At 57.8% G+C, this 113461-nt stretch carries 112 protein-coding genes (2 of these 112 only partly in view); 83 read left to right on the forward strand and 29 right to left on the reverse strand.

What is annotated here, in order from left to right:
- Window positions 1-1674, forward strand: partial view of an ATP-binding protein gene (locus ACOTTU_RS06155; protein ID WP_425656639.1) — the 3' portion only. It extends 558 nt beyond the left edge of the window; only the last 1674 of its 2232 coding nucleotides appear in the window; the start codon falls outside the window, past its left edge; the stop codon is at window positions 1672-1674.
- Window positions 1671-2384 (forward strand): response regulator, encoded by a 714-nt coding sequence (locus ACOTTU_RS06160; protein ID WP_425656641.1) that lies wholly within the window; start codon window positions 1671-1673, stop codon window positions 2382-2384. The genes ACOTTU_RS06155 and ACOTTU_RS06160 overlap by 4 nt, the downstream gene beginning before the upstream one ends.
- A gap of 80 nt (window positions 2385-2464) precedes the next feature.
- Here the strand turns inward: ACOTTU_RS06160 and ACOTTU_RS06165 are convergent, their stop codons facing one another.
- Window positions 2465-3493, reverse strand: a complete 1029-nt coding sequence (locus ACOTTU_RS06165) for an aldo/keto reductase (RefSeq protein WP_425656643.1) — start codon at window positions 3491-3493, stop codon at window positions 2465-2467.
- 103 nt (window positions 3494-3596) lie between these two features.
- Between ACOTTU_RS06165 and ACOTTU_RS06170 the strand changes: the two genes are divergently transcribed.
- Together ACOTTU_RS06170 and ACOTTU_RS06175 are read left to right on the forward strand one after the other, a co-directional pair.
- The gene (locus ACOTTU_RS06170) at window positions 3597-4316 is read left to right on the forward strand and encodes an SGNH/GDSL hydrolase family protein (protein ID WP_425656645.1); all 720 of its coding nucleotides are present in this window, start codon (window positions 3597-3599) and stop codon (window positions 4314-4316) included.
- A gap of 75 nt (window positions 4317-4391) precedes the next feature.
- Window positions 4392-5057, forward strand: a complete 666-nt coding sequence (locus ACOTTU_RS06175) for a D-lyxose/D-mannose family sugar isomerase (RefSeq protein WP_425656646.1) — start codon at window positions 4392-4394, stop codon at window positions 5055-5057.
- A gap of 2 nt (window positions 5058-5059) precedes the next feature.
- On the opposite strand, the gene modC is transcribed toward ACOTTU_RS06175, so the two are convergent.
- From modC to modA, 3 genes are read right to left on the reverse strand one after another with little or no spacing between them, the layout of a single operon-like run.
- On the reverse strand, window positions 5060-6157 hold the full coding sequence (modC, locus tag ACOTTU_RS06180; protein ID WP_425656648.1) for a molybdenum ABC transporter ATP-binding protein: 1098 nt from the start codon (window positions 6155-6157) through the stop codon (window positions 5060-5062).
- Window positions 6154-6846 carry a molybdate ABC transporter permease subunit gene (gene modB, locus ACOTTU_RS06185; RefSeq protein ID WP_425656650.1) on the reverse strand — a complete coding sequence of 231 codons (693 nt, stop codon included), beginning with the start codon at window positions 6844-6846 and terminating at the stop codon, window positions 6154-6156. Before modB ends, modC begins: the two co-directional genes overlap by 4 nt.
- Window positions 6843-7628, reverse strand: coding sequence for a molybdate ABC transporter substrate-binding protein (gene modA / locus ACOTTU_RS06190; protein ID WP_425656652.1), 786 nt, complete (start codon window positions 7626-7628; stop codon window positions 6843-6845). The genes modB and modA overlap by 4 nt, the downstream gene beginning before the upstream one ends.
- Before the next feature lie 246 nt (window positions 7629-7874).
- Between modA and ACOTTU_RS06195 the strand changes: the two genes are divergently transcribed.
- Entirely contained in the window at window positions 7875-8543 is a 669-nt protein-coding gene (locus tag ACOTTU_RS06195; protein ID WP_425656654.1) for a DNA-3-methyladenine glycosylase I, read from the forward strand.
- Here ACOTTU_RS06195 and arsJ read toward each other — a convergent pair.
- The 7 genes from arsJ to ACOTTU_RS06230 all read right to left on the reverse strand — a co-directional run bounded on the left by arsJ (window position 8540) and on the right by ACOTTU_RS06230 (window position 16765).
- Window positions 8540-9799, reverse strand: coding sequence for an organoarsenical effux MFS transporter ArsJ (gene arsJ, locus ACOTTU_RS06200; RefSeq protein ID WP_425656656.1), 1260 nt, complete (start codon window positions 9797-9799; stop codon window positions 8540-8542). The two genes, ACOTTU_RS06195 and arsJ, sit on opposite strands and share 4 nt — an antisense overlap.
- On the reverse strand, window positions 9796-10794 hold the full coding sequence (locus ACOTTU_RS06205) for an ArsJ-associated glyceraldehyde-3-phosphate dehydrogenase (RefSeq protein WP_425656658.1): 999 nt from the start codon (window positions 10792-10794) through the stop codon (window positions 9796-9798). Before ACOTTU_RS06205 ends, arsJ begins: the two co-directional genes overlap by 4 nt.
- Entirely contained in the window at window positions 10794-11639 is an 846-nt protein-coding gene (locus ACOTTU_RS06210) for an ArsR family transcriptional regulator (RefSeq protein WP_425656660.1), read from the reverse strand. Before ACOTTU_RS06210 ends, ACOTTU_RS06205 begins: the two co-directional genes overlap by 1 nt.
- A 110-nt stretch (window positions 11640-11749) precedes the next feature.
- Window positions 11750-12181, reverse strand: coding sequence for a universal stress protein (locus tag ACOTTU_RS06215; RefSeq protein ID WP_298917123.1), 432 nt, complete (start codon window positions 12179-12181; stop codon window positions 11750-11752).
- Window positions 12178-14787: a TRAP transporter permease gene (locus ACOTTU_RS06220; RefSeq protein ID WP_425656662.1), complete on the reverse strand. Its 2610-nt coding sequence runs from the start codon at window positions 14785-14787 to the stop codon at window positions 12178-12180. The genes ACOTTU_RS06215 and ACOTTU_RS06220 overlap by 4 nt, the downstream gene beginning before the upstream one ends.
- 111 nt (window positions 14788-14898) lie before the next feature.
- A complete protein-coding gene (locus tag ACOTTU_RS06225) occupies window positions 14899-15867 on the reverse strand; it encodes a TAXI family TRAP transporter solute-binding subunit (RefSeq protein ID WP_425656663.1) in 969 nt (322 codons plus the stop codon).
- Between the two features lie 34 nt (window positions 15868-15901).
- The gene (locus tag ACOTTU_RS06230; RefSeq protein WP_298917132.1) at window positions 15902-16765 is read right to left on the reverse strand and encodes a MurR/RpiR family transcriptional regulator; all 864 of its coding nucleotides are present in this window, start codon (window positions 16763-16765) and stop codon (window positions 15902-15904) included.
- 112 nt (window positions 16766-16877) lie between these two features.
- Between ACOTTU_RS06230 and ACOTTU_RS06235 the strand changes: the two genes are divergently transcribed.
- Window positions 16878-18194: an aspartate aminotransferase family protein gene (locus ACOTTU_RS06235; RefSeq protein WP_425656665.1), complete on the forward strand. Its 1317-nt coding sequence runs from the start codon at window positions 16878-16880 to the stop codon at window positions 18192-18194.
- Between the two features lie 9 nt (window positions 18195-18203).
- Here the strand turns inward: ACOTTU_RS06235 and ACOTTU_RS06240 are convergent, their stop codons facing one another.
- A complete protein-coding gene (locus ACOTTU_RS06240) occupies window positions 18204-18992 on the reverse strand; it encodes a nitroreductase family protein (protein WP_425656667.1) in 789 nt (262 codons plus the stop codon).
- A gap of 124 nt (window positions 18993-19116) precedes the next feature.
- Between ACOTTU_RS06240 and ACOTTU_RS06245 the strand changes: the two genes are divergently transcribed.
- From ACOTTU_RS06245 to ACOTTU_RS06270, 6 genes are read left to right on the forward strand one after another with little or no spacing between them, the layout of a single operon-like run.
- Window positions 19117-19845, forward strand: coding sequence for a succinate dehydrogenase/fumarate reductase iron-sulfur subunit (locus ACOTTU_RS06245; protein WP_425656668.1), 729 nt, complete (start codon window positions 19117-19119; stop codon window positions 19843-19845).
- A gap of 4 nt (window positions 19846-19849) precedes the next feature.
- Window positions 19850-20194 carry a succinate dehydrogenase gene (locus tag ACOTTU_RS06250; protein WP_425656670.1) on the forward strand — a complete coding sequence of 115 codons (345 nt, stop codon included), beginning with the start codon at window positions 19850-19852 and terminating at the stop codon, window positions 20192-20194.
- On the forward strand, window positions 20191-20529 hold the full coding sequence (gene sdhC / locus ACOTTU_RS06255; RefSeq protein ID WP_425656672.1) for a succinate dehydrogenase, cytochrome b556 subunit: 339 nt from the start codon (window positions 20191-20193) through the stop codon (window positions 20527-20529). The genes ACOTTU_RS06250 and sdhC overlap by 4 nt, the downstream gene beginning before the upstream one ends.
- Before the next feature lie 3 nt (window positions 20530-20532).
- Window positions 20533-22290: an L-aspartate oxidase gene (locus ACOTTU_RS06260; protein WP_425656674.1), complete on the forward strand. Its 1758-nt coding sequence runs from the start codon at window positions 20533-20535 to the stop codon at window positions 22288-22290.
- A complete protein-coding gene (locus tag ACOTTU_RS06265; protein WP_425656675.1) occupies window positions 22287-23243 on the forward strand; it encodes a fumarate hydratase in 957 nt (318 codons plus the stop codon). The genes ACOTTU_RS06260 and ACOTTU_RS06265 overlap by 4 nt, the downstream gene beginning before the upstream one ends.
- Entirely contained in the window at window positions 23240-23908 is a 669-nt protein-coding gene (locus tag ACOTTU_RS06270; RefSeq protein ID WP_425656677.1) for a fumarate hydratase C-terminal domain-containing protein, read from the forward strand. Before ACOTTU_RS06265 ends, ACOTTU_RS06270 begins: the two co-directional genes overlap by 4 nt.
- A gap of 4 nt (window positions 23909-23912) precedes the next feature.
- Here ACOTTU_RS06270 and ACOTTU_RS06275 read toward each other — a convergent pair whose 3' ends face one another.
- Window positions 23913-24656: a sulfite exporter TauE/SafE family protein gene (locus ACOTTU_RS06275; RefSeq protein WP_425656679.1), complete on the reverse strand. Its 744-nt coding sequence runs from the start codon at window positions 24654-24656 to the stop codon at window positions 23913-23915.
- Window positions 24646-25554, reverse strand: coding sequence for a LysR family transcriptional regulator (locus ACOTTU_RS06280; RefSeq protein ID WP_425656681.1), 909 nt, complete (start codon window positions 25552-25554; stop codon window positions 24646-24648). Before ACOTTU_RS06280 ends, ACOTTU_RS06275 begins: the two co-directional genes overlap by 11 nt.
- Window positions 25555-25702: 148 nt before the next feature.
- Here ACOTTU_RS06280 and ACOTTU_RS06285 point away from each other — a divergent pair, with 148 nt between their 5' ends.
- The 12 genes from ACOTTU_RS06285 to ACOTTU_RS06340 all read left to right on the forward strand — a co-directional run bounded on the left by ACOTTU_RS06285 (window position 25703) and on the right by ACOTTU_RS06340 (window position 37371).
- Window positions 25703-26677 (forward strand): Bug family tripartite tricarboxylate transporter substrate binding protein, encoded by a 975-nt coding sequence (locus ACOTTU_RS06285; RefSeq protein WP_425656683.1) that lies wholly within the window; start codon window positions 25703-25705, stop codon window positions 26675-26677.
- 95 nt (window positions 26678-26772) lie between these two features.
- Window positions 26773-27264 carry a tripartite tricarboxylate transporter TctB family protein gene (locus tag ACOTTU_RS06290; protein ID WP_425656684.1) on the forward strand — a complete coding sequence of 164 codons (492 nt, stop codon included), beginning with the start codon at window positions 26773-26775 and terminating at the stop codon, window positions 27262-27264.
- The gene (locus ACOTTU_RS06295; protein ID WP_425656686.1) at window positions 27261-28775 is read left to right on the forward strand and encodes a tripartite tricarboxylate transporter permease; all 1515 of its coding nucleotides are present in this window, start codon (window positions 27261-27263) and stop codon (window positions 28773-28775) included. Before ACOTTU_RS06290 ends, ACOTTU_RS06295 begins: the two co-directional genes overlap by 4 nt.
- Window positions 28776-29019: 244 nt before the next feature.
- The gene (locus ACOTTU_RS06300; protein WP_425656688.1) at window positions 29020-30630 is read left to right on the forward strand and encodes a glutamate synthase-related protein; all 1611 of its coding nucleotides are present in this window, start codon (window positions 29020-29022) and stop codon (window positions 30628-30630) included.
- A complete protein-coding gene (locus tag ACOTTU_RS06305; protein ID WP_425656690.1) occupies window positions 30627-31004 on the forward strand; it encodes a hypothetical protein in 378 nt (125 codons plus the stop codon). Before ACOTTU_RS06300 ends, ACOTTU_RS06305 begins: the two co-directional genes overlap by 4 nt.
- Window positions 31001-32062 carry a Rieske 2Fe-2S domain-containing protein gene (locus ACOTTU_RS06310; RefSeq protein WP_425656692.1) on the forward strand — a complete coding sequence of 354 codons (1062 nt, stop codon included), beginning with the start codon at window positions 31001-31003 and terminating at the stop codon, window positions 32060-32062. The genes ACOTTU_RS06305 and ACOTTU_RS06310 overlap by 4 nt, the downstream gene beginning before the upstream one ends.
- The gene (locus ACOTTU_RS06315; RefSeq protein WP_425656694.1) at window positions 32059-32820 is read left to right on the forward strand and encodes a hypothetical protein; all 762 of its coding nucleotides are present in this window, start codon (window positions 32059-32061) and stop codon (window positions 32818-32820) included. The genes ACOTTU_RS06310 and ACOTTU_RS06315 overlap by 4 nt, the downstream gene beginning before the upstream one ends.
- Window positions 32820-33104: a hypothetical protein gene (locus ACOTTU_RS06320; RefSeq protein ID WP_425656696.1), complete on the forward strand. Its 285-nt coding sequence runs from the start codon at window positions 32820-32822 to the stop codon at window positions 33102-33104. Before ACOTTU_RS06315 ends, ACOTTU_RS06320 begins: the two co-directional genes overlap by 1 nt.
- Window positions 33094-35073: a thiamine pyrophosphate-dependent enzyme gene (locus ACOTTU_RS06325; protein WP_425656697.1), complete on the forward strand. Its 1980-nt coding sequence runs from the start codon at window positions 33094-33096 to the stop codon at window positions 35071-35073. Before ACOTTU_RS06320 ends, ACOTTU_RS06325 begins: the two co-directional genes overlap by 11 nt.
- Window positions 35074-35153: 80 nt before the next feature.
- Window positions 35154-35858 carry an ABC transporter permease gene (locus ACOTTU_RS06330; RefSeq protein ID WP_425656699.1) on the forward strand — a complete coding sequence of 235 codons (705 nt, stop codon included), beginning with the start codon at window positions 35154-35156 and terminating at the stop codon, window positions 35856-35858.
- The gene (locus ACOTTU_RS06335; protein ID WP_298917829.1) at window positions 35852-36568 is read left to right on the forward strand and encodes an ATP-binding cassette domain-containing protein; all 717 of its coding nucleotides are present in this window, start codon (window positions 35852-35854) and stop codon (window positions 36566-36568) included. Before ACOTTU_RS06330 ends, ACOTTU_RS06335 begins: the two co-directional genes overlap by 7 nt.
- Window positions 36565-37371: a substrate-binding domain-containing protein gene (locus ACOTTU_RS06340; RefSeq protein WP_425656701.1), complete on the forward strand. Its 807-nt coding sequence runs from the start codon at window positions 36565-36567 to the stop codon at window positions 37369-37371. The genes ACOTTU_RS06335 and ACOTTU_RS06340 overlap by 4 nt, the downstream gene beginning before the upstream one ends.
- 2 nt (window positions 37372-37373) lie before the next feature.
- Here the strand turns inward: ACOTTU_RS06340 and ACOTTU_RS06345 are convergent, their stop codons facing one another.
- The 4 genes from ACOTTU_RS06345 to ACOTTU_RS06360 are packed head-to-tail and all read right to left on the reverse strand — an operon-like array spanning window position 37374 to window position 39840.
- Window positions 37374-37868, reverse strand: coding sequence for a DUF6505 family protein (locus tag ACOTTU_RS06345; RefSeq protein WP_425656703.1), 495 nt, complete (start codon window positions 37866-37868; stop codon window positions 37374-37376).
- Window positions 37865-38569, reverse strand: a complete 705-nt coding sequence (locus ACOTTU_RS06350) for a DUF4444 domain-containing protein (RefSeq protein WP_425656705.1) — start codon at window positions 38567-38569, stop codon at window positions 37865-37867. Before ACOTTU_RS06350 ends, ACOTTU_RS06345 begins: the two co-directional genes overlap by 4 nt.
- Complete coding sequence (locus ACOTTU_RS06355) at window positions 38566-39633, reverse strand: Mrp/NBP35 family ATP-binding protein (protein ID WP_425656707.1); 1068 nt, start codon at window positions 39631-39633, stop codon at window positions 38566-38568. Before ACOTTU_RS06355 ends, ACOTTU_RS06350 begins: the two co-directional genes overlap by 4 nt.
- A 6-nt stretch (window positions 39634-39639) precedes the next feature.
- Window positions 39640-39840, reverse strand: a complete 201-nt coding sequence (locus ACOTTU_RS06360) for a DUF6494 family protein (RefSeq protein WP_298917195.1) — start codon at window positions 39838-39840, stop codon at window positions 39640-39642.
- 107 nt (window positions 39841-39947) lie between these two features.
- Between ACOTTU_RS06360 and ACOTTU_RS06365 the strand changes: the two genes are divergently transcribed.
- Window positions 39948-40679: a hypothetical protein gene (locus ACOTTU_RS06365; RefSeq protein ID WP_425656709.1), complete on the forward strand. Its 732-nt coding sequence runs from the start codon at window positions 39948-39950 to the stop codon at window positions 40677-40679.
- Here the strand turns inward: ACOTTU_RS06365 and ACOTTU_RS06370 are convergent.
- Window positions 40673-42625 carry a 4Fe-4S binding protein gene (locus ACOTTU_RS06370; RefSeq protein ID WP_425656711.1) on the reverse strand — a complete coding sequence of 651 codons (1953 nt, stop codon included), beginning with the start codon at window positions 42623-42625 and terminating at the stop codon, window positions 40673-40675. The genes ACOTTU_RS06365 and ACOTTU_RS06370 overlap by 7 nt on opposite strands.
- Before the next feature lie 326 nt (window positions 42626-42951).
- Between ACOTTU_RS06370 and ACOTTU_RS06375 the strand changes: the two genes are divergently transcribed.
- The 8 genes from ACOTTU_RS06375 (at window position 42952) to ACOTTU_RS06410 (ending at window position 49956) form a co-directional block, all read left to right on the forward strand.
- On the forward strand, window positions 42952-43527 hold the full coding sequence (locus ACOTTU_RS06375; RefSeq protein WP_298917201.1) for a DUF3305 domain-containing protein: 576 nt from the start codon (window positions 42952-42954) through the stop codon (window positions 43525-43527).
- Window positions 43524-44114 (forward strand): DUF3306 domain-containing protein, encoded by a 591-nt coding sequence (locus ACOTTU_RS06380; protein ID WP_425656713.1) that lies wholly within the window; start codon window positions 43524-43526, stop codon window positions 44112-44114. The genes ACOTTU_RS06375 and ACOTTU_RS06380 overlap by 4 nt, the downstream gene beginning before the upstream one ends.
- Entirely contained in the window at window positions 44111-44719 is a 609-nt protein-coding gene (locus tag ACOTTU_RS06385) for a TorD/DmsD family molecular chaperone (protein ID WP_425656715.1), read from the forward strand. The genes ACOTTU_RS06380 and ACOTTU_RS06385 overlap by 4 nt, the downstream gene beginning before the upstream one ends.
- A 54-nt stretch (window positions 44720-44773) precedes the next feature.
- Complete coding sequence (locus ACOTTU_RS06390) at window positions 44774-44965, forward strand: twin-arginine translocation signal domain-containing protein (protein WP_298917208.1); 192 nt, start codon at window positions 44774-44776, stop codon at window positions 44963-44965.
- Window positions 44966-45055: 90 nt separating this feature from the next.
- Entirely contained in the window at window positions 45056-47953 is a 2898-nt protein-coding gene (locus ACOTTU_RS06395) for a formate dehydrogenase subunit alpha (protein ID WP_425656717.1), read from the forward strand.
- Window positions 47954-47967: 14 nt separating this feature from the next.
- The gene (fdh3B, locus tag ACOTTU_RS06400) at window positions 47968-48564 is read left to right on the forward strand and encodes a formate dehydrogenase FDH3 subunit beta (protein WP_219506207.1); all 597 of its coding nucleotides are present in this window, start codon (window positions 47968-47970) and stop codon (window positions 48562-48564) included.
- An 82-nt stretch (window positions 48565-48646) separates the two neighbouring features.
- Entirely contained in the window at window positions 48647-49831 is a 1185-nt protein-coding gene (locus ACOTTU_RS06405) for a formate dehydrogenase subunit gamma (RefSeq protein WP_425656719.1), read from the forward strand.
- Entirely contained in the window at window positions 49828-49956 is a 129-nt protein-coding gene (locus ACOTTU_RS06410) for a hypothetical protein (RefSeq protein ID WP_298917228.1), read from the forward strand. The genes ACOTTU_RS06405 and ACOTTU_RS06410 overlap by 4 nt, the downstream gene beginning before the upstream one ends.
- A 1-nt stretch (window position 49957) precedes the next feature.
- Here the strand turns inward: ACOTTU_RS06410 and ACOTTU_RS06415 are convergent, their stop codons facing one another.
- Complete coding sequence (locus ACOTTU_RS06415; RefSeq protein ID WP_298917231.1) at window positions 49958-50614, reverse strand: GntR family transcriptional regulator; 657 nt, start codon at window positions 50612-50614, stop codon at window positions 49958-49960.
- Window positions 50615-50747: 133 nt separating this feature from the next.
- Here ACOTTU_RS06415 and dctP point away from each other — a divergent pair, with 133 nt between their 5' ends.
- Genes dctP through ACOTTU_RS06440 form a run of 5 tightly spaced genes read left to right on the forward strand, consistent with a single transcriptional unit; the run spans window position 50748 to window position 56422 of the window.
- Complete coding sequence (gene dctP / locus ACOTTU_RS06420; protein WP_425656721.1) at window positions 50748-51734, forward strand: TRAP transporter substrate-binding protein DctP; 987 nt, start codon at window positions 50748-50750, stop codon at window positions 51732-51734.
- A 57-nt stretch (window positions 51735-51791) separates the two neighbouring features.
- The gene (locus tag ACOTTU_RS06425) at window positions 51792-52340 is read left to right on the forward strand and encodes a TRAP transporter small permease (RefSeq protein WP_298917236.1); all 549 of its coding nucleotides are present in this window, start codon (window positions 51792-51794) and stop codon (window positions 52338-52340) included.
- Window positions 52340-53656 (forward strand): TRAP transporter large permease, encoded by a 1317-nt coding sequence (locus ACOTTU_RS06430; RefSeq protein ID WP_425656723.1) that lies wholly within the window; start codon window positions 52340-52342, stop codon window positions 53654-53656. Before ACOTTU_RS06425 ends, ACOTTU_RS06430 begins: the two co-directional genes overlap by 1 nt.
- Window positions 53653-54897: a malonyl-CoA decarboxylase gene (locus ACOTTU_RS06435; RefSeq protein WP_425656724.1), complete on the forward strand. Its 1245-nt coding sequence runs from the start codon at window positions 53653-53655 to the stop codon at window positions 54895-54897. Before ACOTTU_RS06430 ends, ACOTTU_RS06435 begins: the two co-directional genes overlap by 4 nt.
- Before the next feature lie 10 nt (window positions 54898-54907).
- Entirely contained in the window at window positions 54908-56422 is a 1515-nt protein-coding gene (locus ACOTTU_RS06440; protein WP_425656725.1) for a malonate--CoA ligase, read from the forward strand.
- On the opposite strand, the gene ACOTTU_RS06445 is transcribed toward ACOTTU_RS06440, so the two are convergent.
- The 7 genes from ACOTTU_RS06445 to ACOTTU_RS06475 form a co-directional block, all read right to left on the reverse strand.
- Complete coding sequence (locus tag ACOTTU_RS06445) at window positions 56419-57378, reverse strand: 2-hydroxyacid dehydrogenase (RefSeq protein ID WP_425656727.1); 960 nt, start codon at window positions 57376-57378, stop codon at window positions 56419-56421. The two genes, ACOTTU_RS06440 and ACOTTU_RS06445, sit on opposite strands and share 4 nt — an antisense overlap.
- 3 nt (window positions 57379-57381) lie before the next feature.
- The gene (locus ACOTTU_RS06450) at window positions 57382-57576 is read right to left on the reverse strand and encodes a hypothetical protein (RefSeq protein ID WP_425656729.1); all 195 of its coding nucleotides are present in this window, start codon (window positions 57574-57576) and stop codon (window positions 57382-57384) included.
- A gap of 16 nt (window positions 57577-57592) precedes the next feature.
- Window positions 57593-58933, reverse strand: a complete 1341-nt coding sequence (locus tag ACOTTU_RS06455) for an amidase (RefSeq protein ID WP_425656731.1) — start codon at window positions 58931-58933, stop codon at window positions 57593-57595.
- The gene (locus tag ACOTTU_RS06460) at window positions 58930-60297 is read right to left on the reverse strand and encodes a TRAP transporter large permease (RefSeq protein WP_425656733.1); all 1368 of its coding nucleotides are present in this window, start codon (window positions 60295-60297) and stop codon (window positions 58930-58932) included. The genes ACOTTU_RS06455 and ACOTTU_RS06460 overlap by 4 nt, the downstream gene beginning before the upstream one ends.
- A 30-nt stretch (window positions 60298-60327) precedes the next feature.
- Window positions 60328-60918, reverse strand: a complete 591-nt coding sequence (locus tag ACOTTU_RS06465; RefSeq protein ID WP_425656735.1) for a TRAP transporter small permease subunit — start codon at window positions 60916-60918, stop codon at window positions 60328-60330.
- A 116-nt stretch (window positions 60919-61034) separates the two neighbouring features.
- Complete coding sequence (locus ACOTTU_RS06470) at window positions 61035-62129, reverse strand: TRAP transporter substrate-binding protein (RefSeq protein ID WP_425656737.1); 1095 nt, start codon at window positions 62127-62129, stop codon at window positions 61035-61037.
- A gap of 306 nt (window positions 62130-62435) precedes the next feature.
- Window positions 62436-63284, reverse strand: coding sequence for an IclR family transcriptional regulator (locus tag ACOTTU_RS06475; protein ID WP_425656738.1), 849 nt, complete (start codon window positions 63282-63284; stop codon window positions 62436-62438).
- 204 nt (window positions 63285-63488) lie between these two features.
- Here ACOTTU_RS06475 and bhcA point away from each other — a divergent pair, with 204 nt between their 5' ends.
- The 19 genes from bhcA (at window position 63489) to ACOTTU_RS06570 (ending at window position 84400) form a co-directional block, all read left to right on the forward strand.
- Window positions 63489-64679 (forward strand): L-aspartate--glyoxylate aminotransferase BhcA, encoded by a 1191-nt coding sequence (gene bhcA / locus ACOTTU_RS06480; protein WP_425656740.1) that lies wholly within the window; start codon window positions 63489-63491, stop codon window positions 64677-64679.
- A gap of 14 nt (window positions 64680-64693) precedes the next feature.
- A complete protein-coding gene (bhcB, locus tag ACOTTU_RS06485) occupies window positions 64694-65665 on the forward strand; it encodes a beta-hydroxyaspartate dehydratase BhcB (protein WP_425656742.1) in 972 nt (323 codons plus the stop codon).
- Window positions 65666-65677: 12 nt separating this feature from the next.
- On the forward strand, window positions 65678-66841 hold the full coding sequence (gene bhcC / locus ACOTTU_RS06490; RefSeq protein ID WP_298917271.1) for a 3-hydroxy-D-aspartate aldolase BhcC: 1164 nt from the start codon (window positions 65678-65680) through the stop codon (window positions 66839-66841).
- A gap of 78 nt (window positions 66842-66919) precedes the next feature.
- Window positions 66920-67897 (forward strand): iminosuccinate reductase BhcD, encoded by a 978-nt coding sequence (bhcD, locus tag ACOTTU_RS06495; protein ID WP_298917273.1) that lies wholly within the window; start codon window positions 66920-66922, stop codon window positions 67895-67897.
- 249 nt (window positions 67898-68146) lie between these two features.
- Window positions 68147-69853, forward strand: a complete 1707-nt coding sequence (locus tag ACOTTU_RS06500) for a serine/threonine protein kinase (RefSeq protein WP_425656745.1) — start codon at window positions 68147-68149, stop codon at window positions 69851-69853.
- A 93-nt stretch (window positions 69854-69946) separates the two neighbouring features.
- Window positions 69947-71080 (forward strand): FHA domain-containing protein, encoded by a 1134-nt coding sequence (locus ACOTTU_RS06505; RefSeq protein ID WP_425656747.1) that lies wholly within the window; start codon window positions 69947-69949, stop codon window positions 71078-71080.
- Window positions 71064-71906 carry a PP2C family protein-serine/threonine phosphatase gene (locus ACOTTU_RS06510; RefSeq protein ID WP_425656749.1) on the forward strand — a complete coding sequence of 281 codons (843 nt, stop codon included), beginning with the start codon at window positions 71064-71066 and terminating at the stop codon, window positions 71904-71906. Before ACOTTU_RS06505 ends, ACOTTU_RS06510 begins: the two co-directional genes overlap by 17 nt.
- Window positions 71896-72987 carry a hypothetical protein gene (locus ACOTTU_RS06515; protein WP_425656751.1) on the forward strand — a complete coding sequence of 364 codons (1092 nt, stop codon included), beginning with the start codon at window positions 71896-71898 and terminating at the stop codon, window positions 72985-72987. The genes ACOTTU_RS06510 and ACOTTU_RS06515 overlap by 11 nt, the downstream gene beginning before the upstream one ends.
- A 170-nt stretch (window positions 72988-73157) precedes the next feature.
- Window positions 73158-75236, forward strand: coding sequence for a dynamin family protein (locus tag ACOTTU_RS06520; RefSeq protein WP_425656753.1), 2079 nt, complete (start codon window positions 73158-73160; stop codon window positions 75234-75236).
- Window positions 75233-76165, forward strand: coding sequence for a dynamin family protein (locus ACOTTU_RS06525; protein ID WP_425656755.1), 933 nt, complete (start codon window positions 75233-75235; stop codon window positions 76163-76165). Before ACOTTU_RS06520 ends, ACOTTU_RS06525 begins: the two co-directional genes overlap by 4 nt.
- 82 nt (window positions 76166-76247) lie before the next feature.
- Window positions 76248-76640, forward strand: a complete 393-nt coding sequence (locus tag ACOTTU_RS06530) for a hypothetical protein (RefSeq protein WP_425656757.1) — start codon at window positions 76248-76250, stop codon at window positions 76638-76640.
- A 3-nt stretch (window positions 76641-76643) separates the two neighbouring features.
- The gene (locus tag ACOTTU_RS06535; protein WP_425656759.1) at window positions 76644-77432 is read left to right on the forward strand and encodes a hypothetical protein; all 789 of its coding nucleotides are present in this window, start codon (window positions 76644-76646) and stop codon (window positions 77430-77432) included.
- Between the two features lie 210 nt (window positions 77433-77642).
- A complete protein-coding gene (locus ACOTTU_RS06540; RefSeq protein WP_298917292.1) occupies window positions 77643-78644 on the forward strand; it encodes an ABC transporter substrate-binding protein in 1002 nt (333 codons plus the stop codon).
- A 58-nt stretch (window positions 78645-78702) separates the two neighbouring features.
- Complete coding sequence (locus tag ACOTTU_RS06545) at window positions 78703-79488, forward strand: ABC transporter ATP-binding protein (RefSeq protein ID WP_425657138.1); 786 nt, start codon at window positions 78703-78705, stop codon at window positions 79486-79488.
- Window positions 79485-80336 (forward strand): ABC transporter permease, encoded by an 852-nt coding sequence (locus ACOTTU_RS06550; protein ID WP_425656761.1) that lies wholly within the window; start codon window positions 79485-79487, stop codon window positions 80334-80336. The genes ACOTTU_RS06545 and ACOTTU_RS06550 overlap by 4 nt, the downstream gene beginning before the upstream one ends.
- Window positions 80336-81598 (forward strand): cytosine deaminase, encoded by a 1263-nt coding sequence (locus tag ACOTTU_RS06555; RefSeq protein WP_425656763.1) that lies wholly within the window; start codon window positions 80336-80338, stop codon window positions 81596-81598. Before ACOTTU_RS06550 ends, ACOTTU_RS06555 begins: the two co-directional genes overlap by 1 nt.
- Window positions 81595-83001, forward strand: a complete 1407-nt coding sequence (locus tag ACOTTU_RS06560) for an FAD-binding oxidoreductase (protein ID WP_425656765.1) — start codon at window positions 81595-81597, stop codon at window positions 82999-83001. The genes ACOTTU_RS06555 and ACOTTU_RS06560 overlap by 4 nt, the downstream gene beginning before the upstream one ends.
- Complete coding sequence (locus ACOTTU_RS06565; RefSeq protein WP_425656767.1) at window positions 82998-83630, forward strand: NAD(P)H-dependent oxidoreductase; 633 nt, start codon at window positions 82998-83000, stop codon at window positions 83628-83630. Before ACOTTU_RS06560 ends, ACOTTU_RS06565 begins: the two co-directional genes overlap by 4 nt.
- Window positions 83627-84400, forward strand: a complete 774-nt coding sequence (locus tag ACOTTU_RS06570) for a creatininase family protein (RefSeq protein ID WP_425656769.1) — start codon at window positions 83627-83629, stop codon at window positions 84398-84400. Before ACOTTU_RS06565 ends, ACOTTU_RS06570 begins: the two co-directional genes overlap by 4 nt.
- A 36-nt stretch (window positions 84401-84436) precedes the next feature.
- Here the strand turns inward: ACOTTU_RS06570 and ACOTTU_RS06575 are convergent, their stop codons facing one another.
- A complete protein-coding gene (locus ACOTTU_RS06575; protein WP_298917311.1) occupies window positions 84437-85198 on the reverse strand; it encodes a DeoR/GlpR family DNA-binding transcription regulator in 762 nt (253 codons plus the stop codon).
- Window positions 85199-85493: 295 nt separating this feature from the next.
- On the opposite strand from ACOTTU_RS06575, the gene glpD reads away from it, so the two are divergent.
- The 10 genes from glpD (at window position 85494) to ACOTTU_RS06625 (ending at window position 96095) form a co-directional block, all read left to right on the forward strand.
- Window positions 85494-87098, forward strand: a complete 1605-nt coding sequence (glpD, locus tag ACOTTU_RS06580; RefSeq protein ID WP_425656771.1) for a glycerol-3-phosphate dehydrogenase — start codon at window positions 85494-85496, stop codon at window positions 87096-87098.
- A 15-nt stretch (window positions 87099-87113) separates the two neighbouring features.
- Entirely contained in the window at window positions 87114-88202 is a 1089-nt protein-coding gene (locus tag ACOTTU_RS06585; RefSeq protein ID WP_425656773.1) for an ABC transporter ATP-binding protein, read from the forward strand.
- Complete coding sequence (locus ACOTTU_RS06590) at window positions 88202-89287, forward strand: ABC transporter ATP-binding protein (protein ID WP_425656775.1); 1086 nt, start codon at window positions 88202-88204, stop codon at window positions 89285-89287. The genes ACOTTU_RS06585 and ACOTTU_RS06590 overlap by 1 nt, the downstream gene beginning before the upstream one ends.
- The gene (locus ACOTTU_RS06595) at window positions 89287-90159 is read left to right on the forward strand and encodes a carbohydrate ABC transporter permease (RefSeq protein WP_298917323.1); all 873 of its coding nucleotides are present in this window, start codon (window positions 89287-89289) and stop codon (window positions 90157-90159) included. The genes ACOTTU_RS06590 and ACOTTU_RS06595 overlap by 1 nt, the downstream gene beginning before the upstream one ends.
- Window positions 90159-91052, forward strand: coding sequence for a carbohydrate ABC transporter permease (locus tag ACOTTU_RS06600; protein WP_425656777.1), 894 nt, complete (start codon window positions 90159-90161; stop codon window positions 91050-91052). Before ACOTTU_RS06595 ends, ACOTTU_RS06600 begins: the two co-directional genes overlap by 1 nt.
- Window positions 91052-91294 carry a hypothetical protein gene (locus tag ACOTTU_RS06605; protein ID WP_425656779.1) on the forward strand — a complete coding sequence of 81 codons (243 nt, stop codon included), beginning with the start codon at window positions 91052-91054 and terminating at the stop codon, window positions 91292-91294. The genes ACOTTU_RS06600 and ACOTTU_RS06605 overlap by 1 nt, the downstream gene beginning before the upstream one ends.
- A gap of 1 nt (window position 91295) precedes the next feature.
- Window positions 91296-91568, forward strand: coding sequence for a DUF2160 domain-containing protein (locus ACOTTU_RS06610; protein ID WP_298917332.1), 273 nt, complete (start codon window positions 91296-91298; stop codon window positions 91566-91568).
- Window positions 91569-91645: 77 nt separating this feature from the next.
- Entirely contained in the window at window positions 91646-93367 is a 1722-nt protein-coding gene (locus tag ACOTTU_RS06615; RefSeq protein ID WP_298917335.1) for an ABC transporter substrate-binding protein, read from the forward strand.
- Window positions 93368-93459: 92 nt separating this feature from the next.
- Window positions 93460-94947: a glycerol kinase GlpK gene (gene glpK, locus ACOTTU_RS06620; RefSeq protein ID WP_425656782.1), complete on the forward strand. Its 1488-nt coding sequence runs from the start codon at window positions 93460-93462 to the stop codon at window positions 94945-94947.
- Window positions 94944-96095 (forward strand): iron-containing alcohol dehydrogenase, encoded by a 1152-nt coding sequence (locus ACOTTU_RS06625; protein WP_425656783.1) that lies wholly within the window; start codon window positions 94944-94946, stop codon window positions 96093-96095. Before glpK ends, ACOTTU_RS06625 begins: the two co-directional genes overlap by 4 nt.
- Before the next feature lie 3 nt (window positions 96096-96098).
- Here the strand turns inward: ACOTTU_RS06625 and ACOTTU_RS06630 are convergent, their stop codons facing one another.
- Window positions 96099-97298, reverse strand: a complete 1200-nt coding sequence (locus ACOTTU_RS06630) for an ROK family transcriptional regulator (RefSeq protein ID WP_425657139.1) — start codon at window positions 97296-97298, stop codon at window positions 96099-96101.
- 190 nt (window positions 97299-97488) lie between these two features.
- Between ACOTTU_RS06630 and ACOTTU_RS06635 the strand changes: the two genes are divergently transcribed.
- The 16 genes from ACOTTU_RS06635 to ACOTTU_RS06710 all read left to right on the forward strand — a co-directional run.
- Window positions 97489-98517, forward strand: a complete 1029-nt coding sequence (locus ACOTTU_RS06635) for a sugar ABC transporter substrate-binding protein (protein ID WP_425656785.1) — start codon at window positions 97489-97491, stop codon at window positions 98515-98517.
- 122 nt (window positions 98518-98639) lie between these two features.
- On the forward strand, window positions 98640-99713 hold the full coding sequence (locus ACOTTU_RS06640; RefSeq protein ID WP_298917347.1) for an ABC transporter permease: 1074 nt from the start codon (window positions 98640-98642) through the stop codon (window positions 99711-99713).
- Window positions 99713-100489 (forward strand): ATP-binding cassette domain-containing protein, encoded by a 777-nt coding sequence (locus tag ACOTTU_RS06645; protein ID WP_425657141.1) that lies wholly within the window; start codon window positions 99713-99715, stop codon window positions 100487-100489. The genes ACOTTU_RS06640 and ACOTTU_RS06645 overlap by 1 nt, the downstream gene beginning before the upstream one ends.
- The gene (locus ACOTTU_RS06650; protein ID WP_425656788.1) at window positions 100486-101130 is read left to right on the forward strand and encodes a nucleoside/nucleotide kinase family protein; all 645 of its coding nucleotides are present in this window, start codon (window positions 100486-100488) and stop codon (window positions 101128-101130) included. Before ACOTTU_RS06645 ends, ACOTTU_RS06650 begins: the two co-directional genes overlap by 4 nt.
- A gap of 222 nt (window positions 101131-101352) precedes the next feature.
- Entirely contained in the window at window positions 101353-102360 is a 1008-nt protein-coding gene (gene gap / locus ACOTTU_RS06655; protein ID WP_425656790.1) for a type I glyceraldehyde-3-phosphate dehydrogenase, read from the forward strand.
- A 51-nt stretch (window positions 102361-102411) separates the two neighbouring features.
- Window positions 102412-104235 carry a phosphogluconate dehydratase gene (gene edd / locus ACOTTU_RS06660; protein WP_425656792.1) on the forward strand — a complete coding sequence of 608 codons (1824 nt, stop codon included), beginning with the start codon at window positions 102412-102414 and terminating at the stop codon, window positions 104233-104235.
- Window positions 104232-104873 (forward strand): bifunctional 4-hydroxy-2-oxoglutarate aldolase/2-dehydro-3-deoxy-phosphogluconate aldolase, encoded by a 642-nt coding sequence (eda, locus tag ACOTTU_RS06665; protein ID WP_425656793.1) that lies wholly within the window; start codon window positions 104232-104234, stop codon window positions 104871-104873. Before edd ends, eda begins: the two co-directional genes overlap by 4 nt.
- Before the next feature lie 26 nt (window positions 104874-104899).
- Window positions 104900-105691, forward strand: coding sequence for an HAD family hydrolase (locus tag ACOTTU_RS06670; protein WP_425656795.1), 792 nt, complete (start codon window positions 104900-104902; stop codon window positions 105689-105691).
- Window positions 105681-106631, forward strand: coding sequence for a sugar-binding transcriptional regulator (locus ACOTTU_RS06675; RefSeq protein WP_298917361.1), 951 nt, complete (start codon window positions 105681-105683; stop codon window positions 106629-106631). Before ACOTTU_RS06670 ends, ACOTTU_RS06675 begins: the two co-directional genes overlap by 11 nt.
- A 112-nt stretch (window positions 106632-106743) precedes the next feature.
- Window positions 106744-108048 (forward strand): ABC transporter substrate-binding protein, encoded by a 1305-nt coding sequence (locus ACOTTU_RS06680; protein WP_425656797.1) that lies wholly within the window; start codon window positions 106744-106746, stop codon window positions 108046-108048.
- Window positions 108049-108165: 117 nt separating this feature from the next.
- Window positions 108166-109032, forward strand: coding sequence for a carbohydrate ABC transporter permease (locus tag ACOTTU_RS06685; RefSeq protein WP_425656799.1), 867 nt, complete (start codon window positions 108166-108168; stop codon window positions 109030-109032).
- Between the two features lie 10 nt (window positions 109033-109042).
- Window positions 109043-109873 carry a carbohydrate ABC transporter permease gene (locus ACOTTU_RS06690; protein WP_425656801.1) on the forward strand — a complete coding sequence of 277 codons (831 nt, stop codon included), beginning with the start codon at window positions 109043-109045 and terminating at the stop codon, window positions 109871-109873.
- Window positions 109874-109885: 12 nt separating this feature from the next.
- The gene (locus ACOTTU_RS06695; protein WP_298917373.1) at window positions 109886-110884 is read left to right on the forward strand and encodes an ABC transporter ATP-binding protein; all 999 of its coding nucleotides are present in this window, start codon (window positions 109886-109888) and stop codon (window positions 110882-110884) included.
- Window positions 110881-111654, forward strand: a complete 774-nt coding sequence (locus ACOTTU_RS06700) for an L-iditol 2-dehydrogenase (protein WP_425656803.1) — start codon at window positions 110881-110883, stop codon at window positions 111652-111654. Before ACOTTU_RS06695 ends, ACOTTU_RS06700 begins: the two co-directional genes overlap by 4 nt.
- A gap of 1 nt (window position 111655) precedes the next feature.
- Entirely contained in the window at window positions 111656-113176 is a 1521-nt protein-coding gene (locus tag ACOTTU_RS06705; protein ID WP_425656805.1) for a mannitol dehydrogenase family protein, read from the forward strand.
- Window positions 113177-113285: 109 nt separating this feature from the next.
- Window positions 113286-113461: the 5' end (the start) of a carbohydrate kinase family protein gene (locus tag ACOTTU_RS06710; protein ID WP_425656807.1), read on the forward strand. It continues 751 nt past the right edge of the window; the window shows 176 of its 927 coding nt (coding positions 1-176); it begins with the start codon at window positions 113286-113288; its stop codon lies beyond the right edge, outside the window.

Genomic DNA, 113461 nt, shown 5'->3' on the forward strand with positions numbered 1-113461 from the left:
CCGACGCTGCAGGATTACAAAGACTACATCGATGCCGTGGTCGGCAACGACGATGGGCGCGCAAGCCATGTAACCTGCCAACGCGACGATGGCACGACATTCGAGGCCTCCTCGGTTGGGCGTATCGTGAGCTTTACCGGACAGGATTTTGTGGTGTCAGCCTTCACGGACCTGACCGATCAATTGGAACGCGATGCGCTCATTCGGCAGGTCCTGACGGCATGCCCGGCACCGATCCGCATGGTCAATGTGGAGACCGGGGAGACGATGTTCTGTAGCCCGGAAACAACCGCCTTGTTTGGAGAGGCGAAATCGCTTGAGGACTACTATGTCGATGTGGCGGATCGCCAACGCTACCTGCAACAGATATACGCCCACGGCACGGTCAAGGAATTCAAGGCCCAGTTCTACAATCGCCAGGGAGAGCCATTCTGGTGCGCAGTTTCCGCGCGCCTGATCCGCTACAATGGGCAGGACGCGATTGTTTCACATGCGCGCGACCTGACGGAAGAGCTGAAGATCGAATCCGAATTGAATTCGCAGCGCGAAACGATCTACCAAAATGAAAAAATGTCTGCTTTGGGCGAATTGCTGGCAGGGGTTGCCCATGAGTTGAACAACCCGCTTTCAGTGGTTGTAGGGCATTCGCTTATGTTGCGCGAAGACACAACCGATCCCGATGTGCTGCGTCAGGTCGACAAGATCGGTGGGGCGGCAGAACGGTGTGCCAAAATCGTAAAGACCTTTCTGTCGATGGCGCGGCAACAACCCTCCAGAACCGAAGAGGTTGATGTAAACGAGATTATCGGGATCGCCGTCGATGTGGCACGCTATGGTGATCTGGGGAACGTGTTGGATATCGCCTGTGACCTTTCTCCTGAATTACCGGCATGTCTTGCTGATGCCGATCAGATTACGCAGGTGATTTTGAACCTCATTCTCAATGCCGCTCAGGCGATCCAGACCAGCGGTACCGGTGATCGTGTAGCGGTCAGTACACGGCGCAGCGGCGATGAGGGTGCCATTGTGATTGCGGTAGAGGATAATGGACCGGGCATTCCTGACACGCAGCAATCGAGGGTGTTCGAGCCTTTCTTTACGACCAAGGATGTGGGCGAGGGAACCGGCATCGGATTGACGTTGTGCCACCGCATTGTCCTGTCACACAATGGTCGCATCTGGATAGACAGAACGGTTGAGGGAGGAACACGATTTGTGATCGAACTGCCTGCTCAACAGCAAACGAAATCGGATGGCGCGGCTGTCCCCCAATCCGGTGCGCATTCGCAAAAATCTGCGCGGGTGTTGATTGTGGATGATGAAATCGATGTGGCGGAACTCAACGCCGAGATATTGATCCGCGCCGGATATGAAGTTGATGTTGCAAGCAAAGCGCAGCACGGCATCACGCTGCTGCAACAGACATCCTACGATCTGGTGCTTAGTGATCTTAACATGCCCGAAATCGACGGGCGCGGATTTTTTGATGTCCTCAAAGCAGATTTCCCGCATCTTGTCGGTCGCATCGGCTTTGTGACCGGAGATACCATGGGATCGGCATCACAAACGTTTCTCAAAGAGGCACAAAGCCCCTACCTTGAAAAACCGGCGTCCCCCAGCGAGCTGAGATCTTTCGTCGCCGGTATTCTGCAATCTGCCGGAGCACTCAAATGACAGATCACCGACCCACAATTCTGGTCTGCGACGATGAACCGGATGTGCGCGAGATGCTCGAAGAGTATCTAGAACGGCGCGGTTTCGACGTTATCCTCGCAGAGGACAGCATTGTGCTGCGCGCAAAGATTGCGGATCACGCGGTCGATTTGATCCTCCTCGACATCAACATGCCGGGTGAAGATGGGCTGTCGATCCTACGTAGCCTGCGCCCGGAAAGCGACGTTGCGGTTGTTATGCTGACAGCTGCGGGGGAGGTGATTGACCGTATTGTCGGTCTCGAGATGGGCGCGGATGACTATCTGGCAAAGCCGGTGGACCTGCGAGAACTGGAAGCACGTATCAAGGCTGTGCTGCGTCGCAAGCAAGCGCCTGATGTGCAAAAGGCCGACGGGCAAAGCGGCGTGCGAACGGCCAAATTCGGAACCTTCACGCTCGATTTCGGGGCGGCGAAACTCTTTTCGGAAAGCGGCGAGGATGTGCCGTTGACTGCAATGGAGTTTAGTCTGCTCAAGGTGTTTGCTGACAACAAATCGCGTGTTCTGAATCGCGATCAATTGCTTGAGCAGGCCCATGACCGGTCCTGGGACCCATTTGATCGCAGCATTGATATTCGCATATCGCGTTTGCGCCGGAAGATTGAAGCCAACCCGCAGAAACCGGCCATTATAAGGACCGTGCGGGGCATTGGTTACATCTATGATGGCTGATCAGAACTCGCCTTGCCCGCTTCATGATTGGGTGACACGCCCCCTCTGACGGGTCTGCGGTATCCACCTGTCCCTACAGATCAGGTGGGAGCATCCTCGCGCATCAACCCTTTCGCTTTGAGATCCGACCATAAATCAGAGGGGATTTCCGCTGTTGCGGCCTTCAGGTTCCCCGCCATTTCGGTCACGCCTTGCCCCCCGGGAATGACCGCAACATGCGCGGGGTGCAGCAAGGGGAACTGGAACGCTGCATCAACCATACGTACGCCATGATCCTTGCAAACCGTTTCAATGGCATTGACCCGGTCCATGACATCCTGCGTTGCGGGCTCGTAATTGTAGTAAGCGCCGGGTTTTGCCCCCGTAGCCAGGATGCCAGAGTTATAGGGCCCACCGGTCACGATGCCGATGCCGCGCGCTTCGCAGAGCGGCAGGAAGCTGTCGAGTGCTTTTTGCTCCAGAAGCGTGTATCGACCTGCCAAGAGGAAGAGATCAAAGTCGCCACGTTCCGCGAGGGTCTGGCAAACCTCCCATTCGTTGATCCCGCCGCCGATGGCCTGGATCACCCCCTGATCCCGCAGAGAGATCATCGCATCATATCCGCGCCCGCCAAAGAATTCCTCGATGCGCATGTCCGAGATTTCCTTGGATCCGTGGCTGAAAATACACAGATCGTGAACATAGAGGATGTCGATCCGGTCGACGCCCAACCGGGAGAAGGAGTGTTCGAAAGAGCGCATCACGCCATCGTAGGTGTAATCGTATTGCTCGCGCCGCTGCGGCACTTCGAACCATTTGCCCACGCCCGAGCGATGTTCCGGCGCGCAGGGCTGCATCAGACGTCCGACCTTGCTCGATAGCACGTATGCGTCGCGGGGTTTCCCGCGAAGGAAGGGGTTTAGTCGCGTCTCTGACAATCCCAAACCGTAAAGGGGTGCTGTATCATAATATCTCACGCCCCCCTGCCAGGCCGCGTCCAGGGTTGCCCGTGCGTCCTCGTCGGAGATGGCCTTGTAGAGATTGCCCAGGGGGGCGGTGCCGAAACCAAGCTCCGTGAAGGTCACGCCGCCGTTGTCAATTCGGTCCCAATGCCGCGTTTTCAATGCCATTTTCATTCTCCGTAAGTGCTTGTCGGTCACAGTGCCCGGTTTCTCTTTGCCTGAACACCGAAGAAAACCTAACGTCGAGAAGAAGTGAAGAGAGGAATATGCGGTGACATCAAGTGAAGCGCTTCCCGACCTGTGCGAAGATGATGGTTCAACACGCATGCCCGTGCGTACCGTCTTGTGTTTCGGAGACAGCAACACGCATGGAACAAGAGCGATGCGGTTCATGGGGGACCGCCGACGATTGCCTAAGAATGAACGCTGGCCTTGGGTGATGGCTGCCGCACTGGGCGCGGATTGGGAGGTGATCGCCGAAGGGCATCCGGGTCGCACGGCGGTTTTTGATGACCCGATTGAAGGGGTCCACAAGAACGGTTTGCGTAGCCTGCACGCCCTTTTGGAAAGCCACCGGCCCATCGATCTGGTCGTTGTGATGCTGGGGACCAACGATCTGAAGGCGCGCTTTGGTGCCTCCGCCAACGACATTGCATCCGGTTTGGGACGTCTGGCCCGGGAGATATGCCGTTGCGACAGTGGTCCGGAAGATGGCGCACCGCAGGTGATCCTGGCGGCACCTGTCCCCGTGCAGGAAGTGGGTACTTTTGAACAGGATTTCGCCGGGGCGTCAGGGAAATCGCGCGATTTGGCGACGCATCTTGAACAACGGGCGCGTGATCTGAATGTAGGCTTCGTTGACTTGAGCAAGGTGGCGCAGGTTGATCTGGTGGATGGCATTCATCTGGACGCGGCCGGGCATGCCGCGATCGGCAAAGCCCTGGGCGAGGTCATCAAAGCCATGCAGATCAGACCGCCAGCAGTCAGTTAGCGCTATCTTGAGGTTTTATCTGACATCTGGCATAGCGCAGTTGCTTGCGCATCGGCCATGTGAAGGATCCGCCCAATGAACCGCTCAGACGTCAATGAAATCCTCAAGGCGGGTGATGCTTTCATTCGCAGTTTTGGCCATATTCTGCCGCCCTTTGCCTATTGGGACCCGCAGCGCATGCGTGGTTCTGATGCTGCGGGTTTACGCGCACGCGGACTGGGATGGGACATCACGGATTATGGCGAGGGCCGCTTTGAAGAGATGGGGCTCTTTCTGTTCACAACGCGCAACGGGACGGTCGAAGATCTGGGCGCGGGACGCGGCATGCTCTATGCCGAAAAAATCATGATCAGCCGCGACAAGCAGCTGTCGCCCATGCACCGGCACAACATAAAGGCCGAAGATATCATCAATCGCGGTGGCGGTGATCTGATCATCGAACTTTTCGCGCCGGATGCCGAGGGCAATATCGACCGTGCGGCGGATGTGACGGTGCCTTGTGATGGGGTCGAGAAAACCTTTCAGGCAGGCGCTCACCTGCGTCTGCTGCCGGGCGAAAGCGTGACCCTGATGCCGGGCGTGTGGCATGCCTTCTGGGCGGAAAAGGGCGATTGCCTGATTGGCGAGGTCTCGACTGTGAACGATGATCGCACCGATAACGTCTTTGAAATGCCCATCGGCCGGTTTTCCAGCATAACCGAGGATGAAGCGCCAGTGCATCTGCTGGTGTCGGATTACTGAATTCATCGCGGCGATGGAGCATCACCAATCGCATCTCTGGGCACGGAGACGGCCTTGATGACGGCAAAGACTGTCTGGCCCGGTTTGAGGGCCAGAGCATCGGCTGACCGGCGGGTGATGCGCGCGAGCAGCAGGGATGTGCCAAAGCTCAGCTGCACCATGACGCCGGGTCCACTTCCCAGACGCAATTCCTTTATCTCAACCTCAAGGACATTGAGGGCGGAAATCCCATTTGGCCGGGACGTCGCCACCATGACATCCTGCGCACCGATCCACACGCGTAGCTTGGTGCCAATGGGGTGATCAACCCGGGGCACGAGCAATTGGGTACCTTCCGTCGCCAAAGCGCTCAATCCGTCCGAATGGTGCGATTTCACCACGGCCTCGATCATGGCACCGGTGGCGCGGACCCCAAGCGGTGCCACGGATAAGTCGCTCAGAACATCGGCGGCTGGGCCTTGCCGTGTGACACGACCCTTTTCGAGCGCCACCACCGAGGTGGCAATACGGGCAACTTCGGTTGCCGCATGGCTGACATAAAGGATGGGGATTTTGGTTTCGTCGCGCAACCGCTCGAAATAGGGCAGGATGTCTGATTTGCGTGCGTCATCAAGCGATGACAATGGCTCATCCGCAAGGATAAGCTTGGGGTTCGCCAGAAGCGCTCGACCAATGGCGACCCTTTGTTTTTCCCCGCCTGAAAGTGCTGCGGGTCGTCGTTTCAGCAAATCTTCAATACCCAACATCTCGATAATCTGGTCGAAGCTACCGCGCGGTTCGGTGCCGGGCGCAAACCACCGTCCATAAAGAAGGTTCTGGCGCACGGAGAGATGTGGAAACAGGCGCGCATCCTGAAACACATACCCCAGTCGCCGTTTATGCGGGGGGAGCCAGAGGTCGTTTTCGATATCGAAAAGCACCAGATCATCGGCAGCAACACGGCCGCCATCTGGCTTCAGGAGACCAGCGACGGCATTGACAATGGTGGTCTTGCCCGCGCCCGAGCGTCCGAAAAGCACGGTGATGCCGGGGGGGGCTTCAAAGGTTACGTCAAGGTCGAACCCGCTGAGCTTATGTTGCACAGAGACGGCGAGCGTCATGCACCCAATCTCCTCTTTGCGCGTCGCGCCAGCCATTCGGAGAGTAACAAGGCGGACATGGCAATAATCACGCTGACGATCACGAGACGCCAGACAGAGGTTTCGCCGCCCGGTACCTGCAAAAAGGCGTAGATTGCGGAGGGGATGGTTTGGGTCTGGCCGGGGATGTTGGACACGAATGTGATGGTCGCGCCGAATTCACCCATGGCCTTGGCAAACGCAAGAATTGCGCCTGCAAGAATGCCGGGCAGGATCAAGGGCAGTGTCACGGTCAAAAACACCCAAACGCCTGAGGCGCCAAGCGTCGATGCGGCCTGTTCCAGCTTGGGGTCAACGGCTTCGATGGAGAGGCGTATGGCGCGGACCATCAAGGGAAAGGCCATGATGGCGGCGGCCAGAGCGGCCCCCGTCCAGCGAAAGGCAAAGACCACGCCCAGGGATTGAAGCATACCGCCAATGGGTGCTTGCGTTCCGAAGGTCGTCAACAGCAGGTATCCGGTGACCACCGGGGGCAGGATCAGCGGCAGGTGAACAATGCCGTTGAGCAACTGCTTTCCCATAAATTCTCGGCGCGCCAGAACATAGGCCACCCAAAGCCCCAGTGGCAGACTGCACAAGGTGGCCCAAAAGGACACTTTGAGCGACAAGGCGACGGCACGCCATTCGTCGGGGCCAAGCCAGTCTGTCATGATGCTTCGTCAATCAGGGAAAATCCCTGATGTTCAAAGACCCTATGCGCCACATCGCTGGTCAGATAATCCGCAAACGTCTGGGCCGCCCTGGTTACACGTCCCCTCAGCAAGGCCATTGGATAGACGATCTTTGGGTGACTTGCGGCGGGGAAGGTCGCGACAACCTGCACGCGCGGCTCCGCGATGGCATCGGAGCGATAGACGATGCCGAACGGCGCCTCTTCCAAAGCCACAAGGGCCAGAGCGGCGCGCGCGTTGTCGGTTTGAATGAGTTGCGGTTTGAGGGCCTCCCAAACCCCTAAATGGGTCAGGGCCGCCTTGGCATAGATGCCGGCCGGAACCGCATCCGCCAGAGCAATCGCGATGCGCGCTTCTGCCAAACCCGCGCGCAGTGAAACCTTGTCCAGTTCGATTGCGACATTTCCGTTGTGTCCTATCAGCACAAGCGCGTTGCCCAGAAGGTCTTTGCGATTGCCCGGTTCAAGCGCACCTCGATCTTCAACCCAATCCATCCAGTCACTGCTGGCAGATAAAAAGAGATCGGCCGGTGCGCCTTGCGAAATCTGGCGCGCCAACACCGGGGTTCCCGCGAAGGCAAGGGTGACTTCATGGCCTGTTTCTGTTTCGAAATCTGCCGCGATTTCATCCAGAGCCGTCTTCAGACTGGCGGCAGCAAAGACGGTTATCTGATCCGCCCGAACCGTACCAGTGACCGGGAACCACAGAACCAGTGCCAGCATAAATGCGGGGCGGACGTGCCGTGAAATGCCTTGCAACATGCAATCGAATTCCGTTTTTGGTCAGATTGTGCTTTAAACGTATCGCCTTGCCGGCGCGGTCATGCAAGCGCCTTTGGTTTCTCGCCGGTCCAGACCCGGGGCACATTCCGCAGTAACGATGGCACTAAGTGTCCAGTGATTTGGATTTAGGGGGCGCAATTTTTGCACAAGTGGTTGTGAGCTATTGACCGTTTCGCACAGAAACCGGGCCGGATAGACTGTGATTTCGCAAGAAGGGAGGAAAACATGCGGAGCCTGGATGATATTCTGGCAATCAGCGTCAAGCGCAAAGGATCGGTAGAGGCCATTTTCGAGGGGTTCGAGCCGTCGAAATCAGGCGCGGCGCTTGCTGAAATTCCCGATGACCGGTGGCTTGCGGCGATGACCCGCGCCATTTTCAACGCCGGGTTCAACTGGAAAGTTGTCGAGAGCATGTGGCCCGGATTTGAAACGGCGTTCAAAGGCTTCGACCCCGGAGCCTGTTCGATGATGGACGACCATTGGTTTGATGCGTTGATCGCGAACAAAGCCATTGTGCGACACGGCCCGAAAATACAGGCGGTTCAGGAAAACGCGGTTTTCGTGCGTGCTCAATCCGATGCTGCGGGCGGATTTGGAGCTTTCATTGCCGGGTGGGATGCGGACGCCTACGCTGATTTGCTGGCGCATCTGAAGTCACATGGCACGCGCCTCGGCGGCGCAACGGGGCAGTATTTCCTGCGCGCCATGGGTGTGGATGGCTATATACTGTCGCGCGATGTGGTCGCACGCCTGATTGCCGAAGGGGTAATTGACAAGGCACCGACGTCCAAAGGCGCCATGAAAGCGGTGCAGGCTGCGTTTTCAGACTGGCACGCGTCTTCCGGTCGGTCACTCAAGGAAATCAGCCGCATATTGGCGACAAGCACGGGTTAGGTGGTTTGCATCTGTGCGCCACGCAGTCGGGCAACCCCAAATGCGCTTAACATCAAAAGTGCGGCTGCGGTGCCCAGACAAAGCGGCAGGCCGCCCAGCTGGTAACTCAGGCCCGATAGCACGGTCCCGAGCAAACGACCGGCGGCATTGGCCATGTAGTAGAACCCCACATCCATGGTGACACGCTCGCCTGTGCTGAAGGCCAAAATCAGATACGAATGCAGCGCTGAATTGATCGCGAAGATGCCACCAAAAACCAGCAGGCCTACGACCAGACATATGGTGAGCCAGGGGGCAGGGCCATTGGTTGCAAAAACGATGGCCGCCAAAAGCGCGGGCACGAATACCAGCATGGTTGCCCAGCGTTGCGCGCTTGCGATCATGTCTTTCTCATCGCGCGCTTTTGCATTCAGCAATCGGGGTGCGGAGGCTTGCACGCCGCCATAAAGGATGACCCACAAGGCCATGAAGCTGCCGATTGTGAAAAATGCTGCGCGGTTACCCGCCTCTGATCCGTCCGATAAGACGGAATAGAAATAGATCGGAATGCCCACGACAAACCAGACATCGCGGGCGGCAAAAAGGAACACGCGGGCAAAGCTCAGCCAGTTGATGTTGCGGTTCTTGGAAAAAACATCCTTGAATTTCGCGTCCTTGCGCCCGGTGGGCAGGCCGCGCGGCATCAGAGACATGACAAGAACAAGGATGACGGTCAGCACAGCGGCCATGCTCAGAACGGCGGCAGACAGCCCAATCCATCCCAGAAGCACGGCGCCCAGAAGAAAACCCAAACCCTTCACCGCATTCTTGGAGCCGGTCAGTACGGTGACCCAGCGAAACAGCCCACCTTGCTCCGCCGGTGCGAGTAGCTTGACGGCGGATTTCGCGCTCATCTTGGCCAGATCCTTGGCGACGCCCGAAGCGCCCTGAACGGCCATGACAAAGATGACAGAGGCACCCACCGCCCAGCCCGGATCAAGCTGCGCCAGTGCCAGCAGGGCGGCGATCTGCAATGCCAGACCGGCATAGAGCGTTGAGGTTAGTCCAAAGCGGGCAGCGATCCATCCTGCCGTGAGGTTCGTCACAACTCCTGCTATCTCGTAGAGGACAAAGAGATAGGCCAGTTCAACGGGTGAAAATCCCAAGGTATGAAAATGCAACAAGACCAGCATGCGCAAAGCGCCATCGGTGAGCATAAACGCCCAATAGGCGGCCGTAACGGCAACATATGCCGATCCTGCCCGGTCCGGTGTCACAGGCTGTTGCCAACCATGAAGGCCACGTCAACCAGGCGGTTGGCATACCCCCATTCGTTATCATACCAGACGTAAACCTTGAGTTGTGTGCCGTTGACGACCATGGTCGAAGGCCCATCAACGATGCCGGAGCGCGGATCATTGGTGTAATCGGTGCTCACCAGCGGTCTGGTCTCATATCCAAGAATACCCTTTAGCGGCCCTTCGGCGGCGGCTTGGAAAAGAGAATTGACCTTTTCAACGGTCGTTGCGCATTCCAGTTCAAACACACAATCCGTCAGCGAGGCATTCAACAGCGGCACACGTACGGCGTGGCCATTCAACCGCCCCTTGAGGTCGGGGTAAATCAGAGTGATCGCCGTGGCACTGCCGGTGGTCGTGGGGATCAGGGAGTTCAAGGCCGACCGTGCCCGGCGCAAATCTTTTGCAGGCCGGTCAACGATGGTTTGCGTGTTGGTCACATCGTGGATCGTGGTGATCGAGCCGTGTTTGATGCCAAGGTTTTCATGCACGACCTTCACCACGGGGGCGATGCAATTGGTGGTGCAACTCGCAGCAGTGACAATGTCGTGCTGGTTTGGATCATAGGCGTGGTTGTTCACGCCATAGACGATATTGGCGGTGGGGCCATCCTTGACCGGTGCGGACACCACAACCTTTTTGACCCCGGCAGCAAAGTAAGGGGCCAGTGCTGCTTCGGTCTTGAAGACGCCGGTGCAGTCGATGACCACATCCACGCCATCCATCGGCAGTTGGCTCAGGTTGGTCTCGGCATGCGCAGGCAGCCGGGTGCCGTCGATGGTGAGGCTGTCTGCATCCGATGAAAACGCCGCTGGCCAGCGCCCGTGCACAGAGTCGAACTCCAGCAGATGGGCATGCATCGCCGGATCGCCCACCGCGTCATTGATCCAGGCAATTTCTGCACCACGTTCTAGCAGCGGACGCAGGGCAAGTTTGCCAATACGGCCCAGTCCATTGAGGGCGTAAACGGTCATCAAGCGGTTCCTTCCAGGTGATCTGCGCCGATGTCGTCAACGGCGGCTTGCAACGATATGCGATTGTGGGTTTGGAGCGGCAGGGCGGCAAAGGCCTTGATGCGGTTGTTCATGGCGCCATAGGTCTGTTGAAAAGCCAGCCTGCGTTCGGCAAGGCTGCCGGTCGCTTTTACGGGGTCGGGCAGACCCCAGTGCCCGCTGATGGGTTGGCCTTCCCAGGCAGGGCAGTCCTCATTGGCCGCGCGATTGCAGACCGTGAAGACGAAATCCATTTTCGGCGCTTCCGGGCTTTGAAATTCAGAAATGTGTTTGGCGCGTAAGTTGGAGGTGTCGTGCCCCTTTGAGGTCAGCATCTCAATCGCGAGAGGGTTGAGTTCCGAGCCGGGTTTTGTGCCGGCGGAATAGGCATTGAACCGCGATCCTTCCAAATCGCGCAGAATCGCTTCCGCGAAGATGGACCGTGCTGAGTTGCCCGTGCAGATGAACAGAACGTTATAGGTGGTGTCCGCCATGGTCTTCGCTCCTTTGAGGCCAGAGAAGAGGGAGGGGGGGCAAAGCTCCGGACGGCCGCGACAGCAATCCGTGAACAGGAATCCTATCAATTCACCGGCAGCCTCAATGCGCGCGCGATAACGCAACGATGTGCCCACACGGTGCTGAACAATCAGCCCGGAATCGTTGAGAGCGGAGAGATAAACAGAGGTGGTGGAGGCTTTCAGCATCAGGGCATCGGCGATTTCCCCGGCTGGCACCTCATCCGGATAGCGACGCATCAGCAACCGAAAGACCGCCAGTCTCTGAGGGTGGCTCAACATCGACAGGCGATTCAGTGATTCTTTTTCCATATTTCATGAATATATGAAATACAGATTTGCGCCAGCGATTTTTGACCCCAAAGTGAAAATCGGCGCGTCCTTTTCAGAGCGCGCCGAAGGGAGTTCAAAATGGTCGCGGGTTACCGAACCACGTGAACGCTGCACGAGGAGTGCCGCACCACGCGCGCGGCGTTTGGACCCAGCAAGTAGTCTTTGAAATCAGGCTTATGCGCGCCGATCACAATCAACCCGCACCCGGTTTCACCTGCGACCTTGAGGATTTCCTCATAGGCATTTCCGGTGGCCACGACATGGCGCACCATCGCGTCCGCGTCGGACCCAAGGCTTGCGGTGATTTCATCGCTTAGCAGCTGCCGCGCTTCGGCGACCACCTTCTCATGGTGATCGCTTTCAAAGTAGGTGCTGACGATGCTCTGGCCAAAATCCGGAACAACGGTGACCACGTCAAGCGAGGCACCATCCAGATCGGCGAGACGCTTGGCGATCTTCAATACATCGGCATCGCGGCCTTTGTGGCTGACGTCGATGGCGCACAAAACGGGACGGCTCATGCGGTCACTCCTTCTTCTTCCTTACCTGCACGACCACGCTGCAATAGAACGACAAGGCCCAACAGCAACAGCGCTGGGATGAAGATCAACTCCTTGGGCATCTGATCGGCAGGGGCCTTGACCGCCTTGATGGTCACGAAGGTGTCTGCGTAGAAATCATAGCTCTGGAATGTTTCCGCGAAAGGTGTCCCAAAGAGCGGTTCCTCCAGCGCAACTTCATCTCCCTCCGCGACGGTCAGGAGCCCGTAGGCGTCCATGCGTGTGCCCTCGGCTTCCTCGCCAATCGGCACCAGCAATGTGGTTTCCTTGGTCTCGCCGGTGTCGAAATCAGGCCCGCTGACGACGACCCTGAACTCGCGTCCGACAGGTGCCGCCTCGACCCGTTCAGCAAAGGCCGCCGGTTCGATATCCTGGAATGGAGGCGACAGGCGATCCATGAAGAAATCCGGACGGAAGAGCATGAAGGCAATGAAGATCAACGCGATGCTTTCATAGATGCGGTTGCGCGTCAGGAAATAGCCCATGGTGCCTGCGGTGAAGACCAGAATGGCGATGGTGGCCGTGATGAACACCAAGATGCCCTGCGCCCATCCCACGTCGATCAACAACAGGTCGGTGTTGAAGATGAAGACGAAGGGCAGGGCCACGGTGCGCAAGCTGTAGAAGAAGGCCACGAAGCCTGTGCGGATGGCATCCCCGCCGGAAACAGCCGCCGCCGCGAAACTGGCAAGCCCCACGGGTGGTGTCACATCCGCCATGATCCCGAAGTAGAACACAAAGAGGTGCACGGCGATCAGCGGCACAATCAGCCCTGATTGCGCGCCCAGTTCGACAACCACCCCTGCCATCAGCGAGGAGACCACGATGTAATTCGCCGTGGTCGGCAGACCCATGCCGAGGATGAGGCTGAGAAGCCCCACCATGATCAGCATCAGGATCAGATTGCCGCCCGACAGGAATTCCACCAGATCGGCCATCACCTGACCCACACCCGTCAGCGTCACCGTACCCACGATCACACCAGCGGTTGCCGTAGCAAGGCCAATGCCGATCATGTTGCGCGCGCCGTCGATGAGGCCTTGCAGCAGGTCGGCAACGCCGCCCTTGAAGGCATTCGCCATTTCGCTTTCGCCCCGGAACATCGCTTTGAGAGGTTTCTGTGTGAGCAGGATCACGAACAGCAGCGACGTGGCCCAGAAGGCCGAAAGACCCGGCGACTTCTGCTCGATCATCAGGAAGTAGACCAGCACGATGATCGGCAGCAGGTAGTAGAGACCCGCCTTGTAGATCTCGCCCACAACCGGCAGTTCGATCTCTTCGGCATTGGGATCATCCGGCTGCAGATCAGGCACTTTTGCGGCGAAAAAGAGCAGGAACACATAGGCCAGAAAGACCAGCCCCGAGAGCAGCAGGCCAGAATTTGGCAGCAGCGATGTCACCCATTTCACCGGGTATTGCACCCCGTAGCAAAGTGCCGCGAAACCCACGAAGAAGGCTGCCATACCGCCGATGGTCTTGCCCATCGACACTACGCGGTTGCCCAGCGTCGGCATGTTGTTCTTCACCGCTTCGAGGTGCACGATATAGACCAGCGCGATGTAGGAAATCGTCGCGGGCAGGAAGGCGTGGGTGATCACCTCGACGTAGGAGATGCCTACATATTCCACCATCAGGAAGGCCGCGGCCCCCATGACGGGTGGCATGATCTGCCCGTTCACCGAAGAGGCCACCTCGACCGCGCCGCCTTTTTCGGCGGAAAAGCCCACGCGTTTCATCAGCGGGATTGTGAAGGTGCCGGTTGTGACCACGTTGGCGATGGAGGAGCCGGAGATCAGGCCGGTTGCGGCGGAGCCCACCACAGCCGCCTTGGCCGGGCCGCCCTTGAGGTGGCCAAGCGCGCCAAAGGCCATCTTGATGAAATAGTTGCCCGCGCCCGCCTTATCGAGCAGGGCGCCAAAGAGCACGAAGAGGAAGACGAATTTCGTCGAAACACCCAATGCGATGCCGAAGACGCCTTCGGAGGTGATCCACATATGGCTCATGGCTTTTTGCAGGCTGGCACCTTTCCAGCGGATCACATCCGGAACCGCCTGAGACGAGCCAAAGAAGACGTAGAGCAGGAAGATCGTGGCGATGATCGCCATGGCCGGTCCCAATGCGCGGCGCGCGCCCTCAAAGAGGATGACCAGCCCGATCAGCGCGAACCATTTGTCCACATCATCGGCGAGCCCGCCGGAATTCACGATCTTGTCGTAGAAAATATAGCCGTACATCGCGATGAATGCGCCCGCGATGGCCAGTATCCAATCGTGTATGGGGATGTAATGGCGGGGGCTGGATTTCAGCATCGGATACGCCATGAAGGCCAGAAATATCGAAAACGCCAGATGGATTTGCCGCGAATTGTTGATCACGGAGCCCGGCAGAAGCTGGTTGGACAGCGGCGAGGCCAGCATGACCTGAAACAGCGACCAGATGATGGCCGTTATGGCCAGGAATGTCCCCACGGCACCGGCCGGGGCTCGCGCTCCGGCATCAGAGGAGGATACAAGATCCTGTAGTTCTTCTTCGGATAGCGCACGGCCACCGCTGGAGTTATCTGACATTCGACTGTCTCCCTGAGATGCCGCTGTTTACGGCTTTTGTTCTGAGAATTTGCCCTTTTTTGCGGGCGACAGAGGGCAGCGTGCTGCCCTCTGCAGTGTCAGGAGAGTGGATTACTCAATCCAGCCTTTTTCCTTGTAGTACTTCGCGGCACCGGGGTGCAGCGGTGCGGAAAGGCCCGCAGTTGCCATTTCCTCTGCCGTCAGGTTTGCAAAGGCAGGGTGCAGTTTTTTGAAATCGTCAAAGTTGTCAAAGACCGCAGCGACAACCGCATAGACCGCTTCTTCCGATACGCTGGCCGAGGTTACGAAGGTTGCACCCACACCAAATGTGGTGACGTCCTCATCCGACCCGCGATACATACCACCGGGGATCTTCGCAGTCCGGTAGTAGGAGTTTTCGCCGATCAGTTTGTCGATTTCAGCACCGGACACTTCGACCAGAACGGAATCGCAGGCCGTGGTGGCTTCCTGAATGGACCCTGACGGGTGGCCGACAGTGTAGATCATCACGTCGATCTGGTTGTCGCAAAGTGCTGCTGACTGCTCTGCGGCTTTCAACTCAGCGGCCAGAGCCAGATCGCCCGTTGTCCAGCCCATTGCGGCCAGAACGACCTCTGTGGTGCCGCGTGCACCGGAACCGGGGTTGCCGATGTTCACACGTTTGCCCTTGATGTCGGCGAGGGTTTTCACCCCGGCGTCAGCGCGTGCCACAACGGTGAAGGGTTCAGGGTGGATGGAGAACACCGCGCGGAGGTCTTCAAACGCGCCCTGATCTTCGAATTTTGAGGTGCCGTTGTATGCGTGGTACTGCCAGTCCGACTGGGCCACACCGAATTCCAGCTCGCCTTCGCGGATTGTGTTGATGTTGTAGACCGAACCACCGGTTGATTCCACGGAGCAGCGGATGCCGTGCTCCTTGCGGCCCTTGTTCACCAGGCGGCAGATGGCCCCGCCGGTTGGATAGTAAACCCCTGTGACGCCCCCGGTCCCGATGGTAATAAAATCCTCCGCCATTGCGGCGGGTGCCGCCAGCATTGCCAGTGCCGCACCTGCGGCCGTCATTTTTAATCCGTTGAACATTGTTGTCTCCCTTTTTTGGATTATTGGTCGTAGATTAGCCGTCTAGTATCTCTTGTAAACGGCGGTTGCTTGTTTCCACCTCCGCAATGCGATTTCTGGACGCTTCGCCTCCGATTTGGGCGAGCATCCCGATCAGGGTTTCCACAAAAAACAGCGTTGCGGTGTAGGATGAAAAGAAATGCGGGGATTTGGCGGGAATGATAAAGCGCGCGGAGGCGTGTTTAAGCGCCGGGCAGGCATGGGTATCGGTGATGACGACGACATGCGCGCCGTTGGCACGTGCCAGCTCCGCAGCCCTGACCGGCCGGGGGGAGTATGGCGTCTGGGTGATCAGCACCAAAACGTCATTGGCGTCCAACCCTGCCAGACCCGCCCCCAGAGACGATCCCATCCGGCCAGCGAGGCTCCAATTGTCGAACAAGAGGCTGGCCATGTAATTGAGATGTTCCGCAACACCGGTGGAACTTAACGCGCCGAATACCAGAACGTTTCGCGCTTTGTGCAATTTGCCGACGGTGTTCTTGAACTCGGTGCCCTCCAACCCATCCGCCAGGGTCTGAATGTTGCCGGTACAGGCGTTGGCAAAGCCCGCGACGAAATCCTCATTGCCCTCTCTTTGCAGATGGGTCAGTTGCCGGGTGCGCTGTGACGCGCCGTTCACGCGGCGGTCAATGGACGTGCGGATATCACCTCTGAGCGACCCAAAATCCGCATACCCAAGGGCGCGGGCGAGGCGGGAAAACGAGGCGGGCGCAATTTTGCTTTGCTCGGCGACGGAGCGCAGAGAGCGGGTAGCGACATCAATCTGGTTCTCGATAAGATAGTCGGCGGCTTGTTTCAGCCTGCCGCTTAAGTCTTCGTAGTTCGCAGATATTCTGATATCGAGTGGCTCAGCCACGCACGTTCCCCAACCGTTGCGATTCCTCCTTGGAGGATTCATTTGTTTCATAGTGTTGTCAACAATGACTCCGTATGTTTCATAAATGGCAGATGAAAGAGGGAGATTTCGAATGTCACATGTATTCGCCCGGCACTCTACGGCCAAAGTTCGACGAGCGTCTATAGGTAAAGGCGCGTACATCTATGATGCTGATGGCAAAGAATATTTTGATGGATCAGGGGGGGCGGCGGTGTCGTGCCTGGGGCATGGCGATCCTGACGTGATCGCTGCAATTCAGGAACAGGTCGCCCAGCTCGCATATGCTCACACCAGTTTCTTCACCTCTGATCCTGCGGAAGAGCTTGCCGACAGGTTGATCGCGAAAGCGCCGGGTGATCTGGAAAAGGTCTATTTTGTTTCAGGTGGGTCCGAAGCGGTTGAGGCTGCGCTGAAACTGGCGCGTCAGTATTTTGTGGAAATCGGCCAGCCGGGTCGCCGTCATTTCATCGCGCGACGTCAGAGTTATCATGGCAATACTCTGGGCGCTCTGGCCACGGGGGGCAATGTCTGGCGCAAGCAGGCATTTGCGCCGATTATGGTCGAGACGTCGCTGATCTCCCCTTGCTATACGTATCGCGGTCAGCAGGACGGTGAGAGCGCCTTTGATTATGGCCAGCGGGTTGCCAACGAGTTGGAGGCCGAATTGCTGCGCCTCGGCCCGGAAACCGTGATCGGCTTTGTTGCGGAACCGGTCGTCGGGGCCACTCTGGGCGCGGTGCCGCCGGTTGAAGGATATTTCAAGCGCGTTCGCGAGATTTGCGACCAATACGGCATTTTGCTGATCCTTGATGAGGTCATGTGCGGCATGGGCCGAACGGGCAGTCTTTTTGCCCATGAACAGGAGGGGATCACCGCAGATATCGTCACCATCGCAAAAGGTCTGGGGGCGGGGTATCAACCCATCGGCGCCATGATGTGCACGGCGCAAATTCATCAGGCCATCGCGGATGGGACCGGGTTTTTCCAGCACGGTCACACCTATATCGGCCATCCGACGGCCTGTGCGGCCGGCAATGCGGTGGTCAAAAAGCTGACCGGTGGTTTGGTGGATCAATGCGCCGCCATGGGCGTGAAATTGCAGGATGCTTTGCAGGCGGAATTCGGGCAACACCCGAACATCGGTGACATCCGGGGCCGGGGCTTGTTTCTGGGGCTGGAAATCGTGGCCGACCGTGGCTCGAAGGCGCCCTTTGCGCCCAGCGACGGGGTGAACAAGAAGGTCAAGCAAACGGCGATGTCGAACGGTTTGGCCTGCTACCCGATGGGCGGCACCATGGATGGTCAAAACGGTGATCACGTGCTGCTCGCGCCGCCATTCATCATGGAAGACAAACACGTAGACGAGATCGTTGGGAAGTTGAAAAAGACTTTTGATGAAGTGCTTTAGGAGGCTTCTTTAATCCAGATTGAAGCCGATTTTTCGCATGAAAGCGGCGAAATCCTGGCGTTGCGGTTCCGCATACATTCTGGCCTTGGCGTCTGACCAACCCGGACCTTCGGAACCGGCCAGCCTGCGCGCATCATAGGCCAGCACCTGTTCTTTCGATGTGTCGGCAAAGCTGTTGTGATGCACCGTCGCTTCCAATGGCAGACGGGCGCTGACGCGGGGCTCATACCGGGGATAGCCAACGGCGAGGCCCGCAACGGGGAAAACATGATTGGGCAGTTGCAGCAGGTCTTTGACCTCTGGCAGATGGTTGCGGATCGTGCTGATCGGGCAGCAGCCCAAACCTGCGTTTTCCGCGGCGGCCATGAAAAAAGCCAGCGCGATACCGGCGTCGAGGCTCGCGTTGAAAAACGCGTCCAGATGGTCGTTGGGAAAGGGTTGATCATGCCACGTCTGAATTTGCCTTTGGCGTCTGTTGTTGGCCAGAAATACCACCATTGCAGGCGCATCCGCGATCCACTCCTGCGCTTTCAGAAGCGTTTTGAGTTCCGTCATCATGGTCTGATCGGAAACGATCAGCAGGTCGCGTTGCTGCAAATCGCTTTTTGATGGCGCGCAAAGAGCTGCGGCGCAGAGCGTTTCCAACACGTCCTGCGTTGGCACTTTGCCATCAAACCATCGACACGACCCCCGCGCTGCTATGCGCTTGAGCACAGAGGCCTCTGCCATTTCTGAAGGCACATCCGGAGCCGAGCCAAACCGGTCCCGAAAAAGCGATTTGAGTGTGGGATCAGACATGAAAGGGAGTCATATTTATGTAAGTTGATCTTACAAAAACCATAAGAACATATTCCTTCTCGTTAGCAATTCTGGCAGATATATCATACGGGCACCACCGCAATGAACAAGTCAGGAACGCCGGGTGACCGCTCAGAACGACACGCTTGAAGTTTCCGTCTGGCGCGGGTCAGGCGTGGCCGGGCAGTTTGAGATATTCGAAGTTCCGGCGAAGGACAATCAGACAATCCTCGATGTGGTTTCCTGGATACAGCACTATGCGGATGCGACGCTGACCTACCGCTTTGCCTGTCGCGTGGGCATGTGTGGCTCCTGCGCCATGATGGTTAACGGGCGGCCACGTTGGACCTGCCGGACCCATGTGAAAAAAGTGCTGAACGGTGGCAAGGTCGAGATCGGCCCGTTGCGAAACCTGCCGGTTATCAAGGATTTAGCGGTTGATATGGACCCGTTCTTCGACAAATGGGTTGCTGCCGGGGGGGCTCACACGCCCAGTGCCAGCCGTGCGGATCCGATACCGGCCATTGATCCCGGTGATCACAACAGACAAGTGGCCAGCGCGGGGATTGAATGCATCAATTGCTCGGTCTGCTATGCGGCCTGTGACACGGTGGCGGGCAATCCTGATTACCTTGGCCCTGCGGCGCTGCAACGGGCCTGGACACTTTACAACGATGCCAAACACGAAGACCGCACGGATATTCTGGCGTCGGTGTCTGGCACCGGCGGCTGCCACAATTGCCATTCCATGGGCAGTTGCACGGTTTTTTGCCCCAATGATCTGGATCCGATGTCGGCAATTGCCGGCCTGAAACGCGAAACGGCGCGGAATTTTCTGCGGAGGCGCAAGTAAACCGATGCTTGATCTGCGCCTTTATATGCTGCAACGGATCACCGCGATGATCATGGCCCCGCTGACGCTAGGCCATATCGCTGTGATGATCTACGCCGTGCAGGGCGGCTTGTCGGCGGCGGAGATTTTGGGGCGGACGCAGGGTTCGGTCTTTTGGTTTTTGTTTTACGGCAGTTTTGTTCTGGCGGTCGCCATTCATGCGGCCATCGGATTGCGGGTCATCCTGCACGAAACCTTCGGGTTGACCGGCGGCAGGCTTGCCGCTTTGATCTGGGGCGTTGGCCTGCTGCTGTTTGTCATGGGGTCAAAGGCCCTGATCGCCGTGACCTGGCCGGTAGGCCTGCCATGAGGGTGGCACGCGCGCATCCTTTGTGGCTGGCCTATGTGCTGCACCGCGTGTCCGGGCTGGCGCTGGCGCTTTTCCTGCCGCTGCATTTCTGGATCTTGTCGCTGGCCCTGACCCGGCCCGAACGTCTGGACGCTTTTCTGAATTTTGCGGATCAGCCATTGGTGAAACTGGCGGAGTTCGGGCTGATTTTCCTGCTGGCCGTGCACATCTTTGGTGGCTTGCGGTTGATGGCGATGGAATGGCTGCCCTGGTCCGCGCCTCAGAAAACCCTTGCGGCCGCGGCCCTGGGGGTCGCATTTCTGATTTCGAGCATGTTTTTCCTACAGGTGGTATGAGCGATGACACATGACATCGAATGGCATGACACGGATATTCTGATCCTCGGGACCGGTGGTGCAGGGCTTTTTGCCGCCCTTCACGCCCAGCAGGCCGCCCCTGAGGGTACAAAGATCACGATTGCCGTAAAGGGGCTGATTGGCAAATGCGGCTGTACCCGGATGGTGCAGGGCGGCTACAACGTGGCACTTGGCGGCGGCGATACAGTGGCGCGTCATTTCATGGACACGATCGAAGGCGGTAAATGGCTGCCCAATCAGGACATGGCATGGCGGCTTTGCGAACAGGCCGTGGTGCGCATTCGCGAGTTGGAAAACGAGATCGGTTGCTTTTTTGACCGCAACCCCGATGGCAGCTTACATCAGAAGGCCTTTGCCGGGCAGACGGCGGACCGCACCGTGCACAAGGGCGATCTGACGGGCATCGAGATCATCAACCGGTTGATGGAACAGGTGTTGAGCCGACCGGTGGAGAAGCTTCAGGAACATCGCGCCATCGGTCTGATCCCGACAAAAGACGGTGCGGCACTTGCCGGTGTTCTGATGATCGACATGCGCACCGGCGGGTTTCGGTTTGTGCGGGCCAAGACGGTGCTGATGGCCACGGGCGGTGGGCCGACCATGTACAAATACCACACGCCTAGCGGCGATAAGACGATGGACGGGCTGGCCATGGCGCTGCGCGCGGGTCTGCCGCTGCGGGATATGGAGATGGTGCAGTTTCACCCGACGGGGCTGCTGGCGGGCGCGCACAGCCGCATGACCGGCACGGTGCTCGAAGAGGGCTTGCGCGGCGCGGGTGGGCAATTGCTGAATGCCTCCGGACAACGCTTCATGTTCGACTATGACGCCAAAGGCGAGCGGGCCACACGCGATGTGGTCAGCCGCGGCATCTATGCGGAGATGCGCAAAAGCAATGACCCGGGTCAGGTGGGCATGTTCATCTCCATGGCGCATCTGGGCCCGGACAATGTACGCCGGAAATTCAAGGGCATGGTCAGGCGTTGTGAAGACAGCGGGTTTGATCTGGCCGGAGGGCTGGTCGAGGTGGTGCCGACAGCGCATTATTTTATGGGGGGTGTGGTTGTGGATGTGGATACGCGCACCGCACTTGAGGGCCTCTATGTGGCCGGCGAAGATGCGGGCGGTGCGCATGGCTCCAACCGGCTGGGCGGCAACGGCGTGGCCAATTCCACCGTATATGGCGGGATCGCGGGCGACACGATGGGGCGAGATATTCGCACGATGGGCAGCCTGCGCGAACCGGATGAGGCGGTTCTCGCGGCGGAATATGCACGTGCGGTACATCCGCTGAGCCGTAAACCCGATCTGGTGCAGCCTTTGCGGAACCGGTTGCAGGAGGTCATGTGGGAGGACGTCGGTGTCATGCGCACGGTCAGGGGCATGCAGCGCGGGCTGGAGCGGATTGCCAGCATTGAGGATGATCTGATGCAGGTCGGCGTCGCCCCGGACACTCTGGCCTTCAACCTGACCTGGCACGACTGGCTGAACATGGCGAGCCTGTGCGATATCTCCAAAGTGATCGCCAAGGCGGGGCTTGCCCGCGAAAACTCGCGCGGGGCACATTTCCGCGAGGATTTCCCCGAAGCAGGCGACATGGCTGCGTCCTATTTCACCATCGCCCGGCAAGACGACGCGGATGTGGAAGTGACCCGCGAACCTGTCGATTTTTCCATTGTTCGACCGGGCGAAACCATCCTGCCCGAAGGCGAACCCGAAACACTGGTGGCTGCGCAATGATCCCCATAAAACTGATTCAACAGACCGCCGAAACCCTGATGGACAAGGCGGCCATCGAAATCCCGCAGGATTATCTGGAAGGCCTCAAGGCGGCTGCAAAAACCGAAGATGGCGATCTGTCGTCCTTTGTGTTGCAGGCCATGCTGGAGAACTATGAGGCCGCCAAGGAGGATCGGCGCGCCATGTGCGGGGATACGGGCGTGCCGCGCTGGTATGTGAAAATGGGCAATGAGGCGCGGATCGAGGGCGGACCGGTGGCGCTGGAGGCCGCATTGCGCCGTGCCACGGCCAATGCAACCACGGGCGTGCCGCTCAGACCCAACCGGGTGCATCCGCTCTGGCGGACGGATCATAACAATAACGTCGGGATTGGTGCGCCTGAGATTGAATATGGTTTTGAACCCCAGGGGGAATGGATTGATCTGATCACCGTGCACAAGGGCGGGCTTTTCGGCACGGATTACCGGATGCTGTTCCCCTCAGACGGTATTCAGGGGATCAAACGGTTCTACCTCGACAGTCTGGTGGCTTTCGGCAAACGCGGGCTGGCGTGCCAGCCTGCGATCATCGGGATCGGGCTTGGTGGGTCGAAAGACACCTGCATGGTGCTGGGCAAACGCGCGTCAGTGCTACGCACCGTGGGTAGCCGGAATTCCGACCCGAAGATTGCCGCGATGGAGGATGAATTCAAAGAATTGGGGAACTCCATCGGTATGGGAGCCATGGGATTTGTCGGTAAAAACATGGTGATAGACTGCAATATTGAAGTAGGATACTGCCATACGGGCGGCATGCAGATGTCCGTGCATGCGTTTTGTCTCTCGTCGCGTCGCGCGGTGGCGCGCATTTTCCCGGATGGTCGGGTGGAGCACCGCACCGATCCCGATTGGTTCACCGATTATCAGCGCCGCGAGGGTATCGAATGGGAAATGGGTCTGGAGGCGGCGGAATGAAGATACGCGAAGTGACCCTGTCGACCACTCCCACGGCCGAGGCCATCGCCGATCTGCGTCTGGGCGATATCGTCTATTTGGACGGGCTAATCTATACGGCGCGCGAAGGGGTCTACATGCGGGCGCTGGAGGATCAGGCCAACATCCCCATGGAACTGCCCTCCCAAAGTGCCGCCAATTTCCATTGTTCACCCGCAGCGGTGATCCGGGAAGATGGTTCGTTCGATCTGGGGGCGGTTACGGCCACGGCGAGTTTCCGCTTTGCCAAATGGTTGCCGGAATGGATGGCCAGAACCGGTGCGCGGGTGATCATCGGCAAAGGCGGCATGTCCTCAAAGGACTACAAAGAGTATTTTGTGCCCAACGGCGCGGTGTACCTCTCTACCGTTGGCTACGGCACCGGGGCGTTGCTGGGCCGGGGTGTTGAGACGGTTGAGGCCGTGCACTGGCACGAAGAGCTTGGCATCGCGCAGGCTATGTGGGTAATCCGCGCGCGCCGGATGGGGCCGTTTATCGTCGCCTCCAATATGCAGGGCGAGTGTCTGTTTGAGCGCGAAAACGCCAAGATCGTCAAAAACCTGGACCGCGTTTACGAAGGCACAAAACCGGCTGTGCTCAAACGCTACGGCGAAACGGATGATCGTTCGGATGAGGTCATCGGCTAAAGGCTCACAGCAGTTCGCGCGCCAGCAGCACAGCGCCGGAGACAAAACAGATCGCGATCAGTAACCGTCTGAAAGCGCTGTCGCTGAGTTGCCGGAAGACGAAAATACCCAGTTGGGCGGAGATCATCGCGGTCGGGATCGCGATGCAGAGAAACCACAAGGTGCGGGGTTGATACGCGCCATTGAACGCCAGCAGCACGGCCGTTAGCGACAGGACCGTGACGTTGAAAGGTTGCAGTACCGCGCGGGTTTCCACCTTTGGCCAGGCGCGCATCGCGCACCACATGGTGGGCAGCGCACCGGACAGCGACGCGGCACCACCAAGGATGCCCGCGAAAAATCCGACCACGCAATCAATGAGGGGCGTGGGACGGTCAATTTTCGGCAGGTTTCGTCTGAGCGTGAAAAACCCGCCATAGAGGATCAGGAAAAACGCGATCAGAAGTTTCAAAACCGACGCGTCGATCTGTTTGAGCGAGGCGATGCCCAGCGGAATGCCCAGAATGGCGGGTATCAGGAACCGCGCCAGCCGCCTTGGATTGGCAGCAATGGATTTGCGCACGATCCACAATCCTTGTAACCCGCTGGTGACGGAAATGACCACAATGATCGCGACCGCCTCCAGCGCGGGCATGACCGTCAGGAAAAAACCAAGCGCAAACAAGGAGGTGCCAAACGCAGCTAATCCATTGATAAAACCACCGGCAATGGAGCCAATCACCAGATAAAGGATTTGTTCAGATGTCATTTTGCATGTTCGCGTCGCCAAAAGCGCCCTTGGCAACGGCGCGCAGGCACACACTGTGCAGCTCGGACAAAACGCGCCCGTGTGCGGTGTCGCGCGGGTAAAGCAGACCCAACCTGCGAATGGGCGCGTCATCCCCCAGCGACAGGCGTTTGAGCGGCAGCGGGTTATTGGGCAACACCGACCGTTTGGGCGCGATCGCCACGCCGAGATTGGCATAGACCATGCTGGAGATGGCCTCCAACCCGTCCAGCTCCATCGCTTCATTGACGCGGATGTGTTTGCTTTGCAGCCAGCTTTCGATCATGTGGCCGACCACCGCTTCGCGATTGAACCGGATGAATGGATGCGTGGCGATCAACTCAAAAGGGTCATCGCTTTTGGTATCCATGGAGGCCAGCAATTGCAACGGTTCTTCGGCGACTTCAAGGAATTCGACGCCTGCGGGCAAAAGTTGCGGACGCGAGGCCAGAACCGCATCCAATGCGCCGCGCTCAAGTTGCGAGATCAATTGCAGGGTCAGGCCCGGGAAAAGCCGTACATGCACCTGGGGGAAGGCCGCGACGAGCATGGAAATTGCCGAGGGAATGAGGGTCGTGAGCGTGGTCGGCAGTGCGCCAAGAGCAACCTCCCCGCTGACGCCGGTTTCCCCCAGAACGGAGGGCAGCATCTGGTCGTAAGCGCGCACCACTTCCCTAGCCTTGGCCACCAGCGCGCGCCCGAGCGGTGTGAGTTCCGGCGTGCGTCTGCTACGATCAAAAAGCTGAATGCCCCAGTTTTCCTCCAGGGTGCGCATCTGCTGACTGACCGCGGCGTGGGTGACAAAAACCGCATCCGCGGCGGCACTGAAGGTTTTATGGTCATGCACCGCAATAAGCGTGCGCAGGATGCGGATGGACATGGTTTTGGCCTTTAATGTTAGCATTGCTAACGGAATTTGTAATATATTATTACTTCTTTAAAGCATGTCTTAACGATACCAATTGTGCAAGAGCGCCGACGGCGGGTTTCGTGCGGCGTCAACGGGTAAATCCAACGGGGAGAATATGATGTCATTGAAATCGATGAGCGCTGTTTGTGCGTTGAGTCTGGGGTTGGCAGGGGCGGCGTTCGCCGAGTATCCGGAGCGGCCGATCAACATGGTCATTCCTTACGGTGCAGGCGGGGCGACAGATATCTCAGCGCGCACGATTGCGGAACCGCTGGGGGCCGCCGTGGGCAAACCGCTGGTCATGGCGAATGTCACGGGTGCTGGCGGGGCGACCGGCTCTGTGGCTGTCCAGAACGCCAAGGAAGACGGCTACACCATGCTTTTCGCCCGCGTTGGCTCGCATTCCGTCAACCCGGCGATGAAAGCAACCTTGCCCTATGGTCTGGATGATTTCCGCTTTGTCACCGTCTATGAGATCAACCCGGTGGCCTGCGCTGTCAGCCCGTCCTCGGGCATCACCTCAATGGACGATCTGGTGGCAAAGGTGAATGAGGGCGGCGTGACCTATTCGTCCTCGGGTGTCGGCTCGCTGCTGCATCTGGCCGCCGTGATGGTGCTGAAGGAATTCGGCGTCGAAGAACCTTTGACGCAGACCACCCATATTCCGCAAAAGGGCGGCGGGGCGGCTGCCACGGCGGTTTTGAACGGCACAGCCACGTTCCTGTGCACAAATTCCTCGGCCATTTCCGGTTTTGTCGCGAACAAGCAGCTTGTGCCTTTGATGGTGACCACCGCAGAACCTGTCGCGGGGTTCGATGTGCCCACGGCGGCGGATCTGGGCAAACCCGCCTTGCATCAATTGGTTGGCTGGACCGGCATCGCGGGACCAGACGGGTTGCCGGATGACGTTGCCGACAAATGGGGCGCATGGATGGCCACGGCCACCAAGGACGAAGGGTTCCTGTCGAAAATGACCGAACGCGGGTCGGTGATCGAGTTGATGTCCCCCGAAGATGCCAATGCCTTTATCGAAGGCCAGTACAACACGTTCCGGAAACTGGTTGACGAATTAGGCATGAGAATTGAAGGCTAGGGTCAACGCCCTGCTTTGAAATCACGAAAAACGCCGGGCCATTGGATGCCCGGCGTTTTTTGCAAGACCCGGAAAAAGGGCGAAGGGGGGAGTGCATGACTGAGCGACAGGTGCAGCTGCGATTGGGGATCGGGGCATTGATAGCGGCCCTGTTTCTGACCCTTTACGCCATTCCTGCATGGGTCTCATCGCCCAGCAATGTGGGCAATGTGATCCTGTCACCGCTCTTTTGGCCTTATGCGCTGGCGGGCTTCACCGGGCTGACGGGGCTGGGGCTGGTCTTTTCCGGCATGCGCATGGCACCCGATGGTGCGCCCCTGGACGGCCCCGATGAGGATGCAAAGGCTGCCTGGATGCGGCTGGCGGGCATGGCGGTCATCATGGGGGTCACCATGTTCCTGCTGCCGCGCCTGGGCATGGTGCTGACCTCCATGCTGGTCTTTGTCGCGTCTGCCTTTCTGGTGCGCACGAGGCATCCGGTTACCGCCTTGATCTGCGCAGTGGTCATTCCGCTGGTGCTCTATGCGTTTTTCGCCCATGTGGCCGGGGTGGCAATCCCGCAGGGCAATTATCTGAGGCTGCCATGAGCTTTCTCGACAGTCTCGCCGCGGGCCTCAGCCTTGTCGGCAACATCGAATCCTTTCTGGCGCTGTTTGTCGGAGTGGCGATTGGGGTGATTGGCGGTGCCATTCCGGGGATGTCGGCGACCATGGCCGTGGCGCTGACGCTGCCCTTCACCTTTGCGATGCAGCCCATTACCGGCATCCTGCTGCTCTTGGGCGTTTACAAGGGCGGGATATTCGGCGGCTCCATTCCGGCCATCCTGATCAAGACACCGGGCACGCCCGCGTCATCGGCAACCATTCTGGACGGCTACCCGATGGCCGAAAAAGGTGAGGCGGGCCGGGCTCTGGGCATGGCGCTTTGGGCGTCCTGCACGGCGGATGTCATCTCCAACCTGTCGCTGATCCTCTTTGCTGGCTGGCTGGCCTCCTTTGCGCTGAGTTTCGGCCCGCCGGAATTTTTCACGCTGATCCTGTTTTCACTCACGATCATAGCGGGTGTGTCGGGTGACAGCCTGTTGCGCGGCGCGCTCTCGGCCCTTCTGGGGCTCTTGCTGGCGACCATCGGGTTGGATCTGGTCTATGGCACCAACCGGTTTACCTTTGGCGATCCCAACATGATGGGCGGTCTCAATTTTATCGCTGTGCTGATCGGGCTTTTTGCGATCCCGGAAATTCTGGCGATGGTCTGGCATCCCACGGCGCATGTCGGCAAGGCGCGGTCGCTGGGCAAGAACTGGGTCAGTTTCGCCGACTACCGCCGAAGTTTCAAATCCATCGTGCGGGGCAGTTTTATCGGCGTTTTTCTGGGCTCAATCCCCGGCATCGGTGCTGCCCCATCGGCCTTTCTGAGCTATTCCGAAGCGCGCCGTACGTCAAAAAACAAGGAGAATTTCGGCAAGGGAGAGATCGAGGGCGTCGCCGCCTCCGAGGCGGGTAACAATGGTGTGGCGGGCGCTACCCTAATCCCGTTGCTGGCGCTTGGCGTGCCGGGCGATGTGATCACGGCGATCATCATCGGGGCCTTCATGATCCACGGCCTGCAACCCGGACCGATGATGTTCATCCTCAACGTGGACATCATTTACGGTCTGTTCATCGGTCTGATCGTCAGTTCTGCCTTTTTGTTCCTGATTGGCTCGGTTGCCATCCGGGGGTTCAAATATGTGGCGGATATTCCCAAACGCATCCTGATCCCGGGTGTCCTTGTGCTGTGCATCTACGGCGTCTTCGCGGTGAACAACAATATCTTTGACGTAGGCGTGATGTTTGTCATGGGTTGGGTCGGCTATCTGATGGTGCGGCATCATATTCCTGCGGCCCCCTTTCTGATCGCCTTTATTCTGGGGCCCTTGCTGGAGGACAACTTCCGCCAGTCGATGCTGATGTCCGGCAGCGATCCGCTGATCCTGGTGCGGGGGCCCATCACCTGGTTTTTCTGGTCGCTTACGGTGCTGACTGTGATTGCCATCATTCGTGCAGGCGTTCGCGCGGTCAAAGGGGGCGCCTTGACGTCGGGAAACCTGGAAAACTGATGCTTGCCCCGGTGTTGCGGGGACCGGACAGGCCATCATCCAAGAAAACCAACGTGTTAATGGGCCCATCACCACTGACGTCAGAAAACAACAAATGCGGGAAATTCACCGTTTTCGTGTGATCTGGGCAAATTGTGATTTGGCTTGCTAAGTTGATTTGTCGCACCTTGCGGTGACATAACTCGAAGAACGTCTAAAACGTCCCAGCAGTGCGGCGAATGCCAAAGCAAGGAAGAAGATCCCTATGACCCCAACACCCGTTGCGACCTTGAGTACTTTGCCTGACCGTGATCCACAATATGCAATTATAGGTGAAGTTGATCTGGTGGTCGTGCGGTTTGACGAGGAGGTGTCGGTTTTCTACGGACGGTGCCTGCACCGCGGCGCGCTGATGGCGGACGGTCATGTGCGCGGCAAGGATCTGATCTGCGGGGTGCATGACTGGGACTACCGGCTCGACAGCGGCGTGTCGTCTTATGCCAATGACGAGGCATTGCCAAAGTTCAAATCCTGGATCGAAGATGGCGAAGTTATGGTTGATGCGGATGAGATCAACCAATGGGGGTATGACAATCCGCAACCCTACAACCGGGACGCCTATCTGGGCCTTTATGCCGACCCCAGCCATGGCGATACCGGCGAGCCCTATACCGGGTTGATCCAGCAATATGCGCGGGACGGTCTGAGCAAGACCGGCCATCACGGTGTGGTGGACGCCATGGGTGTGTTGCGCGCGGAACTGCCTGATTGGGACGACATCCAGCTTCTGACAGCGCAATTGGCCAAGGCACCGCTGCTGGATGATGAACCGGTGGGCACCGATGTGGTGATCGGGCCCAACGCGCAAAAACCGCTACGCCTGAAAATCCCTCTCTTTGTCTCGGACATGTCTTTCGGGGCCTTGTCGGAACCGGCCAAGGTGGCGCTGGCGATGGGCGCTGAAATGGCCGGAACGGGTATCTGTTCCGGGGAAGGCGGCATGTTGCCCGAAGAACAGGAAGCCAATTCGCGCTACTTCTACGAACTTGCCTCCGCGCGCTTCGGGTTCAGCTGGGACAAACTGGACAAGGTACAGGCGTTTCACTTCAAGGGCGGGCAGGGGGCCAAAACCGGCACCGGCGGCCATCTGCCGGGGGCCAAGGTCAAAGGCAAGATCGCCAAGGTGCGCAGCCTCGACGAAGGGCAGGACGCCATTTCGCCGCCGCGCTTTCCCGATTGGACCGACCCCGCTCAGATCAAGGATTTCGCCGATGAGGTACGCGACCGGACTGGGGGCATTCCCATCGGCTACAAGCTCAGCGCGCAACATATCGAAAAGGACATAGACGCCGCCCTTCAGGTGGGTGTCGATTACATCATCCTTGACGGGCGCGGGGGAGGCACCGGGGCGGCACCGGTGATTTTCCGCGACAATATCTCTGTTCCGACAATCCCGGCGCTGGCCCGTGCGCGGGCGCATCTCGATAGGCTGGAGCGTAACGACGTCTCGCTGGTCATCACCGGGGGCTTGCGCAAACCGGCGGATTTCATCAAGGCGATGGCATTGGGGGCGGATGCGATTGCGGTCTCCAACTCCGCGATGCAGGCCATTGGCTGTCTGGCCATGCGCGCGTGTCATACCAACAATTGCCCGGTGGGAATCGCGACGCAGAAACCGCATCTGGTCAGCCGGATCATCGTGGATAAATCAGCGCGGCAACTGGCCAATTTCTTTGACGCTTCGGTGGAACTGATGCAGGTGATGGCGCGCGCCTGCGGGCACAATCATCTGTCGCAGTTCAACCACAGCGATCTGACCAGCTGGAAAAAGGACATGGCCGAAATCTCCGGGGTCGCCTTTGGAGGTGCCGCATGAACCAGGCGGAAATGATCCTGATGGGTCTGCGCATTTGGGGGACCATCGGGGCGCTGGTCGCGGCGGTCTTTCTGACCTTCGGCATGGACCGCATCGACGAGGATGCGCAGGATGCCTATATTTTCCGGCCGCTGCTGATCCCCGGCATTCTGGTGATCTGGCCGTTGGTGCTGTGGCGCTGGTATCTCTATGAGACCGGCCGTGAGGTCTGGGCGCGTCGCTATGATCCGCCCCGCAAGGCGCATTTCGCCGTCGGGTGGATATTGCCCATCGGCATCTGCGCGATCATCGTCACCGGGCTCAGCATCCGCCAGCAATGGCCTGCAGAGATCGCCCCCGAACGCCTGTCGGCCCCGACGGAGGTCAGCCAATGAGCGTCAAATACACCCCCGTTCAATGGAACAATAACAAATACATCTACGACGCGGTGATGCTGCTGGGCGTGGCGCTGTTTCTATATATTTTCCTCTATGCCTCACCCGGCATTCTGAGCCACGAGCGCCCGATCAACCCGCAGGTTCACAATGCGCGCGCCTTTGGGGCCTGTGCTTTCTCTATGCTTACTGTGATCCTGTGCATTGGACCGCTGGCGCGGCTGGACAAACGGTTTTTGCCGCTGCTCTACAACCGACGCCATTTCGGGGTGATGACGGTCTTTGTGGCGATCACCCATGCGGGGTATATTCTTGACTGGTATTTCGCCTTTTCGATGTCGGACAAATACGAAGCCCTGCTTTTTGCCAACACCAGCTACGGTCAGCTTTCGGGTTTCCCCTTTGAGGTCTTTGGCATTTTCGCCCTGATCGTGTTGATCGTGTTGGCGGCCACAAGCCATGACTTCTGGATGAAATTCCTCAGCCCGCCGGTGTGGAAGCGCATTCACTACCTCATTTATCCGGCCTATCTGTCGGTTGTCGCCCATGTGTCGCTGGGGATATTGCAGGACCAGCAGAACCACGTCTTTACGGTGATTTTCATCGGCGGGGCGGCGGCGGTCGGCATTCTGCACTTGGTTGCAGCGCTGCATGAACGCCGGGCCGATCACGCGGTGTCGGCGCAGGATGTGGCGTGGGTGCCGGTTTGCGACGTTTCCGAGATGACCGAAGGCTTCGCCAAGATCAAGCTCTTGGCAAATGGTGAGCGTGTGGCGGTTTATCTCAATGACGGAACCCTCAGCGCCATCTCCAACGCCTGTGCGCATCAGAACGGTCCGCTCGGTGAAGGCAAAATTATTGATTGTCTGGTGACCTGCCCATGGCACGGGTTTCAATACGAGGTGTCCTCTGGCCGGTCGCCCGCGCCGTTCACCGAAATGGTGCCAACCTACAACCTCAAACTCGAAGGAACCAAGGTCTTGGTTGATCCAAAGGCAAATCCGCCCGGCACCTATGTCGAACCGCTGGTGGCCCCCAAGCAGGAGGCGGTGGCATGAGTGACAAACACGCACCTTTTTTTGTGGGATACCTGCCTGTGCCGGGTCCGTTGCGCGGCATTTTACTGGCTGTCTGCGTGTTATTTGTATCTGGGCTGGCGGGTTTCGGTCTGGCACTTGGAGTGGCGCAGGACGGTCCGGGCGATGGCGCGTTCCGGTTCGATTACGGGCGTCAGACGGTGACCGGCGTGGTTGAGCTGACGCCCTATCCGCTCCTGCGCGTGACCGAAGGCAACGACCGGATCAAGGCAGGCCACACGCTGATGCTGGCCGGGCAGGGCAAGAATAGTGTCGAAAACCGCGCCATCCCGCTGGAGGGGAAACTGGCCAAGGTGTCCGGTGTCATTCTGCAACGCGGTGATCTCGACATGCTGCAATTGCGTGGCGGGCGCAACGGGCTGGGCCCGGTGGAGGGTGCGGCCCCTGAACTGGTGACCGAACCTCTGGGCCGCTGGAAGCTGGCGGGAGAGATTTGCGATGGCAAATGCCTTGCGGGCGCCATGCGTCCGGGGCGTGGGCTGGCGCATAAAGCTTGCGCCAACCTCTGTCTGATTGGCGGCGTGCCGCCGGTTTTTGTCTTGACGCAGCCGGTGGAAGGGTCGGAGTTTCTGCTGATCACCGGCCCTGACGGCGGTCCGCTGCCGCAAAGCGCCTATGACTATGTGGCGCAGTTTGTCTCTCTGGAGGGGGACGTGGAGCGGCGCGGCGATTTGCTGGTGCTGCGCCTGGACCCCGAGACGCTGGAGGTATTGGAGTAATGCGCCGTGCTTTCATGATTGTCATCGTCGCACTCCTCGCGCTGATCATGTTTTACCTGTCGCGTTTCTGGATTCTGTCGCTTTGGTCGCGGGACGGGTTGTTCGGTCAACAGGCACTCCGACCACAAGGTGATCTGCTCAGCGTCTGGCTGCGCGGTACCGATGCGGCCCCTTTTGCGCTGTTGATTTGGGCGCTGGGGTGTTTTGCCGTGCTGACACTTGCCCAGAAACTCTATGACTATTTCACGAACCCAACCGATGCAGGAGAACCCCATGACGGATGAAACCCTTGACTGGATCAGTGTTGGCCATATCGACGATCTGCCCGAAGGGCGGGTAAAGACCGTCACGGCGCGCACAACATCCGTTTGTCTGGTGCATTTCGACGGCCAATGGGCCGCGATGAACAACCATTGCCCGCACCAGCGCGGCCCTTTGGGCGAAGGCTCCATCGAAAAAGGCATCGACGACAAATGCTGGATTCGCTGCCCCTGGCATGGGTGGGATTTCGACCCGTTGACCGGAAAACCGCCCGGGGGTCACGAGGATACCGGTCAGCAGATGTACCCGGTGGACATCCGCGATGGCGAGATTTTTGTGGGCATCGCGCCAGAGCCGCCGCACGAACGCACGGTCACGGACGTGATGGTGGAGACGCTGTCGAACTGGGGCGTGCAATCGGTTTTCGGCATGGTAGGCCACTCGAACCTCGGCTTGTCGGATGCGATCAGGCTGGCGGTTGGGGACGGCAAGATGCGCTACTTTGGTATTCGCCACGAAGGGGCGGCGGCCTTTGCCGCGTCGGCCTACGGCAAGCTGACCGGAACGCCTGCGGCCTGCCTGACCATTGCGGGACCGGGGGCCACCAACCTGCTCACCGGCCTGTGGGATGCCAAGGTGGACCGCGCGCCGGTACTGGCGCTGACCGGTCAGGTGCAAACGCAGGTGATGGGGCCGGGGGCGTTTCAGGACATTGATCTTTTGTCTGCGTTTCAGGCTGTGACCAGTTTCTCTCAGCCGGTTCTGGGCAGTTCCAACCACGCGGAACTGGCCGCCCTTGCCTGCAAGACTGCCATTGTCGAGCAGAACGTTGCCCATCTGATCTTTCCCGATGACGTGCAGACCAACCCGTCGGAGCAGCCTGCGAGCGCGCCAGAGGGACGCATAACGCAGTCTCCTGTCATCCCGGCGCAGAGTGAAATCGACAAGGCGGCGGCGATGATCAAAGCCGCCAAGCGCCCGATCATCATCGTGGGTCACGGCGCTTACCCGGTGCGGGGTGAGATCGCCGCGCTGGCCGAAAACCTAGGCACGCCGGTTTTGACCACCTTCAAAGCCAAGGGTCTGCTGCCCGATGATCACAAATGTGCGGGCGGGGTGCTGGGGCGGTCTGGGACGCCGATTGCAAGCTGGTTCATGAACGAAGCGGACCTAATCATCGCTCTGGGCACCAGCTTCTCCAACCACACGGGTATCGAGCGCAGCAAGGAGATCATTCAGGTCGATCACGAACGCATGCAGTTGGGCAAATTCCACCCCGTTGCCCTGCCGATCTGGGGCGATGTGGGCGCGTTTTGTGACGCCATCGGGCAAGGGGATTGTCATAATTCTCAGGCGGGTGATCAGATCACCGAACTGGCCGACCGCTGGGACATCTGGCGGCGCGAAAAACAGCAGCGCCTGCAAGAGGATCTGGGCCGTGGTATCCATTCCTTTGCCATCTTCGAAACCCTCGGGCGGCTGGTGCCGGACAACACGATCTTTGCGGTGGATGTGGGCAACAACACCTATTCCTTTGGCCGCTATCTGGAGACCAAGGGCCGCCAGCGGGTGCTGATGTCGGGCTATCTCGGCTCCATCGGGTTCGGGCTGCCCGCAGCGATGGGGGCCTGGGCTGCCACACAGGACAAGGAGGACCTGAAAGGCTGCAAGGTTGTGTCGATCTCCGGCGATGGCGGTTTTGGCCAATACCCGATGGAATTCACCACGGCGGTCAAATACGGCATGGATATCACCCATATCCTTCTCCATAACGGCGAGCTTGGTAAAATCTCCAAGGAACAGCGTTCCGGTGAATGGCCGGTCTGGGAGACCGATCTGCAAAATCCCGGCTTTGCCGCGTTTGCCCGGCTCTGTGGCGGGCACGGCGTCAAAGTGACCGAGGCGGGCGATATCGAGGCCGCCATTCGGGAGGCGTTGGATCACAAGGGCCCGGCACTTGTGGAGATCATGACAGATGCGGAATTGGTCTGACCCGATTGCGCAAGGCACGGGCATGTCCTAGGACGGTGCAACTGAGATTTGAACGCGTGGCACATGCACCGGCCTGACATATGAATGATATCTACGAAGGGCTGGTTTCCGCGTTCTGGCTGGTTGTCACGCTTGATGCAGACCTGATGCAGATCAGCCTGCGCTCGCTGCAGGTCAGCCTGACGGCGCTGGTCATCGCCTCGGCTATTGCGCTGCCGCTGGGGACGTTTCTGGCGATCCGGCGGTTCCGCTACAGACGGCTGGTGATTTCGCTCTTGAATGCGCTGATGGGCCTGCCGCCGGTGGTCGTGGGGCTGATCGTTTACATTCTGCTGTCACGCTCCGGGCCATTTGGCGTATTCGGTCTGCTTTTCACACCGACGGCCATGATCATTGCGCAGGTGGTGATCATCACGCCGCTGATTGCCTCGATCACCCATCAGGCGATGCGGGAGCTTTGGGCGGAATATCACGACCTGCTGATTTCGCTGAACACCAGTGCCCGGCAAAGGATAAAGACCCTCATCTGGGACGGGCGGCGCAACCTGCTGACGGCCTCGCTGGCGGGGTTCGGACGGGCCATTGGTGAGGTCGGCGCGATCATGATCGTGGGCGGCAATATCGACAACGCCACCCGCGTGCTGACCACCGCGATTGCGCTGGAGACCGGCAAGGGTGATTTCGCGCTGGCACTGGCGCTGGGGTTCGTATTGATCGCCTTGGCCATTGGCATAAACATTTGCATCCACTGGCTCTCGCGCACGGAACGGGAGGGCCGCTGGTGAGCACCATCCTGCCCCTGACCCTGACCGATGTGGCCGTGCGCCGTCGCGGCAAGCGCCTGCTGGGGCCGGTCAATCTGACGCTGGGTGAGGCCGGTCTGACCATGATCATCGGCCCGAACGGCAGCGGCAAGACGACGCTTTTGCGGGTGATGCACGGGGTGGAGCGTCTCAGCAAGGGTCATGTTGAATGGTCCGTCACCGAAGACGCGGCGCGCCATCGGCAGGCCTATGTTTTCCAAACACCGATCATGCTGCGCCGGTCGGTTGCGGATAATCTGCGGTATCCGTTGCACTTGCTGGGCCTGCCTAAAGCTGAAGTGGAAACCCGTGTGGGCCGCTGGATCGCGCGGATCGGGTTGGAAGAACGCACCGGCCTTCAGGCCACGCGCCTCTCCGGTGGCGAAAAACAGAAACTGGCGATCGCGCGCGCTCTGATCCGCAAACCGGACGTGCTGTTTCTAGATGAACCCTGCGCCAATCTCGATGGGGCCTCCACCCGTGAAATCGAAACCCTGCTGCAAAACGCGCTCGCCGAAAAAACACGCATTATCATGACCACACATGATCTGGGTCAAGCCAGACGCCTTGCAGATAGTGCACTCTTCATGTTGCATGGCGTGGTGCATGAGAAAGGCTCGGCAGAGGATTTTTTCAACGCACCGAAGACAGACGAGCTTCAGGCTTTTTTCAGAGGAGATATCATCGCATGATCGCACGGGTTTTTGCCCTCGTGAGCGCTGTTTTTCTGGGCACCGCCACATTGGCGGATGAAATCCGGCTGGCGGTAACAACCTCCTTTGAAAATTCCGGTCTCGCGGATGTCCTGTTGCCTGCGATCAAGGAAGATATCGATCTGGATGTGCAGCTGCTGGTTGTCGGCACCGGGCAAGCACTGCGTCTGGGCCGGGCGGGTGATGTGGACGCGATCCTGGTGCATTCGCGCGCCGCAGAAGAGGCATTCGTGGCAGAGAAGCATGGCACCTATCGGCGTGAGATCATGTATAATGATTTCGTGCTTATCGGCCCCAAAGATGACCCTGCGGGGGTTGGTAAGGCCGGGTCGGTGGCCGAGGCGCTCAAGCGCATCGGTGTGACCAAACCCGCCTTTGTCAGCCGTGGCGATGACAGCGGGACGCATAAAAAGGAAATCGCCCTTTGGCGGGCGGCAGATTTCGACCCCGAAACATTTGCCGCATGGTATCGCGAAGTCGGTGCGGGCATGGGCGCGAGCCTGAACACAGCCGCCGGCCTGGACGCCTATATTCTGGCGGACCGTGCAAGCTGGCTGAATTTCGGTAACAAGGCCAATCTGGCACTGCTTTATGCGGGTGACGCAGCGCTTTTCAACCAATATGCGTTTTTGGCGGTAAACCCTGAAAAGCACCCGCATGTGCAAAACGATCTGGCCGTCACGTTAGAGGCGTGGCTGACCAGCCCCCGCGCCGCAGAGCTTATCAACGGCTACACGATCAACGGCGAGACGCTCTTTACCTTCAACGCCAAACCGGAATGATCTTAATGCTGGTGTGGCTCGTCATCCAGTGACCCGTGGATCGCGAATTGTTCGATCCCGGCGTCTTGTGGCTCGATCATGCGGTAGCTCTCTTTCACACCAGCCTCGGTGAGTTCGCGCGTCACCGTCAGCAGCGTGTTGAACTCCTGATCTTCGCAAAGTGCCGCCATCTGGGTGATCTCTTCCATGGCCACGCCCATGGCGGCCTCGACGGAGGGTGCGCCATAGATGTCGACGAAATGCTGGGCGAGGGCGGCGGCAAGCGCGTCGCGTTCGGCCTCTTCGATCTGCGTGACCGCCACAAAGCTCGCGCGGCCAAAGGTCTCGATCCCCATCCAGCCATTGGTGAAGGCTTGCTTGGCCTTGCCGGTCAGATCCCCCTCCGACCAGTTTGAGAATTCAAACCCACCCGATATGCACCATTCACCGGTGCGCGCCGGGCTGTGAAACACGCGGGTGTCGCTGTCGTCGAAATGAATGGCGCGCGCCAGTTTCATGGAACCTCCGTCAGGGTATCGGTGATCGGTATGATCATTGTCTGATCGTTCTGCTGCAACAACAATCCGAAATTTTCGTCAATGCCGAGGAATTTGCCTGTTTTGCCACTCTGAGACACGGTTTCGCCCATGCCGTGGGCCAGACCCGTCCATTCACTGTGCACCGGTTTGACGCCTTCTTCGTCCCAGCGGTTGATCCAGACCAATGTGTGACGTACCCAAGCCTCCAGCAAATCGGTTGGGTCAACCTCGCTGCATCCCTCATCGGCAAGCGTGGTCCTGTCGGGCGTCTCTCCCGTCTCCGCTCCGTCGGACCAAAGCGGCAGCGTCAGGCCAACCACCAGCCAGTCCGGCTCCGCGTCGGCATCGACGGTTGATGCCGCGATGGTCAGGGCGCCGCAACTGGCGCCGTTGACGCGGATGTCGCCCTGCCATTCCAGATGTACCGAAACTTCGGGAGGGGCCAAGGCGCCCAGTGCATTCTGAAACCCAACGCCGCAGATCGGCAGCATGATCATGGCCTCGTTCAGAGAGACTTCGGGGGCAAAGACGATGGCCGCGCGCAGACTGTCCAGACCGATATCATAGGTCACAAGGCCCGCATCGCAGCCCCTGCGCGCTTCGGTACATGCGATGGCGACCGGATCGGCACCCGCCGTTGCAAGCCCCTGAAAGAGCGGCGGAAATCCCGGTCCGCTCATGCTTTTCCGTCAGCAATCAGGGCGCGGGCCACGTGGCGGAACGCCTCCGCCTGCGGACTGTCGGGTTTGGAGACGACAATGGGTGCGCCGCCGTCTGCGGCCAGTCGAATGTCCAGATGCAACGGGATTTCTGCCAGCAGCGGCACGCCCAGCTTCTCCGCCTCAGTGGCCACGCCACCATGTCCGAAGACATGTTCCTCGTGACCACAGTTCGAACAGATATGCGTCGACATGTTTTCGATCATGCCCAGAATGGGCGTGCCAAGCTGGTTGAACATGTCAATGCCCTTGCGCGCATCCATCAGCGCGACGTCCTGCGGCGTGGAAACCACAATGGCCCCGTCGACCTGCGCCTTTTGCGCCAGCGTCATCTGCACATCGCCTGTGCCGGGTGGCAGGTCAACGATCAGCACGTCCAGTGCACCCCATTGCACCTGTGTCATCATCTGCTGCAGCGCCCCCATCAGCATCGGGCCGCGCCAGACAACCGCCTGATCGTCGTTGGTCATCAGGCCGATTGACATCATGGTCACGCCAAAGTTGCGCATGGGCAAAATCGTTTTGCCGTCGGGGGAGGCCGGACGCCCGGAAACCCCCAGCATGCGCGGCTGCGATGGCCCGTAAACATCCGCATCCAGGAGCCCAACGCGCCGCCCTTCGGCCACCAACGCACAGGCTATGTTGGAGGCAACGGTCGATTTGCCAACGCCACCCTTGCCCGACGCAATAGCGATGATCCTGTCGATGCCCGGGATCTGTTGCGGACCGGTTGGCGCGGATCTCTGAAGTTTGAGATCGGGCGGGGCGGACGGCGTGCTGTGGGCCGTCATCACCACAGAAACATTGCCGACACCCGGTATTGCAGTCACAGCATTTTCCGCTACCGCCTGCACCTCGCTATAAAGCTTGGCCTGCGACGGCGGGATTTCGATCACGAAACGCACGTCGCCGGTGTCGCTCACCGTCAGCGCCTTGACCAGCCCTGCGGCCATGATGTCGGTCTCGGTCACCGGGTCAGTGACCGTTTTCAAGACGCTTAAAACGTCATCGCGTGTCAGGCTCATGCGTGATTATCCGTCCGCACGGCCGGTGATCTGGCCCGTCACCACATGTTCCAGATCAAGACCGTCCACTGTGAGGACCACCTTGGCGGTGTAGGTCTGGCCGGTGGTGTCACCGGCGTCGCGCATGGCCTCTTCGATGGCTTGCTGCGAGGTCACACCGACCTGTTTGAGAAATTTGCGCATGGACATGTTGAAATCGTCGCTCATGCTGGGCTCCTTCTGGCTGCTTTGGCTGGGGAATGTTTTGAAAACTTGACGGTTCGGGAGGACTGGTTCTAGGCTGAAATCCTCACCGGCGATATTTGGGAGGGTACGTGCGGGTCTTCTTGGCGATGTTGCTTGTGATTTGTGCCCTGCGGCCCGTGTCTGCGCAAGAGGACTTGCGACTGGCGGTGCCTGAGGCGCTTGAAACATCCGGATTTGCCCAGTTTCTCGTACCGCGCTTCGTGCTGAAAACCGGCGTGCGCATCACGCGGGTCGGCGCAGGCGATCCGGCCCAGATGCGGTTTAGCGCGCAAGGCCGAGCGCTTTTTGAAGGCCTGGGCGAACGCTGGGCATTCGAACATGACGGCAGCGAAAGGGCGGAGCGTTTTGCAACCTGGTTGCGGTCGGACATCGGTCGCCGCACAATCGAGAGTTTTGTGGCCCCAGATGGCAGCAGCTTTTCGACGGAAGTCAAAGCCGTCGCCGTAACGCCGGTTCTGACCTATGACGGCGATCCGGTGGAAGGCGAGGAACTGTCTTTGCGCATGTGCGGTCGCTGCCACGTGATTAACGAGAAAAACCGCATGAACGGTATGGGCGCGACCCCGTCTTTTTCGGTGTTGCGGTCGATGCGTGATTGGGATGACCGCTTTGCCACGTTCCATTTGCGCAACCCGCATCCCAGTTTCACCCAGATCGAGGATGTCACCGATCCTTTTGACCCCACCTTGCCGCCGCCGATTGTGCCGATGGAGATGACCTTTGAAGACCTCGAAGCGATCCTCGCCTATGTTGCGGGCATTCCACCCGCCGATCTGGGCGCGCCGCTGCAACTTCAATGATCCTTGCGTTTGCTCAGGTAGTCGTCGGTGGTCCGCACAGCGGGGCGATCGCCCCCGGCAAACGGGTTGTTTTCCGAATGATATTGCGCCTGAATGCGACAGTTCTCGCACATCTGGATCATCCGCGCCCTTGCCGGATTTGAGAACATCGCGTGATTGCCCGCGAGTTTTTCCATGATGCGCTCAACGGTGGATTTCGACCCAAATAGCGCGCCGCATTCGACGCAGGCAAAGGGGTCTTCTTCGTTGAGCACTTTTTGCGTGAAGGCTTCATCGGTCAGGTTCAGTTGCGGGGTCAGGATGATCGCATCCTCGGGGCAGATATTGCTGCACAAGCCGCATTGCAGGCAGGCATCTTCCTGAAACCTGAGCTGGGGTTTGTCGGGATTGTCCCCCAACGCGCCTGACGGGCACAGCGACACGCAGGACAGGCACAGCGTGCAGGCGTCCTGATCGACGAGAATGGCACCGTAGGGCGCTGCTGTGGGTAAAGGGATTGTCTCAGTATCCGGTTGCAAGGTTTTGGCGGCAAGCCGTGTGACCTGTCGGCGCGATCCCAATGGCAGCACAGGGGCCTTAACCCCTGTGGCTTTGCTGTCCGTGTAAAGCGCGTCACTCAAAGCGTCCGGATCGGCAATGTCCAGCAATGTGATGGTGTTCTGACCCGCAATCGCCGAGGCAACTTCGGCTTCGCTTTCGAGAACCGCACGTTCGGTCCTGGGGGCCAACAGGATGGAAACCGAACTGAAGCCACTTGCCAGTGCGGCCAGCATCTCTGCATGGCCAAAACCGGCAAGCGCTGACACTGACAAGGGGATGACATCCGCCGGCAGCCCATGATCGAAGCGCGCGCTGAGAGAGATCATCTCCGCGCCCAAATCGTCGTGCACCAGTAGGCGTGGGGCATCGCCACCGGCCTTGCGATACGTGCTGGCAAGCGTGTGAATGCGCGAGAAAATTGTTGCAACCGGTGGCGCGTCATAGGTGATCGCGCCTGACGGGCAGAGCGCGGAACAGGCACCGCACCCGGCACAGATCATCGGGTCAATCGCCACATGCTCGCCCGCAGACGTAATGGCACCTGTCGGGCAGATGTCGAGGCATTTGGAACAGGCCGCTTGTTCGGCGCGAGAATGCGCACACAGAGTTTCCTCAAAGCGTAGATAAAGCGGTTTTTCAAAGGTGCCGATCAGTTGCGATGCTTCAAGTACCGCCTTGGCCACCGCCGATTGGCTGCCCGGATCGGCACGCAAATAGCCGTCGCGTTTTTCCGGGGCAGGGAACAGAGGGGGCTGGGCACGCAGATCGAGAATGATATCGCATTCCGTCAGCGCCCCGTCTTTTGCCTCGGTCCAAGTGGTGGAACCACGTCCGCCCGCGATCGTTTGTTGAAGGTGATCAATGCGCAGGTTGAAGGCGCCAAAAGTGCCGCTGGCACGGGTCAACTGGCCACTTACGACGTCAAATTGCGCGCCGGGGAGGGCATCTATGGGATGATCTACCAGAACGGTCACTGCCAGAATATCCGACAGATCGGCCGCTGCCTTCAATGCCACGTCAGCCTCGCCCAGGATCAGACAGGCACCGGTCGAAACCACATCCACGGATTTTTCAGAGGGTTGAGGCAGCAGGGCTTCGGCGACGAGTGCGGCCATCTTGGGACCGGCCGTATCCGCCTCATCTGACCACCCGCCGCGATCTCTGATATCAACAAAGCCGGGGGTATCTACCTGAATTTCGTCTGCTAACTCTCTGAAAAGCGGGGCTTCCTGCTGGCACGCGATCAAGGTACCCGCTTCGGTCAGCAAGCCAGCAGTCTCTTTGATCTGCTTGCCGCATGCCTCTGTCAAAACCTTGCTGCAGGTGACACCAGCCGCGTTTTCGAGCGCTTGCGCGTTGATCGGTTGGCTGCCGAGGCAATCACACAGAATGAGTTTCTTGGTCATATCTCTCCCAGCAGACCGATGTCTTGAAGCATTGTCGCCGACGGCCATCGGCGCATAGCTAGGCAGGAATGTGAGCCCTCGTAAACCAGATTCGAGCAATTCAACTGGAGAGGGTTGGGTATTGATACATCAAATGGCCGTTCAACCCGAGGGTCAGATGAAATGCAAAACCCCCAAAGGTAAGTGTTTTCAGGTGCTTGATAAAATGCAAAATAATTTATGCGCAGAAGGGCACACAATTGTGTGCGATTGCAGGCAAATTTTCCTAGGATAACGGGGATGATTTGGTAAAGTGATCTTACCAACCGTGCGCTTGAGAGGTTCCCTTGGGAGTCGTCTATCCAAATTCAAAGTCACTAAAGCTGGGTGTTGTCCTGCGCAGAACGCGTGGCGCGACCGTTTGGAGCAAGTGGGCCTGGAAGGCTACATCCGTTCTGCCTGGGGCGCCGGATGCCTCCTGGAAATTGATGCGTGAAGAGGGCGATGTGGCCGAGTTTCATGCAACGACGCTTGATGCGTGGCTTTATGTCTCTGACGCTGAGGCCTATGCGCATGAGCTTCAGGCGCAGCAGCCGTCGGTCTATGTCATCATGCGAGAACCCGAAGCGGATGACGACACCGATGTGCCGTTGAACGTCTTGCAGGTGACCTTCTCGCCTTATGAGGCGCAGGATTATTCCGACAGCGGTGAAGAAATTGTTGAACGCGTGCCGATGCCGCCAGCGCTGCACGCATGGGTCGCCGAATTCGTCGCGGAGCACTACGTCGAAGAGGCCTTCGTGAAACGCCGTCGCGACAAGTTGCGCATGGACCGCAAGCAGGACGGCATCGGGGACGCGCGTATTTCACAGGCCACGGATGTTTACCGTGCGCCGCGTTCACTAAGAGAAGCGGCAGAATGAGCGCACAGGGCACTTTCTGGGCGCGCCGACGCGCCGCCGTTCAGGCCGAAGCAGAAGCGGAGGCCCGCGCCGAAATCGCAGCGGAGCAGGAAGCGGCGTTCGCTGAAAAGGACGATGCAGAAGTGCTCGAAGAGCTTGGCCTGCCTGCGCCAGAAAGCTTGCAGGCCGGGGATGATTTTGCCGCCTTCATGGCGCGTGATGTGCCCAAACACCTGCAAAACAGGGCGTTGCGGTCGTTGTGGCGCAGCAATCCTGTATTGGCCTGTGTGGATGGGCTGAACGAATATGATGATGATTACCGCGCCGCCATGCTGGCGATGGAGCCCATAAAGACCGCGTATCAGGTGGGCAAGGGCATGATGTCCCATCTTGAAGAGGTGGCGCGTCAGGAAGAAGCCGCCAAGCAAGTCGCAGAAGTGGAAGCAGAAGGACCGTGTGAGCCGGAGGAAGAGATCGAGACGCCTGAAGCGGTTTCCGCTGCCGAAGAGGTCACGTCGGAGCCCGCACCCTTGCCATCGGTTGAAACAGAGGTATCCGACCCCGCGCCGCGCCGCATGCGTTTCAGATTCGAGGAGGCTGCCGTATGAGTGCCGCCGCCGATATGATGGATGTCGCCCCGGAAGACCGTCTGCGGGCGGATTTGTATAATTTCCTGGGGCTGGCGCTGGCGCGTCCCGCGGATCAGATTTTGCTTGATCAGATGTCGGAACTTTCGGGTGATGACAGTGATCTGGGGCACGCGGTTGCGGGTCTTGCGCGCGTTGCCAGGGCCAGCAAGCTCAAGGCGGTCGAGCGCGAATTCAATGCGCTTTTCATTGGTCTCGGGCGCGGGGAGCTATTGCCCTACGCCAGTTATTACCTGACCGGTTTCCTGAACGAAAAACCGCTGGCACGGCTGCGCAGCGACATGACGGCGCATCAGATTACCCGCGCGGAAAATGTCTTTGAGCCCGAGGACAGCATGGCATCGTTGATGGAAATCATGGGCGGCCTGATCGTGGGCCGGTTTGGCCAACCTGCGTCGCTGGAAGCGCAGCGGATGTTTTTCAACAATCACATCGCGCCCTGGGCCACGCATTTCTATTCGGATCTGGAGGCCGCGAAAACATCTGTCCTTTATGGATCGGTCGGGGCCGTTGGGCGTGAATTCATGGTGATCGAGAAAGAAGCATTCAGAATGACGGCAGTTTGATCTGCCACAAGGGGCGGGACGCCGCTCAGAGTAAGACGAAAGGGAGGAAGACACATGGCAACGAAATCGGAAGGCGGCACAAACCGCCGGGATTTCCTGAAACTCGCGGGCACCGCTGCCCCGGCAGCGGCGGTCGCCGTGGCCGCAGGGTCGGGATCGGCTGAGGCCTCGCCGGTCGATCCGACCTCGGACAAGATGCAGGACACCGCACATACGCGCGCGTATCTGGACAGCACACGGTTCTGAGACTTCCGGGCCCGTCGGATGACGCGCCCTGACCGTCTTTGAACCCCCAAAACACCTAGCCACCTGATCGGGGCAGCAAGGGAGGAAAACATGTTAAGAAAAAAGACCAATAGGGTCACACAACGCGCCGGACGGACGAACATCCTGACGGAAGTGGCCGAAAAACCAGTGGATCGCCGCGCGTTTCTACGCGGATCGGGCCTTGCGATTGGCGGGTTGGCGGCGATTTCCGCAACCGGCGGATCGGTCACGCAAGCCTCGGCGCAGTCGGCGGTCGATGGCGCGGTTCAGACGATCAAATCGGTTTGCACCCACTGTTCGGTCGGCTGCACGGTCATCGCAGAGGTCGCCAATGGCGTCTGGACAGGTCAGGAGCCTGGCTGGGACAGCCCGTTCAATCTGGGTGCGCATTGTGCCAAGGGGGCGGCTGTGCGCGAACACGCTCATGGCGAGCGACGTCTCAAGTACCCGATGAAGAAGGAGAACGGCGAGTGGGTGCGCATCTCCTGGGAGCAGGCGATCAACGAGATCGGCGACGGCATGAACAAAATCCGCGAAGAAAGCGGACCGGATTCCGTCTACTGGCTCGGCTCGGCCAAGCACAATAACGAACAGGCCTATCTGTTCCGCAAGTTCGCCGCCTATTGGGGCACGAACAACGTCGATCACCAGGCGCGGATTTGCCACTCGACCACGGTGGCCGGTGTGGCCAACACATGGGGCTACGGCGCCATGACCAACAGCTACAACGACATCCACAATTCCAAGGCGATTTTCCTGATTGGCGGCAACCCTGCCGAAGCGCACCCGGTTTCCCTGCTGCATATCCTGCGCGCCAAGGAACAGAACAACGCACCGATGATCGTTTGCGACCCGCGCTTCACGCGCACAGCGGCGCATGCGGATGAATATGTGCGGTTCCGTCCGGGTACGGACGTTGCCTTGGTCTGGGGGATCCTGTGGCACATCTTCGACAACGAGTGGGAGGACAAGGAGTTCATCCGTACGCGTGTCTGGGGCATGGACCAGATCAAGGAAGAAGTGGCCCGCTGGACACCTGAAGAGGTTGAGCGCGTGACCGGCACGCCCGGCAGCCAGCTCAAACGCGTGGCCCGGACGCTGGCCAACAACCGCCCCGGCACGGTGATCTGGTGCATGGGCGGCACGCAGCACACTAACGGCAATAACAATACGCGCGCATATTGCGTGTTGCAGCTGGCCCTAGGCAACATGGGCACGTCGGGTGGCGGCACCAACATTTTCCGCGGACACGACAATGTTCAGGGGGCCACCGACCTTGGTGTTCTGGCCAATACATTGCCGGGGTACTATGGCCTCAAGCCCGGATCTTGGGCGCATTGGGCCCGTGTCTGGGAAGAAGACCTTGACTGGCTCAAAGGCCGTTTCGCGGTCATGGAAGGGGCCGGAAAAGACGGCACCGACCGGATGATGATGAATGAGACCGGCATCCCGGTGTCGCGCTGGATCGACGGTGTTCTGGAGGATGCAGAAAACATCGACCAGCCCGACAATACCCGCGCCATGGTTCTCTGGGGTCATGCGCCGAACTCACAGACCCGTCAGAAAGAAATGAAGACGGCGATGGAGAAACTGGACCTGATGGTGGTTGTTGACCCCTATCCGACGGTTTCCGCCGTGTTGCAGGACCGTCAGGATGGTGTGTATCTGCTGCCAGCCTGTACGCAGTTTGAGACACGCGGGTCGGTGACGGCCTCCAACCGGTCATTGCAGTGGCGGGACAAGGTTGTTGATCCGATCTTTGAATCTTTGCCGGATCACACGATCATCTCGATGTTTGCCAAGAAGTTCGGCTTTCACGACAAGCTTTTCCGCAATATCGCGATGGATGGCGAAGAACCCAACGTCGAGGACATCACCCGCGAGTTCAATCGCGGCATGTGGACAATCGGCTATACCGGCCAGTCGCCCGAGCGCCTGAAAAAGCACATGGCGAACCAGCATACGTTCGACCGCACGACACTGCGGGCTGTGGGTGGACCGGCGGATGGCGATTACTACGGTCTGCCATGGCCAAGCTGGGGCACGGCAGAGATGAACCACCCCGGCACACCGAACCTCTATGACATGAGCAAACCGGTGGCCGAAGGGGGGCTGACGTTCCGCGCCCGCTTTGGGGTGGAGCGTGATGGCGATAACCTGCTGGCCGAAGGGGTCGCATCGGTGGGTTCGGAAATTCAGGACGGTTATCCTGAGTTCACGATGCAGATGCTGATGGACCTTGGATGGGACGGTGATCTGACAGCGGATGAACGCGCTGCCATTGACGCGGTCGCCGGGCCCAAGACCAACTGGAAAACCGACCTGTCGGGCGGTATCCAGCGGGTTGCGATTGCCCATGGCTGTGCGCCTTTCGGCAATGCCAAGGCCCGCGCCGTGGTCTGGACCTTCCCGGATCCAGTGCCGGTGCACCGCGAACCGCTCTACACCAACCGTCGCGATCTGGTCGCCGATTATCCAACCTATGAGGACAAGAAGTTCTGGCGTCTGCCGACGATGTACAAGTCGATCCAGGATCAGGATTTCTCTCAAGAGTATCCGATGATCCTGACCTCGGGTCGTCTGGTCGAATATGAGGGCGGCGGCGACGAATCGCGGTCGAACCCATGGTTGGCGGAGCTTCAACAGGACATGTTTGTCGAAGTGAACACTCGCGATGCCAATAACCTTGGCATTCGCGATGGCGAACAGGTCTGGGTCGAAGGTCCCGAGGGTGGCAAGGTCAAAGTGATGGCCATGGTCACCGAGCGTGTTGCCGCCGGTGTGGCCTTCATGCCTTTCCACTTCGGCGGGCATCTCGAAGGGGTCGATCTGAGGGATAAATATCCCGAAGGGGCCGATCCTTACGTTCTGGGGGAGGCGTCGAACACGGCGCAGACCTATGGCTATGACAGCGTGACACAGATGCAAGAGACGAAATCGACGCTCTGCAAAATCTGGGCAGCATAAGGGGAGTATGAAAAATGGCCGCTAGAGCAAAATTTCTCGTCGACGCCGAACGCTGCATTGAATGCAACGCCTGCGTTACAGCCTGTAAAAACGAACATGAAGTGCCATGGGGCATCAACCGCCGGAAGGTCGTCACCATCAATGACGGCTCGCCGGGCGAACGGTCGATTTCCGTGGCTTGTATGCATTGTTCGGACGCGCCCTGTATGGCCGTCTGTCCGGTGGATTGCTTCTATCAGAACGAAGAAGGCGTCGTTCTGCACTCCAAGGACCTCTGCATTGGGTGTGGATACTGTTTCTACGCATGCCCCTTCGGTGCGCCGCAGTTCCCGCAGGCGGGCAACTTCGGATCGCGTGGCAAGATGGACAAATGTACCTTCTGTGCCGGGGGTCCGGAAGAAAACAACTCCACAGCCGAGTTCGCCAAATATGGCCGCAACCGCATCGCCGAAGGCAAGCTGCCGATCTGTGCGGAGATGTGCGCGACCAAGGCACTGCTGGCCGGTGACGGCGACGTCGTTTCCAGCATCTACCGCGAACGTGTCGTGGCGCGCGGGTTTGGGTCCGGTGCTTGGGGGTGGGGTACCGCCTATGACCAGAAAGGGGGCTAACCGCCTCTGGTCACTTTGAAAAATACCTCAGGGGCGGCTCAAACGGGCCGCCCTGAGTGTCTTAGCCAAACAGGATATGCTCATGCTTCGTCTTCTTTGTCTTTTGGTGGTCTCAGTGGTCCTGTCGATCCCCGTGCACGCACAGGAGGCAGAACAACCCGTCGATCGGAGCGCCACAGGCGGCGCGCAGACGCTTGAAGACATCATGAAGCGTCAGGAGGGGCTGAAGGTTGACGACAGTTTCCGAAGTGATGTGACAGGCAGCCCGGAAAGCGCGGCTCCGATCAGCGGGCAATTGGGGACCTTGGGTGGCGCATCTGATCCTGATCTGTGGCGCGCCTACCGCTACAATTCGGCGGCCATTACCACACAGGCGCGCGGACCTGCGGCCGATGTGCTGATCCAGGATGGCGGCATGTGGTGGCTGGAATTCCGTCAGGGGCCGCTGCTCAAATACGGTGGCTGGCTGCTCGGTGGTATGGTGATCCTGCTCGCTGTATTTTTCCTGATCCGCGGGCGCATCCGCATTGACGGTGAAAAGACCGGCCAGACCATTTTGCGATTCAATTCGGTGGAACGGTTTGCGCATTGGTTATTGGCGGGATCGTTCATCCTGCTGGGCATCACCGGGCTGGTCACGCTGGCAGGGCGCAAACTGCTGATCCCGGCCTTTGGGCATGAGGCTTTCGCGACGCTGGCGATTGGATCAAAGTGGATACATAACAATGTTTCCTGGGCGTTTATGCTGGCGCTGATCCTGGTCTTTGTCTTCTGGGTGATCCACAATCTGCCCGACCGGACGGACATCAACTGGATTCTCAAAGGTGGCGGCATTTTTGGCGGGGGGCATCCGCCCGCCAAGAAGTTCAATGCGGGTCAGAAGCTGATCTTCTGGTCGGTCATCCTGTTGGGCGGCTCCATTTCAGTCTCCGGTCTGTCACTTCTGTTTCCCTTTGAGTTGCCGATGTTTGCCATCACCTTTGAAAAGCTGAACGCGCTCGGCTTGCCGCAACTGCTTGGCTTGGGGGAATTGGCCACATCCCTCGCCCCGCATGAAGAGATGCAATATGCCCAATTGTGGCACGCCATAGTGAGCTTTGTCCTGATGGCCATCATCATCGCGCATATCTACATCGGCTCCGTGGGCATGGAAGGTGCCTATGACGCGATGGGCAAAGGCGAGGTCGAACTGCAGTGGGCGCGTGAACACCACAGCATCTGGACGGCGGAAGTCGAGAAAAAGAAATCGCAGGCGGGATCCACATGAGAGAGATACTTCTTGCAGCCATCGCGATGGTCGTGATCGCCTTTGGGGCCAACTATGTTCTGAACGACGCCGGATTCTCAGCAGCCGATCAGACATCCGGTCAGGCGGTGCGTCTGGGCGAGTGAGCTATTGCGCGGCGGTGCGCAGCTCTGTCATGAGGTGGCGGAATTTCTCGCCCTGAATGCCGACATGTTTGCGCAGCACTTTGGCCGCGCGCTCATCGGCTCCCGCTTTGAGGGCTGAGACGATCTCTTCGTGCTCGGCCATGGATTGCGCCATCCGCCCGCGCAGGCGCAGTTGCAGGCGGCGAAACGGTTTTAGCCGTCGGTGCAACCGCACCGCTTGTCCGGCCAGATAGCTGTTGCCGGATTCCGTATAGATGGTGTGATGAAACCGCTCGTTTTCGCGGTAATAGCCATCTGTGTCACCCGAGGCGACCGCTTCACGACACAATGCGTTTGCATGTTCCAGATCGGCTAATGCCGCGTCGGTGATCCTGCGTGCGGCCAGCCTTCCGCAGACCGCTTCGATTTCGGCCATGGTTTCGAACATTTCCATCAACTCAACGGGCCCGGGCTGGCGCACAAAAACCCCCCGGCGCGGCAGTTGCTCGGCAATGCCCGATGCCACAAGACGTTGCAGTGCCTCGCGAATGGGTGTGCGCGAGACGCCAAACTGTTTTGCCAGGCGTATTTCATCCAGCCGGTCGCCGTCATTGAATTGACCGGTGAAGACCAGTTCTTCGAGGGCATCGGCAATTCTGTCGGCGTGACGCATATCCATGGTGTCACTTTAGTAGGAAACGAAGTGCTCAACAATCACAATATTGTATACAAGAATATTGACTTTGAATGCGAAGGGGGAAATGCTGAAAACATTCCCGGGCGCAAAAAGCCCGGCATTCTGGGAGGAAACAATGAAATCGAAAATGCTGTCCGCAGCGCTTGGCGCTGCTCTTGCTACTTTTGCCATGTCCGCACAAGCAACCGAACTGCGTCTGTCGCATCAATGGTCGAACAAGGATATTCGTCATCAGGTCGCCCAGATCATCGCCGATGAGGTTGCCGCCGCAGATGTCGATCTGGACATCAAGATTTTCGGCTCGAAATCGCTTTTCAAGCCCCGCGAGCAGTATAAGCCTTTGAGCCGTGGTCAGCTGGACATGACCGTTCTGCCGCTCAGCTATGCGGGCGGCCAGCAACCCGCCTATAACCTGACGCTGATGCCGGGGCTGGTAAAGAACCACGACCACGCCGCGCGCTTGAGCGACAGCCCCTTCATGGAAGCGCTGGAAGCCAAGATGGCGGATGATGATGTCATGGTGCTTGTGCACGGCTATCTGGCGGGCGGTTTCGTGGGCAAGGATAAATGCATCACAAAGCCCGAAGACGTGGTAGGTCAGCAGACACGCGCGGCGGGCAAGGCGTTTGAACAGATGTTGGCGGGTGCAGGGGCTTCCATTGCCTCCATGGCGTCTTCGGAGATCTACAACGCCATGCAGACAGGCGTTTTGACGGCGGCAAACACATCGTCGTCATCCTTTGTTTCTTATCGGATTTATGAGCAGGTCACATGCTACACACCGGCGTCAGACGTGGCGCTCTGGTTCATGTACCAACCGGTTCTGATGAATAAATCCACCTTCGATGGCCTGTTGGAAGCCCAGCAAACAGCGCTTCTGGATGCTTCCGAGAAAGCGGAGGCTTTCTATCTGGAGGAAGCCAAGAAGCAGGATGCCGCATCGGTCAAGGTGTTTGAGGACGCAGGGGTCGAGATCGCCCAGATGACGGCAGAGGATTTCGCCGCCTGGCAGGCGATTGCCAAGGAAACATCCTACAAGGCTTTCGTGGCGGATGTTCCGGACGGGCAGGCGTTGCTCGACATGGCACTGGCGGTCGAATAACCCGCCCGGGCGGCACGAACCTGCCGCCCCGTTTCTTCCAGCAGTCAGGACAATTTCATGGCCGGTCAAAACACCGCTGTCAGCGCGCAAGTTGGCAATCATCCGTTCTTGCGGCTCGTCGCGGCGTTGTCCACCGTCGCGGGGTGGTGCTCAGCTGCGATGATCGTGCTGGCTGTGGGCATTACCTGTCAGATGATTTTCGTGCGGTTTGTCCTGAACGGCTCCACGGTCTGGCAGACAGAAATGGTGATCTACCTGGTGGTGGCGGCAACTCTGGTCGGACTGCCCTATGTGCAGCGCCTGCGGGGTCATGTGAATGTTGATCTGATCCCACTGGCCTTGCCGCCGCGGGGCAGGCGGGTTCTGGCTGTGATCACGCTGTCGCTGTCCATCGCGATCATTGGCGTGATGCTCTGGTATGGCTATGAATACTGGCACTTCGCCTGGGATCGCGGCTGGCGGTCCGACACCGTTTGGGGTGTGCGGCTGTGGATACCGTATCTTGCCCTGCCCATCGGATTTGGACTGCTGCTGTTGCAACTGGTGGCGGACCTGGTGGGTGTGCTGACCGGAACGGAAGCCCCGTTCGGTCTGGAGGAAAGCTGATGGATCCGCTTTTGCTGGGCGCGCTTGTGGCGCTTTGCACCATCATCGTGTTGTTTTCCGGTGTCTCTGTCGCGGTGGGGTTGCTGATCGTCTCGGCAGGGTTTCTGATGATCTTCGACGGCATGCGCTCGCTGGAACTCATGCCGGAAATCCTCTTCGGCAAGCTGGACAATTTCGCGCTGCTGTCGATCCCGATGTTCATCATCATGGGGGCCTCCATCGCATCGACACGTGCGGGCGCGGACCTCTATGAAGCCCTCGAACGCTGGCTGACGCGGGTGCCCGGCGGCCTCGTCATCTCCAACCTTGGGGCCTGCGCGCTTTTTGCGGCCATGTCGGGATCAAGCCCCGCGACCTGTGCCGCCATCGGCAAAATGGGCATTCCGGAGATGCGCAAACGCGGCTACCCCGATGGGGTCGCAGCAGGCTCCATCGCCGCCGGCGGCACCCTGGGCATTCTGATCCCGCCATCGGTGACCATGATTGTTTACGGCATCGCGACGGAGACATCGATTGGCAGGCTTTTTCTGGCCGGTGTCATTCCGGGGCTGCTTCTGGTGGCGCTCTTCATGGCGTGGTCTCTCTATTCCACATGGAAATCGGGCAATGCACAGCTGCTGACCGCGGGCAGCTACACGTGGCGCGAAAGGTTCGAAATCCTGCCGCGTGTCCTGCCGTTTCTTGGCATCATTCTGGGGGTGCTCTATGCGATGTACGGCGGCATCGCGACACCATCGGAGACCGCCGCCGTGGGCGCTCTCCTTTGTCTGCTCATCGCCATGGTGATCTACAAACTCTGGGCACCCGCTGCCTTATGGACGGTTTTGCGTGACAGCACCAAGGAGAGCGTGATGATCCTGTTCATCATCGCCGCTGCCGGTGTTTTCTCCTACATGCTGTCGAGCCTCTTTATCACCCAGTCCATCGCGGAATGGATCGGCACGCTGGATGTCAATCGTTGGGTATTGATGGGCACGGTCAATGTGTTTTTGCTGATCGCCGGGTTTTTCCTGCCCCCGGTTGCCGTGATTCTGATGGCGGCACCCATCCTTCTGCCGATCATCACAACAGCCGGCTTTGATCCCATCTGGTTTGCGGTTGTGCTGACCATCAATATGGAAATCGGTCTGATCAGCCCGCCGGTCGGCCTGAACCTTTATGTCATCAACGGCATCGCGCCCGATATTTCGCTCAAGACCATTCTGACCGGTTCATTGCCCTTCGTCGCCTGTATGGTCATTGCCATCGTCTTGCTGTGCGTTTTCCCCGGTCTCGCCACATGGCTGCCGGATGCTGTCATGGGACCCTCGTTTTGAGCCTTTTTGCCGATCTTCTCTCTTCTGTTTTCGAGCGCCGCTACCGCAGTGCGCTGGAACCGGAGCTGAGCGGGCGCAGCATTCAGGAGCTATGTTTTGACCTGCTGGGAAGTGCTGGCGAAGTATCAGGCTCAGTGACGGCACGGTACATTCTAGACCGCTATAACCAAATGAGCGTCGCAGAGAAAGCGGCGTTTTTCTGGTTTCTGACCAATGACCTAGGACTAATGCCAGAAGCGGTTCATACGGCGTTGGCGAAATACGAATCCATCCCGAACAAATCCACATACCTGGCTTTCATGCAGGCGGTTGAGCCCCGGCGGCAGGAGTTGGCGCGCAGATTGAACCGGGTGCCCGGTGCCACGGCGCAATTAGTAAAACTGCGCGCGGATTTGCGCGAACTCTTACCGGAAAACCCCGCTTTCGATCTGGTGGATCAGGATTTCAAACATCTCTTTTCGTCCTGGTTCAATAGGGGATTTCTGGTTCTACGCCCGATCAACTGGGAAAGCGCCGCCGAAATCCTTGAAAAGATAATTGCCTATGAGGCGGTGCACGCCATTGGCAGTTGGGAAGACCTGCGCAGACGGGTCCAGCCCAGCGACCGGCGCTGCTATGCATTTTTCCATCCGGCGATGCCAAATGAGCCGTTGATATTTGTCGAGGTGGCGTTGACCAAAGGGGTTCCCGGGGCCATTCAGACAGTATTGTCAGAGGAACGCGATACCCTGGACGCAATCGAAGCAGATACGGCTGTCTTTTATTCCATTTCCAATTGTCAGGCCGGCCTTGCGGGTATTTCGTTCGGCAATTCGTTGATCAAACAAGTGGCTGCGGACTTGTCACGCGATCTGCCGGGTATTGAGACGTTTGTCACACTGTCGCCGATTCCGGGGTTGAACGATTGGATGCCTCAGCGTGATAAGCAAGATGTCGCGAAAGGAGAAGCGTTGCGTCAGGCGGCGGCCTATTATCTTTTGCAAGTCAAACGGTCCGATGGCCGTCCGCGCGACCCTGTTGCACGTTTTCATCTGGGTAACGGGGCTTTGGTTCACGATGTGCATGCTGCCGCTGACCTTTCGGCGAATGGCATGACGCAATCGTCGGGAGCAATGGTCAACTACCTTTATGACCTGCCAAGGGTCGCGGAGTATCATGAAGGATACGCAACCGAACACAGTATTGCGGCCTCTGTCGAGGTTCAGACCCTTGCTGCTGCATATCAGAAATCCCTGCAATGAGGGCAAGGTGATGGCAAATCCGCTTTATGATACGCTCTTTGGCCGCCACGCGGAGAGAGAGACGCCCTTCCTCTTTCTGCCCGATGGAAAGGCCCTGACGCATGCCGCGTTTCTGGACATGGCGGCGCGTTTTGCCCATGCATTTGCTGCCCTCGGTGTCTCCACCGGTGACAGGCTGGCGGTGCAGATCGAAAAGTCCCCGCAGGCGCTGGCCGTCTATGCGGCCTGCGTTCAGTCGGGCATCATTTTCTTGCCGCTCAATACCGGCTACACCGCCAGCGAAGTCAGCTACTTTGTCGAAAACAGCGCGGCTGCCCTGCTGGTTTGTGATCCCGCGAAAAGAGACGACTTGATATCCATTGCCGAGGCAAATGAAACACAGCTCGAAACGCTGGGTGCGGATGGGCGGGGCAGTCTGTGGGAGCTTGCGCGCCCCTTGCCTGGGCGTTTTGAGACTGTTGCACGCGGCCCGGATGATCTGGCCGCCTTTCTCTACACCTCCGGGACCACCGGGCGCTCAAAAGGGGCGATGCTGACGCAGAACAATCTTCTTTCCAACGCGGAAACACTCACGCGGGTGTGGCGATTTGACAAGGACGATGTGCTGCTGCACGCGCTGCCGATCTTTCACACCCATGGGCTTTTTGTTGCGACCAACATCACCCTGCTGGCCTGTGGTTCCATGATTTTCCTGCCGAAATTTGATCGCGACGCCATCATCGACCGCTTGCCTCAGGCCACATCAATGATGGGTGTGCCAACCTTTTACACACGTCTTCTGGACGATCCGCGTTTCACGCGGGATCTGGCGGCACATATGCGGCTTTTCATTTCCGGAAGCGCGCCGCTGCTGTCGGAAACCCATATGCGCTTTGAAGATCGCACGGGGCACCGCATTCTGGAACGCTACGGCATGACCGAAACCAATATGAATACCTCCAACCCCTATGACGGCGACCGCAGGCCCGGAACGGTTGGATTTGCCTTGCCGGATGTGGAACTGAAAGTGACCGATCCGGCGACGGGTGCGACATTGCCCGATGGCGAGATTGGCCAGATCGAAGTGCGCGGCCCGAATGTGTTCAAGGGCTATTGGCAGATGCCCGAAAAAACCCGTGAAGAACTGCGAGAAGATGGGTTTTTCATCACCGGTGATCTCGGCCTCATTGACGATCAGGGATACCTTCAAATCGTCGGGCGCAACAAGGATCTGATCATTTCGGGTGGTTACAATATCTACCCCAAGGAGATAGAGGCCGTGCTGGATGCGCAACCCGGCGTGCTGGAAAGCGCTGTGGTGGGCGTGCCGCATCCCGATTTTGGGGAAACCGTGATCGGCATAGTGGTTCCCGAGAAAGGGGCGGTGCCGGATACAGCGCGCATCAATGCGTCGGTGCAGCATCAATTGGCGCGGTTCAAACATCCGCAAAAACTGATTTTGCTGGACGCGTTGCCGCGAAACACCATGGGCAAGGTGCAAAAGAACCTGTTGCGCGAGGAATACGCGACGCTTTTTAGCGGCTAGAGCTTGTCCTTGGGGGTTTGACCCGCAAAGAACGCATCCAGATTGTCCAGCGCGCGAAATCCCATGGCATCGCGTGTGCGTGTGGTCGCGGAGCCGATGTGCGGCAGCATGAAGATGTTATCATGCGCGGCAAATGCCGGGTTGCCGCCGGGCTCCACCTGAAAACAGTCAAGGCCCGCTGCCGCAATTTGACCGCTGGCAAGCGCCTTCAGCAAGGCGGCCTCATCGACCAGAGCACCCCGGGCCGAATTCACCATGACAGCGCCCTTGGGCAACAGGGCGAAGCGTTCCGCATTCATCAGATTGGTTGTCTGCGGTGTCGCGGGGCAGTGCAGGGACAGAAAATCAGCCACGCTCAGCAGGCTCTCGACGGTATCATGGTAGGTGGCACCGGCGGCGATATCCTCGGGTAGCGGGCTCCGGTTATAATAGTGGATTTCCATATCGAACCCGCGCGCCTTGGCGGCAAACGCACGCCCGACGCGTCCCATGCCGATGATCCCCAGCCGTGATCCCGTCACCTGTTTGCCGACCATGAAAGAGGGTGACCAGAAGTCCCACGCGCCAGTGCGCACGATCCGGTCACCTGCCACCGCGTGACGCGCGGCCCCGAGCATCAACAGCATGGCCAGTTCTGCCGTGGCATCCGACAGCACGTCTGGCGTGTTGGTCACCGTAATGCCCCGTGCGGCCAGTGCGGGCAGGTCGCAATGGTCAACGCCCACCGAGTGATTGGCGATGATTTTCAGCCTGGGGTCCAACTGTGCCGCGACGTCGGCGCTGAAATGTTCCGAATGGCAGGGAATGATCGCGTCAAATTCCGCGCTGGCGGCAATAAGCGCGTCGGCGCTGCCCGGCGTGTCTTCGTGATTGATAACCGTGTCATAGTCGCGGGCGGCGCGTTCAAGGGTGGCATCAGAGAGGCGGCGGGTGATCCACAAACGGGGCTTTGTCATGGGTTATTTCTTCCGGATGCATTCATCCCAGTAGTCATAGATCGCCATTCCGCAGACGATGATCGCGATCACCATGAAAGGAAAGCCGCCCCAAAAACCGGCAAAGCCCGACGAGATGCTGTGAGACAACCCACTGATGAAGGTCACCAGCAAGGCGGTGCCAATCAGACCCATGATCAGTTTGGTGGTATATGACATTGATCAGACCTCTTTTTCAGGCGGCCTCTGCCGCGATGTGTTGTTGCAGCCAGCGTGCGGTGCGCATCAGCCGGTCGTCCTTTTTGGCCGGTCCGATCAGTTGTACACCAATGGGCAGGCCAGCCTCTCCCACAAGCAAGGGCAAAGTAACACAAGGCAGGCCCGCAAGCGTCCATAAAGTGCAGAAGATCGGATCGCCGGTGCCGGACCCGAACCGCAGGGCCTCTCCCGCGGCAGCAGGGGCCAGGATCGCGTCATATTCCGTGAAAAAGTCCTCAAAGAAGGCTTCGGCGGATGCTTTGACGGCCAATGCATCGTCATATTCTGTCTGGCTGATCTGGCGTGCACGCGTGATGATCGGTTTCAACGTGTCGCTGATCTGATCCCAGTGGGTGTCAAAAACCTGTGCCTGATGCTGTGCAATTTCATATTCGTGAATGCGTGCCTGCACGGCTACAAGTTCAGACAGTTGATCGGCCGGGTCCATGCGTTTGATACGCTCTCCCAATATCTCCATCACCCCGTCGAGACCTTCGCAGGCGTCCTCTGCCAGGCGGTCGTTGAAGGGCAGGTTGAACCAGACGATATCCGGCTCCATCGCGGGGTCTTCGACAGCCGCCTTTGCCATACGCGGGCGGGCGTGGCCAAAGCTCTCGCGGTCCCGTTGATCGTAGGCGCTGATGGCGTCGGCCAGAAAAGCCGTATCTTCCAGTGTCCGGGCGAATGTCCCGATCTGATCAAGCGACACAGAGGTTTGCAGGACACCAGTGCGCGGGATCGTTCCACGTGTGGGTTTAAACCCGAATGTCCCGCAGAAGGAGGCGGGCCGGATAACGGACCCGTTGGTCTGTGTGCCGATGGCCAGTGGGACATGACCGGCAGCGACGGCAGCCGCCGATCCGCTCGAAGACCCGCCGGGCGAATGCTCAGTGTTGTGCGGGTTGCGGGTTTCATTGGCATGCACAAAGGCCAGTTCGGTCGTCACGGTTTTCCCCATGATCACCGCCCCGGCTTCGCGCAGCAATTCGACGATCCGCGCATCATCTTCGCTTTGACGGCCCGCAAAGATGGGGGTGCCACACTGAGTGGGCATGTCGCGCGTGTCGATGATGTCTTTCAACGCCACCGGCAATCCGTGAAGCGGCCCTGTTGCCAGGCCCTTTTGCCGCAAGGTGTCACAGGCTTCTGCCTGTGCCAGTGCGGCACCGGGATCAAGAAAGGCCCAGGCGCGGATCGCGTCATCGGTTTGCGCGATATGATCGAGACAGGATTGCACCAGCTGAACGGATTTAAGCTGGCCGGAGGCGATAAATCGCGCCGCCTCCGTTGCCGAGAGCGTATGCGGTTTGATCTTCACGGAATATATTCACCGAAGAGATAATCGGGGAACCACAGCGCAATGCCCGGGAACTGATACATCAGCACCATCGTCAGGATCACGATGCCGAGATAGGGCATGATGCCACGGAAGATTTCCATCAGTTCGATCTGCTTCTTGAGCACCCCTTTCAGATAATAGGCGGACATGGCCATGGGCGGGGTCAAGAACGAGGTCTGAAGGTTCAGAGCCACCAGCATCGCAAAGAAATAGGGGTTCACGCCAAAGACTTCCAAGAGCGGCAGGAAGATCGGCACGAAGATGATCAGGATTTCCGACCATTCCAGTGGCCAGCCCAGCAAGAAGATGATGATCTGCGCAAGCACCAGGAACTGCCAGGGCTCCAGGTCCATGCCGCCGACCCAATCGGCGATGATGTCATGCCCCCCGAGGTAGGAGAAGACGGAAGCAAAGGTCCAGGAGCCGACAAAGAGCCAGCAGACCATGGCGGTCGCCTTGGCGGTGAGGAACACGCTTTCCTTGAGCTTGGTCCAGGTCATCGACCGGTAGAGCACGGCGAGAACCATTCCGCCCAAAGCCCCCATGGCCGCCGCTTCCGCCGGTGTCGCCAGACCGCCAAGGATCGAGCCCAGAACCAACGCGATGAGCACCGTCAGAGGCACAAAACTGACCAACAGATTCCAGTAAATTTCGCGCGGTGGCGGGATGTCATCCATCTGCGGCTTGGGGGCCAAAGCAGGGTTAAACCAGACCCGGACGATCACATAGACGATATAGAGGCCCGCCAGGAGCAATCCGGGGAACACGGCGGCCGCATAGAGACGCAAGGGCGACAGGTCGGCAATGGCGGAATAAACGATCAGCATGATCGAGGGCGGGATCAGAATGCCCAGCGTGCCACCGGCACAGATGACGCCGGACGCAAAGCTCTTGTTGTAATTGGCATTTGCCATGGCGGGGAATGCCAGCAGTCCCATCAGGGTCACAACAGCGCCGACGATGCCTGAGGCGGTGGAGAAGACCGCGCAGGTCAGCAGGGCGGCGATGGCCAGCGAGCCGGGCAGGTTGCGCGCGGCCTGATAGAGCGAGAAGAAGAGCTTGTCGACGATATTGGCACGTTCGACCACGTAGCCCATGAACAAAAACAGCGGGATCGCCACCAGCGTGGGATTTTCCATCACCGAATAGGTGTTCTGGTTGAGCAGGTAGAAAATATTGTTGTTGAAGATATCGCTGAAGGTCTCGATCGGATGACCTTGATGATAGGCGTAATAGCCAAAGGCGACGCCCATCGCCAGAAGTGTGAAGGCGATTGGGAAACCCAAGAGCACCAGCACGATAAACAGGCCCAGCATCAACAAGGCGACTTCGGGATTTGTCATTTTTCTGTCTTTCTTCCTGCTGGCGCGCCGTTATTGCTTGCCGGGATGGATGGCTTGGATTTCAGCGATATCTGCATCTGAGAGCAGGTCTTCGGTCTCTTTCACATCGGCCAGCCGTTCGGGCCATTGCCCAGTTCGCATGGCGATGACACAGCGCACCAGTTCAGCGACGCCCTGGATCATCAAAAGTGCGCCAGCAACCGGGATCAGCGATTTGAAAAAGTAGATCTGGATGCTGGCAGGGCTGTTGAAGCTCACTTCCTTGTAACGCCAGCTGTCTGAGGCGATTTCGTAGCCGAACCAGACAAGGGCCGTGACGCCCGGAAAGAAAAACAAGAAGTAGAGAAGGAAATCGAGGCTCGCCTGAACCTTGACCGGGAAGAGACGGTAGATGACATCCGCGCGTACGTGGGTGTCTTGCGCCAGTGCATAGGCGCCACACATCAGGAACAATGCACCATACATCTGGATCATCATGTCAAAGGCCCAGACCGTGGGCGCGTTGAGCACATAGCGCACGAAGACCTCATATGACACGGACAGCGTGAGGATCAGGATGCACCAGCCGAATGCGCGACCGACCCAAAGGCTCAATCCTTCGATGGCATGTACGAATTTCATGGTAGTTGACTTCCCTGTCGCGGCTGCGCGAGCGCTTTTCTGGTGGCCCGGTCAGCATCATGTAAACCCGGACATCTTGCGAGATGCCCGGGGTCACTTTTTTGTGCTTTGTCAGATCAACCGAAGTAGTGGTTGTAGGCCAGCTTGTAGTCAGGCTGGTTCAGGTTCAGATAGTTCATCACATTTTTGGCGTAGGCCTTTTGCGACTCCATCACCTTGGCAAAGAAGGGATCATCAGCTGCAATGCGCTCCGTGACCTTGTCCCAGGCTGCCAGCTGGGCTTCCATCACGCTGTCTGGTGTGCGGTACACGTTCACGCCATCGGCTTCCTGCAGTTTCAGCAGGTCATCGGAATAGCGCTTGGTGTTGCCCCAATAGAAACCAGAGTTTTCCGCCATCGAAGCGTTCTTGATGATCGCCTTATGGTCATCGGAAAGCGCGTTGAACTTGTCCTTGTTGATCGTAACCTCAAAGAACTCCTGGCTCTGGTGGAAGGACGCGAGGTGGTAGTGCTTGGACACGTCCTGCATCCCGAAGTCACGGTCGGACGTCGGGTTGTTGAACTCCGCCGCGTCGATCAGGCCGGATTTCATCGCCGGCTGAATCTCACCACCGGGCAGCTGAACAACCGACATACCCATCTCCAGCAGAACGTCCGCGGCCAGACCAACGGTCCGGTACTTGAGACCTTCCATCTGCGAGGCGTCGGTGATCTGCTCCTTGAACCAGCCCATCGGCTGGGCAGGCATCGGCGAATTGAAGAAGGACACCACGTTCAGGCGCAGTTCAGACATCAGCTCGTCAAAGAGTTCCTGACCGCCACCTGCATAGACCCAGCCCAGCACTTCCTGGCTCGACCAGCCAAAGCAGGGCCCGGTGCCAAAGAGCGAGGCCGCCTTGGATTTGCCGTACCAATAAGCGGGCACGTAGTGAGCCGCGTCTAGAACGCCGCGGTGAACCGCATCCTGCATCTGGCTGGTTTTAACAACAGCGTCGACCGACAATACTTCGATGGTCAGTGAGCCGCCGCTCATTTCATTGACGCGAGCCGCAAAGGACTGCGCGTTTTCGAGAAAGATACCGCCGCCCCAGGCTGCCTGCATTTTTAGTGTAACGCCGTGGCCGTCAGCAATGGCCGGCGTGGCAAGGGCTGCTGCACCTGCGACCGCGGAGCCACGCAGGAATTTTCTGCGATTAAGGTTTTCTGTCATATTTCCTCCCTAGGAATGGACTGTTTCAGCCCAAGTCAGCTGCGAGCGAGAACGCTCAAGTGTCTTATGAAATTTCAAGAATTGACGACCGTGCGGGCCCTGTTCGTCACGCCGCATCCAAAATGGAACAACGCTCAAACAATTCCTCCCCGAATTTCCATGATGTAAACTTAGCGGCCCAATACGATCCGGCAAGAAAAAGAAACCGCAAAACAACACTTTAGTACAACCTTCGGGTGTAAATTGGCGATTTCTCACAGTTTTTTGTGTTTTTCTCCTTTCGCAAGAGAAACTGGGCCGTTCGGTTCAGGTGGTGTTGGTTGAATGATCTGGCTCTTTGACAGGCACGCGACCACCGATCAGATGGGTGATTTGCTGCGCTGCGTCCAGGACAGTGGCACCAAGTTCCGGCACCCGCAGGTCGTCAAACCGGGTGCTGGGTCCGGAAATGGAAACCCCCGCGAAAGGTTCCTTGTGCTCGTCATAGATCACGCTGCCGATGCAGGACATGCCAATATGGCGCTCCTCACGATCAAAGGACCAGCCGCGTGCACGGGTTATATCAAGGTCCGTGAATAGCGCGTCCGGTGTGACAAGCGTATTATCTGTGAAGCTCGAAAGACCGGACGTCATCAGTAGTTTTCTGGCGCGATCTTGGGGCAGGGCAGAAAGGATTGCCTTGCCCGTGCCGGAGGCGTGCATCGATGTTCGGGTGCCGCGCGCAAAGAATGCGCGGATCGGATTGATGGTCTCGACCTGCCCCACAAAGACAACTTCTGATCCGTCCGCAATGGCGAGATTTGCCGTCTCGCCGGTCTTTTCCATCAATTGCCGCATGATGGGGCGGCTGACGGCGCTCAGATTTGTCCGGTTCATGAAGGATACCCCGGTACGGTAGGCTTCGATGCCAATCACCCAATCCTGCCGCTCCTCGTCGAATGCGACAAACCCATGCTTTTGCAGCGTGGTCAAAATCCGGTGCGTGGTCGCTGTGGGGACGCCCAACGATAGCGACAGGTCGGTCAATGATGCCCGTTCGGCGCGAGAGACCGCTTTGAGAATGCCCAAGGCCCGGTCGAGGGATTGCAACGTACCAGCGGAGCTTTCCTTGAACTGGGATTTTGGCCTGCCACGTTGCCGTTTCTGGGTATTCACGGGCGTCTCCAAATACTAGATTACCCCAGTATCTATAAGTGAAAAATATTTTCAATAACAAAATAAGGGAGCGCATGAAAAAATAAAAATAAATTAATATCAGCATGTTGAGTATTATATTTTGATAATGAAAAATATTTTCGAGAAAATTGATTACGCCACCCTATTTGGTATGATGTCGCCGTGAATTAGGAGGACGACGCCATGTCAGATCAAAATCCAGTGTTTATCCCTGGGCCAACAAACATTCCGGATCGGCTGCGTGCTGCGATGCACGTCCAAACCCGTGATCATCGCGCGCCCGACTTCGTAGAAACATTCGCGCCCGTTCTGGAAGATACCAAAAAGGTTTTTGGCACCTCTGATGGTTCCGTGATTACCTTCCCGGCCAGTGGCACGGGTGGATGGGAGGCGGCGATATGCAACACGCTGAGCCCCGGCGATAAGGTTCTGGTGGCACGCTATGGCATGTTCAGCCATCGCTGGATCGATCTGTGTCAGAGACATCAGTTGGATGTTCAGATCATTGAATGCCCATGGGGTTCAGGCGCACCGGCGGATAAATTTGAAACCGTGCTCAGTGCGGATAAGGACCACACCATCAAAGCCGTTCTTGTGACGCATAATGAAACGGCAACGGGCGTGAAATCCGATATTGCCGCCGTGCGTGCCGCCATGAATGCCGCCAGCCATCCGGCGATGATGTTTGTCGATTGTGTCAGTTCGCTGGCGTCGATGGATTTCCGCATGGATGAGTGGGGGGTCGATATCGCCGTGTCGGGATCGCAAAAAGGGTTCATGCTGGCGACCGGTATGGCTATTCTCGGCGTGAGCCCCAAGGCTTTGGCTGCCATGGAAACAGCGAAACTATCGCGCACCTTCTTCGATTTCCGCGATATGATGGGCGCGAATGCCTCCGGTGGTTTTCCCTATACGCCGCCATTGCAATTGATCTATGGCATGCGTGAAAGCCTCAAAATGCTCTTTGAAGAAGGACTGGAAAACGTCTACGCGCGGCATTTTCGTCTGGCGGAAGGCGTGCGCAAAGCCGTGGGTGCCTGGGGGCTGAACCTGGTTGCCGAATGCCCGGAACTTTATTCCGACACCGTCAGTGCGATCTACGTTCCCAAAGGTCTTGACAGCAACGCCCTGACAGATCAGGCGTTCAATGCTTACGGCGTCTGCTTTGGGATCGGGCTTGGTGAGATGAACGGCAAGGCGTTTCGGATTGGCCATTTGGGCAGCCTGACAGATGTGATGGTGTTATCCGGGCTCGCGACGATTGAGATGGCGATGGCCGATCTCGATTATCCGATTGAACTGGGCAGTGGTGTCGCAGCGGCGCAGGATTACTTTCGCACGCACCGGTCAGCCATGATCAAATCTGCAGCATAAAGGGGAAACGACAAATGTTGGACACAATGACGGGACCTGATCTGACACTTGATCACGTGCGTGACGCCCATGCGCGGATCAAGCCCTATATCCATCGCACGCCGGTGCTGACGTCGTCCTATTTCAACGATCTGACGGGCGCGGAGCTGTTCTTCAAATGCGAGAACTTCCAAAAGGCCGGTGCTTTCAAGGTGCGCGGTGCATCCAACGCCGTTTTTGGCCTGAGCGATGCGATGGCTGAGAAGGGCGTTGCGACCCATTCGTCGGGCAATCACGCGCTGTCGCTCAGCTATGCGGCCGGCAGGCGCGGCATCCCGTGTCATGTGGTGATGCCGCGTACAGCGCCCGAGGCCAAAAAGGCAGCCGTGCGCGGCTACGGTGGGATCATCACGGAATGTGAGCCGTCGACCACCAGCCGCGAGGCCGTTTTCGCCGAAGTACAACAGGCCACGGGCGCGGAATTTGTGCACCCTTACAACGACCCGCGCGTGATTGCCGGGCAGGCGACCTGTTCGTTTGAATTGCTTGAGCAGACGGAAAACCTTGATGCGGTGATCGCGCCGATTGGCGGCGGTGGAATGATTTCAGGCACCTGCCTGACTTTGTCGAACCTTGCACCTAAAATGGAGATTTATGCGGCAGAGCCCGATCAGGCGGATGATGCGGCGCGTTCCTTCCGGGCGGGACATATCATTGCCGATGATGCGCCCGTGACAATTGCCGATGGTCTGAAAGTACCATTGAAGGAAAACACTTGGCACTTTGTGTCGAATTTCGTGACCGACGTGCTGACAGCATCGGAACAGGAAATCATCGACGCAATGAAACTGACATGGCAACGCATGAAGATTGTGATGGAGCCAAGCTGTGCTGTGCCAATGGCGGCCATCCTGCGCAACCCGGACGTGTTCCGCGGCAAGCGCGTGGGTGTGATCATCACCGGCGGCAATGTGGATATGGATAAACTGCCCTGGACATTGGGCTAAGGAGATACGGACATGAACAAACAAGTAAATATCGAAGAATACGAAGTTGGCTACGACATCCCGGCAGCAATCGGCATGGATGAGGCCAAGATCGCAACGCCCTGTCTGGTGCTCGATCTGGATGCGCTTGAACGCAACATCAAGAAGATGGGCGATTGGGCACGCGATCACGGCATGCGGCACCGTGTGCACGGAAAGATGCACAAATCTGTCGACGTTGCCCTGCTTCAGGAAAAACTGGGCGGAAGCTGTGGTGTCTGTTGCCAGAAAGTGTCCGAAGCGGAAGTTTTTGCCCGTGGTGGTATCAAGGATGTGCTGGTCTCCAACCAGGTGCGTCAACCAGAGAAAATTGATCGCTTGGCCCGTCTGCCCAAACTTGGCGCGCGCACCATCTGCTGCGTGGACGATGTGGAAAACGTCGCGGACCTGTCGGAGGCGGCCACCCGTCATGGCACCGAAATCGAATGTCTGGTAGAGATTGACTGTGGCGCGGGGCGTTGTGGCGTCACAACAACGCCAGCCGTTGTGGAAATCGCCAAAGCCATCGATGCGGCACCGGGACTGAAATTTTCCGGCATCCAGGCCTATCAGGGCGCGATGCAGCACATGGACAGCTATGACGACCGCAAGGCGAAAATCGACATCGCCGTGGCGCAGGTGAAAGACGCTGTGGACACGCTCAAGGCGGATGGTCTGGAGTGCGATATCGTCGGCGGCGGCGGCACGGGGTCCTATTATTTTGAAGGCAACTCGGGCGTATATAACGAATTGCAGTGTGGCTCCTACGCTTTCATGGACGCAGATTATGGCCGCATTCTGGACAAGGACGGCAACCGGATTGATCAGGGCGAGTGGGAAAACGCGCTCTTTATCCTGACCTCCGTGATGAGCCACGCCAAAGCCGACAAGGCAATCGTCGATGCGGGTCTGAAGGCGCAATCGGTGGATTCAGGGCTGCCCACCATCTTTGGCCGCACGGATGTGGAATATGTCAAATGTTCGGACGAACATGGCGTAGTTGCTGATCCCGACGGCGTGCTCAAGGTCAATGACAAGCTTAAACTGGTGCCGGGCCACTGCGATCCGACCTGCAACGTGCATGACTGGTACGTCGGTGTGCGGGGCGGCAAGGTGGAGACAATCTGGCCCGTCTCCGCGCGCGGTAAAGCCTACTGATCCCCTTACAAAAACACAGCAGCGCGTCCGGTCCGTCCGGTCGCGCGGAAATTCAAAGTAAAAGACAGGAAATCCCAAATGTCCGAAGGATTGTTGATCGTGGGCGAAGACGTCTGCGCCGAAGTTGTGAACAGCAAGGATGCCTTTGATGCGGTTGAGGCCGTATTTGGCGCCATGGCAAAGGGTGATGCCTACAACTTTCCGGTGATCCGCGAAGCGATCGGATATGCGGATGCGCTTTATGGTTTCAAATCGGGATTTGACAAGGCCGGTAAAACACTGGGCGTGAAGTCGGGCGGATATTGGCCCGGCAATATGGACAAAGGCCTGACCAACCACCAGTCGACCATATTCCTCTTTGATCCCGACACCGGCATGTTGCAGGCGCTGGTGGGCGGCAATTACCTGACTGCGGTGCGCACGGCGGCTTCGTCGTCGGTGTCGATTGCGCATCTGGCGCGCAAGGACGCCAAGGTTCTGGGTATGGTTGGGGCAGGGCATCAATCGACCTTCCAGTTGCGCGCCGCCGTGAAGCAGCGCGATTTCGAGAAGGTTGTGGCGTGGAACCCGCATCCCGATATGCTGCCACGCCTCGGGGCGGTGGCTGAGGAGTTGGGGCTGGCATTTGAAGCGGTCACCCAGGAAGAACTGGGCGCGCAGGCGGATGTCATCATCACGATCACCAGCGCCTTTGAACCGCTGATGATGAAAGACTGGATCAAGCCGGGCACACATATCGCCTGCATGGGCACCGATACCAAAGGCAAGCAGGAGGTCGATCCGGCCATTCTGGCAAATGCCACGGTATTTGCCGATGAGATTGCCCAATCAACCACCATTGGCGAGGCCCAGCATGCCATCGCATCGGGTCTGATATCACAAAGCGATATCACCCCGATTGGTGCCGTCATCAACGGCGATCATCCCGGTCGCAGCAATGACGGGGAAATTACCCTTTTTGATGGTACCGGTGTCGGCCTGCAAGATCTGGCCGTAGCCTCGGTCGCCGCTGCGGAGGCTGAAAAACAGGGAAAGGCTACGCGCGTAGCACTCTGATTTTCCTTTTTTCCAAATTATTTGACGCATATCCGCGGTCTGTCGGGCCGCGGATATTGTCTTTTGATCTAGCTGGTTTGTCGGTTGAGAACGACCGCATTCTCCTAAACTTGTCTTTTCATGGCACGTCTCTTCCCTTCTCAAGCCATGTTTTGGACACAGCCTTTCGACCATTTTTGCCACAGGCCCGCGTGCGTTTTCAAAGCGCGACAGGCGGGTAGTGATCACCAATGGACGATAGAAAACGCGATGAGTACGCAAGAAGGGACAATAGCGGACGACGACGCCAACAGCGAAGCGTTGGCACCCGGCAGCCAGTTGCTGAGCGGACAGTATGAGATCATTCGGTATCTCAGCAGCGGTGGTTTCGGGATCACTTATCTTGCCAAAGACAGTCTGAACCGCACCGTGGTAATCAAGGAGTGTTTCCCGGAAGCGTTTTGCAGCCGCGTCAACAAAACGGTGCGCGCCAGAACCCGCAACTACGTGGACGATTTCCGGTCTATCGTTGCGCTCTTTATCAGGGAGGCGCATGCGCTTTCGCGTTTGGACCATTCCAGCGTCGTCGGGGTGCATCAGGTCTTTGAGTACAATGAAACGGCCTATATGGCGCTCGATCTGATTGACGGTAAAGATCTGCTGGAGATCATCGAAAGCGGCGAGCCGAAACTGAGCCCCGCGCAGGTCCGGTCGCTGACGCTGCAATTGCTGGAAGCCATCGGTCATGTGCACAGTCAGGATTTGTTGCATAGGGATATCTCTCCGGACAACATTCTCGTCGACAAGACAGGGCGCCCGGTGCTGATTGATTTCGGTGCTGCACGCGAAGAAGCCAGCCGCAAAAGCCGCGTGCTGTCTGCGGTTCTGGTGGTGAAAGATGGCTATTCTCCCCAGGAATTTTACGTGGCTGGCAGCCAGCAATATCCTTGCAGCGATCTCTATGCCCTGGCGGCATCGCTCAGTCACCTGATCACCGGGCAAGCCCCGCCGAATAGCCAGGCGCGGCTTGCAGCGCTCGCGTCAAATCAGCCAGACCTTTATGAGCCGCTTCAGGGCCGTTTTCCCGAATACGACGATGCCTTCCTGGGTGCCATCGACATGGCGATGAACATCGTGCCTGCCGAAAGGATTCAGTCCGCGGAGGACTGGATATTGATGATCGACCATTCAAAGCGGGTCGAAATTGCGCGCGCCAAAGCTCAGGATGATGCGAACATCGACCTGACGGTCAGCAATCTGATCAAGACGGTTTCGGCGGATTTTGAGGGCACTGGCGAAAAACCCGCTGCCGCTCAGAAAAAAGAGATCGTGCAGGAGGCCGACACGCCACCTGTCAAATCGAAAACAGTTGATCCCAAATACGACGAGGCGTTTCTCAGAGATCTTTACGATCTCGATGAAAATGAAACCCCGGCAGAGGCCACCGAAAGCGACGATCAGTCAATCCTGGCCGGTCAGCAGGGCCAAGTCGCAGCGGCGTCGCAGGCGGATGACCAGATAATTGACAGGCTTAACGCCGCAATCGACCAGACAAGCACCGATCTGAGTGCGTCTTCGGATACCGCGCCATCGTCATCAAAGCCTGAAAAAATCTCCATAACCCCGGCATCCGTTGTCAAAACCAAGAGCCGTCTCATCAAAGAAGAGGAACGTCTTTACGACGGACCCGATCACAGCCCACGCCCGGCTTCAAGACCTCGCGGAAAGGCCCGTTTGCCCAAAGTCATTTCCCAGAGTGATTTCGACGCGTTGATTGCGGCGGAAAAGACGATTGAAAGAAGCACCAACTGGCGGCGTCTGACAACGATACCGGTGATCCTCTTTGCCTATTTCTTTCTGGGGCACACGGCACTGCAATTCGATGACATTCACGCAGTCACGGTCGGGCAGATCATCTCGATGGGTGAAAACTACGGCTATTGGACGATCAACCGGTCTGTTGTGGTGGGCGGTTAGCCCCCTTCCGAAAGAAATCAGATCAAAAACAAATCACACCGTTCCGGATGATCCGGGGCAGCAGGTTAACAGGCGAAACTGGAAAGGCATAAAATGACACTCTTCCGCAAGGTTTTTCAAAACCAATCGAGGCCTGCTACAGGCGATGAAGCATTGGACGAGGATGCAATTCGTGACGCGTTCATGATCGACTCCGAGGATCGGGTTTTGCCCCTGGATCCGTTTGCGGTGGCGGAAGAGCGCGCAGAAGAGCTATCCGAAGAGACGGCCGAAGAGCACAGTGAGCTGACGGACGTTTCGGTCATGCCCGAGGATGTCGATGCCGAGCTTGAGATTGCAGACGATGTCCTTGCCGAAGAGGGTGTCGAAGAGATCGAAGCCGCCGATCAGGACGAAGAAGAAACGCAGACCGCAGATATTGCCGCCGTGCTCGCGCAAACGCGCATGATGGAGGAACCCGCTGCCCCAACCGCAAATGAGGCCCCGGCGGTTACACCATCCGTGGCTTCTGATGACGCGCCCGCGGCGGCGGCAGAAGAAGTGGAACCACATGAGGCCCAAGACGAGGCGTCGTCAGATGAGCCCGCGCAAGAAAAAGCGCCGGATCTGGTTGCCTACGCAAAGCAACAGATGAGCGCCTTGGGGGAAGATCAGGCGGGGTCTGTCGAGGTGGAATCTCCTCCGGTCGATCTGTCGAATACCGATCCCATGTCGGGTGTGCCCGCTCCGGTTGCCGGACGGGCGGGACGCCGCGCCGGTCGGGTAAAGACACGATTGCTTGGTTTCAATCGCGCCGAAGCTGACGCCAATGATCCGTTCGGCGATTCTGAGAATGCAACCGCCAAGCCCCAGCACGAGAAGTTTCCCGTTGGTTGGCTGGTGGTCGTGGAGGGGCCCGGGATCGGGCATTCCTTCAGCATATTTACCGGCGCATCCATGATCGGACGTGGCGATGATCAGGTCATCAAGCTGGATTTTGGCGACAATAGCATTTCACGTCATAACCATGCGGCGATCGCTTATGACGAAGAAGAAAACAAGTTCTATATTGGTCATGGTGGCAAATCCAACATCATCCGTCGCAATGCCCGCCCTGTTCTGAGCACGGAGGAATTGCTTCACGCCGACCTTCTGCGCATTGGCGAAACCACATTGCGTTTCGTGGCGTTGTGCGGATCGGATTTCAAGTGGGATATGGCAAATGGCAGCGATGACACCGCCCTTTGATTTTGATGCCTCCTCTGCGCTGAGCATGGGGCAACGCAGCTATCAGGAAGATGCCCTCATCTGCGATTTTTCGCGTGGAGCGGAGATCGGGTTGACGGTGTTGGCGGATGGCATGGGCGGGCACGCGGCTGGCGATGTAGCCAGCAAAATCGTCGTGACCGAGGTTTTCAGTGAGCTGACATTCCAACGCGGCAACGAGGCGTTCGAAGAGACGGTCAGAACAAATCTCTTTGACGCGGCAATGGCGGCAAATGCCTGTCTGCGCGATCACATGGAAACGCACCCCGAGACACGGGGCATGGGGGCCACACTGGTTGCGACGGTCATCATCAACAAGCGCCTGTACTGGATATCAATCGGGGATTCCCCCCTGTTTCTCTACCGGAATGGAAGCTTGAAACAGCTTAACGAAGACCACTCCATGGCACCTCAGATTGATTTCATGGTCAAATCCGGCTTGATAGATCATGAAGAGGGGCGTTGCCACCCGGACCGAAACACCCTGACATCGGTGCTTTTCGGCGAGAAGGTGCCGCTTGTGGACTGCCCGCAGGAGCCAACCGAATTACAGGTGGGCGACATGCTGATCGTTGCCAGTGACGGGCTGCAATTCCTGACGGATGCGGAGATCGAAGAGGTGCTGTGCGCGCATGAAGATGATCATAGCGCCGAGATCGCAGATCGACTGTTGGACCGGCTTGCGAAACTGAACGATCCGGATCTGGACAACGTGTCTTTTTCAGTTGTGAAACTCAAGGAAGCACAGAACCAAAACGTGACCGATGCCAAGCCAGCGGTTCGGGAAGGCATTCGCCGTGTCGGATGAGGTCGAGCGCGTTCAGGTGATGTCAAGGTTGGAGGCTGTGTTGGCGTCCGAGACCTTGAGCGATGCCGCGAAAGCACAGGCGAAAAACCTTCTGGACCGTTTGGGGTCAGGCGTGAATGTCGTCGTTCTTGGCCCTAAGGGCGCTGGGAAATCAAGGCTCTGCGATGTGATGCTGGGACATGCATTGCCAGAACCCGGGCAAAAAGCCTCGGTCTACAGTTTTGACGATGTTCAGACCGATCCGGATGAGAGTGTCGCGTCGCTTTGCCTGCAATGCGATTTCCTCAAGCTGACCACGGTGACGGATGTCACGGCACCACAGGACATGGATGATTTTGCGGCAACGGCCGCTTGGGCGATGTCACGAGCGGATATCGTTTTGTGGTGTACCTCGGAATTTGGCCCCACCGAGGCGAACATCTGGGCGGATGCCTCGGATCACCTGAAAGACCACAGCTTCCTGGTGCTCACCAAAGCCGACAGATTGGCCGGTCAAGGACAGCTAAACCACGTGATTTCAGCGCTGCAATATATTGCAGCGGAAGAATTTCACAGCTTCTTTCCGACCTCTACATTGCAGGCACATGCGACATTGACGCGAACGGGCGGCATCCCTGATGACCAGATGGCCGCAAGCGGGATCAAAGCTCTTAAAGATACGCTGTTGCGACTGGCCATGTCTGGTCGGCGCGCGGATCTGGACAGCGCACTTTTGTTTTTGGAACGTTACGGGGCCGATACGTCTGCTCCTGAGACCGCGAAGGATGAGGCCTCTTCACCGCAAAGGCAGACCTATCAGAAGGCACTGGACCTGTTACGGTCCCGCACAGCCGACATCAGTCAGGATGCGGCACCTGATGCGGTCCTGAACTGCTGTGGTGCACTGGCCGAAGACCTCGCCGAACTTGCTTCCGCCGAAACACAAAGCGCGCCCGATTTTGACGCTTGGCGCAATGATCTTTACGAGGCCAGCGATAAGGTCATGCTGATGACGTTGGAAAACGATCTGCGGTCCGCTGCGGATGCCGCCACCATTATTTTGCAATTGAGCCGGGATCTGCAATCTCGCGTAAGTCATTAAAAGCTTAAAGATACTCAGTATTTGAGCCCGCCGACGGCCACAATCACTGCACATTTGCCCCGCACATTCGGATGAGAATACATCCGGGGCTCAAAACCTATGCCATTTTTTCTGACACCCATAGAGACCGCCCAATCAGGCAGGCAGACGGCTTGCACAGGAGGGCAGCGATGAACGTCCTCAATTCGGCGAGCACCCAGGCGTTCCAGGAAGCGACACGGGCCGATCTGCTAAAGGTAGGTCTTGAGCCCCTCGAAGCGTTTGGGAAGACCGCAGCCGCGGTGCGTAAGGCGCTGAAATCCTTGCAATCTCTGGGAGACGACAATACCGCAAAGCGTGCTGATCGTTTGCTGCGCCAACTTGATAGCTTCGAGCCAAGCGTCACGATGATCGGCCAGATCAAATCCGGCAAAACCTCTCTGGTCAACGCCGTGGTCGGTCGGACAGATTTATTGCCAGCGGATGTAAATCCTTGGACGTCGGTCGTGACCTCTTTGCACCTTCATCCGCAAACTGCGGGCTTCAAGGATAGCGCGTCGTTTCAGTTTTTCGACGAAGATGAATGGGATCGCCTGATTTCCGGCGGGGGGCGCATTGGTGAGCTGGCCAGTCGCGCAGGGGCCGATGATGAACTAGAAAAGATCAAGGCGCAGGCCGCCGAAATGCGCGAGAAATCACGTGTCCGTCTGGGCCGGAAATTTGAGATGTTGCTTGGCCAGCAGCGTGACTATGGCTATTTCGATAAGGACCTGATTGAACGATATGTCTGCCTCGGCGAAGAGCCTGACGCGGAAGATCCTGACATCTCCGAAGAACAGGGGCGTTTCGCGGATATCACCAAGTCGGCAGATTTGAACATGCAGCGCGCGTCACTGCCGATCCGTTTGTGTCTTCGCGACACGCCGGGTGTGAACGATACCTTCATGATGCGTGAGCAAATCACCATTCGTTCGATCCGTGACAGCCGCATCTGTGTCGTCGTTCTGTCTGCGCACCAGGCGCTGTCTTCAACCGACCTTGCCCTTATTCGTCTGATATCAAACGTCAAATCCCGCGATGTCGTGATCTTCGTCAATCGTGTTGACGAGTTGTCTGATCCCAAGAACCAGATCCCGCAGATATCCCAGAGTATCGCTGAGACGCTTGCGCGCCACAAAGGGCCGGAGGATGCCGAGATTCTCTTCGGCAGTGCGATGTGGGCGGCTTGTGCTCTGGAAGGAAAACTGGACGCGCTGCCTGCATCAAGCGCCCAGGCGTTGCTTGAGTGGTCTGAGGCCGCGGACGTCAGCGATGTCATTGACGAGGTGGAGAGCCGCGATCCGACCAAGATGGCATGGGCCTTATCCGGCATCCCGTCGCTGCAGCGGGCGCTCGCTACACGCATCGCGGAGGGCATTGGGCAAGTCACATTGCAGCGCGTCGCCTCCAGCGGGTTAAATCTGGCCAATGCGATATCCGCAGCAGAGCGGATCACGCAAACAAGCGCGAGAACCGCTGATGGCCAGCGCCTTGAACGCGGTGACGCGATCAATCGGATGGCCGAAATTACAACCTCACAACTCGACAAGCTTGATGACACCTATGCGGCCATCGTGGCGGAGTTTTCGGAGCGGATGGATCGTGTGCAAGCGAGCTTCCTGGAACGGGCGACCGCCTCACTGATCGTGCATCTTGAGAAATTCGGCGATCATGAACCATGGACCTATGATCCGGCCGGGTTGCGGATGCTTCTTGGGTCGTCTCACAAGGTTCTGGCGCGCAAAAGCAAGGCAGCCTTCGAGGCGGCGACACAAGAAACGGCATTGGATTTGAGTCAGCTTTACCAACAGGCTTTTGGTTTGCCACCTGAGCTTACGCGGATTTCACTGCCACAGGCGCCACAGGTTCCGCCACCCGTTTCGCTGGGCCGAACCATCGCGCTCGATCTCAATGGCAGTTGGTGGAAACGCTGGTGGCTGCATCGGCGCGGCTACAAAGCCTATGCATCTAACTTCTATGAATTGATCAAGACCGAGACCAATCCCTTTGTCGACGAACTCCGCGATGATCTTGCACAGGAAGTCCGCAAGACGGCCGCAGAAGCGTTGGACACGTTTCTAGCTGAACAAAAATCGGTGTTCGATGTGTTTGACAAGCTGGCGCAATCGAGCCCGCAGGAACTTCAGGCTTACGTGGCCAAGATTGCGCCGCCTGACCGTCAGGGAATGCTGACAAAAGCTTTAGAAACACTGAGTGAGTATGCATCATGACGCTCGACACCCCCCCTCAAGATGAGCCTGCTTTTCTGAAAGGCGTGAAGGGGCCGCGCCGCCCGCGGATCGCCCTAATGGGCGAATTCAGCGCCGGAAAGAGTACCCTTGCCAACCTGATGATCGGGTCTGACCCCTTGCCGGTGCAGGTCATTGCCACCCAGCTGCCGCCGGTGTGGATCAGCTATGGTTCGGGTCCGGCGGCCATCGTGGATCTGGAGGGAAACGAGACCCCGTGCGAGCTTGAAGCATTGCAGGAAATATCAACCGAAGAAACGGCGTTCATCCGGGTGCAGTGCAAGGAAGAGATACTGCGGATGTGCGATATTGTCGACATGCCGGGTATTTCTGATCCGAATATGGCGTCCGCCGTTTGGGAACGCATTTTGCCTTTGGCTGATGGGGTTATCTGGTGCAGCCCGGCCACCCAGGCCTGGCGTCAGAGCGAGGCGTCAGTTTGGGAAAACGTGTCAAAACATATCCAGGAGCACTCCCTTTTGTTGCTGACGCGCGGAGACATGTTGGTGTCGGAAAAAGATCGCCGCAAAGTGCTCAAACGCGTGCGCTCAGAAACCGACGCGTTGTTTGCTGCATCAATGATGATCTCGTTGACCCAGGCACGCGATGCCGAAGATGATCCCGCGATTTGGGAAGAAAGTGGCGCAGAGCCATTCGTCACCGAGTTTCTGAACACAATCAACAAGATAGCAGATCAGATTGAAGATGGTAGCCCGCTGGAACCTTTCAAGACCTTGAGCTGTGAACCGCAAGCTCAGGTGGAAAATGAAGTTTCCTCTGCTTCGGTGGCCCATGAGGAAACGGGCGACAGGATTGTGCCGCGCCGCCCCATCGCCAAATCGCGCAGGGAGCGGCCGACGCCGCGACCTCAGCCTGAGGAAGATCTGGACCTGAGCCCCAAATTCTCCTGATTTCGTTAACCGGAATCACATTTTCTGCGGTTATGCCAAACACACTCTGAAAAGGCAGAATGCGTGTGTGTGACCGGCAAAGATGAATAGTTTGTCAGTGAAAGATCGGCTGGACAGTTTCCGCGACCGGTTTGCGGGGTGCAGCGTCGTGGTCTTTGCTGATGTCTCCACCGGTATGGTGCTGTCCGCCAGTAGCCGCGAACGAACCACACAGGAAAAGCTGGATGATCTGTGTCGCCGCGCGGCCTCCCGTCTTGCCGCAGGGGCTCATGCGGGTGTGTCCAACAGGTTTTTCGGTGCTAACGGTCTTACCCCCAGCTTAATCGAATTTGACGCGGCGCAAAGGTTTTGCATCGTCAGGTCCAATCATGCGGACGAAGAGGCCTTGTGCTTTCTTCACGACGGTCCAGAACCGGTTTCCGAGATGTTGGCGGTTGCATCTGAGCTGCTTTCTGACATCGGGGCGGAGGGCTGAACCATGCCCGATGGTCGAACGGAGGACGCGGAACGTCTTTGCAAAGTGTTGTCCAGTCTGCGCAATATCGAACATGGTTTTTCTGCGCGCGGCAGACCTCTGGCTAAGGAGGATGCTGCGCAAAGGTTAAGAGCAATCTTGCAGGAAATTGATGAAACGGTGTTGCGCCGCCACTTACGCTTCACAAATGATCGCGTCGGAGACCTGGTTCTTGATGTAGCGGAAAGACGGCTCTTTGGGGTGTCGGTTGGGAAAGATGTCCGTTTGGAGAGCGCGGACGAGATATCAGAAACACAAATCTCCATTGACGACCCCGCGAGTGTCGCTGGAGTTCTACACGGCTTCTGCGCTGAGGCTGATAGCGTGTACGTTCAAACAGAAATCGCGCAGAGCGCCTTGCCGGAAGGGGTGATGGGGCTGTCGGCAGCCGATTTGTCCGCCCAGCTTTTTGAAGGATCAGGCAAGGCGATGCCATCGGTGACCCTTGAGACCGCCATCGCGGATTGTCGGATTTTTGCCCTGGCGATTTTCGACAGTGACGCTGCCGAAGGCGCGGCAATAATTGGGCAGACCGCCCTTGGGATGGAACTACAGGCACTGGATACTGAGCATGGGTCTGGCAAGGTCACCGATGAACAATCGAGCCCGGATCATTGTGTCATTTGGGCGCGCGCGGACGCGCAATTGCCGGCCATCCTGAAAGTTCACCACAGTGGGCGCCATCTATGGGTTGCTTTTGAGGCTGACCAACTGGATGCTTGCATTGAATGTTGGTCGGCAATCTTCGCTTAGACTGCGACCGGATCGCGCCGCATAAAAATTCGGCTTATCCGACCGGCCCATTCCTTTTTTGGCCGCGCGCTTTCGTCTGTTCTGACAAAATCGTGGAAATGAGTCACTTTTTGGGTGAACATGGCGTTCAATCTGTCCCGAACGCCGCAGAAAAATCCCTGCCTCTTCGTTCTCGCCGGATTGAGAAAAGTTCAGAAACCGGAGGCTGCCATGACCGTAACCCATTCCCCTTTTCTTGCCTGCGCGCTCTCACTTTGCGCGACTGCCGGGCTCGCTGATGGGCATCTGACCCCTGTTGTGTTTGGGACCAACTGGCTGGCGCAAGCCGAACACGGCGGTTTCTACCAGTCGGTTGCGGATGGAACCTACGCCGAATGCGGTCTTGATGTCGAAATCATTACTGGTGGGCCACAGGTCAACAATCGCGCGTTGATGCTCGCAGGAAAGGTTGATTTTCACATGGGCGGTGACATGTTGCAGGCATTCAATGCCGTCAAGGAAGGTATCCCCGTTGTCTCTGTAGCCGCCATCTTCCAGAAACACCCGCAGGTCATTCTGGCCCATCCGGGTGAGGCTGAAAGCTGGGAGGAACTCAAAGACCTGACACTGCTTATCGGGGACAATGGCTTTGCGTCATTTTATCAGTGGATGATTGCCGAACATGGATTTACGGTCGCGCAGCGTCAGCCCTATACCTATAACCCGGCACCCTTCATCGCCGATAAGAAAAAAGGTATGCAGGGTTTCCTGAGCTCTGAACCCTATGCGGTTCGTAAGGAAGCCGGTATTGAACCCAACGTGTTTCTGATCGCTGACGCAGGCTATTCGTCTTATGCCACGACGATCGAGACCATGGCCGCCACCATTGAAAACACACCCGAGCAAGTTCAATGCTTTGTCGATGGATCTCTGACCGGTTGGTACAACTACCTCTATGGCGATAGTACTGCGGCTGACCAGATGATCATTGCAGCCAACCCCGATATGTCTCAGGACAAGATCGATTTCGCCAAGAAAATGATGCTGGAACAGGGTATCGTGGACAGTGGTGCGGCCCTGGAGATGGGGATAGGCGCCATGACCGACGAAGTTGTCAGCGACTTCTATCAGAAAATGGTTGCCGCTGGTGTGCTGGAAGATGGTTTGGATTGGGAAGCGTCCTACACGCTTGAATTCACGAACAAGTCTGTTGGAAAAAGCATCAAGCCCTGAGCGGTTGGAGCTCTTTGGTGAAGCGCAGCAGAACAGGTCATCTGGCTTCGGGGGGGAAATGGGAGAACGCGATGAAGTGTCCTCGCAGCAGATGGAATTGCTGCGCATGGAGCAGGTGGACAAGGTTTTCAATGGGAACATCACCGCGCTGAAAGGCATGTCCTTGCAGGTCAGACAGGGCGACTTCCTCTCCTTGTTAGGGCCGTCCGGCTGCGGCAAGTCCACCGCCTTGCGGTTGATCAGTGATTTGGTGCATCCAACAGCGGGACGGATCGTTTGGAGCGGCGAGCACAGCGCCGATGATCTTGGCGTTGTGTTTCAGGAGGCTACCTTGATGCCTTGGGCAACAGTCGCGCAAAACGTGTGGCTGCCATTTCGACTGCGTGGCAAAGCCTATGGTGAAGTCGCAAAAGAGATTGACGACGCATTAAATCTCGTCGGGTTGGACGGGTTTCAAGACAGTTATCCGAGGGAGTTGTCAGGTGGCATGAAAATGCGTGTTTCGATCGCGCGCGCCATGGTCACCCGCCCTCGTTTGATCCTGATGGATGAACCTTTTGCCGCGCTAGACGAAATCACAAGGTTCAAGTTGAACAATGACTTGTTGAAGCTGAAAGACGCGTTCGGGTGCACGGTGGTATTCGTGACGCATTCGGTTTTCGAATCCGTGTTCTTATCCAACCGAATCGTCATCATGGCGGCCAGACCGGGGCGCGTTGTCACTGAACTGTCCGTGGATGCGCCATACCCACGCAATGAGGATTTTCGGACGTCCACGGAATACGCCGGTTACACGCGGCAGACTGCTGACGCCTTGCGCCTTGCCATGGGCGAAGCGGCATGAGCGTGGTCGATCACGGTCAGCTGGCGACGGATAAGGAGGAGTTGGCGCGCCTTCGACGTAAGCGACTTGAAGCAGGCGGAAAGTGGATTCTACCAGTCCTTGTGCTCCTGATCATGTTGGGCCTTTGGGACCGTGTTGTCGTTTGGAACGAAATTCCGCACTATATCCTGCCGGGGCCGAAGCTGGTTCTGGAGACCTTGATAGAGGATTGGGCAATCCTCTTTGAGGCACTTCTTGTAACGGTTCAGATCACTTTGATGGCCCTTGCCGTTGCGGTCATCGGCGGGGTGGGGCTGGCGGTAATCTTTACGCAATCACGTCTGGTTGAGATGAGTTTTTACCCCTACGCGGTCATTCTTCAGGTCACACCGATCGTTGCGATTGCACCGCTGATTTTCATCTACGTTGACAGCCGGATCGCTGGATTGCTCATGTGCGCATGGCTGGTGGCGTTTTTTCCGGTGCTCAGCAACACGACGTTGGGCCTTAATTCGGCGGACCACAACCTGCGGGACCTTTTTCGCATCTATGGGGCTACGCGCTGGCAAACCTTGCGCTACCTGCAACTGCCCTCGGCTTTACCCTATTTTCTGGGGGGCCTGCGGATCGCCGGGGGGCTGTCGCTGATCGGTGCAGTGGTGGCGGAATATGTCGCGGGCACCGGTGGGCTGAAATCCGGTTTGGCATTCCGCATTCTGGAGGCCGGGTATCGTCTGAACATACCGCGCATGTTTGCAGCACTCTTTCTTATCGCATTGACCGGCGTGATCATCTTTGCCGGTCTCAGTTTTCTCAGCCATATGCTGCTGCGCAAATGGCATGAGAGCGCCCTGAAGCGAGATATCTGATGGACTTCATGACGCTGCCCGATGGTCCGTTGACGCTTCAAAATCTCACAGTACCTGCCTGCCTGATCGGGACGCCGGGGGACCTTGTACCCATCGACCTCCACCTCCGGGAAGGCAAGATCAGTGACCAACCCGGACGGCCTGTTGATCTGAAAGGCGCGATGGTTTTCCCGGCCTTCACTGACATGCATACTCATCTGGACAAGGGGCACATCTGGCCCCGGGCCGCCAACCCCGACGGCAGTTTTGAGGGCGCATTGCGAACTGCGGCCAGTGATCGTCAAACCCATTGGGATGCGGATGACGTCTCTGCCCGGATGGATTTTGCATTGCGATGTGCCTACGCGCATGGCACGCGGGCCATGCGCACACATATTGACAGCATTCCGCCGCAGGACCGGATTTCCTGGCCGGTGCTTCAGGAGGTCCGTGCGTCCTGGAAAGGGCGCATTGATCTGCAAGCCGCCTGCCTGGTGGGATGTGAGGCGGTCGAACGGGATGGTTCCTTTGTGCAGATAGCCGATCTTGTGGCGCAGGCCGGGGGTGTTCTGGGGATGGTCGCCTATCCCGTTCCCGACCTGTCGGATCGGATCAGAGCCTTTCTTGATCTCGCCTGGGATCGTGGCTTGGATGTAGATTTTCATGTGGATGAAACGCTCGATCCTACCTCCGAGGCGCTGCGCATGGTGGCACAGGCCGTGCTCGAGACCGGATTTGAGAACCGCGTCGTTGTGGGCCATTTGTGCTCGTTGTCGATGCAAGCTGAAGATCGCGCGACCGAGACGATGGACCTTGTCGCAAGCGCGGGTGTGCATGTTGTGTCATTACCCATGTGCAACCTTTATCTTCAGGATCGTCAGCACGGCACGCCGCGCATGCGGGGTATTGCGCCGGTTCATGAACTGAAGGCGCGGGGCGTGAATGTTTCATTTGCATCAGACAATACGCGTGATCCTTTCTATGCCTACGGTGACCTCGACATGATCGAAGTTATGCGCGAGGCCACGCGCATAGGCCATCTGGATCACTCTGCCGAGGATTGGGTCGAAGCTTTCACCACCAATCCTGCGCGGGCTTGCGGGTTTGAGCTTCCGAGCCTGAAACCTGGCGCGTCTGCTGACCTTGTCATTTGCCGGGCGCGGTCCTGGACCGAGCTTTTTGCCCGCCCGCAATCTGACCGTATCGTGCTGCGTGACGCCGTTCAGATCGAACGCGCCTTGCCGGATTATGCGGAGCTTGACCATTTGATGAGGACACCATGACAGCGAACATTGCTGCAGCCATGGCCGCGTTGGAACATCTCGAAATTGAGACCAACGCGGCCGCGCGAAAGGCGAAAAGCCGGGATTTCTTCTGGTATTCCCCTGTCTTGAAGGCCGCTCTTGATGGCGTGATGGCTGATTTCGTCGTCAACCCCCGATCCGAAGCGGACGTCATCGAAATTTTAAAAGCCTGCTATGAGTATGACGTCCCGGTTACGGTCAGAGGTGCGGGAACGGGCAACTATGGTCAGGCGATGCCGCTGGCTGGTGGGTGCGTTATGCATCTGCGGCACATGACGCAGGTCAAGAGCATTCAGCCCGGTCGTGTGGTGGTTGAGCCTGGGTGTTTGCTCAAAGATCTCGATGCCGCCTGCAAGGCCCATTCTGCTCAGGAAATCCGCATGTTTTCGTCCACCTGGGCCACCGCAACCATTGGCGGGTTCATCGCGGGCGGGTCCGGCGGCGTCGGTTCGTGCACATGGGGCGGCCTGCGTGATCTGGGAAATATTATCCGGTTGCGTGTCATAACGATGGAGCAGCAACCGCGTGTTCTGGAGTTTCAGGGTGAGGATTTAGCCCGCGTCAGCCATGCCTATGGCACCAACGGCATCATCACCGAAATCGAAATGCCTTTGGCGCCTGCCTATGAATGGGTCGAGATGTTCGTGGCCACCGACGGTTTTGCAGAGGCAGTGCAATTTGCCAACGACCTTGCCCATGAAGACGGTATCCTGCTGAAGTTGGCGACAATATTTGAAGCGCCCATTGCCAAGAGCTACTTCCAGCGCGTAGCACCCCATGTCACTGAGGCGACGCATCTGATCGCGCTGATGGTCGCCCCGCAATCGATGGATGGGTTTGAGACGTTCCTGAAGCGCCGCACTGCCACGCGCCTGATTTACCGCAGCGATGCCTCCGATTGGGAACGCGCGCCCGGCATGATTTTTGAATACGGTTGGAACCACACGACATTGCGCGCGATGAAGGTTGACCCGTCTATCACCTATCTACAGGTTCGTTATGGCTTTCCTGAGCACATGGAACAGATTGCGCAGTTGAGAGAGGCCCTGAGCCCAGAAGTCCTGCAACATCTTGAGGTGATGAGAGAAAACGGCAAGGTGATGTTTGCGGGTCTCAGTCTTGTGAAATTCACCACGGTGGAACGGCTTGAGGAGATCATAAAACTGCATGAGGACGCGGGTGCCATGGTATTCAACCCGCATCGGTATACTTTGGAGGAAGGCGGGCGCCAGACGGTGGACGAGCGGCAGTTGGCGTTCAAGCGAGAGGCCGATCCCAAGGGGCTGCTGAACCCGGGCAAGATGATCGCCTGGGAGGATGCGCAGTGGGATTTTCGTCAAATGTACAGCTACCCTGGTCTGAAGCGGGGCAAAGTCACATGACCCGGGCGCTTGTGATTTACTGCCACCCCAGGGAAGGCAGCTACACATCTGCTGTGCGTGATGTCGTGCTGGAGCGGCTCGCGTTCTCCGGCGCTGAGGTGCGATTGCGGGATCTTTATGGTGCAGATTTTGCGCCTGTGTTGACCGCAGGTGAATTTGAGACCTATGCCGATGCCGCCACAAATCGCGCGCCTGTCGAAAGAGACGTGGACGATGTCTTGTGGTGCGATACGTTGATCTTTGTCTACCCGACCTGGTGGTATGGCATGCCGGCGATGCTGAAAGGCTGGCTGGACCGCGTATTGTTGCCGGACGTCGCGTTCAAACTACCGAATTCGCAAAACCAGAAAATTCGACCCGGGTTGACCCATATCACCCGGCTAGGGGTCTTTACGACATGTGGCGCAAGCTGGTGGGTGACCCATCTCATCGGGTCACCCGGCAGGCGGACGCTGTTACGCGGTGTCCGGGCCATTTGTGCGCGCCGCTGCAAGACGACATTTGCCGCGCATTATCGGATGGACGCTTCGACCAATGCAACGCGCAGCACTCATTTGAGAGAGGTGGCCCGGAAGATGGATAGATTTATGGGCACAGGCCAGTCTGAGCCCAGAGAGGCAGAGATATGACGGCAACCTGGGATTGGGGCGATTTCCGGGCCCCGGCATTCGAAAGCATCGACCCAATGAAGACCATTGCCGTCCTGCCCACGGCGGCAATTGAACAGCATGGTCCGCATCTTCCGGTCGGAACCGATGCGATAATCGCGCGCGGCATGCTGGAAGAGGTGCGCTGTCTGTTGCCGGACCATATGGATGTGCGCATCCTGCCCCTTCAATCTGTTGGCAAATCGAACGAACACCAGTGGGCGGCGGGCACGTTGACCCTGACTGCGGCGACAGCCTTGAACGTCTGGACAGACATCGGCCTTTCCGTGGCCCGCGCCGGGGTTCGCAAGCTTGCAGTGATCAATTCGCACGGCGGCAATCTTGATCTGATCTCCATTCTCTCACGTGAGTTGCGGGTTCAGGCGAATATGCTGGCCGTGAAATGCCAATGGGGGTCCTTTGGGGCGCCCGATGGCGTTTTTTCGGATCGTGAGAACCGGTTTGGTATTCATGGCGGGGATTTAGAGACGTCACTGATGCTGCATTTCCGGCCAGATACCGTGGATATGGATGCCGCCCGGGATTTCGGTTCCTCCGCGGAGCACGGCGTTTTGCAACCCATTGGTCCGATTTCATACGGGTGGATTGCGCGCGATCTGAACCCCGCGGGCGTGGTGGGTGAGGCCCATCTAGCCACCGCCAAAAAAGGATCTGCAACGGCGCGGCATCAGGCGGCGGGGTTTGTTGATCTGCTCAAATCAATCGAGCAGGCCGCCCTGCCAGGAACATGAATCTGTCTTGGAACAGGCGCGGTGGTTCACTGACGATCAGGATGTGACGAAAACGCTGGTGTTCCAGTCTCTGCATCGGATCGCCAAATCGCCGGGCAGGGGGCGGTCGGTGAAAACAGAAGACAGGGCCCGCATGGACGCAATGCGCGCCGGAGCTGAGCGTCCGAATTTGGAATGATCGGCGACCAGGAAGCACTTGCGCGATTGTGCAATGATCGTTTGGCTGACGCCCACTTCCTGAACGTCGAAATCCAGTAAATCCCCGTCTTCGTCCATCGCGGAGCAGCCGATGACTGCAATGTCGAATTTGAATTGTCGAATTGTATCAATGGTAATGTTGCCGACGAGGCCCCCGTCGGCCCGTCGCAACGCGCCACCCGTGACGATGATCTGGCAATCCGGGTTGTCGACCAGGATATTGGCGATGTTCATGTTGTTCGTAACGACCATGAGGTCGCGATGATGCAGCAATTCGCGCGCAACGGCTTCGGTGCTGGTGCCGATGTTGAGAAAAACAGAGCACCCCTCGGGGATGTGCTGCGCACAGGTTCGCGCCATCTCAAGTTTGGCCGCTTCATTCAGGTTGCGCCGTTCTTCGTATTCAATGTTGATGGTGCCGGAGGGGAGTATTGCCCCGCCATGCACACGTTCGAGTTTGTTCGCTTCGGCAAGTTCGGTCAGATCGCGGCGTATGGTTTGCAGGGTCACACCGAAATGCTCGGCCAGGCCTTCGACCGTCACCTTGCCTTCTTTTTGGGCGATTTTTAGAATGTCAGGATGGCGAAAAGTCTGCGACATGGCTGTCCTCCTGATCCTGACTATGGGAAAACATCTTGAAATTGCAACGTATTTTGCGAACGTCGGTGTTGCTATACAGAGCAGCTACAATCGCCCGTTTCTTGTAGTTCTTCGCGGAATGCGAGAAATGATGTTTAACTTCAATCCGTTGGCGAGTTACAGTCCTTGGGTTGGAGAGGTTCGTTTTATTGATTCCGATCAAAAACGAACATAAACGAAAAATACCGCTTGATCGCCGGTAACGGCTGCGTTACCTCTTTGATCGGAATTCGCACGCTATGATTGGGAGGGTCTTGTGTCGAAGCAAAAGTCGCATCAGCAGACCTATGATCTCCTTGTTATTGGTGGTGGCATCAACGGATGCGGTATCGCGCGGGATGCGGCGGGGCGTGGCATGAGCGTGGCGCTTGCCGAGATGAACGATCTCGCTTCTGCGACCTCATCGGCGTCGACCAAGCTGTTTCACGGTGGGCTGCGTTATCTGGAGTATTTCGAGATCAACCTGGTGCGTCATGCCCTGGCTGAACGGGAGATCCTGCTGAAAGCCATGCCGCATATCAGTTGGCCGATGCGATTTGTCTTGCCTTACCATCGGGATATGCGGTTCGAGGGCACAACACCTACTTCGCGGATTCTCAACATTGTCATGCCGTGGATGAAAGGGCGCCGTCCGGCGTGGCTGATCCGGTTCGGTTTGTTGCTTTACGACAATCTGGGAGGGCGGAAAATTCTGCCCGCAACCAAGACCCTGGACCTGAGAAGCAGTGTTGAAGGGAAGCCGTTAGAGGATCGTTTCGAGAAGGCATTCGAATACTCCGATTGCTGGATCGAGGATTCGCGTCTGGTGGTGCTCAATGCCCGCGACGCAGAGGCGCGCGGAGCCGACATATTGGTGCGCACCAAAGTGATCAGCGCGGCCCGCGTTGACGATCATTGGGAGGTGACCGTCGAAGGGGGTGCCACCGCCAAGCAAAAAGTGCTGAAAGCGCGGATGCTGGTGAATGCCGGAGGGCCCTGGGTTGGGGATATCATCCAGCAAAAAGTACGAATCAATTCCACGGAAGGCGTGCGTCTGGTCCGCGGCAGCCACATCATTACGCGCAGGCTTTATGATCACGAGAAATGCTACTTCTTTCAGGGCACCGATGGCCGGATCATATTTGCGATTCCTTACGAGACAGATTTTACCTTGATCGGCACGACCGATGCGGAACACGAAAATCCTGATCAGAAGCCTGAATGTACCCCTGACGAACGCGATTATCTTTTGAATTTCGTCAACCAGTATCTGAAAGCCGATATCACGGCCGAGGATGTTGTCTGGAGTTACTCAGGCGTCCGACCGCTTTATGATGATGGGGCCAGCAGTGCCACAGCGGCAACGCGGGACTACACGCTTAACGTTGATAGCTCCGGTGGCGCGCCAATTTTGAATGTCTTTGGTGGCAAGATCACAACCTACCGGAAACTTGCCGAAGACGCGATGGACAAGATCAAACCTTTTTTCCCGGGCACATCTGATCACTGGACAGCGGGTGTTGCCCTGCCGGGCGGGGATTTCGCGGTTGATGGCTTCGATGCTTTGATCGCGCGCTTGACCGGAGACTACCCGTTTCTGTCGGAATTCTGGGCAAGGCGTTTGGTGCGAGCTTACGGAACGGAGAGCTGGGACGTTCTGGGCAGCGCAGACAAAGAAGCGGATTTAGGTCAGAATTTCGGAGCGAGCCTGACCGAGCGGGAAATCAACTGGCTGATGACGCGAGAATATGCGCGATCAGCCGAAGACGTGGTCTGGCGTCGCAACAAGCTGGGATTGCGGCTCGAGAACGAAGAAATTGCTGTCTTGGACAAATTCATGCGGGCGAAGCTGGCCGCGGGACAGTCCAATGCAGCGGAATAAACTTGGGGGGCGGACATGACCTTGATCCTTGAAGGGGTGTCTAAGACCGTTGGCGGGGCGACCCATATTCACCCAACGGACATCGAACTGCAAAAGGGCACGATGAACGTGCTTTTGGGACCGACCCTGTCGGGCAAGACGTCGCTGATGCGCTTGATGGCGGGGCTGGACGTGCCAGCGACCGGTCGCGTGGTCTGGAACGGTGAGGATGTGACAGGCATGCGGGTGCAGGATCGCAAGGTTGCGATGGTGTATCAGCAGTTCATCAATTACCCGTCTATGACCGTCTATGACAATATTGCCTCACCGATGCGGTTGCTGGGTCAGTCGCGCGCGGAGATCGACAAGCAGGTGCGTGAGACCGCCGAATTAATGAAGCTGGAAGGGATGCTGGACCGCAAGCCGCTGGAGCTTTCGGGCGGGCAGCAGCAACGCTGTGCGCTGGCGCGGGCGCTGGTGAAAAACGCCGGTCTGGTGCTGCTGGACGAACCGCTTGCCAACCTTGACTACAAGCTCCGCGAAGAACTTCGGGCTGAAATTCCGAAGATATTCGAAAAGTCGGGCTCGATTTTTGTCTATGCCACGACTGAGCCGGAAGAGGCGCTTTTGCTTGGCGGCAACACCGCAGCACTTTGGGAAGGTAAAGTCACGCAATTCGGCCTGACGCCGTCGGTTTATCGCAAGCCGGTCAACGCGACCACGGCGCGCGTATTTTCCGACCCGCCAATGAACTTTCTCAAGATTTCGAAGAAAGGCAACATCCTGTCTTTTGGAGATCAGCAAACCATTCCCGCAGTGGCCGCAGCCGCGCAACTACCCGATGGCACATACACTGCGGGTTTCCGACCGAGCCATCTGGAGCTTTCGCCCCATGTGGCGGGGACGATGGCATTCAACACGACGCTTTCGGTCACTGAAATCACCGGGTCGGAGACGTTCGTACATTTGGAACACCACGGGGAACGGTGGGTCGGGCTTGTCCATGGCGTGCAAAGCCTCACGCCGGGGCAGGCATTGCAGGTCTATCTCGATCCCGCGCATGTCTACATTTTTGCGCAGGACGGCGAACTTGTCGTCCCGGCACCCTATGCGGAGGCGGCGTAATGGCCAAGATCACTCTGGACAATCTTGCGCATTCCTATTTGCCCAAACCCGGTGGCGAAGATGACTATGCGCTCAAAGAGTTGAACCACGATTGGGTTGATGGCGAGGCCTACGCGCTTTTGGGGGCGTCCGGTTGCGGCAAATCCACACTGCTGAACATCATATCCGGGCTGCTGCACCCCAGCCAGGGTCGCATTCTGTTTAACGATCAGGACGTGACGCAAGCGCCTACGGCAGAGCGCAACATCGCGCAGGTGTTCCAGTTTCCTGTGGTCTACGACACCATGACGGTACGGGACAATCTCGCGTTTCCGCTGCGCAACCGTGGGGCGGAACCTGCTTATGTGGCTGAACGCGTCAATCAGATCGCCAAGATGATCGGCATGGAAGCAGAGCTCAACCGCAAGGCACGCGGGCTGACAGCGGACGCCAAGCAGAAGATTTCCCTGGGGCGGGGCATGGTGCGCGAAGACGTGAATGCGCTGCTCTTTGACGAGCCTTTGACGGTTATCGACCCGCATATGAAATGGGAACTCAGAACACAGCTGAAATCCCTGCATCACGAGTTTGGCCACACGATGATTTACGTCACGCACGACCAGACCGAGGCGCTGACTTTCGCGGATAAGGTTGTGGTCATGTACGATGGGCGGGTGGTACAGATCGGCACCCCGCAGGAATTGTTCGAGCGGCCCGCGCATACGTTTGTCGGCTATTTTATCGGCTCACCCGGTATGAACCTCTTTGATGCGGAAATTGACGGCGCAGTCGCCCGGATCGCCGGGGTCAAAGTGCCGCTGGGGGCGGGCTACGCACCTCAGGACGGCAAGCTCCAGGTTGGCGTGCGGCCGGAATTTGTCAAACTTTCAAAGGGCGAGGCCGGTGTGCCCGCGCGCATCACGCGGGTTGAAGATGTGGGGCGGCACAAGATCGTCAGGCTCGACGTTGCCGGTCGCGAGATCAGCGCCATTGCCGGGGAAAACGACATTATCTCGACCGATGCTCAGAAAATCACCTTCGATCCGCAAGGTATCAATGTTTACGCTGATGACTGGCGCATTTCACCGACAGGGGAGGCCGCCTGATGAACAAGACAGTCAACCAAAAAGCATGGTTTCTGGTGCTGCCGGTTTTGGTTCTGGTCGCGTTTTCCGCGGTCGTGCCGCTGATGACCGTCGTCAACTACTCGGTGCAGGATACCTTTGGGAATAACCAGTTCTTCTGGGCCGGTCTGGAGTGGTTCAAGGAGATGCTCGAAGAGGAGCGCATGTGGGATGCGCTTTGGCGGCAGATGACATTTTCCGCGATCATTCTGGCCATTGAAGTCCCCTTGGGCATCTATGTGGCGCTGAACATGCCCAAACGCGGATTCTGGGCGTCGTTCTGCCTTGTGCTCATGTCCCTGCCGCTGCTGATCCCTTGGAACGTCGTCGGCACGATCTGGCAAATCTTTGGCCGTGTGGACATTGGCCTACTTGGCTACACGCTTGACAAGATGGGGATTTCCTACAACTACACCCAGGATATTCTGGCCGCCTGGATCACCGTGATTGTCATGGATGTCTGGCACTGGACGTCGCTGGTGGCGCTTCTGGCCTACGCGGGTCTGCAATCCATTCCGGACGCCTATTATCAGGCCGCCAAGATTGATCAGGCGAGCCGCTGGGCTGTCTTCCGCTATATCGAATTGCCGAAGATGGCGGGTGTGCTGATGATCGCGATCCTGCTTCGGTTCATGGACAGTTTCATGATCTACACCGAGCCTTTCGTGGTCACTGGCGGCGGGCCGGGCAATGCCACGACCTTCCTGTCCATCGACCTTGTAAAAATGGCGCTGGGGCAGTTTGACCTTGGACCGGCGGCGGCATTCTCGATCATGTATTTCCTCGTCATCCTTTTGATCTCATGGGTCTTTTATACGGTGATGACGAACCTCGACAAAAGGGACGGTGTGTGATGTCTGATACCACCATTCAAGCACCCGGTGCCGGAACGCTTTCCGGCAAAGCGGCCCAAAGCGAGCTCAAACTTGGCCGTCGCAAGAGCCCCCGTGTAAACCGGTCCGCCATTGTCATGGGGCTCTACCTGTTGTTCCTGCTCCTGCCGATATACTGGCTGATCAATATGAGCCTTAAGACGAACACAGAGATTTTGGGCGAATTCACACTGTTCCCCCGAAACCTGACGCTGGCGAACTACGTTAAAATCCTGACCGATGAGAGCTGGTATATTGGCTATATCAACTCGCTGATCTACGTGGTCATGAACACGGCGATCAGCCTTGTTGTCGCACTGCCTGCGGCCTATGCGTTCAGCCGCTATTCCTTCATGGGCGACAAGCACCTGTTTTTCTGGCTGCTGACCAACCGGATGGCGCCACCTGCGGTCTTTGCCCTGCCGTTCTTTCAGCTTTATTCGTCGGTGGGTCTCTTCGACACGCATATCGCGGTGGCTTTGGCCCATTGCCTCTTCAATGTGCCGCTGGCGGTCTGGATCCTCGAAGGCTTCATGCGCGGTGTGCCCAAAGAAATTGATGAAACCGCCTATCTCGACGGCTACTCCTTCCCGCGCTTCTTCATCCGCATCTTTACGCCCCTCATTGCAAGCGGGATTGGTGTGGCGGCGTTCTTCTGCTTCATGTTCTCATGGGTGGAACTGCTGCTGAGCCGGACGCTGACAACCGTGGATGCCAAACCCATAGCCGCCATCATGACCCGGACCCAAGGCGCGGCAGGCATCGACTGGGGCGTGCTGGCCGCAGCGGGTGTGCTGACCATCGTGCCCGGTGCCTTGGTCATCTACTTCGTGCGCAACTACATCGCCAAGGGCTTTGCCCTGGGGAGGGTGTGATGAACGCACATTTTGTTTCCCTACAAAGTTTCACAAGTCACCCGGCTTATGTAAACGCTTCGCATATTGCCAAGATCGAAGCAGCCGGAGATGAATTGATCATCTACATGACCGGAGGTGAACAGATCCGAATAAGTAAGCTGAAACTTGGCAAGACTTTCGGGGAAAGCCTGGTTCACGCAGACGCCAGACAGTTCTTGGAAACACTCAAAAGCACATCTGATCAGATAAGGTTCACTTGATATGGCATGGATGGCATGGACCGTACCGACGGCAATTTTCTTCGGGGTGATCGCGTGCCTGCTGATCACCTTCACGATACTTGCAATCAAATACCCGGAGACGCCCCGTGTGGGCATTCTTCGGATCGAAACCACGCGCGGTGATCGTTTGTTCATCACGCTGTTGGGCTCAGCCTTCATCAATCTGATCTGGCTGGGTCTTGAGGTCGCACCACAGCCTTATGCGCTGTTGGCGTGTCTGGTCTATGCCGTGGCGGTGTTCCGCTGGGTTTAGACCAGAAAGAACGGCACGTCCGGAAACGTCCGGGCGGTCTGATAAAAACAGTTCAATAACGTCTTGGGAGGACAATCATGAACTTATCTTTGAAATCAACCACAGCTGTGGGCGCGATGGTCGCGTGCATGGCCCTGCCGGCTTGGGCCGACATGGAAGCAGCAAAGGCGTTTCTCGACAACGAGATTGCCGGGCTCTCCGTGCTCGACCGTGCCGCGCAAGAGGCGGAGATGCAATTCTTCGTGGATGCGGCCAAGCCGTTCGAGGGCATGGAAATCAAGGTCGTCTCCGAGACGATCACCACGCATGAGTACGAATCTCAGGTGCTGGCCCCGGCCTTCACCGCGATCACCGGCATCAAGGTCACCCATGACCTGATCGGCGAAGGTGATGTGGTCGAAAAGCTGCAAACACAGATGCAGTCGGGTGAGAACATCTATGACGCTTATGTCAACGACAGCGACCTGATCGGCACGCATTGGCGCTACCAGCAGGTGCGCAACCTGACCGACTGGATGGCGGGCGAGGGCGCAGATGTGACCCTGTCCACACTGGACGTCGATGACTTCATCGGCACATCCTTTACCACCGGCCCTGATGGCAAGCTCTACCAGCTGCCCACACAGCAGTTCGCGAACCTCTATTGGTTCCGCTATGACTGGTTTAACGACGACAAGAACAAGGCTGATTTCAAAGAGAAATATGGCTATGATCTGGGCGTTCCGGTGAATTGGTCGGCCTATGAGGACATTGCCGAATTCTTCACCGGCCGTGACCTGAGTCATATGGGTGTCGATGGCGAAGTCTTTGGCAACATGGACTACGGCAAGAAAGACCCCTCATTGGGCTGGCGCTACACCGACGCGTGGATGTCCATGGCGGGCATGGGCGATGTGGGCGAGCCAAACGGTCTGCCGGTCGATGAATGGGGCATCCGCGTGAACGAGAACTCCCAGCCAACCGGTTCTTGTGTGGCCCGTGGTGGTGCGACCAATTCGCCTGCGGCTGTCTACGCGGTGACCAAGGCGATCGAATGGCTGCAGAAGTATTCACCGCCTGCGGCTGCTGGCATGACCTTCGGCGAAGCCGGACCAATCCCGGCGCAGGGCAACGTGGCCCAGCAGATGTTCTGGTATACGGCCTTTACCGCCGCAACCGTTCTTCCGGATCTGCCTGTGATGAACGAAGATGGCACGCCCAAGTGGCGTATGGCCCCTTCGCCCCATGGCGCATACTGGAAAGAGGGTCAGAAGATCGGCTATCAGGATGCAGGCAGCTGGACGCTGATGGAATCCACACCTGTGGACCGCGCCAAGGCCGCGTGGCTCTATGCGCAGTTCGTGGTGTCCAAGACGGTGGACCTGAAGAAATCTGACGTTGGTCTGACCTTCATTCGCGAATCCACAATTGACGCGGATCACTTCACGCAACGTGCCGACAAGTTGGGCGGTCTGGTGGAATTCTACCGCTCGCCTGCGCGGGTGGCATGGTCTCCAACCGGCACCAACGTTCCGGATTATCCGAAGCTGGCGCAGCTGTGGTGGCAGAACATCGGCGACGCAATGTCCGGTGCGAAAACACCTCAGGAAGCGCTGGATGCACTTTGCGCCGATCAGGAAAAAGTGCTTGAGCGTCTGGAACGCGCAGGTGTTCAGGGTGATCTGGGTCCCGTGATGAACGAGGAAATGAGTGCGGATCACTGGTTCGGCCAGCCCGGCGCGCCTTATGCCAAGCTCGAGAACGAAGACGAAGAGCCACAGACCGTCAGCTATGACGAGCTGATCAAGTCCTGGCAGTAACTCTTTGACTTTTGGCCGGGGCGCTCGCTTGCGCCCCGGCTTTTTCATGGGCAAAATCGCCCAGCAGAATTCAGTGATATCCGGGGGGAACCATGACCCATATTCTTGCGATTGATCAGGGAACCACATCTTCGCGCGCGATCGTTTTCGACGCCAATATGAAGATCAAATCCAGCGCGCAGGAAGAATTTCCGCAGCATTTTCCAGATAGCGGTTGGGTCGAGCATGATCCAGATGATTTATGGTCAACCACGGCTGGAACATGCAGGGCTGCCGTCGAAAAGGCAGGGCTTGGACCGGATGATATCGCGGCAATCGGCATCACCAACCAGCGTGAAACCGTGGTTGTGTGGGAAAAGGAAACGGGCAAACCGATCCACAACGCGATTGTCTGGCAGGATCGCCGCACGGCGGATTATTGTCGTGAATTGCGCGAAGCCGGGCATGACAAGATGATCACGGCAAAAACGGGGCTTCTGGCGGACCCGTATTTCTCCGGCACAAAGCTGAAATGGATTTTAGACCATGTGGACGGCGCGCGCGACCGGGCGCGGGCGGGGAAGTTGCTCTTTGGCACCGTTGACAGTTTCCTGATCTGGAAGCTCACGGGGGGTGCTGCGCATGTGACCGATGCCACCAATGCCGCGCGCACGCTACTTTACGACATCCACAAGGGGCGCTGGAGCACGTCGATCTGTGATCTTTTTGATATCCCCTTGCAGATGTTGCCGGAGGTCAAGGACTGTGCCGCGGATTTCGGCACTACGCGGCCTGATCTCTTTGGCCGTCCGATCCTCATTCTGGGCGTTGCCGGAGATCAGCAGGCCGCCACCATCGGGCAGGCGTGTTTCGAGCCCGGCATGTTGAAATCCACCTATGGCACCGGCTGTTTTGCCTTGTTGAACACGGGCGAAACGGCCGTCGCGTCCAAGAACCGTTTGCTGACAACCATTGCGTATCAATTCGATGGCAAACCGACCTATGCGCTCGAAGGGTCGATTTTTGTCGCCGGCGCGGTTGTGCAATGGCTGCGCGACGGTTTGAAAGTCATCCGTGACGCCGCCGAAACCCAACCTCTGGCTGAAAAGGCGGACCCCAATCAGAATGTTGTGCTGGTGCCTGCTTTCGTGGGCCTCGGTGCACCCTATTGGAACGCGGAATGTCGCGGCGCGGTCTTTGGCCTGACACGCAATTCGGGGCCGGAAGAATACGCAAAAGCCGCGTTGGAAAGCGTCGGCTATCAAACCCGCGACTTGCTGGAGGCGATGCAGGCCGACTGGCAAGGCGACGGAGCAGGGGCCACGTTACGGGTCGATGGGGGCATGTCAGCCTCTGATTGGGCGATGCAATTTCTGTCCGACATCATTGGCGCCCCGGTGGACCGCCCGGAAGTGCTGGAAACAACAGCGCTTGGCGCCGCATGGCTGGCCGGTCAACGTGCGGGCCTCTATCCGGATATGGAAGGTTTCTCGAAGAACTGGGCATTGGAACGTCAGTTTGCGCCTCAAATGGACGAGGCACTGCGCGCCGAAAAATACGGTGCCTGGAAACGCGCGGTTGACGCGACCATGCGTTTTTGAGACTTCCTGCCTTCAGCTTTCTGACTGCGGGTCGCGTCATTTTTGGCCGGGGCACCTGTGATCAGGTCACCAGCGAACTGCGCGCCTGTGGCAGGCGGATCATGATGGTGCGGGGGCGATCTGTTGCTTGGGTCGATCAGTTGGAGGCCGATCTGAACGGATCAGGTGCGCTCTGCGCGACGGTCATCAGCGCGGGCGAGCCGACAATTGACGACGTGCAACAGGCTTTAGTGACGGGCCGCGCGGCAAAGGTTGACGCCGTCGTTGCCGTCGGGGGCGGCGCGGTTATCGATCTTGGCAAGGCAATTGCAGCGCTTCTGCCCGCTAGTGGGACAACTATGGACCATCTCGAAGGGGTCGGAAGGGCGAAACCGCTTGAGCATGATCCGCTGCCCTTCGTGGCGGTGCCGACTACATCGGGAACGGGCGCGGAAGTCACCAAGAACGCAGTCATTTCTGTGCCCGAGGCCGGTCGCAAGGTGAGCCTGCGCGATGATCGCATGCTTCCGGATGTCGCCATCATTGACCCGGCGCTGACGGACAATCTGCCTCGGGCGCAGACATTGGCATCGGGGCTGGACGCGCTGACACAGGTGATAGAACCCTATCTTTCCACGCGTGCAAACCCGCTGACAGATGCGCTTTGCCGGGACGCCATTCCACGCGGTGCCTACGCCCTTTCGCGGTTGGCGGCCGGGGACGACGCCCAGGCGCGCGACGAGATGGCATTCGTGAGCCTCGCCGGTGGTCTGGCGCTTGCAAACGCTGGTCTTGGCGCTGTGCACGGTCTGGCCGGGGTGTTGGGCGGGCGTCTCGGCGCGCCTCATGGTCTGATTTGCGGTCGCCTCCTCGGGCCTGTGTTGTCAGCCAATGCTGAGCATCTGGCGCAGGAAGGCGAGGAAACCACACGGTTTAACGAAGTGGCAGATTGGCTTGGTTCCGCATTTGGGATTGATCGTTCGGATGTGTTTCATAGATTGCCAGATTTGCTGGACCAATGGCAGGTCCCCCGGCTTGACCAATGGATCGCCGGAGACGCTGATTTGGATGCCATAGCCGAGGAGGCCGCCAAAGCCTCTTCGATGAAATCCAACTCCTGCGCGCTGTCCTCAAGCCATCTGGTGGGTGCCATGCGGCAGACCCTCTGAAGCCTACACAGAAGACAGACCTGCATTGGTATTCAGAAAATATTGCGAAAAGATCGGGCCGCTTGCCGCACCGATCGCCCGCGCGTTAAACCCGATATCGCCAGCTTCGATACGCGGCGTCAGCAGGCCCCGCGTGTCTTGCGTGACCAGATAACGCCGGACCCTTTCGACAAGCTCCGCCCGCACCGAATCCGGAAAGGCCCCATCTATCAGGATGGCCTCGAAATCAATGACCGAACATATCGACAGGGCGGCTTTGGCCAATTCCTGTGCCGTCTCGCCAATCCAGGGGTCCACATACCGGCTCAGATCGTTCCAGTCTTGCGGCATCTGCCATAGCCGCTTGGGGTCCAACCCAACCTCGACCAGACGCCCTTCGAGCAAATGCAGGGAGGCCACATCGATCAGCTGGCGGCTTTCGCCGAGCGGCCCAGTGCTGCGCAAAGACCCCAGAGCGCCCGCATTGCCCTGATTGCCTTCGAAAACCGTGTGATTCAAAACCACGCCACCACCGATGAAAGAGCCGATGTAGAAATACGCATAGTCGCGATACTCCTTGCCGAGCCCGTAAAGGTGTTCGGCACGGCAGGCGGCGGTTGCGTCGTTGCAGACAAAAATTGGCAAGGTACTGAATTTGGCCACCTCTTCAGCGAACCGCGTGTCCTTCCAGGAACTGAAGTCTTCTACAGCCGGACCAGAGAGATCATGCCATTTCCAGAGCTCAAAAGGGGAAGCAACGCCAATGCCGCAAATGCGGGACTGTTGCGCGGCACTCATTTCCTCCATCAATTGATCGATCCCGTCTTCGAGAAATCCAAAGACGGTTTCCGGTAGCGGATAGGGGTAGGAGAGATGCACCTGTTTGATCACGTCTCCTTTGAAATTCAGGAGGAGCAATTCAGCACTGCGCCGTCCGATTTTCAGCCCAAAAGCAAACACACCCTCCGGTGACAAATCCATTGGAATGGAGGGTTTCCCCACCTTGCCACGCTGAGGTGCGCCGCGTGCCAGCAGGCCGTCTTTTTCCAGTTTTCGCAGAATTACAGAAACCGTTTGAGGAGACAGTCCGGCCATTCGGGCAAGGTCACTTCCAGGCATCGGACCATGCCGCATGAACATGGAAAGAAGCAGGCGCTCGTTATAATTGCGCACGCCGCGCTGATTCACGCCGCTGCTTAATCCTTTGACCTTGTTGCCGTCCATAAGGTCGTCCACGCCTTTATTTCCTTAGGTAATATCAACTTTTCGAATTAATAAATCAAGTTTATTTATTTATTGACACTTGATCTGAAATGATGTGTCTTAACCAGAACCTGTTGGGGAGGATTCCGCAGGGGAGGCGCGCTGCCTGCGTCTTGAACAAAGCAATTGAAATTTTCCTTGGGAGGGAAACATGAAAAAACTACTCGCCAGCACGATCCTTGGTCTGAGCGCATTGGGCGCGACAAGTGGCGTGGCGCTCGCGGATGGTCACAGTATCACTGCCTGCCTGATTACCAAGACAGATACCAACCCGTTCTTTGTCAAGATGAAGGAAGGTGCGGAGGCCAAGGCGGCCGAGCTTGGCATGACGCTGAAGGCATTCGCCGGTAAGGTCGATGGTGACCATGAAACACAGGTTCAGGCGATCGAAACCTGCATTCTGGATGGCGCCAAAGGTATCCTGATTACGGCGTCAGACACTTCCTCGATCGTTTCAGCTGTCACGCAAGCGCGCGATGCGGGCCTGCTGGTGATCGCGCTTGATACACCGCTGGAACCCATTAATGCGGCAGATGCGACTTTTGCAACCGACAACTACAAAGCAGGTGTGCTGATCGGCGAATGGGCCCGTTCGCAATTGGGCGATGCTGCGGATAGCGCAAAGATCGCCACGCTGGATCTGAACGTGAGCCAGCCCACAGTTGATGTGCTGCGCAACCAGGGCTTTCTGGACGGATTTGGTATTGATCTCGCGGATCCCAATGTGATCGGCGACGAGGATGACGCCCGTATCGTCGGAAGCGATGTGACCGATGGAAACGAAGAGGGTGGGCGTCGTGCGATGGAGAATCTGCTCGCCAAGGATCCGACAATCAACGTCGTTCACACGATCAACGAACCGGCCGCAGCGGGTGCCTATGAGGCGCTGAAGGCGATTGGCCGCGAAAAGGAAGTGCTGATCGTATCTGTCGACGGTGGCTGCCCCGGCGTCCAGAATGTGGCCGATGGCGTGATCGGTGCGACATCGCAACAATATCCGTTGCTGATGGCGTCGCTGGGTGTCGAGGCGATCAAGAAATGGGCGGACGAGGGCGTGAAGCCTGAGCCAACACCGGGCAAAGCGTTCTTTGACACGGGCGTTGCCCTTGTAACGGATGCACCGGCGGAGGGCGTCGAGTCGATTTCCGTCTCCGAAGGCAAAGATCTCTGCTGGGGTTAATCCTTGTAGACCGCAGCGCGCAGCACTGCGCGCTGCAACTGACCGAGACATTTTTGTCTCGGTCTGCCAAACTGCAAAAAACGAGTTGATGGATATCACCCGTTGAACGGGAGGGGGATTTCGTGTCTGACGCATCCGGAAAAGCACAAGAATTTGAGACCGAACTGAAAAAGCAGCCAGAGGCCGTCGCAGAGTTCGAGGATACACATCGTGGTGTCGTCGGAACCATCCAGCATTTGCTGCATGTCAACCCGTCGCTGGTGCCCCTGATCGTGCTTGTGGCCTCGATCGTTATTTTCGGGCTGCTGCTGGGCACTAAATTCTTTTCGCCCTTCGCGCTCACGCTGATTTTGCAGCAAGTACAGATTGTCGGGATCGTTGCCGCCGCGCAAAGCCTCGTAATCCTCACTGCAGGTATCGACCTCAGCGTCGGGGCGATCATGGTGATGTCTTCCGTGGTTATGGGTCAGTTCACCTTTCGCTACGGTATTCCGGTGGAAATTTCGGTGGCCTGCGGGCTTCTCTGCGGTACTCTCATCGGCTTTATCAACGGTTGGCTGGTGGCCCGGGTCAAGCTGCCGCCTTTCATCGTGACGCTCGGCATGTGGCAGATCGTTCTGGCGACGAATTTCCTCTATTCCGCCAATGAAACCATCCGCTCGCAGGATATCGAGGCGCAGGCTCCGCTGCTGCAATTCTTCGGCAATACCATCCAATTGGGCGGGGCGCGGCTGACCTTTGGCGTGGTCTTCATGCTGCTGTTGGTCTTTGTGCTGGCCTATGCCCTCAAACACACAGCCTGGGGGCGGCATGTCTATGCCGTGGGTGACGATCCCGAGGCGGCGGAACTGTCGGGCGTGGATGTCAAGAAGACACTGATCTCCGTCTATATGCTCGCAGGTCTTATCTGTGCATTCGCGGGCTGGGCGCTGGTGGGCCGCATCGGCTCGGTTTCGCCAACATCCGGCCAGCTTGCGAATATCGAAAGCATCACTGCGGTGGTGATTGGCGGTATTTCACTCTTCGGCGGGCGCGGTTCAATCATGGGCACGCTCTTTGGGGCGTTGATTGTCGGGGTGTTCACTCTGGGCCTGCGCCTGATGGGCGCAGATGCGCAATGGACGTATCTGCTGATCGGCGCGCTGATTATCGGTGCTGTCGGTGTGGATCAATGGATCAGAAAGGTATCGGTCTGATGGAACCTATTCTCAAAGGACGCAACCTGGTAAAACGTTATGGCAAGGTTACGGCGCTGGATCATTGCGATTTCGACCTGATGCCCGGCGAAATTCTTGCTGTGATCGGGGACAATGGTGCCGGAAAATCTTCCCTGATCAAGGCCGTCTCGGGTGCCGTGATCCCGGATGAGGGAGAGGTCTGGTTGGAGGGCAAGCAGGTTAAATTTACCTCCCCCATTGATGCGCGTAACGAGGGGATAGAAACCGTTTATCAGACACTGGCCATGTCGCCTGCCTTGTCGATTGCCGACAATATGTTCATGGGCCGCGAAATCCGCAAATCGGGGTTTCGGGGCAAGTGGCTGCGTCAATTGGATCGATCCGAGATGGAGCGCATCGCCCGCGACAAACTCACAGAGCTTGGTCTGATGACCATCCAGAACATCAATCAGGCGGTGGAGACTCTCTCGGGCGGGCAGCGTCAGGGTGTGGCCGTCGCAAGGGCTGCCGCCTTCGGTTCCAAAGTGATCATCCTGGATGAGCCGACAGCGGCCTTGGGTGTCAAGGAATCCCGCCGGGTGCTGGAGCTCATTCTGGATGTGAAATCCCGCGGCATTCCGATCATTCTGATCAGCCACAACATGCCACATGTTTTTGAGGTGGCGGACCGCATTCATGTGCACCGGTTGGGCAAACGCCTTTGCGTGATCGATCCCAAAGACTATACCATGTCTGATGCTGTTGCCTTCATGACGGGGGCCAAGGAGCCACCAATGGAAAACGTAGCTGCATGACGCGCACTTTGACTTCGATTGCGGCGTTGTCGGAAGAGATTGTTGCGGCCCCGCGTAAATCGACGCGGCGATTGGTGGCATTGGCGGGGGCACCGGGCAGCGGTAAATCCACGCTGGCCGAGCGCCTCGCGCAAGACCTGACCGCACGAGGGTCCGCAGCCCAGGTTGTGCCAATGGATGGTTTTCACCTCGACAACCGCCTTCTGACACCGATGGGACTGCTAGACCGCAAAGGTGCGCCGGAGACTTTTGATGCGGGTGGACTGGCGCGTCTGGTTGCAGCACTTGGGGCTCAATCATCGGTCTACTACCCGCTGTTTGACCGCGCGCGCGATATTGCGATTGCAGGCGCGGGAACGCTGCAAGAAGACTGCGACACGGTGATCGTCGAAGGCAACTACCTGTTGTTTGATGCCCCTGGCTGGCGGAGTTTGTCCGATTACTGGGATGTTCGGGTTCAACTGTCTGTGCCAATGCATGTCTTGCGCGCACGCCTCATTGATCGATGGCTGGTAGAGGGTTTGCCAAAGCCCGAAGCGACCAAGCGTGCCGAAGGAAATGACCTAAAGAACGCCGGGCGTCTCGAGGATAAGTCGCTGCCCAGCGACTTGGTCTTTCTGAATGACGGCGATTTGACCTGACCTCGAAAGGGCTTGGCGCGACCGGTGAAAGCGTGCTTGTCTGGTGACACAATCCGCCAGGACCACAAGTTGAGTTAAATCGAAAAATGATGAAGCCCATGCGCGGATTGTAGGCTGCGGCGAAATCTACCATTGCAGTTTCCGTTCAAATGTGGTCGTTAGCGCTAACAAGTCCCGGATTGCGGGAAACTGCGCAGAATGAATGTTTTCAGGAGGACGAATATGTCTCACTCAGTGGCGATAAATGGATTTGGACGCATCGGCAGAGGTGTGCTGCGCGCGCTGGTCGAAAACCGGATTTCGGATATGGAAGTGGTTGCGATCAATGATCTCTCCACCCCCGAAACTCTTGCGCATCTGCTGAAGTATGACAGTGTTCATGGGCGCTTGCAGGCCGATGTGGAAGTCAAGGGCGACGCCCTCGTGGTAAACGGTCATTCGATCAAGGTTACGGCGATCCGCAGCCCGGCTGAACTGCCGTGGGACGGCGTTGATGTGGCGATGGAATGCACCGGGCTTTTTACAGCCCGTGAGAAGGCCGCGCAGCATCTTGAAAACGGATCGAAACGCGTGCTGATTTCGGCACCCGGGGCAGGGGCCGACCGGACGGTGGTTTACGGCGTGAACCACAAGGACATGACCAAGGATGACATCGTCATTTCCAATGCCTCCTGTACGACAAACTGCTTGGCACCTGTTGCTTATGTGCTGGACAAGGAATTCGGCATCAAGACCGGGTACATGACCACCATTCACGCTTATACGGGCGATCAACCTTCTCACGATGCGCCGCACAAGGATCTCTATCGTGGACGGGCGGCCGCCCTTTCGATGGTGCCGACATCAACAGGTGCCGCCAAGGCGATTTCGCTGGTGCTGCCGCATCTTGAGGGGCGTCTTGAAGGCTCTGCGGTGCGGGTGCCGACGCCGAATGTCTCGCTCGTTGATCTGGCTTTTGTGCCCGAAAAGTCTGCGACCAAGGAGGCGATCAATGCGGCCATGAAAGTTGCCGCAGAGGGCGAGCTGAAGGGCGTTCTGTCTTACGAGACCGACCCGACGGTATCGATTGATTACAACCATGACCCGCATTCCTCCAGCTTTGCAGCGCCTCAGACAAGTGTGACCCAGGACGGTCTGGTTCGGGTTGTCAGCTGGTATGACAACGAATGGGGGTTTGCAAACCGCATGGTCGATACCGGTCGCCGTCTGGCCGAGCTTTCGAAAACCTGACGTTCCCATCTGGCACCAGCAACTGAGCTTTCAGGCTCGGAAGGAACCAAGATGACTTTGAATGACACCATTGCCCGCGTCACTGATCGCATTATCAAGCGCAGCGAAGGGCCGAGGAACGACTACCTCGGTCGCATGGCGGCGGCGCGGTCAAAAGGGCCGGCGCGGGCTCATCTGAGCTGTAGCGGGCAGGCGCATGCTTACGCTGGCGCTGGACCGGATCAATCCGCCATGGTCAACGAGAGCGCGGGCAATCTCGGGATCGTGACGACATACAACGACATGCTATCGGCCCATCAGCCGTTTGAGCGCTACCCGGAATTGATCCGCACAGCGGCGCGGGAGGCCGGTGCCACAGCCCAGGTGGCGGGTGGTGTTCCGGCAATGTGTGACGGCGTCACGCAAGGCGAGCCGGGCATGGAACTCAGCCTTTTCTCCCGTGATCTCATCGCCATGGCCACGGGCATCGCTATGAGCCACAATACCTTCGATGCCGCGGTCTATCTGGGCGTGTGCGACAAGATTGTGCCCGGATTGGTCATTGCGGCGCAGACCTTCGGGCATATCCCAACCGTTTTTCTGCCTGCGGGGCCGATGACGTCGGGCCTTTCCAACGATGAAAAGTCGCTTGTGCGCCAGAAATTCGCCGCCGGAGAGGTTGGGCGCGACGCCTTGATGCAGGCCGAAATGGCCGCCTACCACGGGCCCGGCACCTGCACGTTTTACGGCACGGCAAATACCAATCAGATGCTGATGGAATTCATGGGGCTGCATCTGCCAGGCGCCAGTTTCGTGACCCCCAACACTGAATTGCGCGATGCGCTGACCAAGGCCGGTGCCTTGCGCGCCTTGTCTTATTCCGACCTTGGCGACACCTATCTGCCGGTCTGCGATGTGCTGGACGAAAAGGCTTTTGTGAATGGGATTGTGGGGCTGAACGCCACGGGCGGGTCCACCAATTTGCTGATCCATCTGGTGGCGATGGCGCGCGCCGGCGGCATCATTCTGGACTGGCAGGATTTCTCGGACATCTCCGAGGTGACGCCACTGCTTGCGCGCATTTATCCAAACGGTCTGGCTGATGTGAACCACTTCCACGCAGCGGGCGGCCTGGGTTATCTGATCGGGCAATTGCTTGGGGCGGGTCTTTTGCATCCCGATACCAAAACCGTCGGCGGCGGCGGTCTGGAGGTCTACACACAGGAACCCAAGCTGAAAGATGGCGCAGTGGTTTGGGAGCCGGGTACGCAAGAAAGTTTGAACCTCAAGATCGTGCGCCCGGCAACGGATCCGTTTCAGGCAACCGGTGGGCTCAAGCGGCTCAGCGGGTCTTTGGGCAATGCGGTGATGAAGGTGTCGGCGGTGAAGCCCGAACACCAGATTGTCGAGGCGCCGGTGCGTGTTTTCCATGATCAGGAAGAAGTCAAAGCCGCCTGCAAGGCGCGCGAAATCAACGAAGACACGGTTGTCGTGGTCCGGTTTCAGGGCCCGAAAGCCAACGGCATGCCGGAACTGCACAGCCTCACCCCGCTTCTGAAGAACCTTCAAGCGCGCGGCATCAATGTCGCTCTGGTCACCGACGGCAGAATGTCCGGCGCTTCCGGTTCTGTTCCCGCGGCGATTCATGTCAGCCCGGAAGCTCTCGACGGTGGCGCGATTTCGAAATTGCAGGATGGCGATATTCTGCGTGTCGATGCGGTGACCGGAGATCTGGAAATTATCACACCGGGTGTGCTTGATCGCGAACCGGTGCGCGCCAACCTTGGCGCAAATGAATTCGGGCTGGGGCGGGAGCTTTTTGCGCAATTCAGACGGACTGTCAGCACAGCAGACACAGGTGCTACCGTATTTTTCCAGGAAGGAATATTCCAATGACACCGCAGGATGCCAGCAGGCGTGCCAGAGAGATATGCGGGCTTGCCCCGATCGTTCCGGTGCTGGTCGTCAATGATGTCACCCATGCCCGACCTCTGGCCGAAGCGCTGGTGGCAGGCGGGTTGCCCGCGCTTGAGGTAACGTTGCGCACGCCGGTCGCGCTGGACGTCATCGCGGAAATGGCCAAGGTGACAGGTGGCGTCGTTGGTGCAGGCACGCTTGTCACGGTACAGGATGTGAAAAACGCCAAGGCGGCTGGCGCGACATTTGGCGTCTCACCCGGTGCCACGGATGCTTTGATTGACGCATGTGAGGCAGAGGAGTTGCCTTTGCTGGCGGGCGCTGCCACGGCATCTGAAGCGATGCGGCTTTATGAACGCGGCTACGACATTTTGAAATTTTTCCCCGCAGAGGCATCGGGCGGCGCTCCAGCGCTTAAGGCGATTGGCGGACCCTTGCCACAGATTTCGTTCTGCCCGACAGGGGGAGTGAGCCCGCAAAACGCGGCGAGCTACCTGTCCTTGCCAAACGTGATTTGTGCGGGCGGCAGCTGGGTGGCACCTTCGGCCATGGTCGCTTCGGGTGATTGGTCTGGCATCGAAAAACTGGCGCGGGCGGCGAGCGTTCTGGAGAGGTAGGGCGGCCTTCGGGCAAATTGTCTTTGGTGTTGAAATCCAGAACGTATCTGGCGAAGGTCCGCAAAACGGCGGAGGCTGGCTACGTGCAGGACGACATCGGCAAGATCACACTGGAAAGACCTGACCTGCTGGTCCTGGATTGTGACGGCGTCGTCATTGACAGCGAAGTCATCAGCGCGCGTACGCTGATTGGTCTGCTGTCGCAATGGGATATCCGGATTGATATGGAATTTGTGCGCCAGCACTTTTTAGGCCGGTCTTTCCCGACAGTTGCAGGCTGTGTTTATGATCTTTTTCAGGTTCGTTTGCCAAATGATTTTGAAGCGGACTACCGCCAGCGCCTGTTCGAAGCTTTTGAAACCGAACTACAGCTTGTGGATGGTATTGAAGACCTGCTCGACGCGCTCGCAATTCCCTATTGCGTTGCAACGTCGAGCAGTCCGCTCAGGGTCACCCGGTCATTGGACCTGACCGGTGTGTTGCATCGATTTGAAGGGCGCATTTTCACGGCGTCTCAAGTGGCGAATGGCAAGCCTGCGCCGGATATCTTCCTTCACGTGGCCAAAACCCTGAATGTTCAACCGGGCAAATGCCTGGTGATCGAAGATAGTGGTGTTGGTTTGCAGGCTGCTTTGTCGGCGGGCATGCAAGCCGCGTGGTTTACAGGCGGCTCTCATATGCGCAAAATGGACGTTACTGAGATCGAGGTGGCGGGATTTCCGCAAGGGCCGCACCTCACGATAGATCACTTCGAAGCTTTGTTCGAGCATGTGCCGAGCATGAGGCGCGGGCCGGACGGAGAAAACCATGGCTGCTAAATCAGGTTCAGATGAACTGGCGATTGATCTCGCGGCGCGTGCCGGCTGGATGTATTATCTGGGGGGCATGACGCAGGATCATATTGCGCGCGAGTTGGGCATTTCGCGTCAGCGCGCCCAGCGTCTGGTGGCGCGGGCCGTGGCCGACGGGCTGATTGGCGTGCGCCTCAATCACCCGATTTCCGCCTGTCTGGAACTGGAACGCGCGCTCAAATCGCGTTTCGGGCTGACACTCGCGCGGGTCGCCCCTTCTTTGCCGGAAGGAATGGACCCAGTGAAATCCGTGGCACCGATTGCCGCCAAGGAGATAGAACGGGTTCTGAGCAACAGCGATGAACTCGTCGTTTCGCTTGGGACCGGGCGCACCTTGCGCCAGGTGGTTGACGAAATGCCCGTGCTTGACTTCCCAAAACACAAGCTCGTTTCGTTGATTGGAAATGCCGCGCAGGATGGCTCCGCCACCGTCTACCAGGTCATCATGCGCTTGGCTGATCGGGTGGGCGCACGCCATTTCCCGCTTGCCTTGCCATTGCACGCGCGAGACGAGGCGGACCGCGATTTCCATCTGGGATTGCGCCACGTACAGACGGCATTGAAATTGGCACGGGAATGCGACATCGCCTTTGTGGGCATCGGCGATGTGTCGGAAACAGCGCCGATGATCATTGATGGTTTTGTCGACAAACCTGGAATAGACGCGCTGCTGGCACGCGGTGCTGTTGGTGAAATCGTTGGATGGGCCTTTGATGGCGACGGCAAGTATTTGCAGGGCGGCTCAAATGCGCTGATCAACGGCGTGAGGGCGGGGACGGCCGGAACACCGGTGGTGTGCATCGCCGCCGGAGAGAGCAAATTCAAAGCGCTTGGTGCTGCGCTGAAGGGGCAGCTTATTTCCGGTCTGATTACCGACGAAACCTGCGCGCGCTATCTACTGGCATAATTCAACCGAAAATAGGTGTCGCGTGAAGAATTTGGTTGACTTTTGCGCACATAAATATGAATAATTGTCACTACATTGAGCAAAAGCTCATTTGACGTTTTGGGAGGAACTAATGATCTACACAGTAAGTCGCCTTATGGGCGCTTGCGCTGTCGCAGCGCTGTCCACTGCGGCCGCCGCAGAGACGCTCACAATCGCCACAGTTAACAACGGCGACATGATCCGGATGCAAGGGTACACGGATGATTTCACCGAAAAGACCGGCCACACGGTCGAATGGGTGACACTCGAAGAAAACGTTCTACGTCAACGGGTAACAACCGATATTTCAACCAAAGGCGGCGCCTTCGACATCATGACGATCGGGATGTATGAGACACCGATCTGGGGTGCGAACGGCTGGCTGGTGCCACTGGATGGCCTTTCCGCAGAATACAACGTTGATGACATTCTGCCCGCCATGCGCGGTGGCCTGTCTCACGATGGTACGCTTTACGCGGCACCGTTCTACGGCGAATCATCCATGGTCATGTATCGCACCGACCTGATGGAAGCGGCCGGTATGGAAATGCCAAAAGCGCCAACATGGGACTTCATCCGCGAAGCTGCGGCTGCGATGACGGACCGTGACAACGAGATCAACGGCATCTGCCTGCGTGGTAAGGCCGGTTGGGGCGAAGGCGGTGCCTTCATCACCGTGACAGCAAACTCCTTTGGTGCACGTTGGTTCGACGAAGACTGGAACGCGCAGTTCGATCAGCCGGAATGGGCCAATGCGCTGAAGTTCTTCGTGGGCATGATGGAAGAATCCGGCCCTCCCGGATATGCGACCAACGGTTTCAATGAAAACCTGTCGCTCTTCCAGCAAGGCAAATGCGGCATGTGGATCGACGCAACCGTGGCTGCGTCCTTCGTGACAAACCCCGACGATTCGACCGTGGCCGACAAAGTGGGCTTTGCTCTCGCACCCGATACCGGACTGGGCAAACGTTCGAACTGGCTGTGGGCATGGGCTCTGGCCATTCCTGCCGGCACGCAGAAAGCTGATGCCGCGAGGGAATTCATCGAATGGGCAACGTCCACTGGCTACATTGAGCTGGTCGCTGCAAACGAAGGTTGGGCCAATGTGCCTCCGGGTGCCCGGCAATCCCTGTATGACAACCCGGAATACCAGAAAGTGCCCTTCGCGCAGATGACTCTGGATTCCATCAATGCAGCGAACCCGAATGAACCTACTGTCAAACCAGTGCCATACGTCGGTGTCCAGTTTGTCGCAATTCCCGAGTTCGCCGGCATTGCAACTGAAGTCAGCCAGGAGTTCTCCGCTGTCTATGCAGGCCAGCAGTCTGTAGAGGAAGCGCTGGAAAAAGCGCAGGCTCTGACCAACGACGCTATGGAAGCTGCAGGCTACCGGTAAGGCCCGCTTCTAACGAATTCGGAGGGCGGTGCGCCGCCCTCTGGACGCTTACCACCCGTTCCCTTCGACTGATTGTTTCCAGGCGACCATCGCGGCCGTCAACAGAGGAGATGTGTTATGGCGACCCAACAATCCCGATCAGCAGCCAGATTGATGATGGCACCGGCGGTGATCCTTCTCTTGGGCTGGATGCTTGTGCCACTGACGATGACGCTTTGGTTCTCGTTCCGTAAATATTTGCCCCTGCGCGGTGGCGATTTGGGCTGGGCTGGTTTCGATAACTACACACGGTTCATTGGGTCCAGTTCTTTCTGGCCAAGTGTGCAGGCTACTCTGGTGATCGTGGGCGGCGTGCTCATCATCACGGTTGTCCTTGGGATCATTCTGGCCTTGTTGCTTGACCAGCCCATGTGGGGTCAGGGCGTCGTCCGAATCCTTGTGATTGCGCCTTTCTTCGTCATGCCAACCGTTTCGGCGCTGGTCTGGAAAAACATGTTCATGGATCCGGTGAACGGGCTCTTTGCCTATGTCTGGAAATTCTTCGGGGCCGCTCCGGTCGAATGGCTGAGCCAGGCGTCGATGCAATCCATCATCATGATTGTCAGTTGGCAGTGGTTGCCTTTCGCCACCCTGATCCTGTTGACGGCCGTTCAGTCCCTCGACAGTGAGCAGCTGGAAGCCGCCGAAATGGACGGCGCATCGTTCCTGAGCCGGTTCTGGTATCTCATCCTGCCGCATCTGGCGCGCGCGATCACCATTGTCGTGCTGATCCAGACGATCTTCCTTCTGTCGATCTTCGCGGAAATCTTTGTCACCACCGGCGGTGCATTCGGCACCAAGACACTCTCCTATCTGATCTTCCAGCGCGTGTTGGAAAGCCAGAATGTCGGGTTAGGGTCTGCGGGCGGTGTCTACGCCATCATTCTTGCCAATATCGTTGCCATCTTCCTGATGCGCATCGTCGGCAAAAACCTGGACGCGTGAGGAGCAAATCATGGCACGTGCTGTTACAAACAATCGCAAAGCTCTGAACACTGCAATCGCCTGGTCCATCGGTCTGCTGATCTTCTTTCCGATCCTGTGGACAATCCTGACCAGCTTCAAAACCGAAGCACAGGCGATCAGCAACCCACCGGTCTTCCTGTTCTTTGACTGGACGCTTGAGAATTACGCCGTGGTGCAGGAGCGCTCCAACTATATGCGTTTCTTGTGGAATTCGGTCTTCATCGCGGGTGGCTCAACGGTGCTCGGTCTGATCATCGCTGTCCCGGCGGCCTGGTCGATGGCCTTCGTGCCTTCCAAGCGGACCAAAGACATCCTGCTCTGGATGCTCTCCACCAAGATGCTCCCGGCGGTTGGGGTGCTCTATCCGATCTACCTGCTCTTCATCAAACTGGGTCTTCTGGATACCCGCTTCGGCCTGACAATCGTGTTGATGTTGATCAACCTGCCGATCATCGTCTGGATGCTTTACACCTATTTCAAGGAAATCCCCGGGGAAATCCTCGAAGCGGCCCGGATGGATGGCGCGTCTCTGTCCAAAGAGATCATCTATGTTCTGACGCCGATGGCGATCCCGGGCATTGCCTCCACATTGCTGCTGAACTTCATCCTTGCCTGGAACGAAGCCTTCTGGACGCTCAACCTGACGGCCGCAAAAGCAGCTCCGCTGACAGCCTTCATAGCGAGCTATTCCAGCCCGGAGGGCCTGTTTTACGCGAAACTCTCGGCGGCCTCGACAATGGCCATCGCACCTATCCTCATCATGGGCTGGTTCAGCCAGAAACAACTCGTCCGCGGCCTGACGTTCGGCGCGGTGAAGTAAAGGAACAAGATCATGGGAAGCATTAAACTTAGCAAAGTCTCCAAAAGCTTCGGTGATGTGGAAGTCATTCCGCCGCTGGATCTTGAAATAAACGATGGTGAGTTCGTGGTTTTTGTCGGCCCCTCGGGCTGCGGTAAATCCACATTGCTGCGGCTGATCGCTGGGCTGGAAGACCTCACCTCCGGTGCAATTGAAATCGACGGGACGGATGCCACCAATGCCACGCCTGCCAAACGCGGGTTGGCGATGGTGTTTCAATCCTATGCGCTATACCCGCATATGTCGGTACGCAAGAACATCAACTTCCCGCTGAAAATGGCCGGGATGGATCAGGCAGAAGCCGACAAGCGCATCAATGCCGCGGCCAAGGTCCTCAACCTGACGGATTATCTCGACCGGCGTCCGGGTCAGTTGTCGGGCGGGCAGAGACAGCGGGTAGCCATTGGCCGTGCGATTGTGCGTGAACCTTCGGCATTCCTCTTTGACGAACCGCTGTCGAACCTTGATGCGGCGTTGCGGGTTAACATGCGGCTGGAAATCTGTGACCTTCACAAGACCCTGACGACGACCATGATCTACGTGACCCACGACCAGGTTGAAGCCATGACAATGGCCGACAAGATCGTGGTGCTGCATGATGGCTACATCGAACAGGTGGGCAGCCCGCTGGAGCTTTATGAGCGACCCGTCAACAAGTTCGTCGCGGGTTTCATTGGCAGCCCGAAGATGAATTTCGTCAGCGGTGCATCGGCGCAAAAACGCAATGCGGACAGCATCGGCATCCGGCCCGAACATCTTGATGTTTCGGCCGAGAGTGGCGAATGGAGCGGGACCGTCGGCGTGTCCGAACATCTGGGCTCTGACACGTTTCTGCATGTCAAGCTAGACGACGGCAGCATGATCAACGTGCGCGCGAGCGGCGACCTGAAAGTGGAATACGGCGAGAAAATCTTCCTCAATCCGCAGGAAGACCGTGTGCACAAGTTTGACGCGCAGGGCCTGTCAATTTGAAACGCCTTGCCGACAAGGTTGCACTGATCACAGGCGCTGGTCGGGGGATAGGGGCGGCTTTTGCCCGTGCCTATACCCTCGAAGGCGCGAAAGTGGCAGTGGCGGATATCGACCTTCTGTCGGCTCAAACGAACGCGGATGGCTTGGGCAATGACGCCTTTGCCTGCCACGTCGATGTAACGGATCAGACGTCAATCGATGCCTGTGTCCAGGCGGTGATAGATCACTTTGGCCGTATCGACATCCTGATAAACAATGCGGCGGTGTTCGATCTGGCACCCATCGTCGACATCAGCCGTGACAGCTACGATCGCCTTTTTGGCATCAACGTCTCTGGTTGTCTTTTCATGATGCAGGCGGTCGCTCATCGGATGATCGACCAAGGCAAAGGCGGCAAGATCATCAACATGGCCAGTCAGGCGGGCCGACGTGGTGAACCTCTTGTGGCTGTCTATTGCGCCAGCAAAGCGGCGGTCATCAGCCTGACGCAGTCGGCCGGATTGAACCTGATCAAACACGGCATCAACGTGAATGCGATTTCACCGGGCGTGGTTGATGGTGCCCATTGGGATGAAGTCGATGCGAAGTTTGCGGCTTATGAAAATCTGCAACCGGGGCAAAAGAAACGCCTGGTGGCGGGGGATGTCCCTTTCGGACGCATGGGAAAGGCCGACGATCTGACGGGTATGGCGGTTTTTCTGGCCTCAGATGAGGCCGAATACATCGTTGCACAAACCTACAACGTAGATGGCGGGAACTGGATGAGCTGACATGATCAAGCTGAACGAAAACGCGCTGACCTCTCTGGGCCCGACTGTTGCGGTGCCCCGATACGACCGATCGCTTCTGAAGCCCGGCATCCTCCATATCGGTGTTGGCAACTTCCACCGTGCGCATCAGGCGTTCTATCTGGATGCCCTGCACAACACCGGTGCCGACCCCAGCTGGGGCATATGCGGCGCGGGCGTACGTGCTCCGGATGCCCGCATGCGCGCCGATCTTGCAGAGCAGGACTGGCTTTACACTGTCGTCGAAGTTGAGGGCGAAGATCTTCAGGCGCAGATTGTGGGCAGCATGATCGATTTTGTGGAGGTGGAACCCACAGCCAATTTGCCGCTATTGCGCCAGATGGCAGATCCCGCAACCCGCATTGTCTCTCTGACTGTCACCGAAGGGGGGTATTTCGTTGACAGCGCAACCGGGGAATTCGACCTTACCCACCCGCTTGTCGCGGCAGACATTGCCGCGCCGGGATCGGCGAATACCGTCTTCGGCGCTCTTGTTACCGCTCTGGCAGCCCGGAAATCTGCCGGTGACGCGCCGTTTACCGTGATGTCATGTGACAATCTGCCCGGGAATGGCGATGCCGCCCGCGCCGCTGTCATGGGCATGGCGAGGGCGATGGATGGTGACTTGGCGGCATGGATCTCCGATCATGTGAGTTTCCCCAACGCGATGGTTGACCGGATTACACCTGCCACGGGTGACAGGGAGCGGGCATCCTTGGCTGAGAACTTCGGGATCACCGATAACTTCCCCGTTTTTTGTGAGCCCTTTCGGCAATGGGTTCTGGAAGATGATTTTGTAAATGGCCGCCCGGAGCTGGAAGCTGTTGGCGTGACCTTCACCAAAGACATCCACGATTTCGAGAAGATGAAGATACGCATTTTGAACGGGGGGCATGCAATTCTGGCCTATCCGGCGGCTCTGATGGGTGTGGAATTTGCCCATGATGCATTGAGAAACACCACCATACGGGCCTTTCTACGCAAAGTGCTGACAGAGGATGTCTTGCATCTCGTGGCGGATGTGCCCGGATTTACCGCACATGAATACCTTGACCTCATCTGCAAGCGCGTGGAAAACACTGGTGTCGCAGATCAGATCTCACGCTTGTGTCTGGATGGATCAAACCGGCAACCCAAGTTCACCATTCCTTCCATCCGCGATGATCTGGCGCAGGGGCACATGCCCATCGGGTTGGCGTTAAGTGCTGCCCTTTGGTGCCGTTACTGCGCCGGTCGCACGGACGCCGGTCAGGAAATTCCACCAAATGACCCGAGCTGGGACAATCTGCATAGTGTGGCGGTTGCCGCACAGACCGACCCTCATCTTTGGTTGCAACAAAGCGAAATCTATGGGGACGTGGGGGCAAACGCCGATTTCGCCGAATTGTTTGCCTCTTGCCTGAAATCTCTCCAGACGAACGGAACCGAAGACACGTTGCGTATGTATCTGAACGGAGACACATTCTCCGCCGTTGCAACATTGCCGTCGCGCCTGAGCAGTTAGGCCCTGATCGTCGCAGATCGACATAGCCATTGACTCAATGGCTATGTTAGCGGTAACGGGCGAGCCGTGAGCTTACGATAGGCGCAGCAAGAAAGACAGGAGACAGTAAATGATACTGTGTTGTGGCGAGGCCTTGATTGATATGATCCCGAGCCTCTCCGGGGAAGGTCATAACAGTTTTGTGCCGCATTCAGGGGGGGCTGTGTTCAATACGGCAATCGCGCTGGGACGTCTGGGCGCGAAGACCGGATTTGTAACCGGGCTGTCGCGTGATCTATTTGGTGT

The sequence above is a fragment of the Roseobacter sp. EG26 genome (assembly GCF_049830555.1).
Classification (GTDB): Bacteria; Pseudomonadota; Alphaproteobacteria; order Rhodobacterales; family Rhodobacteraceae; genus Roseobacter.

What these genes read in the sequence shown, in the direction of transcription:
- ACOTTU_RS06535 (WP_425656759.1), top strand. Translation starts at nt 76,644, where the DNA reads ATGCCCGATGGTCGAACGGAGGACGCGGAACGTCTTTGCAAAGTGTTG.
- ACOTTU_RS06165 (WP_425656643.1), bottom strand. Translation starts at nt 3,493, where the DNA reads ATGGCATTGAAAACGCGGCATTGGGACCGAATTGACAACGGCGGCGTG.
- ACOTTU_RS06330 (WP_425656699.1), top strand. Translation starts at nt 35,154, where the DNA reads ATGAATGATATCTACGAAGGGCTGGTTTCCGCGTTCTGGCTGGTTGTC.
- ACOTTU_RS06280 (WP_425656681.1), bottom strand. Translation starts at nt 25,554, where the DNA reads ATGTCCATCCGCATCCTGCGCACGCTTATTGCGGTGCATGACCATAAA.
- ACOTTU_RS06345 (WP_425656703.1), bottom strand. Translation starts at nt 37,868, where the DNA reads ATGAAACTGGCGCGCGCCATTCATTTCGACGACAGCGACACCCGCGTG.
- ACOTTU_RS06685 (WP_425656799.1), top strand. Translation starts at nt 108,166, where the DNA reads ATGGCGACCCAACAATCCCGATCAGCAGCCAGATTGATGATGGCACCG.
- ACOTTU_RS06415 (WP_298917231.1), bottom strand. Translation starts at nt 50,614, where the DNA reads ATGGATATGCGTCACGCCGACAGAATTGCCGATGCCCTCGAAGAACTG.
- ACOTTU_RS06470 (WP_425656737.1), bottom strand. Translation starts at nt 62,129, where the DNA reads ATGACAGAAAACCTTAATCGCAGAAAATTCCTGCGTGGCTCCGCGGTC.
- ACOTTU_RS06315 (WP_425656694.1), top strand. Translation starts at nt 32,059, where the DNA reads ATGAGTGACAAACACGCACCTTTTTTTGTGGGATACCTGCCTGTGCCG.
- ACOTTU_RS06430 (WP_425656723.1), top strand. Translation starts at nt 52,340, where the DNA reads ATGGATCCGCTTTTGCTGGGCGCGCTTGTGGCGCTTTGCACCATCATC.
- ACOTTU_RS06500 (WP_425656745.1), top strand. Translation starts at nt 68,147, where the DNA reads ATGAGTACGCAAGAAGGGACAATAGCGGACGACGACGCCAACAGCGAA.
- ACOTTU_RS06650 (WP_425656788.1), top strand. Translation starts at nt 100,486, where the DNA reads ATGACGCGCACTTTGACTTCGATTGCGGCGTTGTCGGAAGAGATTGTT.
- ACOTTU_RS06440 (WP_425656725.1), top strand. Translation starts at nt 54,908, where the DNA reads ATGGCAAATCCGCTTTATGATACGCTCTTTGGCCGCCACGCGGAGAGA.
- glpK (WP_425656782.1), top strand. Translation starts at nt 93,460, where the DNA reads ATGACCCATATTCTTGCGATTGATCAGGGAACCACATCTTCGCGCGCG.
- ACOTTU_RS06285 (WP_425656683.1), top strand. Translation starts at nt 25,703, where the DNA reads ATGTCATTGAAATCGATGAGCGCTGTTTGTGCGTTGAGTCTGGGGTTG.
- ACOTTU_RS06160 (WP_425656641.1), top strand. Translation starts at nt 1,671, where the DNA reads ATGACAGATCACCGACCCACAATTCTGGTCTGCGACGATGAACCGGAT.
- ACOTTU_RS06195 (WP_425656654.1), top strand. Translation starts at nt 7,875, where the DNA reads ATGCGGAGCCTGGATGATATTCTGGCAATCAGCGTCAAGCGCAAAGGA.
- ACOTTU_RS06690 (WP_425656801.1), top strand. Translation starts at nt 109,043, where the DNA reads ATGGCACGTGCTGTTACAAACAATCGCAAAGCTCTGAACACTGCAATC.
- ACOTTU_RS06205 (WP_425656658.1), bottom strand. Translation starts at nt 10,794, where the DNA reads ATGACCGTTTACGCCCTCAATGGACTGGGCCGTATTGGCAAACTTGCC.
- ACOTTU_RS06275 (WP_425656679.1), bottom strand. Translation starts at nt 24,656, where the DNA reads ATGACATCTGAACAAATCCTTTATCTGGTGATTGGCTCCATTGCCGGT.
- modA (WP_425656652.1), bottom strand. Translation starts at nt 7,628, where the DNA reads ATGTTGCAAGGCATTTCACGGCACGTCCGCCCCGCATTTATGCTGGCA.
- ACOTTU_RS06450 (WP_425656729.1), bottom strand. Translation starts at nt 57,576, where the DNA reads ATGTCATATACCACCAAACTGATCATGGGTCTGATTGGCACCGCCTTG.
- ACOTTU_RS06595 (WP_298917323.1), top strand. Translation starts at nt 89,287, where the DNA reads ATGAACAAGACAGTCAACCAAAAAGCATGGTTTCTGGTGCTGCCGGTT.
- ACOTTU_RS06410 (WP_298917228.1), top strand. Translation starts at nt 49,828, where the DNA reads ATGAGAGAGATACTTCTTGCAGCCATCGCGATGGTCGTGATCGCCTTT.
- modB (WP_425656650.1), bottom strand. Translation starts at nt 6,846, where the DNA reads ATGACAGACTGGCTTGGCCCCGACGAATGGCGTGCCGTCGCCTTGTCG.
- ACOTTU_RS06220 (WP_425656662.1), bottom strand. Translation starts at nt 14,787, where the DNA reads ATGTCAGATAACTCCAGCGGTGGCCGTGCGCTATCCGAAGAAGAACTA.
- ACOTTU_RS06520 (WP_425656753.1), top strand. Translation starts at nt 73,158, where the DNA reads ATGAACGTCCTCAATTCGGCGAGCACCCAGGCGTTCCAGGAAGCGACA.
- ACOTTU_RS06545 (WP_425657138.1), top strand. Translation starts at nt 78,703, where the DNA reads ATGGGAGAACGCGATGAAGTGTCCTCGCAGCAGATGGAATTGCTGCGC.
- ACOTTU_RS06590 (WP_425656775.1), top strand. Translation starts at nt 88,202, where the DNA reads ATGGCCAAGATCACTCTGGACAATCTTGCGCATTCCTATTTGCCCAAA.
- bhcA (WP_425656740.1), top strand. Translation starts at nt 63,489, where the DNA reads ATGTCAGATCAAAATCCAGTGTTTATCCCTGGGCCAACAAACATTCCG.
- ACOTTU_RS06380 (WP_425656713.1), top strand. Translation starts at nt 43,524, where the DNA reads ATGAGCGCACAGGGCACTTTCTGGGCGCGCCGACGCGCCGCCGTTCAG.
- ACOTTU_RS06510 (WP_425656749.1), top strand. Translation starts at nt 71,064, where the DNA reads ATGACACCGCCCTTTGATTTTGATGCCTCCTCTGCGCTGAGCATGGGG.
- ACOTTU_RS06605 (WP_425656779.1), top strand. Translation starts at nt 91,052, where the DNA reads ATGAACGCACATTTTGTTTCCCTACAAAGTTTCACAAGTCACCCGGCT.
- ACOTTU_RS06395 (WP_425656717.1), top strand. Translation starts at nt 45,056, where the DNA reads ATGTTAAGAAAAAAGACCAATAGGGTCACACAACGCGCCGGACGGACG.
- ACOTTU_RS06695 (WP_298917373.1), top strand. Translation starts at nt 109,886, where the DNA reads ATGGGAAGCATTAAACTTAGCAAAGTCTCCAAAAGCTTCGGTGATGTG.
- ACOTTU_RS06445 (WP_425656727.1), bottom strand. Translation starts at nt 57,378, where the DNA reads ATGACAAAGCCCCGTTTGTGGATCACCCGCCGCCTCTCTGATGCCACC.
- ACOTTU_RS06370 (WP_425656711.1), bottom strand. Translation starts at nt 42,625, where the DNA reads ATGACCAAGAAACTCATTCTGTGTGATTGCCTCGGCAGCCAACCGATC.
- ACOTTU_RS06550 (WP_425656761.1), top strand. Translation starts at nt 79,485, where the DNA reads ATGAGCGTGGTCGATCACGGTCAGCTGGCGACGGATAAGGAGGAGTTG.
- ACOTTU_RS06350 (WP_425656705.1), bottom strand. Translation starts at nt 38,569, where the DNA reads ATGAGCGGACCGGGATTTCCGCCGCTCTTTCAGGGGCTTGCAACGGCG.
- ACOTTU_RS06645 (WP_425657141.1), top strand. Translation starts at nt 99,713, where the DNA reads ATGGAACCTATTCTCAAAGGACGCAACCTGGTAAAACGTTATGGCAAG.
- ACOTTU_RS06300 (WP_425656688.1), top strand. Translation starts at nt 29,020, where the DNA reads ATGACCCCAACACCCGTTGCGACCTTGAGTACTTTGCCTGACCGTGAT.
- ACOTTU_RS06555 (WP_425656763.1), top strand. Translation starts at nt 80,336, where the DNA reads ATGGACTTCATGACGCTGCCCGATGGTCCGTTGACGCTTCAAAATCTC.
- gap (WP_425656790.1), top strand. Translation starts at nt 101,353, where the DNA reads ATGTCTCACTCAGTGGCGATAAATGGATTTGGACGCATCGGCAGAGGT.
- bhcB (WP_425656742.1), top strand. Translation starts at nt 64,694, where the DNA reads ATGTTGGACACAATGACGGGACCTGATCTGACACTTGATCACGTGCGT.
- ACOTTU_RS06210 (WP_425656660.1), bottom strand. Translation starts at nt 11,639, where the DNA reads ATGGAAAAAGAATCACTGAATCGCCTGTCGATGTTGAGCCACCCTCAG.
- ACOTTU_RS06405 (WP_425656719.1), top strand. Translation starts at nt 48,647, where the DNA reads ATGCTTCGTCTTCTTTGTCTTTTGGTGGTCTCAGTGGTCCTGTCGATC.
- bhcD (WP_298917273.1), top strand. Translation starts at nt 66,920, where the DNA reads ATGTCCGAAGGATTGTTGATCGTGGGCGAAGACGTCTGCGCCGAAGTT.
- ACOTTU_RS06295 (WP_425656686.1), top strand. Translation starts at nt 27,261, where the DNA reads ATGAGCTTTCTCGACAGTCTCGCCGCGGGCCTCAGCCTTGTCGGCAAC.
- ACOTTU_RS06465 (WP_425656735.1), bottom strand. Translation starts at nt 60,918, where the DNA reads ATGAAATTCGTACATGCCATCGAAGGATTGAGCCTTTGGGTCGGTCGC.
- ACOTTU_RS06310 (WP_425656692.1), top strand. Translation starts at nt 31,001, where the DNA reads ATGAGCGTCAAATACACCCCCGTTCAATGGAACAATAACAAATACATC.
- ACOTTU_RS06390 (WP_298917208.1), top strand. Translation starts at nt 44,774, where the DNA reads ATGGCAACGAAATCGGAAGGCGGCACAAACCGCCGGGATTTCCTGAAA.
- ACOTTU_RS06600 (WP_425656777.1), top strand. Translation starts at nt 90,159, where the DNA reads ATGTCTGATACCACCATTCAAGCACCCGGTGCCGGAACGCTTTCCGGC.
- ACOTTU_RS06240 (WP_425656667.1), bottom strand. Translation starts at nt 18,992, where the DNA reads ATGTCTGATCCCACACTCAAATCGCTTTTTCGGGACCGGTTTGGCTCG.
- dctP (WP_425656721.1), top strand. Translation starts at nt 50,748, where the DNA reads ATGAAATCGAAAATGCTGTCCGCAGCGCTTGGCGCTGCTCTTGCTACT.
- ACOTTU_RS06215 (WP_298917123.1), bottom strand. Translation starts at nt 12,181, where the DNA reads ATGAGCCGTCCCGTTTTGTGCGCCATCGACGTCAGCCACAAAGGCCGC.
- ACOTTU_RS06680 (WP_425656797.1), top strand. Translation starts at nt 106,744, where the DNA reads ATGATCTACACAGTAAGTCGCCTTATGGGCGCTTGCGCTGTCGCAGCG.
- edd (WP_425656792.1), top strand. Translation starts at nt 102,412, where the DNA reads ATGACTTTGAATGACACCATTGCCCGCGTCACTGATCGCATTATCAAG.
- sdhC (WP_425656672.1), top strand. Translation starts at nt 20,191, where the DNA reads ATGAGGGTGGCACGCGCGCATCCTTTGTGGCTGGCCTATGTGCTGCAC.
- bhcC (WP_298917271.1), top strand. Translation starts at nt 65,678, where the DNA reads ATGAACAAACAAGTAAATATCGAAGAATACGAAGTTGGCTACGACATC.
- ACOTTU_RS06340 (WP_425656701.1), top strand. Translation starts at nt 36,565, where the DNA reads ATGATCGCACGGGTTTTTGCCCTCGTGAGCGCTGTTTTTCTGGGCACC.
- ACOTTU_RS06615 (WP_298917335.1), top strand. Translation starts at nt 91,646, where the DNA reads ATGAACTTATCTTTGAAATCAACCACAGCTGTGGGCGCGATGGTCGCG.
- ACOTTU_RS06585 (WP_425656773.1), top strand. Translation starts at nt 87,114, where the DNA reads ATGACCTTGATCCTTGAAGGGGTGTCTAAGACCGTTGGCGGGGCGACC.
- ACOTTU_RS06705 (WP_425656805.1), top strand. Translation starts at nt 111,656, where the DNA reads ATGATCAAGCTGAACGAAAACGCGCTGACCTCTCTGGGCCCGACTGTT.
- ACOTTU_RS06225 (WP_425656663.1), bottom strand. Translation starts at nt 15,867, where the DNA reads ATGTTCAACGGATTAAAAATGACGGCCGCAGGTGCGGCACTGGCAATG.
- ACOTTU_RS06385 (WP_425656715.1), top strand. Translation starts at nt 44,111, where the DNA reads ATGAGTGCCGCCGCCGATATGATGGATGTCGCCCCGGAAGACCGTCTG.
- modC (WP_425656648.1), bottom strand. Translation starts at nt 6,157, where the DNA reads ATGACGCTCGCCGTCTCTGTGCAACATAAGCTCAGCGGGTTCGACCTT.
- ACOTTU_RS06325 (WP_425656697.1), top strand. Translation starts at nt 33,094, where the DNA reads ATGACGGATGAAACCCTTGACTGGATCAGTGTTGGCCATATCGACGAT.
- ACOTTU_RS06675 (WP_298917361.1), top strand. Translation starts at nt 105,681, where the DNA reads ATGGCTGCTAAATCAGGTTCAGATGAACTGGCGATTGATCTCGCGGCG.
- ACOTTU_RS06560 (WP_425656765.1), top strand. Translation starts at nt 81,595, where the DNA reads ATGACAGCGAACATTGCTGCAGCCATGGCCGCGTTGGAACATCTCGAA.
- ACOTTU_RS06175 (WP_425656646.1), top strand. Translation starts at nt 4,392, where the DNA reads ATGAACCGCTCAGACGTCAATGAAATCCTCAAGGCGGGTGATGCTTTC.
- fdh3B (WP_219506207.1), top strand. Translation starts at nt 47,968, where the DNA reads ATGGCCGCTAGAGCAAAATTTCTCGTCGACGCCGAACGCTGCATTGAA.
- ACOTTU_RS06565 (WP_425656767.1), top strand. Translation starts at nt 82,998, where the DNA reads ATGACCCGGGCGCTTGTGATTTACTGCCACCCCAGGGAAGGCAGCTAC.
- ACOTTU_RS06530 (WP_425656757.1), top strand. Translation starts at nt 76,248, where the DNA reads ATGAATAGTTTGTCAGTGAAAGATCGGCTGGACAGTTTCCGCGACCGG.
- ACOTTU_RS06250 (WP_425656670.1), top strand. Translation starts at nt 19,850, where the DNA reads ATGCTTGATCTGCGCCTTTATATGCTGCAACGGATCACCGCGATGATC.
- ACOTTU_RS06305 (WP_425656690.1), top strand. Translation starts at nt 30,627, where the DNA reads ATGAACCAGGCGGAAATGATCCTGATGGGTCTGCGCATTTGGGGGACC.
- ACOTTU_RS06570 (WP_425656769.1), top strand. Translation starts at nt 83,627, where the DNA reads ATGACGGCAACCTGGGATTGGGGCGATTTCCGGGCCCCGGCATTCGAA.
- ACOTTU_RS06360 (WP_298917195.1), bottom strand. Translation starts at nt 39,840, where the DNA reads ATGAGCGACGATTTCAACATGTCCATGCGCAAATTTCTCAAACAGGTC.
- ACOTTU_RS06265 (WP_425656675.1), top strand. Translation starts at nt 22,287, where the DNA reads ATGATCCCCATAAAACTGATTCAACAGACCGCCGAAACCCTGATGGAC.
- ACOTTU_RS06460 (WP_425656733.1), bottom strand. Translation starts at nt 60,297, where the DNA reads ATGACAAATCCCGAAGTCGCCTTGTTGATGCTGGGCCTGTTTATCGTG.
- eda (WP_425656793.1), top strand. Translation starts at nt 104,232, where the DNA reads ATGACACCGCAGGATGCCAGCAGGCGTGCCAGAGAGATATGCGGGCTT.
- ACOTTU_RS06635 (WP_425656785.1), top strand. Translation starts at nt 97,489, where the DNA reads ATGAAAAAACTACTCGCCAGCACGATCCTTGGTCTGAGCGCATTGGGC.
- ACOTTU_RS06270 (WP_425656677.1), top strand. Translation starts at nt 23,240, where the DNA reads ATGAAGATACGCGAAGTGACCCTGTCGACCACTCCCACGGCCGAGGCC.
- ACOTTU_RS06610 (WP_298917332.1), top strand. Translation starts at nt 91,296, where the DNA reads ATGGCATGGATGGCATGGACCGTACCGACGGCAATTTTCTTCGGGGTG.
- ACOTTU_RS06425 (WP_298917236.1), top strand. Translation starts at nt 51,792, where the DNA reads ATGGCCGGTCAAAACACCGCTGTCAGCGCGCAAGTTGGCAATCATCCG.
- ACOTTU_RS06235 (WP_425656665.1), top strand. Translation starts at nt 16,878, where the DNA reads ATGTCACATGTATTCGCCCGGCACTCTACGGCCAAAGTTCGACGAGCG.
- ACOTTU_RS06540 (WP_298917292.1), top strand. Translation starts at nt 77,643, where the DNA reads ATGACCGTAACCCATTCCCCTTTTCTTGCCTGCGCGCTCTCACTTTGC.
- ACOTTU_RS06260 (WP_425656674.1), top strand. Translation starts at nt 20,533, where the DNA reads ATGACACATGACATCGAATGGCATGACACGGATATTCTGATCCTCGGG.
- ACOTTU_RS06320 (WP_425656696.1), top strand. Translation starts at nt 32,820, where the DNA reads ATGCGCCGTGCTTTCATGATTGTCATCGTCGCACTCCTCGCGCTGATC.
- ACOTTU_RS06505 (WP_425656747.1), top strand. Translation starts at nt 69,947, where the DNA reads ATGACACTCTTCCGCAAGGTTTTTCAAAACCAATCGAGGCCTGCTACA.
- ACOTTU_RS06575 (WP_298917311.1), bottom strand. Translation starts at nt 85,198, where the DNA reads ATGTCGCAGACTTTTCGCCATCCTGACATTCTAAAAATCGCCCAAAAA.
- ACOTTU_RS06525 (WP_425656755.1), top strand. Translation starts at nt 75,233, where the DNA reads ATGACGCTCGACACCCCCCCTCAAGATGAGCCTGCTTTTCTGAAAGGC.
- ACOTTU_RS06630 (WP_425657139.1), bottom strand. Translation starts at nt 97,298, where the DNA reads ATGGACGGCAACAAGGTCAAAGGATTAAGCAGCGGCGTGAATCAGCGC.
- ACOTTU_RS06355 (WP_425656707.1), bottom strand. Translation starts at nt 39,633, where the DNA reads ATGAGCCTGACACGCGATGACGTTTTAAGCGTCTTGAAAACGGTCACT.
- ACOTTU_RS06290 (WP_425656684.1), top strand. Translation starts at nt 26,773, where the DNA reads ATGACTGAGCGACAGGTGCAGCTGCGATTGGGGATCGGGGCATTGATA.